Source organism: Pseudomonas putida, assembly GCA_029953615.1.
Lineage (GTDB): Bacteria > Pseudomonadota > Gammaproteobacteria > Pseudomonadales > Pseudomonadaceae > Aquipseudomonas.
In genome coordinates this window covers 5551574-5666916 of record CP124529.1, presented here as the reverse complement: position 1 = coordinate 5666916, position 115343 = coordinate 5551574, and the positions used below count along the sequence as shown (strand labels likewise).

90 protein-coding genes and 18 pseudogenes (1 of these 108 cut by a window edge) are annotated in these 115343 nt (G+C 61.8%); 56 read left to right on the top strand and 52 right to left on the bottom strand.

All coding sequences use genetic code 11. From position 1 onward, the window contains the following. Window positions 1–4: pseudogene (locus tag QIY50_26060) on the top strand (MerR family DNA-binding protein); it begins 254 nt to the left of the window's first position. A gap of 202 nt (window positions 5–206) precedes the next feature. Here QIY50_26060 and QIY50_26055 read toward each other — a convergent pair. From QIY50_26055 to QIY50_26045, 3 genes are all read right to left on the bottom strand, one after another. Beyond that, window positions 207–905: an anti-sigma factor gene (locus QIY50_26055; GenBank protein WGV20659.1), complete on the bottom strand. Its 699-nt coding sequence runs from the start codon at window positions 903–905 to the stop codon at window positions 207–209. Then, the gene (locus tag QIY50_26050) at window positions 902–1450 is read right to left on the bottom strand and encodes a sigma-70 family RNA polymerase sigma factor (GenBank protein ID WGV20658.1); all 549 of its coding nucleotides are present in this window, start codon (window positions 1448–1450) and stop codon (window positions 902–904) included. Before QIY50_26050 ends, QIY50_26055 begins: the two co-directional genes overlap by 4 nt. A 103-nt stretch (window positions 1451–1553) precedes the next feature. Next, window positions 1554–2081, bottom strand: a complete 528-nt coding sequence (locus QIY50_26045; GenBank protein WGV20657.1) for a DUF3455 domain-containing protein — start codon at window positions 2079–2081, stop codon at window positions 1554–1556. A gap of 497 nt (window positions 2082–2578) precedes the next feature. Here QIY50_26045 and QIY50_26040 point away from each other — a divergent pair, with 497 nt between their 5' ends. From QIY50_26040 to QIY50_26015, 6 genes and pseudogenes are all read left to right on the top strand, one after another. Further along, the gene (locus QIY50_26040; GenBank protein WGV20656.1) at window positions 2579–2935 is read left to right on the top strand and encodes a metalloregulator ArsR/SmtB family transcription factor; all 357 of its coding nucleotides are present in this window, start codon (window positions 2579–2581) and stop codon (window positions 2933–2935) included. 29 nt (window positions 2936–2964) lie between these two features. Then, the gene (locus tag QIY50_26035; GenBank protein ID WGV20655.1) at window positions 2965–4248 is read left to right on the top strand and encodes an arsenic transporter; all 1284 of its coding nucleotides are present in this window, start codon (window positions 2965–2967) and stop codon (window positions 4246–4248) included. A gap of 14 nt (window positions 4249–4262) precedes the next feature. Next, on the top strand, window positions 4263–4733 hold the full coding sequence (locus QIY50_26030) for an arsenate reductase ArsC (GenBank protein WGV20654.1): 471 nt from the start codon (window positions 4263–4265) through the stop codon (window positions 4731–4733). Between the two features lie 23 nt (window positions 4734–4756). Further along, window positions 4757–5470: an arsenical resistance protein ArsH gene (gene arsH / locus QIY50_26025; protein ID WGV20653.1), complete on the top strand. Its 714-nt coding sequence runs from the start codon at window positions 4757–4759 to the stop codon at window positions 5468–5470. 71 nt (window positions 5471–5541) lie between these two features. Next, window positions 5542–5907 (top strand): annotated as a pseudogene (locus QIY50_26020) (NAD(P)-binding domain-containing protein). A 55-nt stretch (window positions 5908–5962) separates the two neighbouring features. Beyond that, window positions 5963–6178: pseudogene (locus QIY50_26015) on the top strand (N-acetyltransferase). A 121-nt stretch (window positions 6179–6299) separates the two neighbouring features. Here the strand turns inward: QIY50_26015 and QIY50_26010 are convergent. After that, on the bottom strand, window positions 6300–7025 hold the full coding sequence (locus QIY50_26010; protein ID WGV20652.1) for a TorF family putative porin: 726 nt from the start codon (window positions 7023–7025) through the stop codon (window positions 6300–6302). Window positions 7026–7145: 120 nt separating this feature from the next. After that, window positions 7146–8867 carry an amidohydrolase gene (locus tag QIY50_26005; protein WGV20651.1) on the bottom strand — a complete coding sequence of 574 codons (1722 nt, stop codon included), beginning with the start codon at window positions 8865–8867 and terminating at the stop codon, window positions 7146–7148. A gap of 243 nt (window positions 8868–9110) precedes the next feature. On the opposite strand from QIY50_26005, the gene QIY50_26000 reads away from it, so the two are divergent. The 3 genes from QIY50_26000 to QIY50_25990 all read left to right on the top strand — a co-directional run bounded on the left by QIY50_26000 (window position 9111) and on the right by QIY50_25990 (window position 12745). Continuing rightward, window positions 9111–10022: a LysR family transcriptional regulator gene (locus QIY50_26000; protein ID WGV20650.1), complete on the top strand. Its 912-nt coding sequence runs from the start codon at window positions 9111–9113 to the stop codon at window positions 10020–10022. A 237-nt stretch (window positions 10023–10259) separates the two neighbouring features. Continuing rightward, complete coding sequence (locus QIY50_25995; GenBank protein ID WGV20649.1) at window positions 10260–11330, top strand: C45 family autoproteolytic acyltransferase/hydrolase; 1071 nt, start codon at window positions 10260–10262, stop codon at window positions 11328–11330. Window positions 11331–11386: 56 nt separating this feature from the next. Continuing rightward, window positions 11387–12745: an MFS transporter gene (locus QIY50_25990; GenBank protein WGV20648.1), complete on the top strand. Its 1359-nt coding sequence runs from the start codon at window positions 11387–11389 to the stop codon at window positions 12743–12745. A gap of 333 nt (window positions 12746–13078) precedes the next feature. On the opposite strand, the gene QIY50_25985 is transcribed toward QIY50_25990, so the two are convergent. From QIY50_25985 to QIY50_25975, 3 genes are read right to left on the bottom strand one after another with little or no spacing between them, the layout of a single operon-like run. After that, window positions 13079–13429: a RidA family protein gene (locus tag QIY50_25985; GenBank protein ID WGV20647.1), complete on the bottom strand. Its 351-nt coding sequence runs from the start codon at window positions 13427–13429 to the stop codon at window positions 13079–13081. Window positions 13430–13446: 17 nt separating this feature from the next. Then, window positions 13447–14691 (bottom strand): FAD-dependent oxidoreductase, encoded by a 1245-nt coding sequence (locus tag QIY50_25980; GenBank protein ID WGV20646.1) that lies wholly within the window; start codon window positions 14689–14691, stop codon window positions 13447–13449. Window positions 14692–14698: 7 nt separating this feature from the next. Beyond that, window positions 14699–16120, bottom strand: coding sequence for a PLP-dependent aminotransferase family protein (locus QIY50_25975; GenBank protein ID WGV20645.1), 1422 nt, complete (start codon window positions 16118–16120; stop codon window positions 14699–14701). A 345-nt stretch (window positions 16121–16465) separates the two neighbouring features. Between QIY50_25975 and QIY50_25970 the strand changes: the two genes are divergently transcribed. The 3 genes and pseudogenes from QIY50_25970 (at window position 16466) to QIY50_25960 (ending at window position 19523) form a co-directional block, all read left to right on the top strand. Next, window positions 16466–17866, top strand: coding sequence for an amino acid permease (locus QIY50_25970; GenBank protein ID WGV20644.1), 1401 nt, complete (start codon window positions 16466–16468; stop codon window positions 17864–17866). A gap of 404 nt (window positions 17867–18270) precedes the next feature. Further along, window positions 18271–19158 carry a transporter substrate-binding domain-containing protein gene (locus QIY50_25965; GenBank protein WGV20643.1) on the top strand — a complete coding sequence of 296 codons (888 nt, stop codon included), beginning with the start codon at window positions 18271–18273 and terminating at the stop codon, window positions 19156–19158. A 206-nt stretch (window positions 19159–19364) separates the two neighbouring features. After that, window positions 19365–19523: pseudogene (locus QIY50_25960) on the top strand (integrase). A 189-nt stretch (window positions 19524–19712) separates the two neighbouring features. Here the strand turns inward: QIY50_25960 and QIY50_25955 are convergent. Continuing rightward, complete coding sequence (locus QIY50_25955) at window positions 19713–20099, bottom strand: cupin domain-containing protein (GenBank protein WGV20642.1); 387 nt, start codon at window positions 20097–20099, stop codon at window positions 19713–19715. Between the two features lie 104 nt (window positions 20100–20203). Between QIY50_25955 and QIY50_25950 the strand changes: the two genes are divergently transcribed. Next, window positions 20204–21064 carry a LysR family transcriptional regulator gene (locus QIY50_25950; GenBank protein WGV20641.1) on the top strand — a complete coding sequence of 287 codons (861 nt, stop codon included), beginning with the start codon at window positions 20204–20206 and terminating at the stop codon, window positions 21062–21064. 752 nt (window positions 21065–21816) lie between these two features. On the opposite strand, the gene QIY50_25945 is transcribed toward QIY50_25950, so the two are convergent. Next, entirely contained in the window at window positions 21817–22296 is a 480-nt protein-coding gene (locus tag QIY50_25945) for a type II toxin-antitoxin system YhaV family toxin (GenBank protein WGV20640.1), read from the bottom strand. Then, window positions 22296–22613 carry a type II toxin-antitoxin system PrlF family antitoxin gene (locus QIY50_25940; GenBank protein WGV20639.1) on the bottom strand — a complete coding sequence of 106 codons (318 nt, stop codon included), beginning with the start codon at window positions 22611–22613 and terminating at the stop codon, window positions 22296–22298. The genes QIY50_25945 and QIY50_25940 overlap by 1 nt, the downstream gene beginning before the upstream one ends. A 355-nt stretch (window positions 22614–22968) precedes the next feature. On the opposite strand from QIY50_25940, the pseudogene QIY50_25935 reads away from it, so the two are divergent. Continuing rightward, a pseudogene (locus QIY50_25935) lies at window positions 22969–23220 on the top strand (transposase). 433 nt (window positions 23221–23653) lie between these two features. Here the strand turns inward: QIY50_25935 and QIY50_25930 are convergent. After that, window positions 23654–24868, bottom strand: coding sequence for an XRE family transcriptional regulator (locus QIY50_25930; protein ID WGV20638.1), 1215 nt, complete (start codon window positions 24866–24868; stop codon window positions 23654–23656). Continuing rightward, the gene (locus QIY50_25925) at window positions 24865–25521 is read right to left on the bottom strand and encodes a hypothetical protein (protein ID WGV20637.1); all 657 of its coding nucleotides are present in this window, start codon (window positions 25519–25521) and stop codon (window positions 24865–24867) included. The genes QIY50_25930 and QIY50_25925 overlap by 4 nt, the downstream gene beginning before the upstream one ends. Before the next feature lie 443 nt (window positions 25522–25964). Between QIY50_25925 and QIY50_25920 the strand changes: the two genes are divergently transcribed. From QIY50_25920 to QIY50_25895, 6 genes are all read left to right on the top strand, one after another. Next, window positions 25965–26321 carry a hypothetical protein gene (locus tag QIY50_25920; protein WGV20636.1) on the top strand — a complete coding sequence of 119 codons (357 nt, stop codon included), beginning with the start codon at window positions 25965–25967 and terminating at the stop codon, window positions 26319–26321. 12 nt (window positions 26322–26333) lie between these two features. Beyond that, complete coding sequence (locus QIY50_25915) at window positions 26334–26948, top strand: hypothetical protein (GenBank protein ID WGV20635.1); 615 nt, start codon at window positions 26334–26336, stop codon at window positions 26946–26948. A 379-nt stretch (window positions 26949–27327) separates the two neighbouring features. Then, the gene (locus tag QIY50_25910; protein ID WGV20634.1) at window positions 27328–27921 is read left to right on the top strand and encodes a hypothetical protein; all 594 of its coding nucleotides are present in this window, start codon (window positions 27328–27330) and stop codon (window positions 27919–27921) included. Window positions 27922–27953: 32 nt separating this feature from the next. Further along, entirely contained in the window at window positions 27954–28415 is a 462-nt protein-coding gene (locus tag QIY50_25905; GenBank protein WGV20633.1) for a hypothetical protein, read from the top strand. A gap of 202 nt (window positions 28416–28617) precedes the next feature. Next, window positions 28618–29433 carry an RES domain-containing protein gene (locus QIY50_25900; protein WGV20632.1) on the top strand — a complete coding sequence of 272 codons (816 nt, stop codon included), beginning with the start codon at window positions 28618–28620 and terminating at the stop codon, window positions 29431–29433. 73 nt (window positions 29434–29506) lie between these two features. Then, a complete protein-coding gene (locus tag QIY50_25895; protein WGV20631.1) occupies window positions 29507–29932 on the top strand; it encodes an RES domain-containing protein in 426 nt (141 codons plus the stop codon). 71 nt (window positions 29933–30003) lie between these two features. Here the strand turns inward: QIY50_25895 and QIY50_25890 are convergent, their stop codons facing one another. The 4 genes from QIY50_25890 to QIY50_25875 all read right to left on the bottom strand — a co-directional run bounded on the left by QIY50_25890 (window position 30004) and on the right by QIY50_25875 (window position 37093). Next, complete coding sequence (locus QIY50_25890; GenBank protein WGV20630.1) at window positions 30004–34080, bottom strand: P-loop NTPase fold protein; 4077 nt, start codon at window positions 34078–34080, stop codon at window positions 30004–30006. A 279-nt stretch (window positions 34081–34359) separates the two neighbouring features. Then, a complete protein-coding gene (locus tag QIY50_25885; GenBank protein WGV20629.1) occupies window positions 34360–34755 on the bottom strand; it encodes a helix-turn-helix transcriptional regulator in 396 nt (131 codons plus the stop codon). Between the two features lie 489 nt (window positions 34756–35244). Further along, window positions 35245–35805: a hypothetical protein gene (locus tag QIY50_25880; GenBank protein WGV20628.1), complete on the bottom strand. Its 561-nt coding sequence runs from the start codon at window positions 35803–35805 to the stop codon at window positions 35245–35247. Window positions 35806–36178: 373 nt separating this feature from the next. Further along, window positions 36179–37093 carry a LysR family transcriptional regulator gene (locus QIY50_25875; protein ID WGV20627.1) on the bottom strand — a complete coding sequence of 305 codons (915 nt, stop codon included), beginning with the start codon at window positions 37091–37093 and terminating at the stop codon, window positions 36179–36181. A 206-nt stretch (window positions 37094–37299) separates the two neighbouring features. Here QIY50_25875 and QIY50_25870 point away from each other — a divergent pair, with 206 nt between their 5' ends. From QIY50_25870 to QIY50_25860, 3 genes are all read left to right on the top strand, one after another. Further along, window positions 37300–38322, top strand: a complete 1023-nt coding sequence (locus QIY50_25870; GenBank protein ID WGV20626.1) for a zinc-dependent alcohol dehydrogenase family protein — start codon at window positions 37300–37302, stop codon at window positions 38320–38322. Between the two features lie 514 nt (window positions 38323–38836). Further along, on the top strand, window positions 38837–40222 hold the full coding sequence (locus tag QIY50_25865) for a hypothetical protein (protein ID WGV20625.1): 1386 nt from the start codon (window positions 38837–38839) through the stop codon (window positions 40220–40222). Continuing rightward, entirely contained in the window at window positions 40222–41577 is a 1356-nt protein-coding gene (locus QIY50_25860) for an aminotransferase class I/II-fold pyridoxal phosphate-dependent enzyme (GenBank protein WGV20624.1), read from the top strand. Before QIY50_25865 ends, QIY50_25860 begins: the two co-directional genes overlap by 1 nt. A 199-nt stretch (window positions 41578–41776) precedes the next feature. Here the strand turns inward: QIY50_25860 and QIY50_25855 are convergent, their stop codons facing one another. Both QIY50_25855 and QIY50_25850 read right to left on the bottom strand, forming a co-directional pair. Further along, window positions 41777–43087, bottom strand: coding sequence for an MFS transporter (locus QIY50_25855; protein ID WGV20623.1), 1311 nt, complete (start codon window positions 43085–43087; stop codon window positions 41777–41779). A 66-nt stretch (window positions 43088–43153) separates the two neighbouring features. Next, a complete protein-coding gene (locus QIY50_25850) occupies window positions 43154–44467 on the bottom strand; it encodes an L-fuconate dehydratase (GenBank protein WGV20622.1) in 1314 nt (437 codons plus the stop codon). Window positions 44468–44568: 101 nt separating this feature from the next. On the opposite strand from QIY50_25850, the gene QIY50_25845 reads away from it, so the two are divergent. From QIY50_25845 to QIY50_25810, 8 genes and pseudogenes are all read left to right on the top strand, one after another. Next, window positions 44569–45516, top strand: a complete 948-nt coding sequence (locus QIY50_25845; GenBank protein ID WGV20621.1) for a LysR family transcriptional regulator — start codon at window positions 44569–44571, stop codon at window positions 45514–45516. A 34-nt stretch (window positions 45517–45550) separates the two neighbouring features. Beyond that, the gene (locus QIY50_25840; protein ID WGV20620.1) at window positions 45551–46498 is read left to right on the top strand and encodes a LysR family transcriptional regulator; all 948 of its coding nucleotides are present in this window, start codon (window positions 45551–45553) and stop codon (window positions 46496–46498) included. A gap of 378 nt (window positions 46499–46876) precedes the next feature. After that, a complete protein-coding gene (locus tag QIY50_25835) occupies window positions 46877–48418 on the top strand; it encodes an altronate dehydratase family protein (GenBank protein WGV20619.1) in 1542 nt (513 codons plus the stop codon). A gap of 34 nt (window positions 48419–48452) precedes the next feature. Beyond that, entirely contained in the window at window positions 48453–49511 is a 1059-nt protein-coding gene (locus tag QIY50_25830) for an Ldh family oxidoreductase (protein WGV20618.1), read from the top strand. A gap of 20 nt (window positions 49512–49531) precedes the next feature. Then, window positions 49532–50749 carry a fumarylacetoacetate hydrolase family protein gene (locus QIY50_25825; GenBank protein WGV20617.1) on the top strand — a complete coding sequence of 406 codons (1218 nt, stop codon included), beginning with the start codon at window positions 49532–49534 and terminating at the stop codon, window positions 50747–50749. Window positions 50750–50847: 98 nt separating this feature from the next. Further along, on the top strand, window positions 50848–52149 hold the full coding sequence (locus QIY50_25820) for an MFS transporter (protein ID WGV23122.1): 1302 nt from the start codon (window positions 50848–50850) through the stop codon (window positions 52147–52149). Between the two features lie 229 nt (window positions 52150–52378). Continuing rightward, window positions 52379–54028, top strand: a complete 1650-nt coding sequence (locus QIY50_25815; GenBank protein WGV20616.1) for a VRR-NUC domain-containing protein — start codon at window positions 52379–52381, stop codon at window positions 54026–54028. Continuing rightward, a pseudogene (locus QIY50_25810) lies at window positions 54025–56287 on the top strand (ATP-dependent DNA helicase). Before QIY50_25815 ends, QIY50_25810 begins: the two are co-directional and overlap by 4 nt. Before the next feature lie 175 nt (window positions 56288–56462). Here QIY50_25810 and QIY50_25805 read toward each other — a convergent pair. Beyond that, window positions 56463–57644: an NnrS family protein gene (locus QIY50_25805; protein ID WGV20615.1), complete on the bottom strand. Its 1182-nt coding sequence runs from the start codon at window positions 57642–57644 to the stop codon at window positions 56463–56465. A 214-nt stretch (window positions 57645–57858) separates the two neighbouring features. On the opposite strand from QIY50_25805, the gene QIY50_25800 reads away from it, so the two are divergent. The 9 genes and pseudogenes from QIY50_25800 (at window position 57859) to ureG (ending at window position 64664) form a co-directional block, all read left to right on the top strand. Continuing rightward, on the top strand, window positions 57859–58773 hold the full coding sequence (locus tag QIY50_25800) for a tyrosine-type recombinase/integrase (protein WGV20614.1): 915 nt from the start codon (window positions 57859–57861) through the stop codon (window positions 58771–58773). Window positions 58774–59095: 322 nt separating this feature from the next. Further along, entirely contained in the window at window positions 59096–59929 is an 834-nt protein-coding gene (locus QIY50_25795; GenBank protein ID WGV20613.1) for an urease accessory protein UreD, read from the top strand. A 9-nt stretch (window positions 59930–59938) separates the two neighbouring features. After that, on the top strand, window positions 59939–60241 hold the full coding sequence (locus QIY50_25790) for an urease subunit gamma (GenBank protein WGV20612.1): 303 nt from the start codon (window positions 59939–59941) through the stop codon (window positions 60239–60241). Between the two features lie 19 nt (window positions 60242–60260). Then, window positions 60261–60578, top strand: coding sequence for an urease subunit beta (locus tag QIY50_25785; protein WGV20611.1), 318 nt, complete (start codon window positions 60261–60263; stop codon window positions 60576–60578). Then, the gene (gene ureC / locus QIY50_25780) at window positions 60575–62278 is read left to right on the top strand and encodes an urease subunit alpha (GenBank protein WGV20610.1); all 1704 of its coding nucleotides are present in this window, start codon (window positions 60575–60577) and stop codon (window positions 62276–62278) included. Before QIY50_25785 ends, ureC begins: the two co-directional genes overlap by 4 nt. A 9-nt stretch (window positions 62279–62287) precedes the next feature. After that, a complete protein-coding gene (ureE, locus tag QIY50_25775) occupies window positions 62288–62791 on the top strand; it encodes an urease accessory protein UreE (GenBank protein WGV20609.1) in 504 nt (167 codons plus the stop codon). A gap of 17 nt (window positions 62792–62808) precedes the next feature. Then, a pseudogene (locus QIY50_25770) lies at window positions 62809–63355 on the top strand (HupE/UreJ family protein). Beyond that, window positions 63355–64029: an urease accessory UreF family protein gene (locus tag QIY50_25765; protein WGV20608.1), complete on the top strand. Its 675-nt coding sequence runs from the start codon at window positions 63355–63357 to the stop codon at window positions 64027–64029. The pseudogene QIY50_25770 and the gene QIY50_25765 overlap by 1 nt, the downstream one beginning before the upstream one ends. A gap of 11 nt (window positions 64030–64040) precedes the next feature. After that, window positions 64041–64664 (top strand): urease accessory protein UreG, encoded by a 624-nt coding sequence (gene ureG / locus QIY50_25760; protein ID WGV20607.1) that lies wholly within the window; start codon window positions 64041–64043, stop codon window positions 64662–64664. Between the two features lie 120 nt (window positions 64665–64784). Here the strand turns inward: ureG and QIY50_25755 are convergent. The 11 genes and pseudogenes from QIY50_25755 to mcpP form a co-directional block, all read right to left on the bottom strand. Then, window positions 64785–65514 (bottom strand): annotated as a pseudogene (locus QIY50_25755) (thioredoxin family protein). Between the two features lie 94 nt (window positions 65515–65608). Then, window positions 65609–67810, bottom strand: a complete 2202-nt coding sequence (locus QIY50_25750; protein WGV20606.1) for an LTA synthase family protein — start codon at window positions 67808–67810, stop codon at window positions 65609–65611. Between the two features lie 135 nt (window positions 67811–67945). Next, on the bottom strand, window positions 67946–69226 hold the full coding sequence (locus QIY50_25745) for a hypothetical protein (protein ID WGV20605.1): 1281 nt from the start codon (window positions 69224–69226) through the stop codon (window positions 67946–67948). Between the two features lie 46 nt (window positions 69227–69272). Next, window positions 69273–70025, bottom strand: a complete 753-nt coding sequence (locus QIY50_25740) for a hypothetical protein (protein WGV20604.1) — start codon at window positions 70023–70025, stop codon at window positions 69273–69275. 46 nt (window positions 70026–70071) lie between these two features. Beyond that, window positions 70072–70752, bottom strand: coding sequence for a C39 family peptidase (locus tag QIY50_25735; GenBank protein ID WGV20603.1), 681 nt, complete (start codon window positions 70750–70752; stop codon window positions 70072–70074). Between the two features lie 62 nt (window positions 70753–70814). Further along, window positions 70815–72266 (bottom strand): heme utilization protein, encoded by a 1452-nt coding sequence (locus QIY50_25730; GenBank protein WGV20602.1) that lies wholly within the window; start codon window positions 72264–72266, stop codon window positions 70815–70817. A gap of 48 nt (window positions 72267–72314) precedes the next feature. Beyond that, a complete protein-coding gene (locus QIY50_25725; GenBank protein ID WGV20601.1) occupies window positions 72315–72893 on the bottom strand; it encodes an adhesin in 579 nt (192 codons plus the stop codon). 1 nt (window position 72894) lies between these two features. Then, entirely contained in the window at window positions 72895–73329 is a 435-nt protein-coding gene (locus QIY50_25720) for a hypothetical protein (protein WGV20600.1), read from the bottom strand. 299 nt (window positions 73330–73628) lie between these two features. Beyond that, window positions 73629–74198, bottom strand: a complete 570-nt coding sequence (locus tag QIY50_25715; protein ID WGV20599.1) for an AAA family ATPase — start codon at window positions 74196–74198, stop codon at window positions 73629–73631. After that, the gene (gene pnuC / locus QIY50_25710) at window positions 74195–74761 is read right to left on the bottom strand and encodes a nicotinamide riboside transporter PnuC (GenBank protein ID WGV20598.1); all 567 of its coding nucleotides are present in this window, start codon (window positions 74759–74761) and stop codon (window positions 74195–74197) included. Before pnuC ends, QIY50_25715 begins: the two co-directional genes overlap by 4 nt. A 188-nt stretch (window positions 74762–74949) precedes the next feature. Then, complete coding sequence (gene mcpP / locus QIY50_25705; GenBank protein WGV20597.1) at window positions 74950–76584, bottom strand: methyl-accepting chemotaxis protein McpP; 1635 nt, start codon at window positions 76582–76584, stop codon at window positions 74950–74952. A 299-nt stretch (window positions 76585–76883) separates the two neighbouring features. Between mcpP and QIY50_25700 the strand changes: the two are divergent. Beyond that, window positions 76884–77715: pseudogene (locus tag QIY50_25700) on the top strand (undecaprenyl-diphosphate phosphatase). Then, window positions 77708–78121, top strand: coding sequence for a DUF1294 domain-containing protein (locus QIY50_25695; GenBank protein WGV20596.1), 414 nt, complete (start codon window positions 77708–77710; stop codon window positions 78119–78121). Before QIY50_25700 ends, QIY50_25695 begins: the two are co-directional and overlap by 8 nt. A gap of 118 nt (window positions 78122–78239) precedes the next feature. On the opposite strand, the pseudogene QIY50_25690 reads toward QIY50_25695, so the two are convergent. Next, window positions 78240–78600: pseudogene (locus QIY50_25690) on the bottom strand (MmcQ/YjbR family DNA-binding protein). Continuing rightward, window positions 78593–79495: a LysR substrate-binding domain-containing protein gene (locus tag QIY50_25685; GenBank protein ID WGV20595.1), complete on the bottom strand. Its 903-nt coding sequence runs from the start codon at window positions 79493–79495 to the stop codon at window positions 78593–78595. The pseudogene QIY50_25690 and the gene QIY50_25685 overlap by 8 nt, the downstream one beginning before the upstream one ends. A gap of 133 nt (window positions 79496–79628) precedes the next feature. Between QIY50_25685 and QIY50_25680 the strand changes: the two genes are divergently transcribed. Continuing rightward, window positions 79629–80240, top strand: a complete 612-nt coding sequence (locus QIY50_25680; protein WGV20594.1) for an FMN-dependent NADH-azoreductase — start codon at window positions 79629–79631, stop codon at window positions 80238–80240. 34 nt (window positions 80241–80274) lie between these two features. On the opposite strand, the gene QIY50_25675 is transcribed toward QIY50_25680, so the two are convergent. Beyond that, the gene (locus QIY50_25675; GenBank protein WGV20593.1) at window positions 80275–80874 is read right to left on the bottom strand and encodes a cupin domain-containing protein; all 600 of its coding nucleotides are present in this window, start codon (window positions 80872–80874) and stop codon (window positions 80275–80277) included. Window positions 80875–80913: 39 nt separating this feature from the next. Then, window positions 80914–82866 carry an FAD-dependent oxidoreductase gene (locus QIY50_25670; GenBank protein ID WGV20592.1) on the bottom strand — a complete coding sequence of 651 codons (1953 nt, stop codon included), beginning with the start codon at window positions 82864–82866 and terminating at the stop codon, window positions 80914–80916. Window positions 82867–83126: 260 nt separating this feature from the next. Here QIY50_25670 and QIY50_25665 point away from each other — a divergent pair, with 260 nt between their 5' ends. The 4 genes and pseudogenes from QIY50_25665 (at window position 83127) to QIY50_25650 (ending at window position 85293) form a co-directional block, all read left to right on the top strand. After that, a complete protein-coding gene (locus tag QIY50_25665; protein WGV20591.1) occupies window positions 83127–84011 on the top strand; it encodes an EamA family transporter in 885 nt (294 codons plus the stop codon). Window positions 84012–84197: 186 nt separating this feature from the next. Next, window positions 84198–84519, top strand: a pseudogene (locus QIY50_25660) (YbjQ family protein). Window positions 84520–84658: 139 nt separating this feature from the next. Then, window positions 84659–84847 carry a hypothetical protein gene (locus QIY50_25655; GenBank protein ID WGV20590.1) on the top strand — a complete coding sequence of 63 codons (189 nt, stop codon included), beginning with the start codon at window positions 84659–84661 and terminating at the stop codon, window positions 84845–84847. Window positions 84848–84987: 140 nt separating this feature from the next. After that, window positions 84988–85293 carry a hypothetical protein gene (locus QIY50_25650; GenBank protein WGV20589.1) on the top strand — a complete coding sequence of 102 codons (306 nt, stop codon included), beginning with the start codon at window positions 84988–84990 and terminating at the stop codon, window positions 85291–85293. 45 nt (window positions 85294–85338) lie between these two features. On the opposite strand, the gene QIY50_25645 is transcribed toward QIY50_25650, so the two are convergent. Next, window positions 85339–85671, bottom strand: coding sequence for a hypothetical protein (locus QIY50_25645; GenBank protein ID WGV20588.1), 333 nt, complete (start codon window positions 85669–85671; stop codon window positions 85339–85341). A 301-nt stretch (window positions 85672–85972) separates the two neighbouring features. Then, on the bottom strand, window positions 85973–87115 hold the full coding sequence (locus QIY50_25640) for a beta-lactamase (protein ID WGV20587.1): 1143 nt from the start codon (window positions 87113–87115) through the stop codon (window positions 85973–85975). A gap of 119 nt (window positions 87116–87234) precedes the next feature. On the opposite strand from QIY50_25640, the gene QIY50_25635 reads away from it, so the two are divergent. Beyond that, on the top strand, window positions 87235–88227 hold the full coding sequence (locus QIY50_25635) for a bile acid:sodium symporter family protein (GenBank protein ID WGV20586.1): 993 nt from the start codon (window positions 87235–87237) through the stop codon (window positions 88225–88227). Between the two features lie 113 nt (window positions 88228–88340). Here the strand turns inward: QIY50_25635 and QIY50_25630 are convergent. Further along, window positions 88341–88935: pseudogene (locus QIY50_25630) on the bottom strand (DUF4157 domain-containing protein). Then, window positions 88922–89485 carry a TetR/AcrR family transcriptional regulator gene (locus tag QIY50_25625; GenBank protein WGV20585.1) on the bottom strand — a complete coding sequence of 188 codons (564 nt, stop codon included), beginning with the start codon at window positions 89483–89485 and terminating at the stop codon, window positions 88922–88924. Before QIY50_25625 ends, QIY50_25630 begins: the two are co-directional and overlap by 14 nt. An 89-nt stretch (window positions 89486–89574) precedes the next feature. On the opposite strand from QIY50_25625, the pseudogene QIY50_25620 reads away from it, so the two are divergent. Beyond that, a pseudogene (locus QIY50_25620) lies at window positions 89575–90307 on the top strand (SDR family oxidoreductase). Window positions 90308–90336: 29 nt separating this feature from the next. After that, window positions 90337–90951 carry a 2-hydroxychromene-2-carboxylate isomerase gene (locus QIY50_25615; protein ID WGV20584.1) on the top strand — a complete coding sequence of 205 codons (615 nt, stop codon included), beginning with the start codon at window positions 90337–90339 and terminating at the stop codon, window positions 90949–90951. 138 nt (window positions 90952–91089) lie between these two features. Here QIY50_25615 and QIY50_25610 read toward each other — a convergent pair. The 4 genes and pseudogenes from QIY50_25610 to QIY50_25595 all read right to left on the bottom strand — a co-directional run bounded on the left by QIY50_25610 (window position 91090) and on the right by QIY50_25595 (window position 94594). Further along, window positions 91090–91637 (bottom strand): annotated as a pseudogene (locus tag QIY50_25610) (cupin domain-containing protein). 81 nt (window positions 91638–91718) lie between these two features. Continuing rightward, window positions 91719–92925, bottom strand: a pseudogene (locus tag QIY50_25605) (MFS transporter). Between the two features lie 86 nt (window positions 92926–93011). Continuing rightward, window positions 93012–93545 (bottom strand): cytochrome b, encoded by a 534-nt coding sequence (locus tag QIY50_25600; protein WGV20583.1) that lies wholly within the window; start codon window positions 93543–93545, stop codon window positions 93012–93014. After that, window positions 93542–94594 carry a catalase family peroxidase gene (locus QIY50_25595; GenBank protein ID WGV23121.1) on the bottom strand — a complete coding sequence of 351 codons (1053 nt, stop codon included), beginning with the start codon at window positions 94592–94594 and terminating at the stop codon, window positions 93542–93544. Before QIY50_25595 ends, QIY50_25600 begins: the two co-directional genes overlap by 4 nt. A gap of 124 nt (window positions 94595–94718) precedes the next feature. Here QIY50_25595 and QIY50_25590 point away from each other — a divergent pair, with 124 nt between their 5' ends. Beyond that, the gene (locus QIY50_25590; protein ID WGV20582.1) at window positions 94719–95240 is read left to right on the top strand and encodes a sigma-70 family RNA polymerase sigma factor; all 522 of its coding nucleotides are present in this window, start codon (window positions 94719–94721) and stop codon (window positions 95238–95240) included. Further along, window positions 95237–95990, top strand: a pseudogene (locus QIY50_25585) (anti-sigma factor). The gene QIY50_25590 and the pseudogene QIY50_25585 overlap by 4 nt, the downstream one beginning before the upstream one ends. A 167-nt stretch (window positions 95991–96157) precedes the next feature. Here the strand turns inward: QIY50_25585 and xthA are convergent. Beyond that, complete coding sequence (gene xthA, locus QIY50_25580) at window positions 96158–96970, bottom strand: exodeoxyribonuclease III (protein ID WGV20581.1); 813 nt, start codon at window positions 96968–96970, stop codon at window positions 96158–96160. Window positions 96971–97102: 132 nt separating this feature from the next. On the opposite strand from xthA, the gene QIY50_25575 reads away from it, so the two are divergent. The 3 genes and pseudogenes from QIY50_25575 to QIY50_25565 all read left to right on the top strand — a co-directional run bounded on the left by QIY50_25575 (window position 97103) and on the right by QIY50_25565 (window position 103221). Beyond that, window positions 97103–97753, top strand: coding sequence for a GNAT family N-acetyltransferase (locus QIY50_25575; protein ID WGV20580.1), 651 nt, complete (start codon window positions 97103–97105; stop codon window positions 97751–97753). 52 nt (window positions 97754–97805) lie between these two features. Continuing rightward, complete coding sequence (locus QIY50_25570) at window positions 97806–99548, top strand: autotransporter assembly complex family protein (GenBank protein WGV23120.1); 1743 nt, start codon at window positions 97806–97808, stop codon at window positions 99546–99548. Continuing rightward, window positions 99545–103221: pseudogene (locus QIY50_25565) on the top strand (translocation/assembly module TamB domain-containing protein). The gene QIY50_25570 and the pseudogene QIY50_25565 overlap by 4 nt, the downstream one beginning before the upstream one ends. A gap of 163 nt (window positions 103222–103384) precedes the next feature. Here QIY50_25565 and QIY50_25560 read toward each other — a convergent pair. The 8 genes and pseudogenes from QIY50_25560 to tssF all read right to left on the bottom strand — a co-directional run bounded on the left by QIY50_25560 (window position 103385) and on the right by tssF (window position 115097). Next, window positions 103385–103555: an RHS repeat protein gene (locus QIY50_25560; protein WGV20579.1), complete on the bottom strand. Its 171-nt coding sequence runs from the start codon at window positions 103553–103555 to the stop codon at window positions 103385–103387. Further along, window positions 103524–104222: a hypothetical protein gene (locus tag QIY50_25555; GenBank protein ID WGV20578.1), complete on the bottom strand. Its 699-nt coding sequence runs from the start codon at window positions 104220–104222 to the stop codon at window positions 103524–103526. Before QIY50_25555 ends, QIY50_25560 begins: the two co-directional genes overlap by 32 nt. A 150-nt stretch (window positions 104223–104372) precedes the next feature. After that, window positions 104373–104637: pseudogene (locus QIY50_25550) on the bottom strand (PAAR domain-containing protein). Window positions 104638–104815: 178 nt separating this feature from the next. Further along, window positions 104816–105076 carry a hypothetical protein gene (locus QIY50_25545; GenBank protein ID WGV20577.1) on the bottom strand — a complete coding sequence of 87 codons (261 nt, stop codon included), beginning with the start codon at window positions 105074–105076 and terminating at the stop codon, window positions 104816–104818. Then, entirely contained in the window at window positions 105073–109536 is a 4464-nt protein-coding gene (locus QIY50_25540; GenBank protein ID WGV20576.1) for an RHS repeat-associated core domain-containing protein, read from the bottom strand. Before QIY50_25540 ends, QIY50_25545 begins: the two co-directional genes overlap by 4 nt. A gap of 300 nt (window positions 109537–109836) precedes the next feature. After that, a complete protein-coding gene (gene tssI, locus QIY50_25535; GenBank protein ID WGV20575.1) occupies window positions 109837–112275 on the bottom strand; it encodes a type VI secretion system tip protein TssI/VgrG in 2439 nt (812 codons plus the stop codon). 242 nt (window positions 112276–112517) lie between these two features. Next, on the bottom strand, window positions 112518–113321 hold the full coding sequence (gene icmH, locus QIY50_25530) for a type IVB secretion system protein IcmH/DotU (GenBank protein ID WGV20574.1): 804 nt from the start codon (window positions 113319–113321) through the stop codon (window positions 112518–112520). A 12-nt stretch (window positions 113322–113333) separates the two neighbouring features. Beyond that, a complete protein-coding gene (gene tssF / locus QIY50_25525) occupies window positions 113334–115097 on the bottom strand; it encodes a type VI secretion system baseplate subunit TssF (GenBank protein ID WGV20573.1) in 1764 nt (587 codons plus the stop codon). Window positions 115098–115343 lie beyond the last annotated feature (246 nt).

Here is a 115343-nt window from a genome sequence, read left to right as displayed (position 1 = left end):
ATAAGCAACGAAGCGAGTTGCTGGCTTCGATCTGAATGCGATCGCCGCAGGAGCGGGTTTGACCCGCCAATACGGGCGTAAAAACATCAACCGTATACGAATCCGCTCAGCCGTGTAGGGCTGAGAGGCAGCTATGGGTCGATAGCTGCCGGTCGCGAATGACCGTTTTCGACCCATAGCGGTCAGTGGTTGCAGACCTTTTCAGGTCAGATCACTTTTACCGCGCGGCCAATGAACTTCACCGGCCCCGTCGGCAGCCCGGTGGGCGAGCCGCCGGATTTTTCCAATGTCAGCTCGAACAACTGGTTGGCCTCTAAAGGTGGCAGGCTCTGGAGCGGAACACGATAGGGCTCTCCGGGTTTGACCAGGCCCAGTGAAACCGGTGCTTGCCACTGCTCGCCCTTGGTCCAGAACTGAAGGGCCATGCCTTCGGGCACAGCATCCTGGCCAAGCGGAATCAGCTCGATCATGCGGCTGTCGCTGGTCTGCACCACCCAGCCGGCGGCCTGGCTGTTGGGCGCCACCAGGACCACCACGAATTGGGTGGTGGGCGGGGGTGCAGTCAGCAATGCAAACGCCAGAACCGCGCTTGCAGCCAGCCCCGCAGCACTTAGCCCTTGCCACAGTCCGAGGCGTCGCCACCATTTGACCCGCTGTTGCGCGGCCGCTGCGGGCAGTTCATTCAGGCTGCGCTGGATACGGCCCCACAGGCGGGCGCTCGTTGGCTGCGGCGCAGTCAGCGCGGTCAGCTCCAGCAAACGTGCCTCCCAGGCATCCACTGAGGCGCGCAAAGCCGGGTCACTTCCAAGACGCTCAGCCACTGTGGCGTGTTGCTGCGGCGACAGGGTCCCCAGCACATACTCGCCGGCGAGGCTGTCCACTTCCTCGGCGGTATCCGGCTTCATTCCAGGCACTCCCGCAATGCCTTCAGGCTGCGCTTGATCCAGGCTTTGACGGTGCCCAATGGGGCCCCGAGCAACCCGGCGATCTCGGCGTGGCTGCAGCCGTCCACATAGGCGTGCAGGATGCAACGCTGCGGTGCAGGCTGCAGTTTTTCGAGGCAACGGTAGATCTTCGCCGAACCAGACCAGAGGTCAATTTCATCAAATCCCCCGTGCAATGCAGGCGTCGTCTCCATATCGGCTTCGTCCAGCACCGTTTCACGGCGTGAATCGCGGATCGAATTGAGTGCCAGGTGGCGGGTGATGCTGTAGACCCAGCCGCGCGCCGAGCCGCGCGCAGGGTCGAAACTGGCGGCGCGGGTCCAGATGCGAATAAAAGCATCGTGGACGATGTCTTCCGCGTTAGCGTGGTCACGCGCGATGCGCCGGGCAACGCCCAGCAGGCGCGCGCCTTCGTGGTCGTAAAGCGCCTGCAGAGCGCGCCGGTCGCCCTGTGCGCAGGCCTGCAGGCAGCGGTGAAAGTCGAAGGGAGCGACAGGCGAGTTCAACGTGTGCAGCTTCCTTGAGTCATGCAAGGTACCCCGGCCATCCAGCCGGGGGCTTGCCAACGAGCGTAGATGAACAATTGCAAGGTGTCTGCTCAAGTGCGTCTTACTTGGCTGTCCAGAACACATAGTCGGCCTGGTACTGGACAACCTGCTTGGCACCTTTGTTCTGCGCCGTGCAGTCGCTTGCCGGCGCCAAGCCGCCGCGGGTGGCCAGGCGCTGGATATAGCTGACTCCCTGCATGGCGCCTTTGCCTTCGGCCGGATTGGCCTTGACCAGCTGATAGGGTATGGCCCCCTTGTCTGCAGGTGCCACCGCCAGCTGGATGCCGGTGACTTTCGATCCGTCCTTGGCTTGCCAGGTGGCGGGTGGGCCGAAGTAGTCGCCTACTTGTTTGCCTGCGCGGTCATTGAGAACGGCCTTGGGGCCGACGAAGGTCCATTCGGTTTGCCCGGGGGTGTTGGCTTTGTCGCGGCACTCATAGGTGATCTCGCCGACGCCCACGGTCTCGAGCAAGACGCGATGGCCATCGGGGACCTTGACCGCCTCTGGCAGCGAGGATTGTGCGTGAGCGGGTTGCAGCGCCAGGGCGAGGCAACAGGCGAGCAGGCAGGCGGAGGGTTTGAGGCTCATGGGTAGTGCTCCTGACAAGACATTTGGCTGGGCAGTCATAGGCCACCCATAAGCAATACCCGCGAACGACCGGACCAGATGCACTGGAAGGAAAAAAGTTTTTGCCTGTCAGGGCCGGCGGCTAACGACCCTTTGCAGCCGTTCCAGTTGTCTACGAAACCGAGGTCGATGCAGTTCGACATCTTTCGGGGGCGCAGGACTCGTTCCTGGAACACCTGAGAACGACCTCAGTGACGTTCGTGGAGGCGAGTTACTTGTGGTGCCACCGAGTTCATGCCGCCAAGCTCCTTGACCATGTAGACCGCAGACGTCGGGCAAAGCCTGTTGAACTCCTTCGAACTGGAAATTGCCTTTGGGGCTTGGGATCGGTCTCTGTGCTTATATCCCCGAGCCTCGTAAGGCGAAGTGATTGTAAATATCTGATTTACCATATATTCGAGTCGGCATATATTTGGATCTCCAGATATTGCCCGTACACGCATTCCCCAGGAGGTCACATGCGGGAAACACTGACTCCCCCCATCGTTTTCAAATGCCTGGCTGATGACACCCGGGCCCGGATGACCCTGCTGATCGCCCGTGAAGGCGAACTCTGTGTCTGCGAACTTACCCACGCGCTGGAGCTGAGCCAGCCGAAGATCTCCCGGCATCTGGCCCAGTTGCGCGAGGCTGGAGTCCTGATGGATCGCCGCAAGGGTCAGTGGGTGTACTACCGACTGCATCCCGAGCTGCCACAGTGGGTGGACGCGATGCTGAAGGGAGTGGTCGATGCCAACCAGGAATGGTTGAGCCTCGATGCATTGCGGCTTGCCAAAATGGGCGAGCGGCCGCAGAGCCCTGTTGCTTGTGCTTGAGACTTCCCTTTGCTGATTGAGTTGTAGTCATGCTGATCGCATTTTTGATTTTCCTGGTGACGATCGTTCTCGTCATCTGGCAGCCCAAAGGCCTGGGCGTGGGCTGGAGCGCCGCACTGGGGGCCGTCGTGGCGCTGCTGGCGGGCGTCGTGAGCCTGTCCGATATCCCCGTGGTCTGGCAAATCGTCTGGAACGCTACCGCCACTTTCATCGCAGTCATCATTATCAGCTTGCTGCTGGATGAGGCGGGGTTCTTCGAGTGGGCGGCATTACACGTGGCCCGCTGGGGCAATGGCAGCAGCCGCAAGCTGTTCGCCTTCATCATCCTGCTGGGCGCCGCCGTCTCGGCGCTGTTCGCTAACGACGGTGCGGCACTGATCCTGACCCCGATCGTCATCGCCATGCTGCTGGCCCTGCGCTTCTCCCCGGCGGCAACGCTGGCATTCGTCATGGCGGCGGGCTTCATCGCCGATACCGCGAGCTTGCCGCTGGTGGTGTCCAACCTGGTGAACATCGTTTCCGCCGACTACTTTGGCATTGGCTTCAGCGAGTACGCCTCGGTCATGGTGCCGGTGAACCTAGTCAGCATCGCCGCCACCCTGGGAATGCTGCTGTGGTTCTTCCGCAAGGACCTGCCGCGTACCTATGAACTCGACCAACTGAAGGCTCCCGAGGCCGCTATTCGCGACAAGGCGACGTTCGTTGCCGGCTGGTGGGTGCTTGCGCTGTTGCTGGTCGGCTTCTTCGCCATCGAGCCGCTGGGCGTTCCGATCAGCGCCATCGCTGCTGCCTGTGCGCTGATCCTCTACCTGATCGCCGCGCGCGGGCACGTGATTTCTACCCGCAAGGTGCTCAAGGACGCGCCTTGGCAGGTCGTGGTGTTCTCGCTTGGCATGTACCTCGTGGTCTATGGCCTGCGTAACGCCGGCCTCACCGACTACCTGACGCAGATCCTCAATGTCTTCGCCGGCTACGGGATCTGGGGCGCATCTCTCGGGACGGGGCTGCTCGCCGCTGGCCTGTCGTCGGTCATGAACAACATGCCCACAGTGTTGGTAGGGGCCTTGTCGATCCATTCCGCCGAGGCCACCGGCATCGTGCGCGAGGCCATGGTCTACGCCAACGTCATCGGTTGTGACCTGGGTCCGAAAATCACCCCCATCGGCAGCTTGGCCACCTTGCTGTGGCTGCACGTGCTGGCCCGCAAGAACATCGTCATCACCTGGGGTTACTACTTCCGTACCGGCATCGTCCTGACGCTGCCGATCCTGCTTGCCACCTTGGCCGCATTGGCCATCCGCCTGAGCTTTTGAACCGGAGATACCTGATGAAAGTCTTGTTCATGTGCACCCACAACAACTGCCGCAGCATCCTGTCCGAGGCGCTGTTCAATCACCTGGCCCCCGAGGGTATGGAAGCTGTGAGCTCGGGCAGCTTCCCTAGCGGCAAGGTCAATGAGCGGGCACTGAAAACCTTGGAAGCCGCCGATATCCCCACCGCTGGACTTTCAAGCAAGGCCTCGGATGCCTTCGAGAGCTCTACTCCCGACATCGTTGTCACCGTGTGCGACCGCGCTGCTGGCGAAGCCTGCCCGATCTTCTTCGGTCCATCGCTCAAAACCCACTGGGGCCTGGCCGACCCTTCAGCGGTCACCGGGAGTGAGGCAGAAATCGAAGAAGCCTTCCAGACCACACTTGCGAAGATCGATGAGCGCGTGCGCGCCTTCATTGCGCTGCCTTTCTCGCAACTGAGCCAGGCTGAACTGAAAGCCGAACTTGCTCGCATCGGCGCGCTGTAGGCCCTGGATCAATGGAGACCGAAATGAACGACCACCTGCCAAATGTCCAACCAGAACTGTTTGATCTGCCGTCGCTGGAGCGGCTGGCGCCGAAGGATCCCTCCACGCACAAACCGCGCATCCTGCTGCTGTACGGATCGACCCGCGAGCGCTCATTCAGCCGCTTGATGGTCCAGGAAGCTGCGCGCCTGCTGGAAGAGTTCGGCGCCGAAACACGTATCTTCGACCCTTCCGGCCTGCCGCTGCCGGATGACGCTCCAGACTCCCACGAGAAGGTGTTGGAACTCCGCGGACTGATGCAATGGTCCGAGGGCCAGGTGTGGTGCTCCCCCGAGCGTCACGGCTCAATGAGTGCTGTATTCAAGGCGCAGATCGATTGGGTACCGCTGGCCATGGGCGCCGTTCGCCCAACCCAGGGCAAGACCCTCGCGGTGATGCAGGTTTGTGGAGGCTCGCAGTCTTTTAACGTGGTGAACCAACTGCGCGTGCTTGGCCGCTGGATGCGCATGTTTACCATCCCGAACCAGTCGTCGGTGCCGAAAGCCTTCCTGGAGTTCAATGAAGCCGGGCGCATGAAGCCGTCTTCTTTCTACGATCGACTGGTCGACGTAATGGAGGAACTGACCAAGTTCACGCTCCTGCTGCGTGATCGCCAGGATTATTTGGTAGACCGTTACTCCGAGCGCAAAGAGTCGGCGGAAGAACTATCCAAGAGAGTCAACATTCGCTCCATTTGAGCTCATGAGCATGTCGCATCCACGCGCAATTCAGAAGCCTGCGCACATCAACCAATTCGGCGAAGACTGAGGCTGCGGGCGGGGCGTGGCGCCATGGCTGGAACTCACTGACGCTGTTCTCACCATCCGCATGGAGCTCGATCGCGGGCTGGCCGATGCCGCTAATCACCGAAGGTAATCCCGATAGGTGTCATGTGATCAGCTATCTGGAGCAGTACGAGGCGCGATACGGGTTCCCTATCGCTCGACCCGTTAGCGTCACGGCTGTGGAGCGGACCGGGCGTGGCCTTCGTGTACGCTCGAAGGACCGGGACTGGGAGGCTCGTGCCGTCATCAGCGCAACGGGGACCTGGAGTAACCCCTATGTTCCGGCCTATCCGGGGATAGAGCTGTTCCAGGGACAGCAGATTCACTCCGCCCATTATCGGTCACCGGAGGCTGTTCGAACGGGCTACCGAGCGCCTCAAGGCTCAACAGGAGGGCCGTATTTCAGTTCTGAAGCGTCTGGGATATCGCTCGGCGTATGCTGGCATTGCCTTGCCGAATAAAGGCAGTGTCGGGCTGCACGAGCGACTGGGTTTCCAGCACATCGGTACTTTCCCGCAGGTCGGATACAAGCTCCATGCTTGGCATGATGTGGGGTATTGGCGGTTTGATTTCGGAGACGAAGGCCTTCGCCCCGAGGCTCCAGTAAGCTTTCTATCTTGAATCCCAACGCCCCGTTAGAGCGTCCCAGTGAGTTTAGCTGTCTTCCGCGAAAGGCAGCTGTGGGTCGAAAGCCGCCACCCGGCTTCCTTCGACCCATAGCAGCTTGTAGCAACTCGCAGCTTTAGAACGTCTTGCTGGCCGAGACCACCACCGTGGCCGAGCAGATATCCTTGAAGCCGAGGTAACTGGCGCATTCGTTCTTGGAGAGGTCAGTGTCGATGTAGCTGACCGACCAGTCGAGCGACAGCATCGTGCGGGTTAGCTTCACTTCCCATTCGTGGTAGTCGTCGCGGCTGGCGCCATCATTGGCGAACCAGCTCGGGTCCTTGTAGTCGTTGCGACCGTAGCGCACCAGCAAGTTGGTGTCGTACGGCAGCAGCGTGGTGTAGCCCACGTAGCTATAGAACATCGATTGGTCGCCGTTGAAGTTGTCCGAATAGTTGCCGCCCAGCAGCACGCCCCCGGCGCGCAGTTCGGCATGGTACTCGCCGTAGTTGAAGTCCCCCTGGCGCGGGTACGCGTACTTGATGTACGAGGTGTCGAGGGTGACGTCGTCGTTGATCTGCCAGAAGTAGCCGGCGTAGTAGTCCAGCTCCTGGCGCGTACTGTTGCCGAAGCCGAAGTCGACGTTCGAGCTCCATACGCCTGCGTATAGGCCGCTGGCGTGAGCCAGGGTCAACGAGCCCTGTAGGGCGGGATCGTTCTGGGTCTGGGAGATGCCGCGGGTGCGGTAATCGCTGAAAACGCCAGCCTTAGCCTCGAGGCTGAAATCGTCGTTGAGGTCGATGGCATGGGCCAGCGGGGCGCAGGCGAGCAGGCCACCTGCGATTAGGCTGCGTACGGTCATTCGGTGCTTTCCATTTATTGTTGTTGTGCACGGTGTAACGGGGAGTGGCGTTTTGCGGCTGCAGCTGCTCCCACAGGAACTCGTGTCGAGTCCGTGGAAGCGGGTTTCTCTGCGATGCGATCAGCGCTGGTAGATCTGCTTGCCGGCGAACCAGGTCTGCAGCACCTGGGTGTCACGCATCGCTTCGGGATCGACGTTGAGCACGTCTCGGTCGAGGACGATCATGTCGGCCTGCTTGCCCACCTTCAGTGAGCCGACCTGCTGCTCCAGGCGCATGGCGCGGGCGGCATTGAGGGTGTAGGCCTGGAACATGGTTTCGCGGTCGATGGCCTCGTCGGCATTGAGCACGCCTTTGGCGCCCTTGCGGCTGACGGCCTGGTAGATCGCCTTCCACGGCTCCGGGGTCGTGATCGGCCAGTCGCTTGCGCCGGCGATGGTCGCACCCGCCTTGTAAAGCGAGTGGGCCGGGTAGCTGTGGGCGAAGGCATGCTCATCGACATACGGCTTGACCAGGTCGACGTTAGTTTCGTCGGCACTGGCCCAGTACAATTGCATGGAAGCAATTACATCGAGCTGTTTGAAGCGTGGATAGTCCTGGGCGCTAACCATCTGTAAGTGTGTGATCGAGTGCGGGACACCACTGTGTCGCGCGCGTCGGGCCTGTTCTACGCCGTTGAGTGCCTCGCGCACGGCGCGATCGCCGATGGCATGCACATGAACCAGCCAGCCACGGGCATCGGCGGCATCGACCAGTTCACCGAAGTGCTTCGGATCCAGCAGCAGTTCACCGCGTTGGCCGGAGTTTTTGTAGGGCTCAAGCATCGCCGCGCTTTGCGCTGGCATTTCGGCAACGCCGTCGGCGAACACTTTGATGCCGGGCAGGGTGAGATTGCGTACACCGAGGAACTGCTGGCGTACCTTGTCCAGCTCATCCAGGTCGGCTGGGCGGGCCTTGGAGTCGGTCATCAGCAGTGCGGCGATGTGCGCTGTCAGTTCACCTCGTTCGGAAAGGTCCTTGTAGACCGGCAGCACGCCCAGCGAGTCGTTCTTCACATCCGCGCCGGGCAGCTCGTTGGCCAGCGGGTCCATCCAGCCGGTGATGCCCAGCTGCTTGGAGTAGGCCAGGGCCATGCGCCCGGCGGTCATCAGGGTGTCGTGGGACAGCGGCGGCAGCAGGTCGGTCACCGGGTAGTAGCTGGCGTCGGCCAGAAAGCCGTTGGGCGTGCCGTCCTGATGCTGGCCAATGGTGCTGCGTGCTTCGGTGGGCAACGCCGCGATGGTCTTGGCGTCGATCTTGGCACGCTTGAGCAGGGCCTGGTTGGCCCAGCCGGTGTGCATGTCGTTGGCGGCCAGCAGGATCGGCTGGTCGGCCCATTCGCCATGGTTGAAACGCTGCTCCAGAGCCGGGATGTCATCCCAGTAGGTGCCCGGTACGCCGCCGACGGTCAGGAACTCGCCACGCACGGCCTTGCCATCTTTTTGCCACCCACGCAGGCGTTGCTCCAGTTCATCTAGGGGGATCTGCTCGCCCATCAGGTTGGCCAGCTCCAGTTGCAGGCCCCCTTTGATGGCATGGGAGTGGGAGTCGAGCATGCCTGGCATCAGCACCTTGCCGCGCAGGTCGATGACCTGAGTGCCCTCGGCCTTCAGGCCCAGCACGGCCTGGTCGGATCCCACGGCAACGATCTTCTCGCCCTCGACCGCCACCGCTTGCTGCAGCGGTTGGCCTGGCTCGGCGGTGTAGACCTTGGCGTTGTGAAAGATCACGTCCACTGCCGCGAAGCTGTGCAGGGAAGTGCAGGCCAGGCCCGCGCTGATCGCCATCTTCAGGAGGTGCTTCATTCGGTGCCTCGTTCTTGTTGTGATTGCGCCGCAGCCTAGCCAACGCGCAAGGCCGGTTAAATGCGGCGATAGGCACAACTTTTTTCGCGATCGGGAAACAATCCCTTGCCTATCATTGCCATGGTGCAAGGCACACGCCGCTCGACGCCTATTCAAATCCGCGCTTTTTGCAGGCTTGATGGAAAGGCGTGGATCTTCGCGCACTCTCTCCAATGCCTCGCTTGTGCCGAACAGGAAGAAACCATGGACAAAATGACGGCCCTGACCATCTTCGTCGCCGCCGCCGAACACGGCAGCTTCAGTCGTGCGGCCGAGCAATTGGGCAAGACGCCTTCGGCCATCACCAAGGCCGTCGCCCACCTGGAGGCCGAACTTGGGGTGCGCCTGTTCGAGCGCACCACCCGGCGCATGGCGCTCACCGAGGCCGGCAGCCTGTACCTGGAAGGAGCGCGCCAGGCGTTGATGCACCTGCAACTGGTGACCGAGGAAGTGGAGCAGTTGCAGCACGAACTACGTGGCACCTTGCGCATCACCGCGCCGCCGTCGTTCGGCCCGGCGTTTCTCAACCAGGTGTGCTTTCGCTTCATGCGCGAACACACGCAGGTGCGCCTGGAGGTGAACCTCAACGACGCCAACGAAGACCTGATCGACGGCGGTTACGACCTGTCGCTGCGCGACGGCCCCACAGACCAGCCCGAGCTGATCGCCCAGCCGCTGATCGAAAACCGCGTGATCCTCTGCGCCAGCCCCGACTACCTGGCCCGGCGTGGCAAGGCCATCACCTTGGAGAATTACGCCCAGCACGACTGGTTGCTGCTGCGCCATCCTCTGCTCAATCGCAGCTTCTGGTGGGTCGAGCACGAGGGCCAGACCTTGCGCGTGCGCCAGCCCACGCCTCGACTGGTGAGCGACAACTTCGACTTCCTGCTTGCCTGCCTGCTCGATGGTCATGGCCTGCAGTTCGTGCCCACCTGGTGCGCCGCGCCCTATTTGGCCAAGGGGCAACTGGTGGAAGTGCTGCCCGACTACTGGCGGGCGTTGAGTGCCTTCGGGCCCTGGGTGCACGTGCTGTACCTGCCCCATCGGCGCAACACGCGCAAGGTGCAGGCCTTCATCGCCTTGCTGCACGAGCAACTGCGCAGCCAGGGGCTGTAACCAAGCCGCGGGATTCAGTTGTTCCACTCAGGCACAAAAGTTGTGCGGGTTGTGGCGATGATCGTCCGGGAGTGGCTCGTTAGGCTAGCGGTGGTTGCTTGAACACAGCTGCCACTTCGTGCCCTGTCCATTGCCCTGTCACTCTCACGCAGGTACATGCAACAGGGGGAGAGGCTGCCTCACTCTTTCCAGAACAGCAACGATGCCTCGAGCCTGCTGTACCAGGAGTTCCCCGCAGTGAAGATCCACACCCTAGTCACCGATATCCGCACGCCCGCCGAACGTGGTCGTCAGATCGGCGAGCGCTTCGCCGAGCAGATCCGCCATACCACCCAGCTGTACCTGGACTTCTTCCCGCGGGTGGGCGTGTCCCTGCGTGAGGCGCAGCGCATCGGTGAAAACAGCCTGGCCGCCCTGGAAGCCTGGAGCCCGAACCTGGCGGCCGAGGTGATCGGTCTGGCCAGCGGCGCCGACCTGCCGTTGTGGCAGCTGGCAAGCCTGAACGCCCGTACCGAGGTGCTGGCGGCGCGCACCCGTCACAGCGAATGTTCCACCACTGTGCGTGCGCCGCGCGGCCCGCGTGCGCCGCAGACCCTGCAGACCTGGGACTGGCACGACAGCCTCTGCCCTCACGGCCTGATGCTGGCGCTGCACACCGAGCGTGGCATGAACGTCAAGCTGTTCTGCGAATTCGGCATGCTCGCCAAGCTGGGGGTGAACAGCTCAGGTCTGGGCCTGCATTTCAATATCCTCCATCACACTAGCGACAACGACAGCGGGGGTGTGCCAGTACACGCGATTGCCCGCCGTCTGCTCGAAGACGCCAGCAGTGTCGAGGAAGCCATCGAACTGGCCCGTTCGGCGCGGGTCAGCGCCTCCACCGTGCTCACCGTGTTCTCCCGCGAGGACAGCAGCCCGCGCGCCGTCAGCATCGAGCTAAGCCCTGAGCGCACGGCGCTGGTGCTACCGCGTGAAGACGGCTGGTTGCTGCACACCAACCACTTCCTCGACCCGCAGCTGAGCCTGGGCGAACAGGTCGCCGACCGCGCCGACACCCAGTGTCGTCTGGGGCACCTGGAGCAGGTGATCGGCCAGATGGGCAGCGCCGATCTGCGCGTCCGTGCCGAAGCCATGTGCGGCGCGCAAGGCGACAGCGCACCGATCTGCTTCCACCCGGACATGGCCATGCCCGATACCGAACGTTGGGAAACCCTGCTGAGCGTCGGGATCGATACCGAGCGCGGCGCGCTGGAATACGTAGCGGGCACGCCGCTGCAACTGGCCAAGGCTGGCTTTGAGCGTTTCTGAGCCCACCCGGTGCCACTTGAATAGGGCGGCACCCGCTGACAATGAGAACAACAACAATGCATGCGGAACATTCCAACCCTGCGTCGTCCCGGTCTGCGCTGCGGACCTTCTGCGTCTCCGGCATGGGCACTGCGCTCGAGTTCTATGACTTCATCATCTACGGCACTGCGGCTGCGCTGGTATTTCCCCAAGTGTTCTTCCCGCAAATGGACCACCTGACCGCGACCTTGGTGGCCTTCAGCGCCTTTGGCGCCGGCTTCTTCGCCCGTCCGCTGGGCGGTTTGGTGTTCGGCCACTACGGTGACCGCATCGGCCGCCAAAAGGTGCTGGTCGCGACCTTGCTGCTCATGGGCCTGAGCACCTTCCTCATCGGTTGCTTGCCAAGCCATGCCAGTATCGGCGTCGCTGCCCCGATCCTTCTTGTGCTGTTGCGCCTGATCCAAGGCTTTGCCGCCGGTGGCGAATGGGGCGGTGCCGCGCTGTTCGGCATCGAGTCGGCGCCGCCGGGCAGGCGAGGGTTGTGGGGCAGCTTCACGAGCATGGGCATCGGCGTCGGTGGCATCCTTGGCGCTGCGGTGTTCGCCATCGTCAGTGCCGCCTTCAACGACAACCTGGTGGACTTTGCCTGGCGCATCCCCTTCTGGCTCGGTGGCACGCTGGTGCTGATCGGCCTGTATGCGCGCCTGAAAGCTGCGGTACCGGTCGCCGCCCCCACGCTGAAGGCGGTCCGCGCACCGATGGCCGATGCCTTGCGGCAGCGTCCACGCCAGCTGCTGCTGTGCACCGGGATCGCCTTTGGCTACTGCACCATCGCCTATATCGGCAGCACCTTCTTCCTGACCTACGCTACCCAGGTGGGCTTCGGCAGCACCCAGGCGTTGATGTTCGACCTTACCTTGTCGATCGCCATCGTGTTCTCCGCGCCGCTGTTCGGCTACCTGTCTGACCGTCTGGGTCGGCGCACGGTGATGGTGTTCGGTGCTGTGGTTATGGCGCTCGGGCTGTTCATCTTCTTCGAACTGGTAGGCATGATGAGCTTCGGTATTGCCCTGTTCGCCTACAGCTTGACCGGTCTGCTGATGGGCGCAACCCAAGGTCCCATACCATCGTTTCTGGGGGAGCAGTTCCCGCGCAATATGCGGTACTCGGGAATCTCGGCCAGCTATCAGATCGGTGCAGCACTGGGCGGCGGCACGGCATCTAGCATCGCCACTGCAATCCTTATCTTTACTGACCACAATCCGCTAGGCGTGGCGTTGTATGGAGCTGGCGCGCTGGCATTAGTCGCGTTGTGCTCGTTGTTGTTGCCCGAAACATCGCGACTGAGCATGGCGGAAATCGACGATGAACCTGATAGTGTTGCAGGGGAAGCGAGCTGGTGCGGAACCAGTACGCGTTGGCGAAAAAATAGTTGAATGTGTATTTCTGGATAGGAGGCGTCCGAGTCGAAGTTGATCGTGAGCTACAGAAGCTGCCTTCGCTCTTTACCCGCGTAATGCTTAAGGCAGCCCTCCCGACATGCGTGCCGGCCAGGTGTAAGCTTGGTCTACCCATCGTCTTGGCTCAGCGAATGTCCGCAATGGGTCGATAGCGGTCACTCGGCGAAAGCTGTATTTGGGCTAGAAACTCATACTGGCGAGAGTGTCAGTCCAGGCCTTGTTACACTTGAAACAACCGTTCCAGGAGTTCCGAAGCTTGAGCCTTTCGGTGGCCATCCGGGCTCGTCACAAGCCCGGCGCCACGTGACATTACTGGGGAACGGCAGCGGTAATGATCACTTCCACCAGCAGCTGCGGATCTGCCAGCTTCGCCTCGCCGCAGGCTCGCGCCGGTGCATGGCCGCTGGGCACCCAGGCATCCCATACGGTATTCATCTCGTCAAAGTCTGCCATGTCGGCCAACCAGATAATGGCCTGAAGCAGGTGCTGGCGAGTGGTGCCGGCCTCATCGAGCAGTGCATCGACCCGCGCCAGGGCTTCTCGGGTCTGTTCCGACACCGTCTGGCCGGTCTCGCCGACTTGGCCGGCAAGATAGACGGTGTCGCGGTGGATCACGATCTGGCTCATGCGCGGGTTGATCTGTTTGCGCTGAATGGTCATGGGTCAATCTCCTTGGGTCAGAAACGGCGTGAGGAAAACGCGTCGAGCCATGCAGGCGCTGTTCCTTCGATGAGTTGGCTTACCAGTTGCCCTGTTACCCCCGCCAGTGTCAAGCCAAGGTGCTGATGACCAAAGGCGTGAATCAGGCGTGGTTCGTTCGGCGAGACGCCAATGACCGGTAGCGAGTCCGGCAGCGACGGGCGAAAGCCCAGCCAGCGCCTCGCCACTGGCTGGCGAAGGCCAAGCACGCGCCGTACCCGTTGCTCCAGGTACTCGTAGCGTCGGGGGTTGGCTGGGTCATTGATCGAACCCAGCTCCACGGTGCCGGCCACGCGCAGGCGACCCGCCATGGGGGTCATGTAGAAGGCGCTTTCGACCGGGCAGCAGGGGCGTTCGAGCAAGTTATCCTCCAGGTCGAACTCGATATGGTAGCCACGCTCGGTATCCAGCGGGATGCGATCGCCCAGTTGCTGCGCGAGGGCGGCAGACCAGGCTCCGCCGCACAGCACCACGCGTTCGGCGAGCAGGCTGTGGCCATCGGCGCAGTCCAGTTGCAGTGCATTGTTGCGCCGAACAAGGCGCTGCACGGTGCTGAAACACAGGGTGCCATCGAGCAGCAGTGGCGCTGCCAAGTCCTCGAAGAAGCGCTTTGGATCATCCAGATGGGAGGATTTGGGGAAGAGGATGCCGCCTACCGTCTTGCCGGCCAGTGCGGGCTCAAGTGCTTCGAGTTCGTCGCGACTCAACCGCTGTTGAGGGATGCCGAAGCTGTCACGCAGCGCATAACCGCGGTCGGCGCCACGCAGGCTGTCCAGGCTGGAGTAGGCATAGATGCAGCCTTTATGGCGCAAGTGCTTTTCGGCCATTGGCGCCTCATCCAGCAGTGGTGCATACCCTTCGTAGGTGTGTTGCAGCAATTGTGCAAGGGCCGTCGCGTTGTGCTGGAAATGATGAGGCCGGCACTGATTCAGGAAGCGGACAAGCCAGGGCATCAAACGCGGCAAGCGAGACCACCGCACCACAAAGGGCGAGTCCGCCGAGAAGAGCAGGCGTGGTATGTCGCGCAGCAGGCCAGGTTGTGCGATAGGCATGCAGCCATAGGGCGCAAATGTGCCCGCATTGCCATAGGAGGCACCTGCAGCGACCGCATCGCGCTCCAGCAACACCACATGGTAACCCTGGCGGCGTAGCCACAAGGCAGTGGCAACGCCGACCGCACCGGCACCGATTACAGCGACTTCACAACGCTCTGGCATCTTCATCTAGGCTTCAGACCCTGTCGAACATATGCAAATGGCCTTGCTGCGCGAAACGGGCAATGACGTCCAGGGCCTGGACAAGCTGCTCGCGAGACTTGGCCGCGGAAAGGTTGATGCGCACCGCATTGGGCGATTGGTCATGGCGCAAGCTGAACGCCCCGCCGGGCAGTAGCCCGACGCCATGCTCCCGGCAAAGGCGGGCGAAACGTGACGCGCTCCAAGGTTCAGGCAGCTGCAGCCAGGCATGTGTGCCAACATCGCTGGCCTGGTAATGCAGGCCCTTGAGGTGTTCTGCGAGCAAGGCTTGGCGTTCGCGCAACTCCTCGCGCTGATGGGCAATCAGTGCCTCGCTGACGTGATCCTCGATCAAGCGTGTCGCAATCAGCGCGTTAAGCGGCGAGATGCTCCAGCAGTCGATGCGCAAGGTGGTGGCGATGTTCTGCACCTGTTCGGGTGGCGCGACGACGAAGCCGATGCGCAGGCCCGGTGCGATGCATTTGGAGAGGGCGGTGACATAGAACGTCCGCGCAAGGCGGCGCAACATGAATGTCTCGTCCCTGCGCTCGAGCAACGGGCGATAGACATCGTCCTCGATCAGCCAGAGGTCGTCGTGTGGTGCAAGTACTTCAAGAAGGTCCGCGCGACGTTGCGCGTCGAGGGTGATGGCGGTCGGGTTGTGGATCGACGGCACGAGGAACAGCACCCGTGGTGCGTAGGTCGCGATAGCCTCGCCTAGTGCTTGAGGGTTCATACCCCGCTCATCCCCCGCTACCCCAACCAGGTTCAGCCCCAATGACCGGCACAGGGCGTTGATGCCCTGATAGGTAATGCTGTCGGCCAACACGGTGTCACCTGCCACTGTCATGGCGCGCAAGATGCAGGCGATGCCGTGCTGGGCCCCTTCGGTGATCACCACATTGCTCGGTTGAGCGGGTACATCCAGTGCACGCAACCAGGTCGCCGCGGCTTCTCGCGCCCAAGGCATGCCTTCGGAGGGGTGATACTCCTTCATCCCGGCAAAGCGCGGGTCGTTGGCCAGGCGCGGCAGGAGGGTGGCCAGAGCCTGGGTGTAAGCATCGGTAGCGGGGCGGTTGACGCTGAGGTCGATCATGCCGGGGGCATCGCTTGGCGCCGACTGGAACTGCACCTGTACCTGCCGCGGCACCGCAACCTGGGTGCCTCGGCCTGGGCGACTCTCGATCAGGCCTTGCTCCTGCAGCACGGCCATGGCGCGGGTCACGGTGGTGATGTTGATGCCCAGTTCGCCGGCCAGCTCGCGATGGGGTGGAAGCCGTTCGCCCGGACGCAGGGCGCCACTGCGAATGGCTTCGGCAAGGGAGGAGGCCAGTTGCGAGTAGAGTGTTTCGGCGCTGTCGCGCTGCAGCAGCGTATCCGTCTTTAGGGCGGCAAGTAGCTCTTTGAATGGGCTCATGGCCTGATTTTTCCTTATGCTTATCCTGCTCGCAGCAGGATAACAGCTGGGATTGTCCTGTATTCTTACCCATGACAAACGATATTGACAAGATAAATATGGGTTGGTAGCTTCAAGTTGTACTGCTTGTCATGCATTACAATAATACGAACCCCTACGGTAGGAATTCGCCATGACAGATCAGCCGTTCCACAGCCTGGCGCGCAGCCCGCTTGCATTGCTTCCGGTTCCGGGGGGCCATGGCAGGCGCCCAGAATATCCGGCGTCGCATCACATTTCATCATCCGATGTCTCGTTCGGCGAGGCTCGCTTGTACGGCAACACCCAGGATCAGGAGGTGCACCCATGAGCAATTCGCTGAAGCTGGATGAACCGCGTGAGCGCCGGCTGAGTGACGCCTTGCGCCAGCGGCACATCACCATGATTTCGCTGGGCGGCATCATCGGCGCCGGCCTGTTCGTTGGCAGCAGTGCAACCATTGGCGCGATCGGCCCCGCAGCGTTTCTCAGTTATCTTGCTGCCGGCATCGTAGTGATGCTGGTCATGCGCATGCTCGGTGAAATGGCGGTGGCGATACCGGGCGTTGGATCGTTTACCGAGTACGCGCGACTGGGGCTGGGCAATTGGGTCGGTTTCACCAGTGGCTGGTTGTACTGGTACTTCTGGGTCATTGTCGTAGCGGTGGAGGCGGTGGTTGGAGCCGACATATTGAAGCAATGGATCCCGCTGCCCGCCTGGGCCATCGGCCTGAGCCTGCTGGCAATCATGACCGCCATCAATTGTCTGTCGGTGAAGTCCTATGGCGAGTTCGAGTACTGGTTCGCATCACTCAAGGTGTTCGCCATCATCGTTTTCATCGGCCTGGGTTGTGCCTATCTGTTCGGATGGGCGCCTAGCACCGGCGCCTTGCTGGACAACCTGGTCAACGACCGCGGCTTCATGCCTTACGGCATCAGCGCCGTGCTCGCCGGCGTGCCAACAGTGATTTTCGCGGTGGGCGGCGCAGAAATCGCTACCATCGCTGCAGCCGAATCGGATGACCCTTCCAAGAGCGTCGCTGCGATGACCCGCTCGGTGATCTTTCGGGTGATCACGTTCTACGTCGTCTCTATTCTGCTGATCGTCTGTATCGTGCCCTGGGGCACTATCGAGGCAGGGCATTCACCTTTCGTCACCGCCATGGAAGTCATGCATGTACCGGGTGCGACGCTGATCATGGAAGCCGTGGTTCTGGTTGCTGTGCTGTCGGCGCTGAACTCCGGGTTGTATGTGTCTTCGCGCATTCTGTTCGGCCTCAGCGAGCGTGGCGATGCGCCGGCTGCATTGTCGCAACTGACCGGGCACCGGGTACCGCGCTTGGCGGTATTGCTGAGCAGTGTGATTGGCTACATTGCCATCGCCGCAGCGATCGCGTCACCGCAAGGTGTTTTCCTTTTCCTGGTGAACGCCTCGGGCGCCATCATGTTGTTTGTCTATCTGGCCATCGCGATCGCTCAAGTGCGGCTGCGCCGTCAACTGGAGCGCGAAGCGCCACAGCGCCTGACGCTACGCATGTGGCTGTTCCCCGGTCTGTCCTACGCGGTTGTCGCCGCCATCGTCGGGGTGCTGGTGGCCATGGCGTTCCAGGAAGGGCTGCGCACGCAATTGCTTGCCAGCCTGGTCAGCCTGGCGGTGGTTTCGGCGGCGCATTTGTTGGTGCGCAAGCGCCGGTTGCATGCCGGGCCGCGTGACACGCGCGTTGCATAATCGCACCGTCGGATCGAAACCCCGCCAACTGGCGGGGTTTTCTCATGAAGCGTCATTGCAAATCAGTCACTCGCGACTGGCAGCTATCGACCCGTAGCTGACAGGAACCCTGAAGACATGTTGCGCGCATCGATTAGTAGTCAATCAGATCGATATCTTGCAATGCGCTTGCATGACAATGCTCACCACGAGTGTTTCATTGCCAAAGTGGCAGCGAAACATCTTCCCTCGATTTCGCAAGATGATCAGTTTTTTGATCTGGCGCAAAGTATTTACCCTCCATGGACGTACCTTTTTACTACCAATGACCTTTCGTCACCACGCCGGAAATTTGCGCTCACCTTCACGTTTGTCAGTGTGTTTTTGATAAGTTTTTGTCTTTTTCATGCTTTCAAGGGAGCCCTATGAAAACCTCATATTTCGTAGCAGCGACAATCCTGGCCGCGTCTGCCATCGCATTTCACGCCAACGCGCAGACCCTCGAAAAGGTTGCTGATAGTAACAAAATCACCGTGTCTTACCGGGAGGCGTCGGTACCCTTCAGCTACTTGATTAGTCCCGGTAAAGCCGTCGGTTTCTCCGTCGATTTGACCGATGCCATCGTTGCTGATGTGCGTAGAAAGCTCAAGAAGCCGAACTTGGAAGTGGTTTACATTCCTGTGTCTTCGCAAACCCGAATTCCGTTGCTGGTCAACGGCACATACGATCTGGAGTGCGGTTCCACTACTAACAACGCCGTGCGTGGGAAGGACGTGGCTTTTGCAATCAGCCATTTCTACACCGGCACGCGCCTACTAACCAAGAAAACCTCCGGCATAAAGAGCTACGCCGATCTTGCAAAGAAGACTGTTGCCAGCACAGCCGGTAGCACGAACGAGAAGGTCCTCCGTCAATACAGTGCCGACCACAATCTAGACGTACAGGTCGTCTTGGGCAAAGACTATGATGACTCCTTGGCGCTGGTTGAGAATGATCGTGCCGTGGCGCTTGCCCTGGACGATGTCCTGCTGTTTGGCCTCATGGCGAACTCCAAAAATCCCGACTCCCTCGAAGTCGTGGGTGATGCGCTGCAAGTAGAACCTTATGGCTGCATGCTTCGAAAAGATGATCCTGAATTCAAGGAATTGGTCGATGGCACCATAACCCGTCTCATGAAGTCGGGCGAATTCGCAAGGCTATACACCAAGTGGTTTCAATCACCGATTCCTCCAAAAGGGATGAATTTGAACATGCCGATGAGCGAACAGCTCAAAGCCAATCTCGAGACGCGGAGTGACAAGCCAGCGCTGTAATGCTCGAGTGGTTGCGAACGTCTTCTTTGAAGCGAAAGCACCAAGCTCCGGAATTGGCCGCTAGCCGACCTCGGCTAACGGCCGCTATGGGTCGGTTAGCGACCGTCCACCGTATCGAGTTCACCCTTGTTCTCCCTAACGCGGAGGACAACCCATGAAAACCGCTGCTATCTACACCCATCGGCCATGGAACAAGGGAAAGCTGTACCCACACGCTGCAGCGAACGAAGGCCTCATTGATCTATCGCAGAACCAAGAATCTAAGGGCAGTCCAACTCCTGCTTGGCCATACGAAGCTTGAAAGCACCGTCAGATATCTGGGGGTTGAGGTCGACAATGCCTTGGAGATGGCAGAGCAGACGTAGGTCTGACCATCCAAAAGCGACGGTCGAGGGCAGACCGTCTTAGCGGCCATGAGCATTCACCGAAGACATTGTTCTCACGGGTAGACAATCAGGAATCGAAGTGGTCACCCGGCATGATTGAATGCGTATAACTAAGTTCTGGTTGAATGCCTTAATCTCGAACGCCAAAGCCTTGGCGCTGTCATTGGGTCAAGCTGGATATAACTGATCAACTATCGAGACTGTAAGGGGGGAGCGTTCACCGCCGGTGTGAAGTGTGGTATCCGTTTCAATCAGCATGACCGCACACTCATCCTCAGCGATCGGCTTGTGTCGGATCTGTTTGGGGATGACGCAATATTCCCCCGCGTGCAAGACAATGGTGCGATCTTCGAGCTGAATGCGAAGTGTGCCATGGATCACTAAAAACATCTCGTCTTCATGTTCGTGGGCGTGCCAGACGAATTCCCCTTTCAGTTTTGCAATTTTGACGAACTGGTTGTTAACACGCCCGAGGACTCGGGGCTTCCAGTATTCCGTCAGTGTATCGAGTTCATTTCGTAGATTTATGCTATCCAAGGGGTTGATCATGCTCATGCCTCTGTCCGTGTGTCAGTCTGAGCCTTGCAATCTAAAGAGTGGCGTAGATTTTGTGTAGCGACGCATTATAATGCCGGCATTAACATTGCTAATGGCTTGATATGAACAAAACTCACAACCTTGATCTGGCGCTGCTCAGAGCATTTGTCGAAGTGGCGGATACTGGGAGCATGAGCGTTGCGTCAGTCAACCTGCACCTCACACAAGGTGCTGTTAGCCAGCGGATCAAGCGCCTGGAGGAATTCCTCGCCTGCCAATTATTGCTGCGTGATACACAGGGCAGTCGTTTGACGTGGAAGGGGCAATCGCTACTGCCAGATGCTCGTCGTCTGCTACGGATGCATGACGCATTCTGTGCCTCCATTGGCGGTAGGGAGTCAGCTGCCTCGGTGCGCCTTGGGCTCCCCTTCGATATGGCCGGAGCCCCGCTTGCCCCCTTGCTCAAGGCTTTTAGTAATGCCTTTCCGAGGGCCGAGGTAAAGATTTTCAGCGCTGCCTCGATGGATCTCGACCAAGCGTTCGCCAACGGCAAACTCGATCTGGTACTCAGTCAAGGCCCGATCAACGTCGAATTGGGCGAACGGCTGACTGTGGATCAACTCGTATGGTTGGGCAACGAGGCGACAGCAGCACAGAGGCCATTAGCCCTGTGCTTTTTGACCGCGAATTGCGCTTTTCGCGATACCGTTTTGCAGCGTCTGGGCGATGAAGGTATTGTCGGAAGGATGGTGTTCGAAAATACCTCAGCCGATACTACATTGACCATGGTTCGCAGTGGGCTTGCGGTCACGCCTTGGCTGCGAAGCCTCGCTCCCGAAGGACTCATACTATCATTATCGGATTGTGGGCTACCGACATTGCCCGAGTTCGCGGTGCGGTTGCAGATGGTGGATAATGCCAGTAGTCCTGTTTCTGATCTTGCTGACCTTATCAGGGATCATTTCAAGCGCTCTGACATCTAAAGCTCCGAAGGATTTTTCAGGCAGTACCTAAAGCACCCATCGGGTTTGGAAAGGACAAAGTGCGCCAAGTTGCCGATCAACTCGACGAGTTATGAGCGGCTATTTCGGAACAGTTCTCGAAAACCTTGGCAACCCCCTCAGACCAGCAAGATGGCTCGAACGCAGCCGCAACTGCTTCGATACTCGCCCGAGGCACTTGATGATTCGCGCGGTCTAACGCATTACCGTGTCAGCGCCTGCGCCATCGAGGCCCGCAATCAGACGGCTGTGACCGGCGCACCATGGCGCGCGACCAGTCCATAATTGGCCAAAGATGCATGCGTCGCGGCAGCGCCGCATCGAAATACAGGCAATAGTTGTCATCCCCAGCAACACGATGCACGCCAACCACCACAATCAACCGTGCTTTTGGCTCCGTCTGCGAAAGTGCAGCTTCCAGCGCCGGCATCACCAGCCCCCAGGGTAAGTCTGCAGCAGCCGGTGAGTTGGTCGTCGGTCCCAGCGAAAACCTCGGCCCAGGAACAGTCGTTGCCGGCTCTTTATGTGACTGTACTGCTGGTTTTTCTGGATCTCGGTGGAGCTCGCTTACAGGCTATCGGGATCCCCGAAGAACATTTGGACATTCATATAAATCAGTTGGTTATGAATGGGAAATTGGTTTTGTACCCCCAGATGTACCCCTTTTTACAGCAGCTACGAGTGGATTACAGTGGACGCACCGGGGGCGGGGCTGGCGCAGAACGTGCAATCCCTCACCCATTTGCGCAACTTATTGCTTTGGGCTCGTCCCAGTCGCTGCGCGTCGCAGCAGTCAGCGCATCCCAGTCATCAGGAGGGTTGCCGCGGCCCAGCATCTTCTCGAAAACCGCGTAGGGATCGGATTTGCTGCCTGCGGAGCGTAGGGTGTTTTCGTCGTTGACCCATGCATAGACGATGACCTTGGACCTTGAGTCGTAGCGAAAGAACAGCCGAAAGCGCCTGCCGATTTTTGCACGGCGCCAATGTCGGTAGGCGGTGCCCAGCGTGTTGCCTTGGCGGAACTCATCACGGCCTGGGTCGGCAGGCACAGCCTCCATGATCAGATGGCTCAATGCCCGAAACAGCTTGACGTTAGCGTTGCTCTCAAAACCTTGCGGATCGTTCTGCTCGGCTCGGGCGGCGGCTTCTTGCAATTTGCGTAGCTGTAAAGTCACACCTTCATGGAACAACAGTGTCCAGCCATGTCGCAGCATCAGATCGCGACCTCACCATCGATATCTTCGTCCAGGTTTACGCAGTGGTTTGCGTTGGCGAGCATGGTTTGCGCCAAGTCTTCCGGCAGAGTGGTGAGGTTGCGGCCGCCTCGGATATCCGCTTCCAGCAAACCCAGGAACGCACCGATGGCAGGGTCTTCGTGGGTGGTTTCTACGCGGCTGACCACGATTTCACCGCCGCGTACGTCGAATGCAATTTTGCCACCTGTGTCAATGCCCAGTAGCTGGCGAATGGATTTGGGCAGTGTGACCTGTCCCTTCGAGGTCAACGTGGCGATTTCGTGGATGGCAGGCATGAGTGTTCTCCCGGATGTATTGATCGGATGGTAAGGAATAATCCTTACTCGGTCAATCTTGGTTTTCTGCTGATCAAGCATAGGCGGGGAGGACGCTCAATAGCGCCGCAAGATGAGTTACACCACTTCCAGGGACACGATGCTTCCATTGGCTCAAGACAGATGGCCAGCAGTATTGCGCTGTAGCGCAACCAAGAGAAGTCCCAGGTGCTAAGGATCAGGGAACTTGAAGGACATGAACTGGATGGGCTCACCTGTTCTCCCGCAAGGGATTCTCCGATCAGGTCAGCACAGGCCGTCTGACCTGTGCTGAAATAGCCCTCCGTCCAACAGCCCTCTACAAGCTCCCCATCCCATGAGTCAGATGAGCTTTTCCGATTGCGAGTACGCCGGTCAGCGCAAGCAAACCCGTCGCGAGCGTTTCCTGGCCGAGATGGAGCAGGTGGTACCGTGGAGCGGTTTGCTGGCATTGATCGAGCCGCATTACCCAAAGGCCGGCGGTGGTCGCAAGCCGTATCCACTGGAAATCATGCTGTGCATCGACCTGCTGCAAAGCTGGTTCTCGTTGAGCGACCCAGCCATGGAAGAGGCGCTGTACGAGATCACTTTGGAGGTTATCGCAACCCCCATGTGGGCTGCGTAGGCCGGACTGAGAAATGCGGCGACCGATGGAGGCGTAGGATGAAGTTAGATCGCTGCGCTGGATGGGATCACAGGCCAGTCCACCAGCAGCAGCCCTCCATTTTCTCGCAAAGAAGAGATGCTGTTATCTAGTCCGTCGCACTTGAGTGAGCCACTTGCGTCCCATTTCTGTTCACCCTATCTGATCAATGTAGGTTACGAGGTTCTGGATAATCGCGGCATTGGCTTGGGGCTAAGGGATGATATGCCAAGCCGAACAGATGGCTCTGGGTTAGTCAGACCGGCAGGAGTGCATGAGATGAGGCCAGCGGCGCTTGGGCAGTATTTGCCAAGCTACATGCCACATCAGCGCCTGAGGGGGTTGAACAGCGGAGGCCAAGACTGGCCTCCGTGAGCAATCATTTGCCGCGATTGAACGGAACCACTATCCCTGCGTCTGGTGCGTTGTGAACAACAGTCACGGGAGTCACGGAGGTACTGTTACTCTTAAGCTTGGCCAAGTGCACCACTTCAGCAATGCCACTGAGGTAGCGGTTGGGCAAGCCTGTCAGCATCTCGATATCCGTTGCTGCTAACCCGATGTAGGCAGCGACGCCGTTCACAGGCAAAACGCCTGAGGAGGCCAGCAGCTCGATGGTGCGTTTGAGGAGGCGAGGTTGTTCAGGTGCGCGACCTTCATCACCTGGTTCCGCTTTGACGCCCCAGCGAGCTGAGCGACGCTTGAAAAGCAGACCCTTTGCATCATCATCGATCACCTTCAATGCCCAGAGGCGCATGACCATGGCAGCCACAGAAACGCCCCAGCGTTGCTTGAGCAACAATAGGCTGTCGAGGGTAACTGGGCTCCTGACTTCGGCGGCGAACGTCTCTGCAGGCAGCAGGAAAGCACCCGCAAAACGGTGCGCCTGGTCTTCCATCATTTTGTGACGAACAGGGTCAGTCGACCGCTCAATTCCTTTGTGCAAGATCAGATGGCCGAGCTCATGAGCTAAGTCGAAGCGACTGCGGAAGCCGTTTTGCTTGTCAGCGGAAAGCAGCACGAGTGGGCGGTTCAACACCTCACTCCATGCCGACAGCCCCTCGATGGTTGCAACGCCGGTTTCCTCGCGCACCAAGATAACGCCGGCGCCTTCAACCGCCATTGCCAGGTCAGGTATTGCACGTCGACCCAGGCCCCAAAGCTCGCGACATTCATCGGCAGCTTCTTCGATATCGGCATTGGTGATCTGCTCAGGATCCTTGAAGGTACGCTTGGGCAGGTTCACATCGGGAAAGTCCACGAACTCACCCAGCGCAATTGCGATGTCCTGCGCCCATTCAAGGCGTGCTTCGAGCATTGTTCGTGCGCTGGCATGCGCCGAGGCATTGCTTCGGAACAAGGGAAGGGAGCACTTCTCAGGTAAAGGGCGGGTGAACCACTCCGGGGTAACATTGATGACTTTGGAGAGATTGGCCAAGGCTTCGGCCTCGGGACACTGCTGCCCGCTTTTCCACTTGCTAATCGTGGCAGGGGAGACCCCCACCATGCTTGCAAGTGCGACTTGAGAAAGGCCGCGAGCCGCGAGCGCTTGTACCAGCCGCCCCGACTCAAACCCTGTGATTCCACGACTCATGATTCTGTATGTTTTCCTGTTTCGGGTAGGCCCGTTTCGAGCACGCCTGTTTTGAGTTTCGGCTTCGCCTTGTCGATTTGCTCAGATGCTTCATCGTAACGAGCGAGGAACTTACTCAAAGGCTCTCGGAAAAGCCAACCCTTCATTTTCGCATCTGGCACCGCGATGTGAATTTCCAGAGGCGCTTCGGGCAGTTGGGTCAGTGAGCCGCTGAAGCACGCTACGAAAAAGAACGTACCGGAGGTGATAGGTTCCGGCGCAAAAAGTGATGGCTGAACCAGCTGCGTCATGGCCTGGTTTGCCTCTGCAAGCTGCCGTCGGATAGCACCCCGTCGGATGTTGTTCCACAACGTGGAGCACATGTTCACCCGACCGAACTTGAAGATGCCGGCGTGGCCCAAGACGACTCCGTTACCCTTGAGGGGCGTATGGACTGCGTCGGCGGCACGCAACGTCTCTTCAAAGGACTCGTTCATGCGGAAGGCCCGCATCTGTCCCAGCGCATTCTTCCGGTGGTTGTCGTCCATGTCTTTCGTATCCAGGTACGCGCGGAGCGCACCTGCTTCAAATGCGTCCTCGATACCCATGGCAAGGTTGCGAGGGACATGGTGAATCAACAGCTCGGGAATGGTGGGTTGGCGGGTTTTGGTCATGAATGGAGGTTCTCGGGTTTCGAATGACGGGATTATACCTCTAAAAAATTTCGCTTGAATAGTGAGGAATCGATATTTGTGAATTTTAGAGGCTGATTCAGAGCTCCAAGCAAGGGCGTGGGGCAGTAGCTTCAGCGTTGTTGCGTTCACAATCGTCATTGTGGGTATGTTGCTGATGCGAAATTGAGCGCTCGTCGAGTGGTTTGCGGGTGGGTTATGAAGGACGTGCGCTGGGCTTTGTGCGCTGGCCCGCTGTGCGGCTTGCCGGTGACCATTTGCAATCGCTTTATTTATGAGGTGTCTAACGACCCTCCGCGTCATCCATAACCACGACGGTTTTTCATGATATGAATGACTGACTGGAAGGCTTGGTCTTCCTCCCAATGAGGTCTACGGCTAGGGTTGCGCGGCAGACGCGCTAATAAAGGATGAGGGGTAAGGGTATGGATGAGCAGCAAGAATGGCCTATGTACAACGGTAGACCCACGGTCTACTTTGATCAAAATGTAATCGATCTGGCCGTTAAGCAGAGAGATCCGGCGTTTTTCACCCAGTTCTCCAAAGACTTTCAGATCGTATATTCCGACCATACCCTGCGGGAGATAAAACGCAGTGGGCAGCCTGACAAGTTCTTGGAGGTTCTGTCCAGGTTCAATGCCATGATCCTCAAGCATGACGTTGATAGCGCGTTCCAGCCGACAGGGCAGATGTTTCTCGCCTCAACGCCTCCCGTGGCTGCCTTTGAGCAGTACGTCGCTACTGCACCATTCTTCGATCAGATGCTTGCCTCAGCTCATTAGACCACTCTGAAGATGTTCGGTGGACGCAAAGACAACAGTTTTGAGGACATCGCCGCCGAACAAACGGAGGCATTCAAAGGGTTGATGAAGATGGTCGCTGACGGAGCGGCAGCCTTGGCGGACACACATCCGGAACTGGTCGCTGCAGCCGATCAGTATATTGAGATCACCCAGAGGGCGTACGAAAAGGCCACGCAACTGTCGGCGCAGGAGATGACCAAGCACATCGATGAATCGGGTGCGAAATCTGGTATCCAGGGGTACCGTGAAGCAGTTGGGGCGGGGCCCGTGCAACTGAACAACATTGAAGCGCCCAATGTCATCAAGAAAATCTGGGCACGTTACCAGAACCTTGACGGCTACAAGGACAGAGGGTTCACGATCGAAAACTTCCTCGGCATTTCAGCCAGTCCGATCCATGGTCGCGAGCTCTACCGGTTCGAGAAAGTGACTAGCATCTATAACGTCCTCAACGTCATTGGGTACAACCCTGATAGCCGGCTAGACAAGGAAAACCGTCACATCGCGTCAATCAGCGATGCGGCGCATGCGTCTACGGCGATATTCACCAATGTTCTGCTCAGTGGCGACGCAGCCTTTCGTGAGCAAAGTCCGTGCGATCTATGAGTATCTTGATATCCGCACGGAGGTGGGGTTAGTCACGGTGCAGGGCGAACGGGTACTCATCACCACGTGAGGTGGGGAAGCGATCTCATTCTAGCGTGGTGTGCAGGTCTTGAGCGGTTCGGGGAATATCGAGAATTTGTGAGCGTCGCAGTTGGCTAGCAGTGAGGAGTACATTTGTGTTCGGACTGCTACAAAGTTATTTCCATCTAAGGGATAGGGCGTAGCTACCCATGTCAATCCGTCGTATCGGATCGGTCTCTTTACCGTGCGCCCAATGAACTTGTGAGAGGTGGTTTTCATTGGTTTTTTTGGGCGCGTGGTGGAAATTAATTGAATGGAGGTGAATTTAGTAATGTCGGATTTAAAAAGCGGAGTTCCCATGAGTCTTCAAGGTATTAATGTTTGGAGGGCGTTGGGGAGTCTGGTGTCAGCAAGCGCTACAGTGACAGCTGTGGGGGCGCTTGCAGCTTTCGTCGTTATTTTTGCCTATTTGCATGAAATTGGATCGCCCGAATTGATAGGTAAGGCTTTGGCGGCACCTTCGGAGGTATGGCCTTGGGTCGTTGTGTCAAGTCTGTTGCTGATTTTTTATCTGCTGCTTCTTCTCTTAACTACGGCTTCATACGCAGTTGCCGTCAATCTGTTCAAAAAAACACCGGACGTCCAGCGTGCGATGGCGGGCTATCTGCTTATCCCCACGCTTGCTGGCGTTGTCGCGACAGTTTGCTCGACCTTGCTGACTCATAATACAAGTGTAGTCCCTGTGTTTGTCGACTCCGCTGTATGGGTGGTGATAGGTATGCTTGTATTGTTTTTCATTCCCAAGTTCACTGTTCTGCTCGATAAGGCTATTTCAGGTGATAAGGCTGTCCATTGCTTTGGGGTTATCCACCTGAAGCACATGTCTGCTTTGGCTATGGCTACCTGGGTGGCAGCGATCGCTGCCACTTTTCCAATGCTAGCTGTTTTTTGAGCACGCCTTCGTTGTTTTACAGTCAAGGCGGTGTGAGTAAGGCTGTTTTTATTTCGATATTTATTACCATCCTTGGTTTTGTTCCCGCTATCGCATTCTATGTGTCAAGGGGTGAGACCTTTGTTCGGGTGCGCAACGCATTTTTTGGTGTTGTGGCTCTGATAATTGGTACGCTCGTTATTGTGCCGTCAGCTGTGCCCGCTGCGGTCGATCAGGCGGCAGTTCTAGCAGGTATTAAGGATGTGCGGGTGTTTCCTTATATGTTGAAGGAAACCTATGCTGCAGAAGATTTTGATAGGAGCTGGGGGAACGTTGTTACGAAAAGGAATTATCCGGTAGTAGAAGGGCTTGTGCTTTTTACTTTGGGTGGTGTTACGTTGCTGTGCCCAAAATCTTTAGAGGGCACAGATCTGTCTAGATGGGCTTCCGAGTCGGGAGCCTGTTTGACGATGAACAGCAAGATGGTTAAGCGGATGCCTTTGAAGCAGACATAGGTGGACTCATTCTAGAGTGGTCGAACAGTTAGAGTAGTCACTGCCATGACCGCTGCTTACCAAGCACTTAAGGTTGTAGCAATGGGCTGTTGCCTAGCCCGTGCGCGGTAAACGACGAAAATTGATGAGCAGTCTTTAATAGCGTGATCCAGTAGTATCGCAGATTTGGGGCCCAAGTGTGCTTAAGGCCAAGGGAGGCAGTATGTTGAAATTTGTATGCTCAGAATGCGTTGTTGAACGCTATCTCCAAGACTACTTGGACTTCGATGATACCGACGAGTGTAGCTACTGTCAGAAGGAGAGTGGTGTCGTGCCGCTTGAGGCGCTCATCGAGCAGTGTCGGGAGTCTGCGCTTTCTTCGTTTGAGGTCGTCGAACAGCCGCGTTCGGTTTACCTCCACAACCACGCGCCGATCGGGGAGCACTGGACGGACGTGCTTCACCGTGTACTTGGCTGTTCGGATGAGCTGATAAACGATATCGGTGAAGTCCTTTGGGACGGCTGGAGAGATGAGGATCCGTACTTCAGAGAGGGCGCTTCAGCGAGCATCGACATGACGTATGAGTGGAGGGAGATGGAGCGTAGCCTCCGCGAGGAAGCACGGTTCGTGAACCCAGCTGTCACGCGTGTTCTTGAGCAGGTCTTTGGCAAGGTCGATCAATTGCACCTTCGCGGATCACGCTCAGCCATATTCACGATCGGCCCTGGCCAACCCCTGCATACCTTTAAACGGGCGAGAGTGTTTTCCTCTGATAGCAGTGTTGAGGAAGCATTGCTCCATCCTGAGCGTTTCTTAGGGCCACCTCCGTCGGGAGTAGGGGCCGCAGGACGGATGAATGCCAAAGGCGTCTCAGTGTTTTATGGCGCTACAAACGACAGAACCGCCATTGCTGAGGTTCGACCACCTGTTGGAAGCTATGTGGTAACCGCCGCGTTCCAGGTGACTCGCCCACTGCGGTTGCTCAATTTGGGGGCGTTGAACAAAACGCGTCCTGATAGTCGGCATCAGCTACTTTGACCCCCAACGCGTCGAGCAGGCGAAGCGAGCCGCTTTTCTAGCGAGCCTGAAAAACCAGTTGTTGATACCAGTGATGCCGGATCTGGCGGATCACGGCTACTTGATTACGCAGGCGATCGCCGACTACCTGTCGATGCATCCTACGCTCAACTTGGACGGCATCTACTTCCCGTCAATCCAGCTGGGTAAGCGTGATGATGTCGCACCTGGACACAACGTGATCCTCTTTAATAAGGCATCCGGTGTGCACCATACCGACTCTAAGTACAAAGCTGAGTTCGCCTCCCTTCGGCAACCTGTAGATGAGGGTGAGTACTACAGTCCACAGATCTGGGCGGCCAAGAAGAAGGGCGAGGATCAGCCGAGCTGGTGGGATGAGATTCCTCCGGTACCTCGCTACGAACCTGCACTGGCTCTGGATCGGGAGGAGATCCGAATTCACCAGGTCAAGTGGGTCGATTTTGATACAGATGAAAAACTTGTGGGCTACAACCCTTGAGATCCTGATCGATCACTAGTCGACGGCGAGGGCGGGCATAGGTTGCCCGCCCATCTGGAGCTGTCGGCTTTTCAGTTCCGGTTGAGCCAGCGCTTCAGCAGGCCAGCCATAGGCTTGCTTGTGCCAAAAGCAGTGTTGATGATTTGCAGATCGGCTTCTGATAACCGTGCCGGATCAAGCTCCTTGAGCAGCGCTTCGGTTCCGAACGCTCTTGCCCAGGCAGCAATGTGTCCTTTGGCCGTATCTGAAGCCGCATTCGGAATCTCACGCAGCAGAAGACGTGCATATGCCAATCGCTCTTCATGACTAGGCAGCCGATCTTTGATTTCAGAGCGCAGCTCATTGACGGCTGTCCAAGTGAGAGGGCTCTCCGGAATCTTCAGCAGTTGAAGTGCCAGTGCTGGCAGCTCCTTCGACTCCTTCTCATCCATGTAGGCGCGGAAAATGTGACCGTAAACCCTTTTGCGTTGCTCATCAGTGATCTCGCTGTGCAACAGCATGGAGTTTAGGTTGTTGAATGCTTCGATTTTGAGCGCGCGGCACCAGATGGAGAAGGCAAGATCAGGGTCGTTCACATTGCCCCGTGGGCCTTTCAGCAATACTGCTTTGCCAGCGCTCACGTATTCGTCCACCGGCAACTCGGGAATCAACGCCGTCCAGGCGCGTTCAAGCATCTCAACCTGTACTGCTTTGTTGAAGTCGACACCATCAGCCAGCGTAGTGAGCTGAGGGCTGCTGAGCCTTACATGCCCGGATGTCAGGGAGTCGATGGCTTGTGCGGGATTTTGTTGCCAGACGGCACATGCTGTGTCCACCAGTTGAGCACCTTGTGTCGATGGAACGATACCGCCGGTGATCATGCTTTCCATGGACGCTAGCGTGTATTTGCCGACAATGCCTGGTGATGATGAGGCCTGCTGCCTTGCTTCGTTGAAGAGCGCTTGAGGAGAGTAGCCGTGGGGAAGCTGCTCAATCGTTGGCCAACGCCCGCAGAAGTGCTTGTGCAGACTCTCGAAGGCATGCTTGTGTCCCTTGGCACCACTGAACAATTTCTGCAGCGCTGGCCCCAACACTGTCGGAGTGGCCTGCATGAACACCAGTGAAATGCCTGGGACAAGCTGTCGCAGCACGTTGTCCCATGAGGCTATTTTGCTTGGGGCCGCCAACATCAGCGCATCCACATGAGGGCGTAGCAGTTTGTCGCTCCAGTATTGCAAGGGGATATGCGTGGCTGCGTCTGTGTAGAGCGCCCCTTGCGCATCATCCAGCTCTTGGCTGCTTACGAGCGTGGTCAGTTGATTGACGAGCGAGGTTTGGTCGTGCTCGTAGAGTGATCCGAATACCTCAAACAGCTGATTGCGGCATACGCCAGGAATGGCGCTAAGGGGTCTCCTGATCCAATGATCGAGCACTCTCGCAAGGCTGCGCGGATGATCCACCACAAATTTGCGTAGCACCTCAGCAGCATCATCGGCATAGCCATCAGTGGTACTCAACGAGATCGCAAAATCGGTAAAGCTCTCCCGCCATTCGTCGTTGAAGTACGGTTTGCGCTCAGCACCGAGATCCACAATCAACCGGAATGCGCGTTGGTAATCAATGGTCTCGTTATCGAGGTCAGCTACTCGGATGCTGAATCTAGCCAGGCACTTCAGCAACTGCTCTTCGTCTGAGTAAGGAACGTATTGCTCCAGTGCTCGGATCACGCAGCCGATGATGAGCGGTGCGCTCATGTTCGAAAGGTTGGTCACCTGCTCCCAAAGCTCATCACGGCTTTCATCACCTTCGCTGGACATGCGATCCCAGACGGAGTTGATCCTGTCAGTCGTTTGCTGCATATCCAGCCCGTCAATCAGATCGTCTTCATCGTGCGGTTCTTCATGGCCGTGTAGCGCAGTGATCAACTGATTTACGTACGCCGTTCCGATCTCCGGTAGCAACGACGTCTCGAACTCATCCATCCAGCGTTGCAGGTGGCTAAACGGGAGAGTGATTGAGCCAGAGCCTGTTTTTACTGTGCGTCTGGACAGCCATTGCATGAGCCGGTCTTTCGCTGCCGGCCCAAGACCATGAGCGGAAAACACGCTGAGCACTATCTGCGATGCGCCTTCAACCATGATGATGGTTTCTTCCAGATTGGGCATCTGACCCGACTGGAGGCGCATGGTGCAGGCTTTGTCAGGCGTCAGCAGCTCGTCGATCAACACCGAGGCTATCTGCTTTTGATCCGTTGGATTCGAGATAGCGGTGATCCGACCGATCTTCTCTACGCCAAGCAGTGAGCGAAGACTGTCAGAGGTCACGATGTCGTTGCTCAGAATCCCCAGTACCAGATCGCGGGTACGCGGCGGCAAGCGATCAATGATGTCGGCCACAACACGCATCGCGTTGAACTTGAGCGTGTCTTCAGTGCGATGCAGCTCGCTTAGCATGCCGTGCAACAGCTGAGTCTCTTGATCGCTCAAGGACTCGTTGGCACGAGGAGAAAGGGCCTCCAGGAAGCCCTGTGTGTCTCCGGAGACCAGGTAGCCATAGATCCGTGCAGCATGGGGGCCGTATTGTCTTGTCGCGAAGTCCTCGGACAGCAACAACAGGCTCTGCAGCGAGCCCGGCCATTGAATGCCCACCAGGCTGGCCAGGAACTGACGCAGATCGCGCTGCCCATCGAGCACGCTGGTTTTTTCCGCTCCCTCTTCTTGAGTCACATAGCGCTTAAGTACATGGTGAGTTTCGAGAGGCTCGTCATCGAGCAGCGCCTGCCTGACCATCAAGTTCGTGAGGCGCTCCAGCAGCTGCGGGTCACCTTGCAGGTCTTGGTAAAATCCCGGGAAGCTCACACGTGCGGCACTCAATGCCCCTAGCGCAACCGGGTAGTTTGTGACGGCACCCTCATGCAGGCCGCCAGGTCGCTCACTGCCAATGGCGCCAAGCTCGCGTTCTTTTGCAAGCCACCAAGTCTGGGTGAATGCGTTTACGATCTGAAGGGCATTACGCGGATCGGTGACGTTGATGTGAATCATCCGATCCACCACCTGTTCAACCGAGGCGCCTCTATCGGAGATGTCTTTCACCAGGTCTGGGAAGTTCTTAAGCTTGGAAAGCGCGAATTGGCGCATGTCGCTTCGCGGCGGAGGCGGAATCTCCAGCCTGAACTGGAAAATGCGATCAAGGTAACGCCGAGCATCGGTGGGGTTGAACACTGAGCCTGGTTGCTCAGGGTTGCCGCGTCGGCGCGAGAGCGCATCCGCAACTTTGCCCTCATCGCATGAAATCACGAATACCAGGCCGAGGTTGTCCGGAAGCTTGTTGACCGGGATCTCCATGAATGTACGCACGGCATCCAGGCCCAAGACCATTTCTTCCGCTGAGAGTCGGTCGAGGTCGTCCACGAAAATGACGAGGCGCTCGTAGGGTACCGCATTACTTCTCGACGCTTTGAACTTGCGCAACTGCTGCAACAGCATCTCTTCATACTGCTCAGCACTGGCGCTGGGCAGATGGACGCGAGTGACGGTATTAAAGGGGCTGACTGCCGTCGGTTTCATCACCTTGATCAGGTAAGCATAAATCCCAGTGACCGCAGCAACGAAAAGCGACTGGACGATGGCATTCTCCAGCGGTAGCCATTTCAAGCCTGCGGCTACGAAGAGCAGATAGGTGATCACTGCGATCAGGAACGCCGGTACAGGGGCAACCCAGCTCATCAGGTGTTGCTTGGTCAGTTCACCGACACCCTTGTTGACCGTCTCTGTGTGGGTCACATTGCGGTAGAGGTCATCATGAAGTTTGCTCTCATCGCCACCCAGCTCCAGGAACACGTGCCGTAGGAGGGCGCGCTTGATGTCTTGTTCCTTGCCACCAAATCTCCAAGCGTTGAACGTGATGCTTTTGAAACGCTGACTGCGCGGGCGGCGTCCACCCGCTGTCGAGGTGTCATCAGCCAAGGCGTGCGTATACATCTCTTTGATGGAGCTCTTACCGGTGCCCCAGCCGCCTAGCAAGCCGATGCTGAATGGTGGCTGATGACCTTCATCTTCAATCAAGCTCCGGAGGGCCTGCGCGTAGTGCCGGTGCCCGAAGGCGTCATCCTCTTCTTTCTCGATGTGGCGATCCAGCACGGCAGGCATGGAGCGGCGTGTATCTAGCATCCTGTCTTCCTTAGCAGAATATGGCATTTGGCTATCTGCTCTGGAGCTTACTTGCCCTAGATGGGCGGTGGCTAGGGACGCGTGCCATGCAAGGCACGCAGTACGAGCGTGTAATTGTCCAGATTGAGCGGGCAGCAGATCCCGCCATGCTTGAAATGGGCTTTATGCTGCTGTCGCAGGGTGGCAGGGGGGGCAGCAGATTCACCAGGGTATCGCGGGGATCACAGCGATGTGCGTTTTTTACAGGGCGCCCGTGGCACGAGTATGGTGCCCTGTAGCTTAAGACGCTGGAAAGCAGATCTCTGATGGCAGCGCCTGGGGAGCATGGGAGGGCTGGATTATGTGAGGCAGACGAGCAGAAAGACCACGCATTGCCTGTTCCAGTCCTGGGATACCTCCATCGCTCTCCAGGTCTTCAATCTCCAACCGCAGGTGATCAATGAGCTCGACTGCAGGTTTGCCAGACTCCAGGCTCAAGGTGAGTGCCAACATTGTCAATGGACTCAGCTCCAGCCGTTGGCTGAGTTGGTCAAGCTTGTCCGGCGTAATGCTGCAGTGACCGCCTTCAAGCTTACTCAGATAAGTGCGACTCGTGTCGCCGAAGTTGCGCTGCGAGATGTTTCGCTTGCTTCTAAGCGTCTTGAGTACGGTGGCGAACGACGACTTAAGTGACATTGACGGTTCCTCCATCTGTATGTGTCTTCAGTGACCTTCACGTTGAACCCACTGCGCTAGAGTCATCTGCGCTCTATCAACGGCAGCCCCATGTGGCGAGCCGGATGGGGGGAGGTGCGACAGGTTGACTTACTGTTGATACATACAGTATATCCTGCGAGACCCGATAGGAGAACATTTGTACTCAGTGCGGTGGCGGCGTGACGAATAACCCAGGTAGACCGTTGAAAACCGCTTTGTGTTTTTCCCAAGGACGAGGTGCTCTGGCAACCGTAGCTGCTCCCGAGAACGAGATGGCAGTGGTGTTGAGGTGGACGGGGTACACCAGTGAGCTTCGGCGTGCAGCAGTAGCGTTGAGGCAAGTGAGGCGTCCCTGCGTGAATCGGCTTAGATCGGTTCTGTGTGTTTTGCATCCAAAGGGTGACGCCTTCGTGGCCTACCACCTCAGGCTGTACCTATCTCAGAAATGAATGGGCCGGGTTGGAACGTTTATCCCTGAGAGCTCCCCTCCGCCTCGTTAGCAGTGGGGGATGGAATCGATTCAATAGCCTTGCGCACACTTGTGGTCAGTTGCTCAAGAATACTGACAATCTTCGAAACATCATCACTGTTGACCACAATGCGCTGGCCCGCTCGATAACGGCTGTCCCCGCTCTTTTTTACGTAGTCCTCGTCGACGATGCCCTGGGTGTGGGCCAGCAGATGGCGCTGTTGGAACAAGATTGTCAGCCGTTCAAGACGCTCGATTGTTAGGAGCTGCTCATAGCGGGTGCCGATTGTGTCAGCCCAAAGCTGGCTACCTTCAACAAGATTCTGGAAAGCATTTCGCCTCACTTGGTGTCCAAGCTTGAGCGAGCCATGGAGTGCTTCCATCACACGTTGGAAGGCGGTCACTGCATTCTGCAGGCAATTTTCGATGAGCAGTCGAGTGGTGTACTCCGCTGCATCACGGTCGGGAATTGCTGACTTGACGACATCCAGTTGCTCAATAGTCTTCTTGATCCCACTGATACTTTGCTCAAACTGGTGTCTGCGGCGTTGTGACCACACGCAGGGCAGAAGTAGGCGGAGTCAATCACGCCATACCTGCATTGGCACTGTGTGCAGGTGATTTTGAGGCGCATAGGCTCCAATGCCAGGAATGGCATCGGTACCTGTTGCGGTTTGCTGTTGACTGACATCGTCATGGAGATGAACCCGTGGGAGCGATGCCGGGCATTCCAAGATTGCGCGTCTGCGCGCATTCCCGTGGATATGGCGCCGGCCCTTTACAGTTGGACCTTACATTGGGGGCATCATTTTCAAACCATCCAAAGCATACCCTCAGATGTGCCCCTAATGTAGCAATCCACTGGAAGTGAATGGAGCTTCACGGTCCATGAAAAGACAGAAGTGATCAGTTGAACAGCCTGCCCGACGGCGCCTAAAGACTCTCAGAGTCGCCAAAGAACATCTGTATCCGCGACCGCAACCACCGTTCTGCCGGGTCATTGTCCTGCGCCCCGCGCCAGGCCATATGCAGTTCGAAACTGCGCACCTCCAGCGGCAGGTCCTCGGCCCGCAACCCACCCGCTGCGGTCAGCGCCTGCGCCGTGTAGTCCGGCACCGTAGCGACAATATCGGTGCCCGCCAGCAAGCTCCCCAGCCCATTGAACTGCGGCACCGCCAGCACTACATGGCGCTTGCGGCCGATCGCCTCCAGCGCCTCGTCGATGAACCCCGACAGGTCCCCGGCAAACGAAACCAGTGCGTGCGGGCGGGCGCAGAAGTCGTCCAGGGTGATAGTGCCGGGCACGCTGTCGGCACGCAGCAGTTTCGGCATGCTGCGGCGTAGCACCTTGCGCTTGGCGTTGGCTGGCAGTTCACTGGTGTAGCTGACCCCTACCGAGATCTCGCCCGAGGCCAGCAGTGTCGGCATCAGCAGGTAATTGACCCGGCGCACCACCAGGACGATACCTGGCGCTTCGGCGCGGATGCGCTTGAGCAACTGCGGCAGCAGGGCAAATTCGGCGTCGTCCGACAGGCCGATACGGAACACCGCATTGCTGGTGGCCGGGTCGAATTCGGCGGCGCGGCTGACAGCGGTGGAAATCGAGTCCAGCGCCGGGGACAGCAGGGCGAAGATTTCGTGGGCCCGGGCCGAAGGCTCCATGCTGCGACCGGTGCGCACGAACAGCGGGTCGTCGAACAGGCTGCGCAGACGCGACAGGGCGGCGCTGATGGCGGGCTGGCCAAGGAACAGTTTTTCCGCGGCGCGGGTCACGCTGCGCTCGTGCATCAGCGTTTCGAACACGATCAGCAGGTTGAGGTCTACACGACGCAGGTCGTTTCGATTCATCGGGTGCGCTTCGCCTAAAGTGGGCAGAGGTGAATCTTAAGGCCAAAGGCTGGTACCCTGCACGGGTTTAAAGGGACCAATCGCATGGAAAGTCAGGTGCCCAATCGATGACAGGCATGTCGACTATTAATAGCCACTGATGGTCTAACCGGCAAAGCCCGGATAAAGTCAGTGGTAATTAGAGGTTCACAAAGGCGAGGTATGCGATGTCCCGCATGATCCGGTTCCACAAGTTCGGCGCTGCCGATGTGCTCCGTTGCGAGGAGCAGGCCGAACCGTCACCCGCTGCCGACGAGGTGCAGGTTCGCGTCGAGGCGGTTGGCGTCAGCTGGTATGACGTGCTCTGGCGCCAGAACCTGGCACCGTCCCAGGCACGCCTGCCGGCGGGGATCGGGCACGAGATGGCCGGGGTGGTGACCGCGGTCGGCGAAGGGGTTGAAGATATTGCCGTGGGCGACCGGGTTGCCAGCTTCCCGGCCACCAGTGCCAACGACCACCCCGTGTATGGCGATGTCATCGTGCTGCCGCGTACGGCCATTACCCGCTATCCGGATGTGCTCACCCCGATCGAGGCCAGCGTGCATTATACGCCGCTGCTGATCGCCTATTTCGCCTACGTCGACCTGGCTCGGGCCAAGGCCGGGCAGACCGCGCTGGTTACCGATGCCAGCCACTGCGCGGGCCCTGCCTTCGTGCAACTGGGCAAGGCCCTGGGGCTGAAGGTGTTCGCCGCCACCAAGGAGGCGGAGCAGCGGGAGTACCTGCTGGGCCTGGGCGCCGACAAGGTGATTGTCACCGAAGAGCAGGACCTGCTGCTGCAGATTGGCAAGTACACCGATGGCCGCGGCGTGGACATGGTCCTTGATGGCATGGGCGGGCCGCAGATGTCGCTGCTGGGCGATGTGCTGGCACCGCGTGGCAGCCTGGTGCTGTATGGCCTGCAAGGCGGCAATCAGACGCCGTTCCCGGCCTGTGCGGCGTTTCAGAAGAACATTCAGTTCTATGTGCATTGCATTGGTAACTTCACCGGCAAGCCGGAGCTGGGCATCAGCCAGGACCAGGTGGCGCTGCAGCGCGCCCTGCGCGACATCAACCAGTTCACCGCCGACCAGTTGCTGACACCGCAAATCATCAAGGTATATCCGTTCGAGCAGGTGGTAGAGGCACATCGTTACATGGACCAATGCCCGTGTGGCGGACGTGTGGTGCTGGACATGGCTAAACACTGATGGCTGTTTGCATTATCGGAAAACCCGGGCAGAGACCCGGGTTTTTTCTGCCGGTAAGGTTTGGTTGATACTCAAAAAGAAGAATGTTCCTACAATAAATAGTGAAGTGGACTACATTTAGCGCGACCACTCAGCGGTTCGAGGAAATATTCAGGAAAATTTTTTTGATTGAACTCTCTTTGCCAGGCGGTCAATGTGTTTTTTCACTTTGATTGAATGGTTTTTTTACCCTGATCTGTATCTTCTATTCACCTTGCATCCCTCGATAATGGCTCAATGATGGTTCGCGCAAGGAGCGTGGAATGAGCATGGCTATGCCCGGGTCAGGGCGGTATGGGGCAGCGACAGGGCGTCGCCGCGACGCATTTTTCTCGATGGCATGGCGACAGTGACTGGTTACGTCATTACTTCCATTTGGTTGTAGGGAATATCTGCTGGCCAAGTTCAAGGCATGTTGACGCAAAGGTCTTGTGTTCACAGTGCGCTGGCTGCAAGAAGTTGATGAGGTGATTACGTGACTGTTATTCACGACCAGGCAATGCACTATATCTACCAGCAAGTACTCGAGCGCTTGCTCAGCCATATGTCACAAGCGCAGCGGGCTTCCTTGCAGTTGCTGATACAACGGCTGCTGGTTGCTGCCGGCGGGCCCGAGTACATCGGCACTTTTCGCTTGCTGGTGCTGCAAGGCAACGATCGCTACAGCACCCGGCTGCTGGCCATGTTGCGTGCCGCGCAACTGAGTATCGCCTTGCGTGCGCCGGTAACCTTCCAGCTGAGGGTGCTGGTGGTCAGCCTGCCCGTGCCTGGCAGCGTCACACTCGAAGGCCATGAGCGCAGCTTCAGTGCGCTGTTCATGCAGGATGACCCGCGGGTACAGTTGCAGATGGTCGAGGGGCGTGAAGTGGTGCCGTTCAGTCGGCACCCCGCTGCCGCGCCCGAGCGCTGGCTGTTGGCGAAGGACGCCATGCTGGTATTCGGTCATCTGGTCGACGCCAGGCCCGAAGCACTGCTCGGTAGCCGCCTGCACCTGGAACTGGCGGGTGCCCTGGGTTCCGCGCTGCAGGCACAGGCACCGGCGGATGTATTGATCACCGCCATCCCCGCGCGCCAGCGGCGCCGGTACCTGGCCTGGGCCCGACGCAGTCTGCGCCTTGCAGGGGAGGGTGGTCCGCATGTCGTGCATCAATGCCTGGCGGCGCTGGCCCACGGGCTGAGTCGGCTGAACGGTAGCGTCGGGGTTCCGGTGCCCCCCATGGCGGGGGCGATATCGGCGGCTGTGGTGCAGGGTACGCCGGTGCGGGTAATTACCATTGATGACTTGCTACCGCCGTTGCTCGAAGAGCAGCAGCTCGACGCCATGCTCGGTTGTTGCTTCGAGGCTGCCCAGGATGCCTTGCCATTGGCCGCGTTCGTAGAACCGTTGGCCGCGGCGCAATTGCACGAACTGCACGCACGTAGTCTGGCGCCACAGGCCAGTCGCCCGGCATTGCGGCTGGCAGGTCAGCCGGAGGGCATCAAGCGGCGTGATGTGTATCAGTTGCAGTTCGGCAAGGCCTACGGCATCACCCAGATCCAACAGGTGTGTCTGCTGTTCAGCCCATTCGCGAGGCAGGGGAAAAACCTCGAGCGCTTTCTGCAATGCCGGCATGCCGACATGCTGGTGGCGCTACCTTACCTGCATCGGGCCTTGCAGGGTAAACCCTGCCCTGATGCAGTCAAGAACTGGTTGGTGAACACCAGTGGTCTGCCGCTGAGCCAACTGCGAATGATCTATGACGGGCGCCTGCCGCTAAGCGCCTGGCGCCTGATGAGCCACCTGGCCCGTCGCGATATACAGCTGCGGTTGCTGCCACGGCAGGCGTCGGATCGGCGGCGTGGTCATGCAGGGCTGCCTTGATGGAGCCATCTGGTCCTGGCGAATTCGCCTATCGCAAGGTCTATCGCTACCTGGAAGCCTTGATCGACCAGGCACCAGGCAGCGCCACATGCCGTTTACCCTCGTTGCGCGCGTTGTCCCGGCGGCTGAGGGTGTCATTGGCCACCGTGCAGAGCGCCTACAGCCTGTTGGAGGAAGAGGGCCGTGTGCAGTGCCTGCCGAGGTCGGGCTATTTCGTACAGGGCGCTGCCAAGGGGGATGCTGTGGCCATGCCCCGTCAGGCACCCTTGCCGGCACAGCCGATGCTGGAGCGGGCCCTGTTCACCCACGAACGGCGCCTTGCACGTCAGCGCTCGCAGGGTGTTGCCCCGTGGGACACGCCTGGCAGCGCCCGTCTGCGCAATGCCGTCGCCGAGCGCTATACCCGTTCCTCCAACCAGTATTGGCGTGCCGAGGACGTTCAACTCGCCCCGGATGTGCAGGCGTTGCTGGAGACGTTACTGGCGGCGCTGGACCTGCAAGGGGGAACCGTGGTGGTGCACTCGCCCTGTTGCTGGCAGGTGTTGCGCGCATTGGCACGTGCCGGCATGCGTGTGCTGGAGGTGCCACTGGATTCCCGCGGCAACCCCGATGTGCGCGCCCTGGCCCGGCTGCTGGGCAGTGAGCCGGTGTGCATGGTGGTCATGCCGTCGTGCCTTGGCATGCCGCAGGGCCGGCTGGTGTCACGGCATTACCAGCAGCAGCTTGGCCAGTTGCTTGGCCAGCATCCTGTATGGTTGCTGGAAAACGACATGGACAGTGAGCACTGTTACAGCGGGCCGCCAAATACACGCCTGCGCGACTGGGTCGACCCGCGCTGGCTATTGGTGATGGGGGCGTTCGATGCAGCAGTGGGGTGCGAGGCGCCCTATGCCTACCTGTTGGGCCATGATGCGTTGCTGGCCAGGGCGTTCGCTGAGCGTGCATTTCGGCTTGCGCCGCTGCGCCTGCAAGCGCTGGCGCACATGCTGGGCAAAGGTGAGATCGAGGCGCAACTGGTGCGGTTGCGCACAGACCTGCAAAAGCGCATGCAATGCCTGGCGCGTGCGCTGCAGCAGCAGTTCGGCCAGCGGGTTGCGTTGGAAGTGCCGGAGGGTGGACGGACACTGTGGGTGCGCTTTCACCAGCCGCTGCAATGGGCGGGTATTGCTGAAGCACTGGCTGGGTCAGCACTGCATGCACTGCCGGGTGAACAGTTCAGCCTGCAGGGGCGCTACCAGCAGTACTTGGCGTTGGTATGGCTGGGTGAGCAGCCGGAGGAACTTCAACAGGCGGTAAATCGCCTGGCCCAGGCACTGGAACTGCGCTGCGGCCGGCCCGTCGGAGTTGCACCTTGAGCCGCCGGGGTTGCTTGGGCTGCGCTGTCGCGCAGGGAGCAATGCTCAAGCGTGTGTCGCATACCCTGTGGGAGCGGGCGTGCCCGCGAAGCGTACAACACGGTGCATGGCACCGGCTTCGCCGGTGTTCGCGGGCACGCCCGCTCCCACAGGCCCCACTGAATCAATGATTCGTGTGTTGTTCCATGCGTGCCTCCTGTCAGCGATTCGCTTGCTCCTGCCCCTGCCGCAAGCGGGTACTGACCAGCGCGGCCACCACCAGCAACGCGGCAATGATCCACAAGCCATTACGGGTACTGCCGGTGGTCTGCTCGATCAGGCCCATCACCGATGGCCCGACGAAACCGCCAAACAGGCCGCAGGTGGTGACAAAGGCCAACCCGGCCGCCAAGGCACTGCCGCACAGGCGGCTGGAGGGGAAGACGAAAATGATTGACTGCACCACGAACAGCATCAGGGCGGTCAGTGAAAACCCGATCAGGCCGATGAACGAGTTGGCCAGCGACGCCAGCAGCAGCCCGGCCGCCATGGTCAGCAGGCCGCAGAAGAGCAGGGTGCGGCACCGGTGTGGCGAGGTGGCCAGGCGCGGGAAGGTGGCGGCGCCGATGGCGGCGGCAATCCACGGTACCGCGGTCAGCAGGCCGACCTGGAAAGGCGACAGCGCGCCATAGGTAGTGATGATGCCCGGCAGGAAGAAAATCACCGTGTAGATGGTAATCTGGTGCACGAAGTACACCACGATTGCCAGCCAGATCTGCCGGTCGCGGAGCATCTGCCCCAGCTTGCTCTGCTGCGGTGCGGCGGCCCGTTCGGCGGCCAGGCGGCGCTCGATGTCCTCGGCGTCGGCGGCCGATAGCCAGGGGGCCGAGGCCGGCCCGTCAGGCAGTTTCTTCCACACCGTATAGGCCAGCGCCACGGCGGGCAGGCCTTCGAGCACGAACAGCCATTGCCAGCCGTGCCAGCCCAGCACACCGTCCATTTCCAGCAGGGCGCCCCCCAGCGGGCCGCTGAGGATATTGGCCAGGCACACGCCCAGCAGGAAGTAACCCGTGGCGCGGGCACGCTGTTCACGGTCGAACCAGTAGGTCAGGTACAGCATCACGCCAGGGAACAGGCCCGCTTCGGCCACCCCGAGCAACAGGCGCATGATGTAGAACGAGGTTTCGCCCTGGACGAAGGCCATACCCGCCGAGAGCAGGCCCCAGGTGATCATGATGCGGGTGATCCAGAAACGTGCGCCCACCCGATGCATGATCAGGTTGCTGGGGACTTCGGCCAAGGCGTAGGTGAGAAAGAACAGGCCGGCGCCCAAGCCATAGGCCGCCGCCGACAGGCCGAGGTCGATACCCATGCTGGCCTTGGCCAGGGCAATGTTGGTCCGGTCGAGGAAGCTCATCACGTAGACAACGATGAGCAGTGGCATCAATTTGCGCAGCAGCAGGCCGTTCAGGCGCTGTTCGGTGGTGGCGGCAGGGGCGGGGGCCGCTGCAGTACCGGTGAGGATTGTCATTGTTTTTTTCCCCATGAAAAGTACTGGTGGCGCGCCGCGCAAAGGCGGCACACCCAGGTAGGTGAGTCAGGAGCGGCTGATGTCGAGCCACACTGCGCCGTTGGGGTACTGGTAGCGTTCCAGGGTCTCGGCATGCATTTCGATGCTGTAGCCCGGGCGTTGCGGCGGCATGTAGCGCCCGCGGCGGATCACCACCGGGTCGATGAAATGCTCGTGCAGGTGGTCGACGTACTCCAGCACTCGGTTGTGCAGCGAGGCCGACACCGCGATGTAGTCGAACAGGGCAATGTTCTGCACATACTCGCACAGGCCGACACCGCCGCCGTGCGGGCACACCGGCACGTCGTACCTGGCTGCCATCAGCAGCACGATCAGCACTTCGTTCAGGCCGCCCAGGCGAGCCGCGTCCAGCTGGCAGAAGTCCAGCGCGCCGGCCTGGAACATCTGCTTGAACATGACCCGGTTGTGGCAATGTTCACCGGTGGCCACGCCAATCGGCGCGATTCGCTGGCGGATGGTGGCGTGGCCGAGGATGTCGTCCGGGCTGGTCGGTTCTTCGATCCACAGTGGCTCGAAGGCGGCCAGGCGGCGCATGTTGGCGATCGATTCCTCGACGCCCCATACCTGGTTGGCATCCATCATCAGGGTGCGCTCCCAGCCAATTTCGTCGCGCAGGATGCTGGCACGGCGAATGTCTTCTTCAAGGTCCGCTCCGATCTTCTGCTTGATATGGGTCCAGCCATCCTCCACAGCCTCGCGGGCCAGCTTGCGCATCTTTTCTTCGCTGTAGCCCAGCCAGCCTGGCGCCGTGGTGTAGCCGGGGTAGCCTTCGCGCAACATCTGCGCTTCGCGCTGGGCTTTGCCCGGTGCCTGGCGGCGCAGCAGGGCGATGGCTTCTTCGGGGGTGAGCACATCGGTGACGTAGCTGAAGTCCAGGCAGCGCACCAGCTGCTCGGGTGTCATGTCGGCCAGCAGCTTCCACACCGGCTTGCCCTCGTGCTTGGCCCACAGGTCCCACACGGCATTGATGATGGCGGCGGTGGCCAGGTGGATCACGCCTTTTTCCGGGCCCAGCCAGCGCAACTGGCTGTCGCTTACCGTGAAGCGGTGCCAGAAGCCACCCATGTCGGCAGTGATTTCCTCCAGGGTGAGACCAACGATCAGCGGCGCCAGCGATTGCACCGCTGCTGCGCAAATCTCGTTGCCACGGCCGATGGTGAAGGTCAGGCCGTGGCCTTCGAGGGCTTCGACGTCGGTGTGCAGCACCACGTAGGCGGCCGAATAGTCGGGAGCGCTGTTCATGGCGTCGGAGCCATCCAGCGACAGCGAAGTGGGGAAACGAATGTCGCGAACGCTCAGGTGGGTAATACGTATGCTCATGGTCGGCTCTTGTTCTGTTCAGGCACTGGAAGACCTGACTGTAGGTTGTCGAGCGATACAGGCATAATCGCCAATTCTTAACCAGCGATACCGGATTCGATATGTCTCGTTTGCCATCCGACAGCGTCCAGGCGCCCGCCAGCCTCGGGGCATTGAAGATCTCCAGCCGGCAGATTACGTTGCTCAACGCCTTGGGCGAGTTCGGTAACCTGCGCCGTGCTGCCGCGGCGATGCACACCACGCAACCGGCAGCCAGCCTGTTGCTACAGCAACTTGAGGAGCGCCTGGGCGTACGCCTGTTCGAGCGTTTGCCACGGGGCATGCAAGCGACGCTGTATGGCGAAGTGATGATCCGCTATGCGCAGAACGCGCTGCATGAGTTCGAGCATGCCCAGGCGCAGATTGCCGAGCTGGCGCGCGGGGCCCTGGGGCTGGTGCGGGTGGGCAGTGTCATGGGCCCGGTGCCGGGCGTGCTGACCAAGGCGGTACTGGCCTATAAGCGCGCTCACCCCAAGGTGCGCATTTCCCTGGAAGTCGGTACCAGCGACACCTTGCTGCCGGCCTTGCTGCGTGGCGACTTCGACATGGTGGTGGGGCGCCTGCCGGACCAGAGCGACAGCCAGGACCTGAACATCGAACTGTTCGAAGGCGGTGAGCAGATGCGCGTCATCGCCCGCGCCGGCCACCCGCTGGCCAATGCTGCCGGGCTGCAACTGGCCGACCTGGTGGCGCTTACCTGGATCCTGCACCCCATCGGCAGCCCGATGCGCCGCCGTGTCGAAAGCGCGTTGCAAGCCGGTGGCATGGTGCAGTCGCTGGATATCGTCGAAACTGCCTCGATCCTGGCTACCACTGCCATGCTCGAAGCCTCCGACATGATTGCGGTGGTGCCCGATGATGTGGCCAAGCATTATGCCCGCTATGGCATGGTCGCCATCCTGCCGGTGGCGCTGCCGCTGGCCATGGCCAACCTTGGCGTGCTGACCCTGCGCTCGCGGCCCAACTCGGTGGCTCTGGACACCTTGCTGCACTACCTGCGGGCGCAATAACCCTGCCTTTTCACTTGCCTGAGGCCCTGCGTCGATGCCGCCAGACATGACCCATTCCAGCTTTTGCAACTGGATCCGCTACAAGCACCTGGTGCTGATCGACACCTTGGCGCGCACCCGCAACATGCACGCCACCGCCACGCGCATGAACCTCAGCCAGCCGGCACTGAGCAAGATGTTACGTGACCTCGAGGAGCAGTTCGGCTTTGCCCTGTTCGAGCGCCTGCCGCGTAGCATGCCCCCCACCGAACTGGGTGAGTATGTGGTGCGTTATGCTCAAGGCGCGCTGGCCGAGTCGCAACAGTTCGTCGATCAGGTCAACCGCTTGCGCAACGGCGGGCACGGCTTTATCCGCGTCGGCGGGATCTTTGCCGCCACCGCGCTGGTGCTGCCGCAGGCCATCGCCACGATCAAGGCACGCAGCCCGTTACTGTCGATCGAAGTGGTAGAGCATTCCAGCGATCACTTGTTGGCCATGCTGGAGCAGAACAAGCTAGACATCATGATTGGCCGCTTCACGGAGGAACGCTTCAGCCAGTTGTTCGAGTTCCAGCCCCTGGAGCCCGAACCGTTCAGCCTGGTGGTCAATAGCGATCACCCGCTCAACCAGCTGCAAAGCACGCCGTTGGAGGCGCTGGGCGATTGGCCATGGGTGCTGTACCCGGTGGGCACGCCGATCCGCAATCGCCTGGAGCAAGCCTTCCGGGTTGCTGGCATTGCCACGCCGGCCGACTGCGTCGAGACGATCTCCATGCCGATGTTCCTGCAACTGCTGCAAGCGGCGCCGATGATCGCCATGTTGCCGCGCTCGATGGTTGCCGCGCAGCTGGCCAGTGGCCAACTGAAAGAGTTGCGCAGCCCCTTGCACCTGGATGCGCTGGAGTACGGTGTGGTTACCCGCAAGGACGAGCCGCTGAGCGCTTCCGCCCAGGCGTTTGTCGAGATCCTGCTGGAGGGCGCTCGCCGTCGCCAGAAGGAGTAGGTAAAGCCATTGGGGCTGCTGCGCAGCCCATCGCCGGCAAGCCAGCTCCCACACCGAGCGCGTAGGCTTCAAGCCATGTGCAAACCTGTGGTAGCTGCACAGCGAACCTCTTGAGGCTTGCGCCCTGCCTTTGAGAGCAACTGTCTTGCTCAAACTCCCAAAGGTGGCGCGATCCCTGTGGGAGCTGGCTTGCCGGCGATGGGCTGCGCAGCGGCCCCAATATCCCTCGCAGGCGATTGTAAATCACGCTCAAGTACCTCCTCGCGATAACTGGGGGTTATCGTTCGATCGGATCATCTCATTGGGAATGTCGCCCAAGGCTTCTTACAGTGGTCGCAGCCATGACAAGAAGCCAGCCGCACCGCCCTGAGAGGTCCCATGCAACTGATTGCCAAGTCCGGTGACCTTGCCGTCATCCGCCTCAACCCGCTGGACAACGTGCTTATCGCTCGCCAGGCCCTGGCGCAAGGCCTGCGCCTGGACGCCGAGGCGATCACCGTGCGCCAGCCGATCCCCTCGGGCCACAAGGTCGCTACCGAACGTGTGGAGCAGGGCCAGCCCCTGCGCCGTTACGGGCAGATCATCGGTTTTGCCTCGCAGGCCATCGAAGCCGGCGAGCACGTGCATGTGCACAATGTGCAGATGGGCGATTTCGCCCGTGACTACGCCTTCGGTGTCGATACCCGCAGGCAGCCCGTCAGCGAGGCGCAGTTCCAGGGCATCGTGCGCGCCGATGGCCGGGTCGCCACCCGCAACTACATCGGCATCCTGACTTCGGTGAATTGCTCGGCGACCGTGGCCCGGGCCGTGGCCGACCATTTTCGCCGCGACATCCACCCTCAAGTGCTGGCCGATTACCCGAACATCGATGGCGTAGTGGCGCTGACCCACGGCGCCGGTTGTGCGGTGGATCCCGGCGGTGAAGCCCTGGGCCTGTTGCGTCGCACCCTGGCCGGGTACGCCATGCACCCTAACTTTGCCGCCGTGCTGATCATCGGCCTGGGCTGCGAAACCAACCAGATCGAAAGCCTGCTGGAAACCCAGGGTCTGCAGGCCAGCGCCCAGCTGCGTACTTTCACCATCCAGGGTATCGGCGGTACCTCCAAAACCATCGCCGCCGGCATCGAACAGGTCAAAGCGCTGCTGGCCGAGGCCAACCAGGTGCAGCGTCAGCCGGTCAGCGCGCGGCACCTGGTGGTCGGCCTGCAGTGTGGCGGTTCCGATGGTTATTCCGGCATTACCGCCAACCCGGCGCTGGGCAATGCCGTCGACCGCCTGGTGGCCGCCGGCGGTACCGCGATCCTCTCCGAGACCCCGGAAATCTACGGTGCCGAGCACCTGCTGACCCGTCGTGCGGTCAGCCGCGAGGTGGGCGAAAAACTGCTGGCCCGCATCCGCTGGTGGGAAGACTACTGCCAGCGCATGAACGCCGAACTGAACAACAACCCCTCGGCCGGCAACAAGGCCGGGGGCCTGACCACCATCCTCGAGAAGTCCCTCGGCGCGGTGGCCAAGGCCGGCTCCAGCAATCTGGTCGATGTGTACCAGTACGCCGAAGCGGTGCGCGCCCAAGGCCTGGTGTTCATGGATACCCCCGGCTACGACCCGGTTTCGGCCACCGGCCAGGTGGCTGGCGGGGCCAACCTGATCGCCTTCACCACCGGCCGCGGCTCGGCCTACGGCTGCGCCCCGGCGCCATCGATCAAGCTGGCCACCAACAACCAGGTGTTCGAGCACCAGCAAGAAGACATGGACGTCAATTGCGGCGGCATCGCCGACGGCTCCACCAGCATCGAAGAACGCGGCGCGTTCATCTTCGAACAGATGCTGCGCATCGCTTCCGGTGAGCGCAGCAAGAGTGAACTGCACGGCTACGGGCAGAACGAGTTCGTGCCTTGGCAGACCGGTGCCGTGACCTGATCGCCAGCCCTGTCCCATTTTCGAGGCAACCGCAATGACTCAAGCCACACATTACAACGTGCAAGCGCTCACCACCTTCGTCGAGCGGCTATTCGAAAAGGCCGGCGCCGATACCGAAGTAGCCCAGGTCGTGACCCGGGTACTCCTCGAGGGCGAGTTGCTGGGCCATCGCACCCATGGCCTGAACCTGGTCAGCCGCTACATCGGCGGCATGCTCGGCGGCCAGGTCAAGGCCCGCGCGCAAGAACTGGAACAGGTGTCGGACAGTGGCATTTCCAGCCTGTTCGATGGCCACTACCTGCTGGGGCCGTACTGCGTCAGCCGTGCCCTGGACTGCGCGGCAAAGGGCGCCACTGCGCAAGGCATCGGTATTGCCGTGGTACGCCGCGCCGCGCATATCGGCTGCCTGGCAGCCTACCTCAAGCCTTACACCGATCAGGGCCTGGTGGCCATGCTGTATTCCTCGGACCCGTCGGTAGGGCTGGTCTGCGCCCATGGCGGCGTCGACCCGGTCTATACCCCCAACCCGATCGCCGCAGGTATCCCGACCCAAGGCGAGCCTATTCTGCTGGACGTCAGCATGTCCACCGTCACCCTCGGCCTGGTCGGCCAGTGTCGCGACGCTGGCAGCCGCCTGCCGCACCCGGTGCTGGTAAGCAATGACGGGCAACTGAGCGATGATCCGCACGACTTCTTCAGCAGCCCGCAAGGCAGCATCCTGCCCTTGGGTGGCCAGGCCTTTGGCCACAAAGGTTTCGCCCTGGCGCTGCTGGTCGAAGCCTTGACCTCGGGGTTGGCCGGCCATGGCCGCAAGGATGCACCCGACCAGTGGGGGGCCTCGGCCACCGCCGTGGTCATCGACCCGCGATTCTTCGGCGGCCTGCAGGCGTTCACCGACGAAACCAGCTTCCTTGGCCGGCTGGTACTGGCCAGCCGGCCGCTGGACCCCGAGCGCCCGGTGCGCCTGCCCGGGCAGGCTGGCCTTGCCTTGCGCCGCCAGGCCCTGGAGCGGGGCGCAAGCCTTTCGTCACAGCTGGTGGCCGACCTTGACCGCCTGGCCGTGCAGTTGCAACTGCCGGCACTTTCCCAATGAACGACAGTAAGGGTACACAGATGTCCGATCGAGCAAACGGCAAGCGACCGCTGCCTCTGAATCACGATGCCAGCGCGTTCGACAGCGGCAGTTGGGTAGGGCGGGTCTGGCTGCCGCAGCAGGGCCCTGCGGTGGTGCTGGTGAAGGCTGGTGCCGTGCACGATATCACCGCCCATGTAGCCACCGTCTCGGCCCTGCTGGAAGTGGCCGACCCGGTGGCCTACCTGCGCAGTCTGCCGCTGGCCGAGCCGCTGATCGGGCTGCCAGCCTTGCTGGGCAACAGCGACCCGGCCCTGCGCGACCCGCAACAGCCATGGCTGCTGGCACCCATCGACCTGCAGGCGGTGAAGGCCGCCGGGGTGACCTTCGCCACCAGCCTGCTGGAACGTGTGGTGGAAGAGCAGGCCAAGGGCGACCCGGCCAAGGCCGATGCCATCCGTGACACCCTGGCCAGCCGCATCGGCGCCGACCTGTCGCACGTCGTGCCAGGCTCGGCCCAGGCCGAAGCGCTGCGCAAGGTGCTGGTGGAGCAGGGCCTGTGGTCGCAGTACCTGGAAGTGGGGATTGGCCCGGATGCCGAGGTATTCACCAAGGCCCAGCCGCTGTCGGCAGTCGGCCACGGCGCTGACATCGGCATTCACCCCAAGTCAAACTGGAACAACCCCGAACCGGAGGTGGTGCTGGCGGTATCCAGTGATGGTCGCATTAAGGGCGCGATGCTGGGCAACGACGTCAACCTGCGCGACTTCGAAGGCCGTAGTGCCTTGCTGCTGTCCAAAGCCAAGGACAACAATGCCTCCACCGCGCTGGGCCCTCTGCTGCGCCTGTTCGACGAAAGCTTCGGCCTGGACGACGTGCGCGCCGCCGAAGTGGACTTGCAGGTGGTGGGCGAAGACGGTTTCATCCTCGCTGGTCGCAGCTCCATGCGCCAGATCAGCCGCGACCCGCAGGATCTGGTGCAGCAAACCCTCAACGAGAACCATCAGTACCCCGACGGCCTGGTGCTGTTCCTCGGTACCTTGTTCGCTCCCAGGCAGGACCGCGACCAACCGGGCAACGGCTTCACCCACAAACCGGGCGATGTGGTGAGCATCAGTAACCCGCACCTGGGTACCCTGTGCAACCGCGTGACTACCAGCGACCTGGCACCGCGGTGGGACTTTGGCCTGCGTGCACTGATCGACAACCTCAGCCGGCGCGGCCTGCTTGACGTTGCAACCACCGCGCGCCAGCCCTGAGCGGTGCGCTGCGTCAGGGAGGGCGCAGCTTGAACGAAGGATCGCCAAGGCGCTGACAGCGCGGCAACAATAATAATAAAGGTCATCACATGAACCCTATGAAGAAGTACCAACGCATCACTGTCGTGTTCCTGCTGCTGATTGGCATCGTCAACTACCTGGACCGTAGTGCGCTGTCGATCGCCAACACCTCGATCCAGAAAGACATGATGATCAGCCCGTCGCAGATGGGCATCCTGTTGTCGGCGTTTTCCATTGCCTATGCCTTCGCCCAGCTGCCGATGGGCATGATCATCGACCGCCTGGGCAGCAAGATCGCCCTTGGCGCCTCGCTGCTGGGCTGGTCGGTGGCCCAGGCAGCTTTCGGCATGGTCAACAGCTTTGCCGGCTTCATGGGCCTGCGGGTACTGCTGGGGATTGGCGAGGCACCGATGTTCCCGTCGGCGGCCAAGGCCTTGTCTGAGTGGTTCGACGCCAACGAACGCGGCACCCCGACCGGTGTGGTCTGGTCCTCGACCTGCCTTGGCCCGTGCCTGGCGCCACCCTTGCTGACGCTGTTCATGGTCAACTTCGGCTGGCGCGGCATGTTCATCATCACCGGTGTGATCGGTGTGGTGCTGGCGCTGTGCTGGCTGACCTTCTACAAAAGCAAGGCGCGCTACCTGGCGGAGCTTGCTGCCGAAGGCAAGCCGTTGCCGGCTGGGCAGCAGGCGCCGGCAGCTGCTGCACAAGCGCCGAAGGCCTCGTACTTCGCCGGCTGGCTCGACCTGTTCAAGCACCGCAGTACCTGGGGCGCGGTGCTGGGCTTCATGGGCGTGATCTACATGCTCTGGCTGCACCTGACCTGGCTGCCTGGGTATTTCGAGCGTGAGCATGGCCTGGACCTGTACAAGACCGCCTGGGTGGTGTCGCTGGCCTATGGCTTTGGTGCCGCCGGCACGATCGTCGCCGGGCGTTTCTGCGATGTGCTGGTCAAGCGCGGCATGAGCGTGCTGGCCAGCCGCAAGTTCAGCGTCATCACCGGCCTGGTGCTGGCGGCGTTGTTCACCCTGCCGCTGTCGTTCGTCACCGGCCTGACCGGTTGCATCATCCTGCTGTGCCTGGCGCTGTTCAGCATCAACATGGCCAGCGCCACCGCCTGGATGATCGTCAACACCATCGTCGACAGCCAGCGGGTGGCCTCGTTTGGCTCGATCCAGAACTTTGGCGGCTACATTGCCGGCTCGGTGGCGCCGATCGTCACCGGCTTCAGCATCCAGTACTCCGGCTCGTTTACCACGGCGTTCATGATCAGTGCAGTGGTGGCGCTGTGTTCGGCGGTGGCGTACTTCCTGCTGCTGCAGGCGCCGATTGGCAGCGCCAAGGTCAAGGCGGCGGGGATGGTTGCCGCGACTGAGTAACCGTTGCGCCGTCGCAAGACGCCTGTAGGAGCGGCCTTGTGTCGCGATGGGCTGCGCAGCAGCCCCGGATTTTGAAGTCAACGCCGAAAGCGCCGGGGCCGCTGTGCGGCCCTTTCGCGACACAAGGCCGCTCCTGCAGACAGCGTCACCGAGCTGACCCACGGCACTTGCCAGGCCTACTGGTCTGTATGTATAACCAGTATCCATTCCAGCCGCCTGACCCCATCCCGTGATCGCCCATTCCGTCGACGACCCGTTCTACTACCTGCACAACTTCCGCCAGGTGCTGCTGTGGGTCGAACAGCGCTACGAAGACCTGCTCGACGATCAGGAACTCGCTTTCATCCGCACCTTCAGCCACCTGGACGCCCCGGCACAGGCCCTGATGGTGCGCATGGTCATGCGCAAAGGCGAGCTGTTTCGCAGTGATCGCCTCGACTATGCCGAAATCGGCGATACTGGGCAGGCCCTGCAGCCGTTGCTGGCCCTCGGCTGGGTGCGGGAACCTGCGCAACTGGCGCTGGAGCAACTGTTCGCCTTGCTGCGCAAGGACGAGCTTGCCCGCTGTTTTGCCCCGCACCTTAGCCGGCCTCGCGCCGCCAAACATGATCTGCTTGCACAACTGCAACCCTTGGGCCTGCAAGCCCGGTCATTGGCCGAGTGGTTCCCGGGCAGCGGCATGCGCATCCTCCAGTGGTGCCTGCAACCCTTGTGCGACCGCATGCGCCTGCTGTTCTTCGGCAACCTGTACCAGGACTGGTCGGACTTCGTCCTGGCAGACCTTGGCCTGTTGCGCTACGAACAGGTGCCGTTCAGCTCCGATTCGCGTGCCTTGCAACATCGTGCTGAAGTCGACCTGGCCATGGCCTTGCACCAATGCGCCGAACGCCTGGAGCAGGGCGATGACCCGCTGTCGATCCTGGCTGCCATGCAGGGCCTGCACAGCGACAACCCGTGGCTGGCCCGGCGCCATGCGCGCCTGCAATTCGCCTTGGGCCAGCAATGCGAACGCCTGGGCGACTGGGCGCAGGCCATGGCGGTTTACGCACAATGCAGCCACGCCCAGGCGCGCATCCGCCAGGTGCGGGTGCTGGAACGCAGCGAGCAGTGGCCCCAGGCCCATGCGCTGGCGCTGCAACTGGCGGCGGCACCGGCCAACGCCCTGGAAGTGCAGGCGCTGGAACGCATGTTGCCACGCCTGGCGCGCAAGCTCGGAGGCCCGCCACAGCGGCGCCAGCGTGCCGCCCCGCTGGAGCTGATCGAGCTGGAGCTGCCGCGGGAACTGGCAGCCCTGGGCGTGGAGGAAGCGGTCCGCCAGCACCTGGCCGAAGCCGACGGGCCGGTGCATTACGTGGAGAACACGCTGTTCAACAGCCTGTTCGGCCTGCTGTGCTGGGAGGCGATTTTCGCCCCGGTGCCTGGCGCGTTCTTCAACCCGTTCCAGGCCGCCCCGCAGGACCTGCACGACAGCGACTTTCAGCAACGTCGCAGTGCCCTGTTCGAACGTTGCCTGGGTCGGCTCGACGATGGTAGCCATCACCGCACGATTCTCGACTGCTACGCCGCCAAGCAAGGCCTGCAGTCGCCGTTCGTGTTCTGGTCCATGCTCAGTGAAGAATTGCTCGAACAAGCCTTGGCCTGCCTGCCGGCGGCCCACCTGAAACAGTGCTTCCTGCGCCTGTTGCAGGACATCCGCAACAACCGCGCCGGCATGCCCGACCTGATCCAGTTCTGGCCCGAGCAGGGCCGCTACCGCATGGTCGAGGTCAAGGGCCCCGGCGACCGCCTGCAGGACAACCAGCTGCGCTGGCTGGAGTTCTGCCGGGCCCACGGCCTGCCCGTCGCGGTGTGCCATGTACGCTGGAGCGAAATGCCGTGAGCTACAGCGTGGCGGTACGCGCCTTGTGCGAGTTCAGCGCCAAGGTCGGCGACCTGGATTTGCGCTTCACGCCATCACCCACCGCCCAGGAGGGGATCGAGGGGCATCGGCGGGTGGTGGCACGACGTGCTGCGGGCTACGAGTCGGAAATCGCCCTCGAAGGCCAGTTCGAAACCCTGACGGTGCGTGGCCGCGCCGACGGCTATGACCCCGCCTGCAACCGCCTGGAAGAAATCAAGACCCACCGTGGCGACCTGTCGCGCCAGCCGGCCAACCATCGGCAACTGCACTGGGCGCAGGCCAAGGTCTATGCCTGGCTGATGTGCCAGGCACGGCAACTGCCGGCCATCGAGGTGGCGCTGGTGTACCTGGACGTGGACAGCGATGGCCAGACGCTGATCAGTGAGCACTGCACGGCTGCCGAACTGCAGGCCTTTTTCACAACCCAGTGCCAACGCTTTCTGGCTTGGGCACAAGGGCAGGAGCAGCGCCTGGCCGAGCGTAACCGGGGCCTGCAAGCGCTGGGCTTCCCTTATCCGGCGTTCCGCCAAGGCCAGCGACAACTGGCCGAAACCCTGTACAAGGCGGTGAGTACCGGCCGTTGCCTGATGGCCCAGGCCAGCACCGGAATTGGTAAAACCCTGGGTACCCTGTTCCCGCTGCTCAAGGCCATGGTGCCGCAGCAGCTGGACAAGCTGTTCTTTCTCACCGCCAAGACCCCGGGCCGGGCCCTGGCCCTCGATGCCATGCGCCAGATCACCGATGCCACGCCGCAGCCGGCCTTGCGCACGCTGGAACTGATCGCCCGCGACAAGGCCTGCGAGCATCCTGACAAGGCCTGCCATGGCGAATCCTGCCCCTTGGCCGCAGGCTTCTACGACCGCCTGCCGGCCGCGCGGGCGGCGGCGGCAGCGCTGCCTTTGCTCGACCGCGCCCAGCTGCGCGAGGTGGCCCTGGCGCACCAGGTGTGCCCGTATTACCTTGGCCAGGAGATGGCGCGCTGGGTAGATGTGCTGGTGGCGGACTACAACTACTACTTCGATGCCCATGCCTTGTTGTTCGGCCTGACCCAGGCCAACCAGTGGCGGGTCGCGGTGCTGGTGGACGAGGCGCACAACCTGGTCGAGCGCGGGCGCGGCATGTACAGCGCCAGCCTCGACCAGGGCCAGTTGCTGGCCCTGCGCCAGAGCAAACCGCCCGGGTTGGTCAGTGCGCTTGACCGGCTGAACCGGCAGTGGAACGCCCTCTACAAGGATCAGCGTGCGCCGTACCAGGCCAGCGATTCGCTACCGGACGCTTTGCTGCGTGCCCTGCAGCAATGCATCGGGCTGATCCAGGAGCAGATGAACCAGACGCCTGCGCAGATGGACCCGCAGGTGCTGCAGTTCCTTCTACCAGGCATTGCAGTTCAGCCGGGTTGCCGAGCTGTTCGACGAGCACTTCCTGTTCGACATCAGCCAGCGCCAGGGCCCGCGCAAGCGGCGGCTGGCCACCCTGTGCCTGCGCAATGTCACCCCGGCGCGGCTGTTGGCCCCGCGCATGCAGGCGGCGCGCAGCGTGACGCTGTTTTCCGCCACCCTGAGCCCGCGGCATTTCTACAGCGACCTGCTAGGCATGCCGGCCGATACCGCCTGGCTGGAAGTGGCCGCGCCGTTTCGCGCCGAACAACTGGAAGTGCGCATCGCCAGCCAGGTATCCACCCGCTACCAGCAACGCCAGGCTTCGCTGGCGCCGATCGTCGAGCTGATTGCCCGGCAGTACGAACGCATGCCGGGTAACTACCTGGCGTTCTTCAGCAGTTTCGAGTACCTGCAACAGGTGGCCGGGCTGCTGGCCGAGCGGCATGCACAGATACCCCTGTGGGCCCAGGAACCGGGCATGGACGAAGCGGCCCGCCAGGGGTATCTTGACCGTTTTGTGGCGGATGGCCGCGGGGTGGGCTTTGCGGTGCTGGGTGGCGCCTTCGGCGAGGGGGTGGACTTGCCGGGCACGCGGCTGATCGGCGCGTTTGTCGCTACCCTCGGGCTGCCCCAGGTCAACCCGGTCAACGAGCAGTTCAAGCAGCGCCTGGGGCGGCAGTTCGGTGCGGGGTTCGATTACGCCTATCTCTACCCGGGCGTGCGCAAGGTCATCCAGGCGGCTGGCCGAGTGATCCGTGGTGACCAGGACCGTGGTGTTCTGGTGCTGATTGATGAGCGCTTCGCCGAACCCCGGGTACAGCAGATGTTCCCGGGGTGGTGGCCGGCGCCGGGAGGATAACGCGGCCCCCGGCAATTTACGCATCTGCGCTGAAAACTTAGGGCTGCTTTGCAGCCCATCGCCGGCAAGCCAGCTCCCACAGGTACAGCGTGTGCCCTGAGGTCGGCGCGGTCGGTGTGGGAGCTGGCTTTTGCCGGCGATGGGCCGCAAAGCGGCCCCAATCTGGGCATCAAGGCTAGCCCGGCATGCCATCTACCCGGGGCTGCAGCAAAATGGGCTGGTAATGGCGCAGGAACAGCAGCAAGGCCAGGCTCCAGCACACTACCGAAAGGCTCACCCCCAGCGGTGTGAAGAGCGGCAGCACCACCCTTGCCAGTGTCGCCAGCTGGATCAAGCCAAAAGCCCAGGCAATGCTGGTTGGCACCTGCAGCGGCCTGCCGGTGTGGCCCAGGCTGACCCGCGCCATCATCGCCAGGATCAAGCCGCTCATGGCACCCACGGTCAGGGCGTGAGTCACAAGGCTCAGGCTCAGCGCCACCCCGGCGTGCCACAGCGCCATGCCCAGGCAGGCAATGGCAATCCAGGCATAGGCCAGGTGCAGCGACCACAGCAGGGGCACACGCCAGAGGCCAGCGTGATGCCACAAGGCCAGGCGGGCAGTGTGCAAGGCGAACAAGGCGCCGAACAGCACGGCCAGGCCTGTACGCGGCGTATCGGCCAAGCCCGAGGCAAAGGCCAGCGGTACCGCCACGCTGAGCAGCAGGCAGGCCCGGTCCAGCCGGGGACGGGCAGGGGCCGGGGCCATGTTGCCCAGGCCGCGCCGGGTGAAGAACGGGATCACCCGCCCGCCAAGCACGGTCATCATCGCGGCCACCAGCCACAACCCGGCAAACACCCCGCGGCGCTGCCACAGTTCGTCCTGGCGCAGCCAGCCGACCAGGGTCAGCCACTGGCAGGCGGCAATCAGCAGCACCAGGCCGATGATCGGGTAGTTGTTACGCAAGCGCCGTTGCACGATCGGCCGTGCCAGGGCCAGTGCCAACAGTGGCAGGAAGCTGCCCTCGACTGCCACCAGTAAGCCGCCCGGTAACGGCAGGAACCAACTCGCCCGACCCAACAGCCAAAGCAGGAAAAAGCCCTGCAGCGCGCTCCCGCTCAAGCCTGGGATGCCGCTCCAGTTCTGCACGGCGGTCAGCAGGAAACCCGCGATGATGGCGACAGCGAAGCCATAGAGCATCTCGTGGCGGTGCCAGGCGAGCATGCCGCCGGGTGGCGTGGGCTCCAGTGCCCCGGCCAGTGCGCCGGCCCACATCAGCAAGGCAAGCAGCGCAAACAAACTACCTCCCAGGAAGAATGGGCGGAAACCCAGGCCCCAGACGGCCTGGCGTGGGCGTGAATCGATCGGCTGCACAAGCATGGGCGGACCTTCATTCGTTCAGTAGGCTCAATTGGGGTAAGATCATGATCCGTGCCAACTTCAAACTCCTTGTATATCAAGGTGATGGCACCTCTTGGGGTCAGAACGACATGCCTATCCTGCTGTTGTTTTGACCTGCTTGTATGTCGTTTTGACTTGCTCCAGGGTTTGGCCGGTTCGCCGCTGGCCAACGCTTCGCTACAGGATTCACGTTTTGTCCGACCTCTCGAAAAATCCGCTGCTGCAGTACATGGCCCGCCTGGCCCCATCCAGCCAGCAAACCATGCGCTACATCCTTCAGGACGCTGCCGACCGGCTGGGTTTCGTCGATTGCAATATTGTCGATGTGCCTTGGCACCGGCTCGAGCCCGGCCATGTGATTGCCCTGGTGGCAGCGCTGCGTGCCGACGGTTATGCCCCCAACAGCTCGTCGCTGTACGTCAATGCCATCCGCGGTGTGATGAACGAAGCCTGGCGTCAGGGCCTGATCGATCACGAGCAGTTGCTGCGCATTCGCGAGGTCAAGCCGGCCACCGGCAGCCGCCTGCCGCCGGGGCGCAACCTGCGCCGTAGCCTGATTCGCGAGTTGATGGATGTGTGTGCGGCCGATCCACGGCCGCAGGGGGTACGTGATGCGGCGATCATCGCCTTGCTGTACGGCACCGGGATGCGCAAGTCGGAATCGGTAGACATCGACCTGGATCAGGTCGACTTCGAGGCGCGCAGCCTGCAGGTGCTGGGCAAGGGCAACCGCCAGTTGATCAAGTACGCCCCGCCATGGGCGTTCGAAAAGTTGCAGGCATGGCTGGACCTGCGCCGCCAGGATTTGCCGGCAGGTGCCGAAGATGACCCGTTCCTGTTCAACCGCATCCGCCGTGGTAGCCATATCACCCGGGCGCGTATCACCAAGCATGCCATTTATTACATTGCCCGCCAGCGTGGCGCGCAGGTGGGCGTGAAGATCATGCCGCACGACTTCCGCCGGGCGTTCATCACCCGGGTGATCGAAGAGCATGACCTGTCGATTGCGCAGAAGCTGGCGCACCACGCCAATATCCAGACCACCGCAATCTACGACCGGCGCGACGACAACGAGCGCCGGCGTGCAGTGGACCGCTTCGATTACTAGGTTTTCTCGCTGACCTCAAGCCATGCGCGATCCCTGTGGGAGCTGGCTTGCCGGCGATGGGCCGCGTAGCGGCCCCAGTATTCTCTCAGTCCAGCACCTAAACAGGGCCTGAGTGCGCCCCGGCTTTGTGCGCCATCTCCCCGTATGCCCGATGCCAGAGCGGCTGTGGCAAAAGTTTCATTTTCCTTCACCTGCGGAGTTGGCCCGCAACCTGCTATATCCAGCCTGAGAATTTGATCGAGTGGTCAGGCCGCGGGCACTTCAGCCGTGCAGGCCTGCCCCTCTAAACGGCCAGCAGGCCACGGATTTCAGGGGCCGCAGGATGTCGCTCGCGGAGCAGATCGAACAACGTCAAGACGATGCAGGCTGGAGTGCTCACCTGCAGTTGCGCTTCGTCAGGCGCGACGAAGTGACCCGCCTTGGTGCGTGGCGGCATTTCGGACCTCTTTTGGTGCAGCGGCCGTTCTATCCGGAAGGCGCACCATGCCATGTCTACGTGCTGCACCCACCCGGCGGCATCGTCGCTGGCGACCGTCTGGAGCTGGACATCCGGCTGGAGCCGGGCAGCCACGCGCTGCTGACCATGCCCGGCGCCAGCAAGTTCTACCGCAGCATCGGCCCGACCGCGCGGCTGGCCCAGCGCTTTCACCTGGCCGCTGACAGTACGCTGGAATGGCTGCCGCAGGACAGCATCCTGTTCTCCGGTGCCCGTGCCAGCCTCGACAGCCGTTTCACCCTGGAACCGGGGGCGCGCCTGCTGGCCTGGGAAACCCTGTGCCTGGGGCGCCCGGTGATGGGCGAGCGTTTCGACCAGGGTGCCCTCGACAGCCGTCTACGCATCGAACTGCCCGGCGAAGTCGGCCTGCACGAGCGCCTGCGCCTCGAAGGCGGGCGCCTGGACAAGCTTGGCGGGCATCCGCTGCTGGCCACCTTCTGCGCCGCACCGGCCGACCAGGCCGTGCTGGAACAGGTGCGCCTGCTGCTCGACGAACTGGGCAATCCAGCCGGTGCGACCCTGCTCGGGTCGCTGCTGGTAATCCGCGTGCTCGACCATGACAACCAACACCTGCAACGCACCCTGCAACGCCTGTGGCATGTGCTGCGCCCGGCCGTCCTCGGCCTGCCGGCCTGCCCACCGCGTATCTGGGCTACCTGAGAGAGCGCCATGGAGCTGACCCCGAGAGAGAAAGACAAACTGCTGCTGTTCACCGCCGCGTTGCTGGCGGAGCGGCGCCTGGCCCGTGGCCTGAAGCTCAACTACCCGGAAGCGGTGGCGCTGATCAGTGCCGCCGTGCTCGAAGGCGCCCGTGATGGTCGCACTGTCGCCGAGCTGATGAGCCTGGGGCGTGAAGTGCTGAGCCGCGAGCAGGTAATGCCCGGCATTGCCGAAATGCTCCACGACGTGCAGGTCGAAGCGACTTTTCCGGATGGCACCAAGCTGGTGACCGTGCATGACCCCATCGTCTGAAACTGCCCAGGAGCCCCGCATGATCCCAGGTGAAATCCAGGTCGCCGCCGGCGACATCGAGCTGAACAGCGGCCGCGCAACGGTCAGCGTCAGCGTGGCCAACCATGGTGACCGGCCGGTGCAGGTTGGCTCGCACTACCACTTCTACGAAGTCAACGAGGCGCTGGTATTCGAGCGCGCACCGACCCTGGGCTTTCGCCTGGACATCCCCGCGGGTACCGCCGTGCGGTTCGAGCCCGGCCAGGCGCGTACCGTGCAACTGGTGGCCTACGCCGGCAAGCGTGAGGTCCATGGCTTTCAGGGCAAGGTGATGGGCGCGCTGGAGGGTAGGGCATGAGCCGTATTTCCCGCCAGGCCTATGCCGACATGTTCGGCCCCACCGTGGGCGACCGCGTACGCCTGGCCGACACCGCGCTGTGGGTCGAGGTGGAGCAGGATTTCACCATTTATGGCGAAGAGGTGAAGTTCGGTGGCGGCAAGGTCATCCGCGATGGCATGGGCCAGGGCCAGATGCTGGCCGCCGAAGCCATGGACCTGGTCCTGACCAATGCCCTGATCATCGACCACTGGGGCATCGTCAAGGCCGATATCGGCATCAAGCACGGGCGTATCGCGGTGATCGGCAAGGCTGGCAACCCCGATGTGCAGCCGGGCGTGAACGTGCCGGTGGGCCCCGGCACCGAAGTGATCGCAGCCGAGGGCAAGATCGTCACCGCCGGTGGCGTCGACTCGCACATTCATTTCATCTGCCCGCAGCAGGTGGACGAGGCGCTGAACAGTGGTGTCACCACCTTCATCGGCGGCGGCACCGGGCCGGCCACCGGTACCAACGCCACTACCTGCACGCCCGGCCCCTGGTACCTGGCGCGCATGCTCCAGGCCGCAGACAGCCTGCCGATCAACATCGGCTTGTTGGGCAAGGGCAACGCCTCGCGGCCGGAAGCACTGCGCGAGCAGATCGCGGCCGGCGCCGTGGGCCTCAAACTGCACGAAGACTGGGGCTCGACACCGGCGGCCATCGACTGCTGCCTGGGTGTGGCCGAGGAAATGGACATCCAGGTGGCGATCCACACCGATACCCTCAACGAGTCCGGCTGCATCGAAGACACCCTGGCGGCCATCGGCGACCGCACCATTCACACCTTCCACACCGAGGGCGCCGGTGGTGGCCACGCCCCGGACATCATCCGTGCGGCGGGGCAGGCCAATGTGTTGCCGTCCTCGACCAACCCGACCCTGCCGTACACGGTCAACACCGTGGACGAGCACCTGGACATGCTCATGGTCTGCCACCACCTGGACCCGAGCATCGCCGAAGACGTGGCCTTTGCCGAGTCGCGCATCCGCCGCGAAACCATTGCCGCCGAGGACATCCTCCACGACATGGGCGCCTTTGCCATGACCTCGTCCGACTCCCAGGCCATGGGCCGGGTTGGCGAGGTGGTACTGCGTACCTGGCAGGTCGCCCACCAGATGAAGCTGCGCCGCGGGCCACTGGCGCCGGACACCAGCTACAGCGACAACTTCCGGGTCAAACGCTACATCGCCAAGTACACCATCAACCCGGCACTGACCCACGGCATCGGCCACGAAGTGGGTTCGCTGGAAGTCGGCAAGCTGGCTGACCTGGTGCTGTGGGCGCCGGCGTTCTTTGCGGTCAAGCCGGCCCTGGTGATCAAGGGCGGGATGATTGTCACCGCGCCCATGGGCGACATCAATGGCTCCATCCCTACGCCGCAGCCGGTGCATTACCGCCCGATGTTCGGCGCCCTGGGCGCGGCGCGGCATGCCACGCGCATGACCTTCCTGCCCCAGGCGGCGATGGACCGCGGCCTGGCCGAGGAACTGAACCTGCGCAGCCTGATCGGCGTGGCCCACGGCTGCCGCCGGGTACGCAAGCCCGACATGGTCCACAACACCCTGCAGCCGCTGATCGAGGTCGATGCGCAGACCTACCAGGTGCGTGCCGACGGCGAACTGCTGGTCTGCGAGCCGGCCCGCGAACTGCCGCTGGCCCAGCGTTACTTCCTGTTCTGAGGAGCCCCGATGATTGTCTTGACCCGCCGTATCACCGACCCCGGCACACTGGGTGAAACCGGTACTGTCACCCTGGACGTGGACAGCCGCATCAAGAGCCGCCTGCGACTGACCCTGGATGATGGCCGCGAGGCCGGGCTTATGCTCGAGCGCGGCCACCTGCTGCGCGGCGGCGAACTGCTGGCCGATGCCGAGGGCACCCAGCTGATCCGTGTGCTGGCGGCGCCCGAGGCGGTGTCCACGGTGCGCTGCGCCGACTCGCACTTGCTGGCCCGCGCGGCCTATCACCTGGGCAACCGCCACGTGCCGCTGCAAATCGAGCCCGGCCTGTTGCGCTTCCAGCACGACCATGTGCTGGACGACATGTTGCGTGGTCTGGGCCTGACGGTAGAAGCCGAACAGGCGCCTTTCGAGCCTGAAGCGGGCGCCTACCAAAGCGCGCCGCACAGCCATAGCCACAGCCATGCACACGGCCACGATCATCCGTTCGTGCGCTTGCCTGCCCATTCCTGAACTGCCTGGAGCAACCAATGAAAAAGACTTTCGCCCTGTTTCTGCTGATGCTGGCGCTGCCAGCCTTCGCCCACCCCGGGCACGACGCCAACCCGCTGCAGGACGGCCTGCTGCACCCGCTGACTGGCGCTTGACCACCTGCTGATGCTGCTGGGTACCGGTGTGCTCGCCGCGTTGACCCGGCGCAGCCTGACGCTACCCCTGGCAACCCTGGCGGCAATGTTCGGTGGCGCGGTGTGCGGCCACCTGTTTGGCGATGTGCTGGGCATGGAAACCCTGATTGCCGTGTCGCTGCTGGTAGCTGCCGGGGCCGTGCTGCTGCCCAGCCGCCAGCTGCTGCTGGCCATGGCCATGCCGGTGTTCGCCCTGTTCCATGGCTGGGCCCATGGCGTGGAAGCCACACCCAGCGCGTTCTGGCAGTTCAGCGCCGGCTTCGTCGCGGTCAGCGGCTTGTTGCTGGCGGCCGGCTTCGCGGTCGGTTGTTTGCTGCGCAGGCATAGCGGCCTGCAGAAGGCCTTTGGCGGTGGCCTGCTGGCCGGCGCCGCGCTGGTACTGGCCGGTTGATGGACAGCGACCTGGCGCTGCTGCGCCTGCTGCAACTGGCCAGCCCTGGCTTGCCGGTGGGGGGCTTCACCTACTCGCAAGGCCTGGAATGGGCGGTCGAGACCGGCTGGGTACGGGGCGCGGATGGTTTCGCTGCCTGGCAGCGGGAGCAGATCGACGACACCCTGGCCTGCCTCGACTGGCCGGTGCTGGCGCGCCTGTACCACGCCTGCCAGGCCGAGGACGCCGAGGCCTTCGGCCATTGGAGCCGTTTTCTGCTGGCCAACCGCGAAACCGCCGAGTTGCGTCTGGAAGAACAGCAGCGCGGTGCGGCGCTGGCACGGCTTCTGGACGGCTGGCAACTGGGCCAGGCGCCGGCCTGGCGGGCCAGCCTCGAACTCACCCAGCTCGGCGGTATGGCCTGGCTGGCTGCGCACTGGGCGATCCCACTGCGCCAGTTGGCCCTTGGCCATGGTTTTGCCTGGCTGGAGGGTGCAGTAATGGCCGGGGTCAAGCTGGTGCCGTTCGGCCAGCAGGCTGCCCAGACGTTGCTGCGTGACCTGGGGGCAGGGCTGCCCGCCGCCTTCGACCAGGCACTGGCTTTGGGCGATGACCAGCTAGGCGGCGGCTTGCCGTTGCTGGCCATTGCCTCATCGTGTCACGAAACCCAATACACCCGTTTGTTCCGTTCCTGAGGACTGCCTGCATGCAAAGCTATCAACAACCCCTGCGCGTCGGTGTCGGCGGCCCGGTCGGCTCCGGCAAGACGGCGCTGCTCGAAGCCTTGTGCAAGGCCATGCGTGATCACTACCAGATCGCGGTGGTCACCAACGACATCTATACCAAGGAAGACCAGCGCATCCTTACCGAAGCCGGGGCCCTGGAGCCGGAGCGCATCGTCGGCGTGGAAACCGGCGGTTGTCCGCACACGGCGATACGTGAAGACGCCTCGATGAACCTGGCGGCGGTCGAAGCGCTGGCGCGCAAGTTTGGCAACCTCGAGGTGATCTTCGTCGAAAGCGGCGGCGATAACCTGAGTGCCACGTTCAGCCCGGAGCTGGCCGACCTGACCATCTACGTGATCGACGTGGCCGAAGGCGAGAAGATCCCGCGCAAGGGTGGGCCAGGGATAACCAAGTCGGATTTCCTGGTGATCAACAAGACCGACCTGGCGCCCTATGTGGGCGCTTCGCTGGAAGTGATGGAACGCGATACCCAGCGCATGCGCCCACAGCGGCCATGGACCTTCAGCAACCTGAAGAAGGGCGAGGGGCTGCAGGCGGTGATCGACTTCATCGTCGAGCGCGGGATGCTGGGTGTGCGTGGCTGACATATCGCGTCCCCAGTGGGAGCGGGCGCGCCCGCGAAACAGGCGACGCAGTGCCTGGCACCGGCTTTGCCGGTGTTCGCGGGCATGCCCGCTCCCACAAGGGATAGGTGTTGCCTCACGTTATTTGTGGCAGCAGTCAGGCTTGTTCGGCTGCCCTTCATAACGGTCATGGTGCCGCACCCAGTCCATGGTCCCACCCTCGTTGCGCCCCAGTGGCGCAATGTCGAGGAAGTTGTAGGTGTTGACCAGGATATCCAGGCCACGGGCATAGGTGGAATAGGTGTGGTAAACGCTGCCATCCGGATCACGGTAGAACGCACTCAGCCCGGGAAGCTCGCTTTCATTACCCTCATAGGGCTCATAGTTGTACTGCCGCTGGCCCTCGCTGCCAACGCTGACGCCAAAGTCCTCATTGAACCCGCTGCCATGTGACGAATACCAGGGGAACTGCCAGCCCATGCGCTGGCGGAAGGCCTGGAACTCGGCATAGGGCGCCCGCGACACCGCCACCAGCGACACGTCGTGATGTGCCAGGTGCAGGTTGGCGCCGTCGAAGTGGTCGGCCAGGAACGAGCAACCGGGGCAGCCTTCGCTCCAGCCCTCGGCAAACATGAAATGGTAGACCAGCAACTGGCTGCGGCCGGCGAACAGCTCGGCCAGGTCCCTTTTGCCGTCTGGCCCGTAGAAGCGGTAGCCGTGCTCGACCTTGACCCAGGGCAGGGCGCGACGGGCTGCGGCCAGCGCGTCGCGGTGGTGTGGTAAAGGCCTTTTCGTGCAGCCACAGCTGCCGGCGGGCCGCCAGCCACTGGCTGCGGGAAACCACCGGGTGCCTGCTTTCGCTCGTGCTCATGGTGCTGTCTCCACATTGGGGATTCACACCCTAGTCGAGCACGGGCGGGTTGAATCGACAGGCCGCGGTGACCGGGCGATGAGCGGTACTGCGCTCAGCCCGAATGGGCGATATGCCCCTCTGGCAGTTCATCCTCCGCCTCATCTTCCCCAGGCAGCGCGGTGATCACGCTGAAATCGCTGATTTCCACCTTGCCACCGCCATAGCCCAGCAAATGGAAGGAAAACGCCTTTCGCGCGGTCGGGTTGTCGAAGCTGAACTCCATCTCGAGGGGCTCGTCGGCGGTGACTTTCACTTCATCAGGCAGGCCCAGCGGTACGTCCTGCTCCGACTGCTTGGCCTTGAGCTGGATGTAGGCTGCGCGCCGAGGGTCCAGAGAGCGTACCTTGACCCGCACGCGGGTATGCGAGCCCTCGGGCATCTCCAGGTACTGGGCGCCGATCAGGTTGTCGGCCCAGTCATCGTGAATGCGCTTGCGCAAGCGGATCGGCGATGGGCCGCCGAACTGGTAACGCAGGTTCAGCGGTGTTTGCAGCAGGGACTGGTCAAGCACCCCGGCGAGGGCGCCGATCTGCTGGCCGAGCAGGCTGTCACCGGGGCCCAGGTAGCGTGCCTGGTCGGCGATGAAGCCCTCGCTGGCGTAACGCCGGCAGCGCTGCTGGAAGTCGCATTCGGTGAACACTCCCCGGCCGTCGTGATAGCGCAGCATGCCGTTGGTGTAGGAGATCATCTCGCGACCGCTGTCGTAGTCGCGGTACAGCGAACGGCCCCCGAGCGCTATCGGGATGGGCAGGGCGAAGTAATCAAGCAGGGAGGTGGCCAGGTCGATATGGCCGTAGGTGCCGTGCTTGATCTTTGGCAACTGCGCCTGCTCCGGCGCCAGGGTGAGGTTGAAGCCCCAGGACGAGGCCAGGCGCACCCCGTCGATGCCGTGGGATTCGTCGGAGGTCACCACCACCAGCGTGTCCTTGAGTACGCCCTGGCGTTCGAGGTTGTCGAGGAATGCCCCGAGCGCGTCGTCCAGGTAGGCGACTGCCGCCTGTTTCGGCGTGTCGTAGCGCTCCAGGTATTCGGCCGGTGCCGAGTACGGTTGGTGAGTGCCCACGGTGAGCAGCGTCAGCATCCAGGGTTTGTCCTGCTTCTGCAGTTGGCCGACGTAGTCCAGCGCGCCTTCGAAGAAGGCCCGGTCATCCTTGCCCCAGGGGAAGTCCAGGTAGTTCTTGTTGCGGAACCACTCCTGACCGTGCACCGCGTCGAAGCCGATGTGCGGCATGATGCGGTCCTTGGCCATGAAACGCAGGCCGGCGCCCTGCAGGTAGTGGGTGGTGAAGCCGGCCTGGCGCAACTGCGCCGGCAGGCAGGCCTGGTTGCGCTCGTTCTGGGTCAGCAGCTCCATGCCCTTGGGCGTGCCGTTGGCCAGCTTGTCGTAGTCACCGCACAACATGGCATACAGGCCACGGATGGTCTGGTGGGTATGCAACACGTAGTCCGGGGTGTTCATGCCGCGCTCGGCCCACTGGCTGAGCCTGGGCATCAGCTCTTCGTCGAAGCGGCTGTGCAGGGCCTGGCGGTTGGGCCGCAGGTAGGCCCCGGGGATGCCTTCAACGGTGATGACCAGCAGGTTGCGGGCGTTGCCTGGCCCGGCGAGCAGGCGCTGGCCATGCAGGTCGGACTGGGTCAGGCCGGTGCTGGGCAGGGGAGTGAAGGTTTTCGTCCGGCCCATCCAGCCTTCGACCTGGCGCTGCAGGTTACCGGCCCCGGCCGACAGCAACTGGTGGGTGAGATTGTATTGCCGCCATTGGTCGGCGTCGGAAGGTAGCAGTTGCTGGCTGCCCCAATGGGCGCCAAACAGCAGCAGCGGAATGGCCCAGGCCTTGCGTGGCAGCGGCTGGCTGCGTTGGGTACGGCTGCGCCAGGCGATGGCCAGCCAGGCCAGCAGGCCGACGCCCATGGTCCAGGGTAGCCAGGCATGGGCCAGGCCGCCACCGGTCGAGTTTTCCATGAACTGCGGGTCGAGCAGGTACGTCAGGTCGGCGCTGGTGGGCAAACGGCCGACCGCGCTCACCAGTTCGGCCGAAGCCACCCAGAGGGCCGCCCAGGCCAGCAATACGGGCAGCGCCAGCCACCACGGCCGACGGTGCAGCAGCAAGACCAGCAGGCTGCCGAGGGCGAGGTCGGACAGGTAACCGAGCGGGTTGGACCAACCCAGTATGGCGCGCGTACCCAGTGGGATCACCAGTACCAGGGCCGTCAGGGCGACAAGCCGGATACGTGGGTGGTCTGACAGGTTCTTCACAAAAACATCCCTTTTGCCATTAAATCGTCATGCAACTGTGCTTGATGATAACAGGCCAGGGCGGGCACGGCGTTGCGGGACAAGGCTGGTAACCAAAAGCCGGGCCCGTTCGCACGGGCCCGCCGGGGGCAAGTCTCAGAAGTAGTAGGGGAATTTCAGGCTGAAGGAAAAGTCTGGTGCGTCATCGGTCAGACCAATGGCCAGGTTGGGCACGATGGTCAGGTTGTCGGTGGCGGCGAAGGTCATGCCGATGTTGAAGTTGGCTGCGTTGTAGTCGCTGTTGGAGATCGACTGCCAGTCGCCGCCATCGGGCTTTATCTTGCTCTTGCGGGCGAACTGGTCGGACACCGAGAACGACATGCTCATCTTTTCGTTCAGGGCAAAGGCGATGCCGCCGCCGATCTGCCAGGAGTCGCCCAGCTTCACGTCACCCGGCACCTTGCTGTTGACCTGTGGGCTGATGTCGCTGAACGAGTCTTCCATGTTGTAGGTGTAGGACAGGCTGCCGAACAGCACAGCCGGGTCGAAGGTCTTGACCAGCGAGATGCCCGGGGTGATCGACCAGACGCCGTTGCCGGTCGGCAGGCTTTCCGGCACCGACAGGTTGTCGTTACCCTCGACCTGGCGCAGTTTGATGCCATAGGGGTCTTTGCCGGTCGGCGCCTTGATGCGCAGGGTAGCGACGGCGTCAGGCCAGGTCTCGTCTTCGTCGAGGAACTTGTAGGCGACGCCGACGTTGACGTCACCGATTTCCGGGTCGCGGGTCACGGTCTGGTCCGAGGTGCTTGCCCCGGCGCCTCCCGCACCGCCGGAAGAGTAGGTGGATTCGCGGTACACCACCGGGACGTTGATGTCGAACTGCCAACGCTGAGCGAGGTTGTAGCGGGCAGTCATGTCCAGGGTCCAGTTGTCTGCCTTGACCCGGTCAAGGTTGATACTGCCGAGGAAGATCGAGTCCAGCGCCAGGAAGCCGTTGAGCACCAGCGCGCGGGTATCGTAGTGGGTATAGGTGACCCCGGTCTCGAAGCTGAACTTGCCACCGCCGAAGAAGCCGCTGGCCTCGTCATACAGGTTGGATACGCTCTGTGCCGGTTCGGCGTCGGCGGTCAGCGCCTGGCCATAGGAGCTGCCGGTGGTGCCCGGTGCGCCCGATGCCACCGTCTGTGCGCCCTTGACCCCTTCGGCCGGGGACCTGACCAGGCGTTTGGGCGGCGGCGCTGCCGGGGTTTCCTCGACCTGGCGGACGCGCTGCTCCAGCACCATCAGCGCTTGCTGTTGGGCTTCGTAGCGACGTTTCAGCTCCATCAGTTCCTGCTTGAGAGCCTCGACCTGTGGGTCGGATGCAGCGTAGAGCAATGTGGCCGGGGCCAAGGTGGTCAAACACACAAAAGCTTTGAGCGATAAAGATCGGTGCATGGAAGTGCCGTCCCTGCCGACTACTTTTGATGAGACTGAGCGTAGATCAGTATCCGGATGTACGAAGACCTTTGAGCTGATCAAGGCTACCGTTCAGCGACGCGGCTGTTGGCACGCTTTCACGCATCACTACATTGAGCGTGGTGACGTTGTTCACCCGGTTGCCGTTGCCCAGCAGCGTCGAGTTCTGCATCAGGCCACCCTGCGCCAGACGCTGCACGCTGCTGCCCTGGTTGTTACTGGCATTGATATTGAACTGCACCCCTACGCCGCTGGCGGACACACTCAGCGCACCTGCGCCGTTTGCGCCCGTCAGCGTCTGGCCGTTGGCCAGCGCTTGGCCCTGTGGCTGCGCGGTGGGCGCCTGGTTGGCCTTGGAGACATTGATGGCGACATTGTTGTAGGCGGTGTTATCGTCGCCAGCTGCGCGTACCACCTGGGTAACACCCTCTGTAGTGTTGAGGCCGGCACCGCCCGTGACGGTGCCGGTACCTGGTGCGGTGGTTCCAGCTGACGTTGTGCCAGTGCCGCTTTCGTCGATCAATGACACATAGAATTGCGGTTTGATGGTCGACTGCTGAATCTGCATCGTGCTCGTGGCACCGATAACGTCCCCTTTGGCATTCTGCCAGGTGCTGGACATGACAATACCGAAACTCACGATCCGCCCCGGCATCACATAGCGGCCACGCAGGGCCGCCAGCTCATGGTCCTTCAGCTCGATCGGCTTGAACGTTTCGGCATGGGTGGGAAGGCTGACGGCCAGGCATGCGATCGCGAGCCAGAATGGGTTCTTCATTGGGGTGCTCCCCGGAGCCTCGTGCTCCTTGTCGTTGCAAGAGTCGTTAGAAGAAGTCGCTTTTGATGAAACCGAAGTCCAACAGCTCTGCATCCTGCACCGGGGTGAAGTTGTTCACCCGGCCCTTGGCGGTCAGCGGCAGGGGCGGGTCGAGCAGGATGTTGTTCTTGTCGTAGCCTTGGCCGATGACGGCGAAGATGATGCCGTTCCAGCCCTTGAGAAAATCATCGACCTTGTAGCGCTTGTGGCCGAGTACCGGGTCACCGATATACACCCAACCCTTGTCGACCTTCTGCATGACCACGAAGTGCTTGTAGCCGCGCACGTCCATCAGCACCACGACCGGAATGCGCACGCTGTGCAGGGTCTCGGCTGCCACCCGGTAGCCGCGGGCACGCATCCCCAGGCTTTCCACGTAGCGTTTCATGTCGAGCATCGAGAAGCCTTGTGTGCGCACCAGGTCCTGGTCGGCGTGGGCCAGCATGCCTTCGATGATCTGTTGCTCGTCCACGTCCAGCCAGTAGGCCTGGCGCAGGATGGTTGCCAGCGCGGCGGCGCCGCAGCTGAAGTCGGTTTTCTGTTGCACCAGGTCGGCGAACTTGCGCTCGCGTACGCTCTGGATGGGCTTGAACACCACGGCGCCGCCCGGCAGGACGGACAGCGGCATTTGTGCAGCTTCGCTCACGCTGGCCAGGCACAGCAAAAACGCCAGGGCAATGATGCGCATGATCGGATGCCTTCCGGTTCTGTTGAAGAAAGGCCCCCCGAAGGGGGCCTCAAGCACAGCGATCAGAACGAGGTGTTGGAGATGGCCAGCGAGTTGCTCTGCTGGTTGCCCACACCGGCTGCCACGTTCACGCCCAGGTTGCCGCTGCCACCGTTCACCGAGCCGCTAAGGGTTGCAGTGTTGGTCACGGGGTTGGCCCAGCCGGTCGGGGTCAGCACTTGGAAGGACACGGTATTGCTCAAGTCGTAGGCACTGCTTTCGCTGTAGCTCTTCGACACGTCGTTCGACGATTGAGACGATTTCTCGCCAGACTTTTCAAACGCCGATTCCGATGCATTGGCATAGGACGACTCGTGAGCCTTCTCATACGAGGAGTCGCGAGACTTCTCGTAGCTCGATTGGCGAGCCTTGTCGTACGACGAGTCGAATGCCTTCTCGAACGACTTGTCGTAAGAGCTTTCCCGCGAGTGGTCGACATCTACATTGAGCGAGGCATTGAGCGAGGCATCGAAGCTGTCGGTGCGAGTACGCTCGCGACGGCCGTCATCGGTGGTCATGGTACGGGTCGCATCTGCAGCAGCGGCCAAGGAGGCACTCAGGCTGGCACTGCTGGACGAACTGGCGCTACCGGCCATCGAACCACTGGCATTCCAGCTGTTGGAGCCGCTGGCAGTGGAACTGTGCGAACCGCTGGCGTTCATGCTACTCGAACCGCTGGAGTTCCAGCCACTGGAGCCACTGGAACTGGCACTTTGCGAGCCGGCCACGCTGAAGCTCGAGGACGAACTGCGGTCGTCGGTCGAATTGAACGTGCCCTCACGCGAGCTGGAACCGCTCTTGGTGGTGGTGATGGTCAGCGTGTCCACCCGGTAGGTGCGGTCGGCGCCGTTGTTCACCGTCAGGCCTGGGCCGTTCTGGTCGGCAGAGGCGGTGGCAGTGGCATTGCCCAGCGGGGCACCGGTGTTGGCGATGGCCATGGTGTTCTTCTGCTGGTTCAGGTCGCCGCCAGCGATGTTGATGCCGACGTTACCCTCCGCACCATCGGCCGAGCCAGTCATGACTGCCGAGTTCTGGGTGGACCAGTTGTCGACACGGTTGTTGTTGCTGAACTGGCGAACGTCAGCGGTGGCTTCGGCGGTGCCGAACACGAAGCTGTTGTCCAGGCTGGACTCGGACGATGCATTGGCAATGGCCGCAGCATTGTCCTGCTGGTTGCCGTTACCGGCTGCCACGTTGACACCCACGTTGCCGCTTGCACCCGTGGCCGAGCTGCTCATTTCGGCTTCGTTGATGGTGCCTTGGTTGGTGATGGTATTGCCCGTGCTGCGTTGGCTGTCCATGGCGTTGGCTGTGGCATACACAGGGATCCGGGTGGGAGGAGGGGTGTGATGCCCGTTATTGTGGTGACCATTGTGGTGCCCGCCACGCCGGTCGTTCTGATCAGCTTGTACAGCAACAGCCATGACCGCAGCAATTGCGAAAACCAGAGGCTTGATTGCCATCGAGGGTTTCATGGTGATTCTCCGTACTTTTAGGTTAAGTGTCGTTCTTGACTGGATGGGTCAATCCGCGACCCGGATGCTCAAGGTGTTGGCCATTCGGTTTCCCACCCCGGCACTCTGGTTCAACTGAATCACTCCACGGCTACCGGTGAAGGCCTGGTCACTGGTGGTGACCTGGCGATGGCCAGTTGAAGTGTCAATCGGACCGGAGTTGTTGAGCAGCGCCACGTTCTGTTGCATGAGGACGCTGTCGTCGATGCTTTGCGGCTGGGCACCGATACTGATGCTCAGTGCGTTCGCTTGCTGGGTGTTGGCGCCGGCGCTCTGGTTGACCCCCAGGGCGCCGCTACCGTTGCTGAAGGCATCGCCCTGTATGGTCGAGCGCGCGTCCATCGCGGAAGTTGCGGGGGCATTCAGCCGTTGGCGGATCTGTGTGGTGGCGCCAGCCTCGGGCCCTGCAGCGAAGGCGCGCGCGTTGGCCTGTTGCTGTTGGTCGCCGGCTGCCTGGTTGACCGACAGGTTGCCCTGGTAACGGCTACCCGAGCTGTCGATGTCGGCGTTGTTGATCACGGGGACCGGGGATTGCGCGAAGGCCGATGTACTGCACAGCGTGACCAGGATCAGCAGCGTGTGCTTCATCTCACTTGCCTCCGGTCAGGATCTGCAGCGGCGCCAGGCCGCGCTGCACACTCGAGTTGACCATGTTCGAGATGCCATTTCCCGAGCCCGTACCGCGTCCACCGGCCAGGTTGGGCAGTTGGGACTGGTTATTGAGGTTGCCGCCCAGGTTGTTGGTCTGCTGGGTAATCAGGGTGCTGATGCCCGCACCGCTGCTGATGTTGGCGAAGTCGCCATCACTCAGTTCGTTGGTTTGCTTGAGGATGTGAGCGGAAGGATTGGCATTGACGGTGGTGGGGTTGGGGTCGGGTCTTAAAGGCGGGACCACGGCGTTGCGTGTCTGCACATCACGGGTTATCACGATGATGCCGTTGTCGGCCTGGGCCGTGAAGCTCAACGAGCCCAGCACATAGCTCATCAGCAACAGGTGATAAAGGCGTTTGTCAGTTTTCCTCACGACGGCAACTCCTTCAATGAGCGCTGGCCTTGTTCAGCGATGCGAACGAGGGAGCAGAAGGTGTGCCGCTTTTGAAAAGTATTTGCAGATCAAAAGCTTAAGACAAGGACCATGAAAAACTGCGGCGTATTTTGTCTCAGGGTTGAAACAGGCAGCCGCGAGCGATGCAGGCGAAGCCTGTGTCGGTGCGGATTGGAAGGGTTTTTTGCAGGGGTGTTTCAGCGCCTTGACAGTCTCTTCGATGCCGAAGAAAACCTTCTGTTCTCAGGGGGGTTGCCGCCCACGGGTGTGTCAGTGGGTTAACACTCGGTGGGGCAGGATGGCGCATCGCTACCAATGAGCTTAGCCACTGTTTGCAGTGCCAGCAACTGGCGTTGTGGCCAATTGCCCTCAATTATTTTGTACGCTTGGTCATGCCGTTGCAGCCAGTGCAGGCTGTCGTCGAAAAAGCGCTGGCGGTCGCGCAGTTCGGGCTGGCTGCGCTGGCCATCGGCAACCCACTCCACGCCTTGTGGGCTCAGCAGAAGGTGCAGGTGATAATGCCGCGCCAACAGCGCCTGTTCCAGCCAGGCCGGGCAGTCGTCGAACAGGGCGCGGCTCCAGAGCATGTTGCTGAGCAGGTGGGTGTCGAGAATCAGCAGCGGCGGTGCCTGCTCGCGGGCATGGTCTTCCCAGGCCAGCTGGCCGCGGGCGATGGTGGGGATATCGGCATAGCAGGTGTCGCGGCCTTCCTGGTCGATGAAGTGGCGCACGTATTCGGCTACTACCACGCCGCCGAAATGCGCCTGGATCACACCGCTGAGCCAGCTCTTGCCGCTGGACTCCGGGCCGCACAGTACCAGTACTTTCATGGCCTGTGCCGCGCTCATGGTTGCACCAACGCCGGGTCCCGGCGCCATTCCAGCCAGCCGCGCACGGCAATCAGGGTGAGTACGGCGAAGAAGCCTGCGGTGAAGTACAGCTGCTGGTGCAGGTACTGGCCCACGTAGACGATATCCACTACCACCCACAGTGGCCAGCACTGCAGGCGCTTCTGCGCCATCCACAGTTGTGCCACCAGGCTGAAGCCGGTCAGGGTGGCGTCCAGCCAAGGCAGGGCGGCATCGGTCCAGGTGGCCATGGCCGCGCCCAGGGCGGCGCTCAGCAGCACCCCGACGGCCAGGCCGGTGAACAATGCCGGGCGCTGCAGGCGTGAGACCAGGCGGGCGTCCGCAGCGTGGCCTGGGCGCTTCCATTGCCACCAGCCATAAACCTGCAGGATGGCGTAGGCCAGTTGCAGCAGCATGCCCGAGTACAGCTTCACCTCGTAGAACAGCCAGCCATAGATCAGCACCATGACCAGGCCGATCGGCCAGCACCAGGCATTCTGCTTGACCGTTAGCCAGACAGCGGTGACGCCGAGGACGGCGGCGATGAGTTCAAGGCCGGACATCGGCGATCCTTGGAGACTACGGGAAGGGCGCGATTGTAGCGGGTCGGCCGGGGAAGGTGTAGGCATGGCACGAACGGATTTACATGCCCGTTGTGGGAGCGGGCATGCCCGCGAACACCGGCGAAGCCGGTGCCATACCGCGCGTCGCCTGCTTCGCGGGGCATGCCCGCTCCCACAGGGGCTTGGTCTTATACGCGGAACTGCCGCAACAGCTGCTCCAGCTCTTCGCTCAACCGCCCCAGCGCCGCCCCGGCATCGCTGGATTGGCGCGCCGCATCGGCGGTCTGCTGGGACAACCCCGCAGTATCCAGCACGTTGCGGTTGATCTCCTCGACCACATGCGACTGCTGCAAGGTGGCACTTGCAATGGATGCATTCAACGCTGTGAGGTTGTTCAGCGCCTGGTTGATGGCATCCAGGCTGGCACCGGCCTCGCGGGCCTGCTCGACAGTCTGGCGCGAGGCCTCGCTGCTGGTGTCGATGGCTTTCACCGCAGCGTCCGACTGGCTTTGCAGGTGCTCGATCATGGTATGGATTTCGGCCGTCGACTGCGCCGTGCGCTGGGCAAGCAGGCGCACCTCGTCGGCGACCACGGCAAAGCCACGGCCTTGCTCGCCGGCCCGCGCCGCCTCGATGGCTGCGTTCAGCGCCAGCAGGTTGGTCTGTTCGGCGATGGAGCGGATCACGTCCAGTACACCACCGATGCGCGTGCTGTGCCCGGCCAGGTCGCGAATCACCTGCACCGCCTGGTCGATGGTCAGCGACAGCCGGTCGATCTGCGCCAGGCTGCCGTGAATGGCCTCCTGACCGTGTGCCACCTGCTGTTGCGCGGTGCGCATTTCCCCGGCGGCCTGCTCGGCGGTCTTGGCCACGTCCTGCACGGCGTAGGTCACTTCGTTAACCGCGGTGGCCACCTGGTCCATCTGCAGCGATTGCTGGGCGCTGTGCTGTTGCGCGGTACCGGCATTGTCGCCGACATGCCCGGCGGACTCGGCCAGGGCGTGCGCCGCGCCTTGCAACTGGCCGATCACGCCTTGCAGCTTGCCGTTGAAGCGGTTGAAATGTTCGCCCAGGTGGGTGATTTCGTCACGGCCGTGGGTATCCAGGCGCCGGGTCAGGTCGCTTTCGCCGCTGGCGATGTTGCCCATGGCCTGCACCGCTTCCTGCAACGGGCGGGCGATGCTGCGGGCAATCAGCATGACCACGAGCGCCATCAGCAGGGCAATGGCCACGCCCACCAGTGAGGCGTCGCGCAACTGGCGGGCGAATTCGGCCTGCACGTCGTCGACGTACACGCCCGAGCCAATGATCCAGCCCCACGGCTTGAACAGCTGGATGTAGGAAGTCTTGGCCACCGGCTCGCTGGCACCGGGCTTGGGCCAGCGGTAGTTGACCGCCCCGGCATCCTGCTGTCGGGCCAGGGCGACCATCTCGTTGAACACGGCAAAGCCGTCGGGGTCGCGGATGGCCGACAGGTCCTGGCCATCGAGCTTGGGGTTGGCCGGATGCATGATCATCTTCGGCCCCAGGTCGTTGATCCAGAAGTAGTCGTCGTGGTCGTAGCGCAGCGTGCGTACCACTTGCAGCGCCTGTTGCTGGGCGGCTTCGCGGCTGAGCGTGCCAGCTGCCTCCAGGCCTTGGTAATAGGCCAGCACACCGGCTGCGGTCTGCACCACGTGGCGGGTCTTTTCCGCTTTGGCCTGGTACAGGTCACCGTGGATCTGGCGCAGCATCAGCAGGCCCAAGACCACCAGCATGGCCACCGCCACCAAAAGGATCAACCACAGGCGGCGGCTGATAGACATCGATCTCAGGGTTTTCATACCACAGCTCCCGCATTGTTCTTTTTATATAGCCGCATCCAAGCATGCTTTGCGCCAGGCCCCCACTCGACTAATGGCTAAGTGCTATATGTCCAATAGTCTGCAGCAGGTTGTACAAGGCGTTTGCAAAGGTGCTCTGCTAGGATTTCGGCCGCGCAAGATGAAACCTTTAGGCGGCGTGAACTTTTCTACTGGCATTGCGCCCAACAGTCGCTGTAAAACAGCCGGGCCGCGCGCGGCAATTTCAAGTAAATCAAGAACAAGGGGCCTGCAACGAGCAGCGCTCCATCGGGGGAACGATGGATTTTTGGACTGCCTTCCAGGCAATCATCTTAGGCCGTGGTCGAAGGGCTGACGGAGTTTCTGCCGATCTCCAGTACCGGCCACCAGATCATCGTCGCCGACCTGATCGGTTTTGGTGGCGAACGGGCCATGGCTTTCAACATCATCATTCAGCTGGCGGCGATCCTGGCGGTGGTGTGGGAGTTTCGCGGCAAGATCTTCGACGTGGTCTTCGGCCTGACCAGCCAGCCCACGGCGCGGCGTTTCACCGGTAACCTGTTGCTTGCGTTCCTGCCGGCCGTGGTGCTGGGCGTGTTGTTCGCCGACCTGATTCACGAGTACCTTTTCAACCCTGTCACTGTGGCGGCTGCCCTGGTGGTGGGCGGGGTAATCATGCTCTGGGCCGAGCGCCGCGAGCACCGCGTGGAGGTGGATCACGTCGACGACATGCGCTGGAGCCACGCGCTGAAGATCGGCTTCATCCAGTGCCTGGCGATGATCCCGGGCACTTCGCGTTCCGGCTCTACCATTATCGGCGGCCTGCTGTTCGGCCTTTCGCGCAAGGCGGCGACCGAATTCTCGTTTTTCCTGGCGATGCCGACCATGGTCGGTGCAGCGGTGTATTCGGGCTACAAGTACCGCGACCTGTTCCAGCCCGCCGACCTGCCGGTTTTTGCCATCGGCTTCGTGACCTCGTTCATCTTTGCCATGATCGCCGTGCGTGGCTTGCTCAAGTTCATTGCCAACCACAGCTACGCGGTGTTCGCCTGGTATCGCATTGTCTTTGGCCTGCTGATTCTGGCGACCTGGCAGTTCGGCTGGGTTGACTGGGCGACGGCGCATGGCTGAGGCGGCCCGGGGGCAAAGGGGGGAGGGCGTACGTAATGTGCGCCTGAAGCTGCTGCTGTTGGGCCTGCTGTGCCTGCTGCCGGGCCTGGGCGCGGCGCGCATGGCCTGGCTCGACCACGCCTGGTGGCCGCTGGCGCTGTACCCGGCCATGAGCCTGATCAGCCTGTTGCTGTATTGGCAGGATAAACAGCAGGCGCGTACCCAGGCCTGGCGTACGCCCGAGAAGGTGCTGCATGCCAGTGAGCTGCTCGGAGGCTGGCCGGGGGCACTGCTGGCGCAGCAGCTGTATCGGCACAAGACGCGCAAGGTGTCGTACCAACTGGTGTTCTGGGGGATTGTGCTGGTGCACCAGGTGTTCTGGGCGGACTGGCTGTTTCTTGGCGGGCGGTATCTGGCTTTTGATTGATAGGTGGCTGTGCCGGCCTTTTCGCGGGCTTGCCCGCTCCCACAGGTACTACACAAGTCTTGGCCAGTGAAAACCCTGTGGGAGCGGGCAAGCCCGCGAAGCGGCCGGCACAGGATACCTAGATCACCAACCCCACCTGCAACCGCTTCGGCAATCGCCGCACCACCAGCTGGTGCGAGCGTTGCAACAGATCACACAGCTCAACACGCCCCATGGGGTAGGGCGATGCCATGCTGATCCATCGCGCCCGCGCCAGATACGGCGCAGGCCGCACTCCTGGTCGGTCGCAATAGCCGAGAACACAATTCGTCGGCCACTTTGAACGACAACCCTGCACCTGCCAGGTCGAGCACCGCGAACATCTTGTTGCCTGCCACCGAGAACACCCGGATGCCGCCCCATTTATAGTCCTCCCGCGCACCCGGCAGGCCAAGGCAGAACGCTGCCACCTGGGCTTCGCTCATGGTCCGCTCAGACATACTTTTCTCCACAGGCCTCGAACGAAGCCGCCAAGTGGTCGATCCACACCCGTACCGCAGGGAGCAAGCCGCGCCGATGCGGATACACCGCCTGCAGGTAGCCACCCGGCAGCGACCAGTCCGGCAGCAGGCGCACCAGTTCGCCGCGTTCCAGTTCTTCTTCACAGAACATGCTGGGCAGCGCGGTAAACCCAAGGCCCGCTCGTACAGCAGCATTACGTACTACGAAATCATCGATGGCAAGCCGCGGTTCCAGGGCGATTTCCTGCTGTTTGCCATGGGGGCCGAACAGGCGGAAGTGTACCAGACGGTCCGCCTCGGCAGCGCCCAGCACCGGCAAGGAGGCCAGTTCGCCCGGTTCGCGGATGTGATCGGCGAAACCGGGCGCGGCAACCAGTTGCATCTGCGCCTGGCGCAGGCGGCGGGTGACCAGGGCCGGGTCTTCATCGCCCAGGTCGCGTACGCGCAAGGCCACATCGATGCCTTCGGAAATCAGGTCGACCCGGCGGTTGAGTAGCACCATGTCCAGTTGCACCTGCGGGTACTGCGCCAGAAAACGGCTGATCACGTCCGGCAGGAAGGCGTGGGCCAATGCCACCGGGCAGGACACTCGCAGTCGCCCGCGCGGTTCGCTGCTCATGCTGGCCACTGCTTCATCGGCGGCTTCGGCTTCCAGCAGCATGGCCTGGCAGTGGTGCAGATAGCGCTCGCCCACTGCGGTGAGCTTCAGTTGCCGGGTGGTGCGTTGCAGCAGGCGTGTGCCCAGGCGTTCTTCAAGCTCGGCGATACGCCGCGACAGGCGCGACTTGGGAATGCCCAGCTGGCGGCCGGCAGCGGCGAAACCGCCAGCTTCGACCACGCGGGCAAAGTAGAAGAGGTCGTTGAGGTCTTGCATTGGAATGTCTCACTGTTCCACCTGTAGGACAAACTAACGCATTTTTGCCGACTTATCAGCCATTGGTGAGACCGGTAGGATTCTCCTCATCGTGATCGCCCCACGTCGCGGTCTTCATTCACAGGAGAGTCCCATGAAACTGTTGCATATCGATTCGAGCATCCTGGGCGACAATTCCGCCTCCCGCCAACTGAGCCGCGAAGTGGTCGAAGCCTGGAAAGCCGCCGACCCGAGCGTGGAAGTGGTGTACCGCGACCTGGCCGCTGACGCCATCGCCCACTTCTCTGCGGCTACCCTGGTAGCGGCTGGCACCCCGGAAGACATGCGTGATGCAGCTCAGGCCTTTGAAGCCAAGCTGAGCGCGGAGACCCTGGAAGAGTTCCTGGCCGCCGATGCCGTGGTGATCGGTGCGCCGATGTACAACTTCACCGTGCCGACTCAGCTCAAGGCCTGGATCGACCGCGTTGCTGTCGCCGGCAAGACTTTCCGCTACACCGAAGCCGGCCCGGAAGGGCTGTGCGGCAACAAGAAGGTCGTGCTGGTGTCGACCGCCGGTGGCCTGCACGCTGGCCAGCCGACTGGCGCCGGGCATGAGGACTTCCTTAAGGTGTTCCTCGGCTTCATCGGTGTCACCGACCTGGAAATCGTCCGCGCCCATGGCCTGGCCTACGGCCCTGAGCACCGCAGCCAGGCGATCGATGCTGCCCAGGCGCAGATTGCCAACGAGCTGTTCGCTGCTGCCTGATCCTGCTGTTTTGCGCAAGCGTCGCCCGCATGCTTCAGAATGTTGGCGGCGTGATCACCCAGATCACCACGGCATCCACCTCGCCTGGGTTGCCATAGCGGTGCGGCTCCTGGCTCGAGAAGCTGAAACTGTCCCCTTCGCCCAGCTGGAAATGTCGCTCGCCGACCCACAGCTCGAAGCTGCCGCTGAGGATGTAGCCGGCTTCTTCGCCGTCATGGCTGTAGCTCTGCTGGCTGTAGCTACCCGGAGGGAAGCGCGAATGCAGGATTTCCAGCTGGCGGTTGGGCTGGGGCGTGAGCAGCTGATCGACGATGCCATCTTCGTAATGCACGCTCAGGCGGCTGTTGCGCCGTACCACATAGCCCTGGTCCTCGGGCGAAGTGGTGGCTTCACTGGCGAAGAACCACTGGATGGTCACCCCCAGGCTGCGGGCGATGTTGAACAGCGCCGGGATCGAGGGATAGGAGAGGTTGCGCTCCAGCTGGCTGATGTAGCCGGCGGTCAGTTCACTGTGCGTGGCCAGCTCCGCCAGGGTCATGCCACGGCGCTTGCGCAGGCCGCGAATGCGGCTGCCTAGAAACTGCGGCGCTGCGCCCCCGGCTTCGCTGGCGGGGGGCTGGGGGAGTTGGCTCATGCACGTCGGTCCATCGTAAAAGCCGCAGTATGTACAGCCTCAGAGTGCCCAGGCAACCGTCAGGCCATCATGGATCGCTTCTTCGGCGGTACGTGGCGCCAGGCAGTCGCCAACGCGGCGCACCTCCACAAGGCCGGCCAGCTCCGTGGCCAGGCGGTCTTCCGGTTGATGGCCCAGGCACAGCACCAGGGTGTCGATGCTTTCGAAGATCATCGGTTCGCCGCTGGCAGTGTGCTGCAGGTACACCGTGTTGTCGTCGCAGCCGTACAGACGGGCGTACGGTGTGATGGGGATACCCAGGCGATGCAGCTCGCCGGCCAGTTGGTCGCGCACGTACAGCGGCAGGCTTTCGCCGCAGTGGGTGCCATTGACCGCCAGCTGCACCTGGTGGCCCTCGCGCACCAGGCGTTCGGCGATACCAGGGCCGATCCAGTCGCAACGCCAGTCGATCACCAGCACTGAACGCCCCGGCTTTGCCTCGTTGCGCAGTATCTGCCAGGCATCCACTACCTGAAGCTCACCGGTGCGCTCGAAGGCTGGCCAGTAGGGGGTGGCACCGGTGGCGGCGATCACCAGGTCGGGGCGTTCTCGCTCGACCAGTGCGCGATCGACCCGGGTGTTGCGCACCACTTCCACACCCGCCAGGGCCAGTTCCCGTTGCAGGTTGGTGCTGGCGCCACCGAACTCGCTGCGCCGAGGCAGCAACTGGGCCAGCAGCACCTGCCCGCCGAGCTGCGGGCCCGCCTCGTACAGCGTGACCTGGTGCCCACGCGCCGCGGCCACGGCGGCGGCTTTCATGCCGGCGGGTCCACCGCCGGCCACGAGGATGCGTTTGGGGCGGGTGGTGGGTGTCAGTTGCCCATACTGCAATTCGCGGCCGGTTTCCGGCCGCTGGATGCAGGAAATGGGCAGGCCACGGTGGAAGTGGCCGATGCAGGCCTGATTGCAGGCAATACAGGCGCGTACGTCCTCGACCTGGCCATGCTCGGTCTTGTTCGGCATTTGCGGGTCGCAGATCAGCGCGCGGGTCATGCCGCAGACATCGGCCTGGCCACGGGCGAGGATCAGTTCGGCTTCCTGTGGCTGGTTGATGCGCCCGGTGACGAACAGCGGGATGCCCAGGCGTTGCTTGAAGGTGCCGGCCTCCCGGGCCAGGTATGCGGGCTCGATGGCCATCGGTGGCACGATATGTATGGCACCACCCAGGGACGCTGACGTGCCGGCAACGATGTGCAGGTAATCGAGCTGGCCCTGCAAGGCAACCGCGGCGGCCAGTGACTCGTCCTCGCTCAGCCCTTGGCTGTCGCGCTCGTCGGCACTGATGCGCAGGCCGATGATGAACTGTTCGTCGGTGGCCGCGCGCACGGCGGCCAGCACTTCGCGCAGGAACCTCAGGCGCTGCTCCAGTTCACCGTTGTAACCATCTGTGCGCTGGTTTACCCGTGGGTTGAGAAACTGCGCGGGCAGGTAGCCGTGGCTAGCCACCACTTCAACGCCGTCCAGCCCGGCCTGGTGCAGGCGGCGTGCAGCGCTGGCATAACCCTGGACGATCTCGTCGATCATCGCCTGGTCCAGTGCGCGCGGCATCACCCGGAAGCGTTCATTCGGCACCGCGGATGCCGAGTAGGCCACCGCCAGCAAGCCGTCCGCCGATTCCATGATCTCCCGCCCGGGGTGGAACAGCTGCGACAGCACCACGGTACCGTGCTCATGGCAGGCCTCGGCCAGCTGGCGGTAGCCGTCGATGCAGGCATCGTCGGTGGCCATCAGCACATGCGAGGTGTAGCGGGCGCTGTCATGAACCCCGGCCACCTGCAGCACGATCAGGCCGACACCACCAGCAGCGCGGGCGCGCTGGTAGGCGATGAGCTTGTCGTTGACCAGGTTGTCGGTGGGCAGACAGGTGTCGTGGCCGGTTGACATGATGCGGTTTTTCAAGCGTTTGCCGCGGATCTGCAAGGCGTCGAACAGGTGAGGGAAGGCGGTCTGCATACAGGCGGCTCCGGTGCGCTGTCGTTCTTGTTTTCCCTATAAAAATGCAGCCACAGTAAAAAATCAAACAATTTATTTACTATGCGCGACTAGGCTTTCACGTCAGCAGGACCAGGATGAACGAATTCAACGCACCGAGAAACGAGTGGAACAGTGGTGCTGTTGCACAATGATGGGCTGCAACTGTACGGGTCCCGGTACGCGGAATAACCTTATGCTGTAACGAAATATGTCTGAAACGCCTGAAGAAGGAAGTCGCAATGCCGCTCAAGGACCTGCTCATCGCCCTGGTGGTGATTGTCGCCTGGGGAGTCAACTTCGTGGTCATCAAGGTTGGCCTCGATGGCTTGCCGCCGATGTTGCTGGGGGCGTTGCGTTTCCTGTTGGTGGCGTTTCCGGCGATCCTGCTGGTCAAGCGGCCCAAGCTACCCTGGCGCTGGCTGATCGCCTACGGTGCGACCATTTCGTTGGGGCAGTTCGCGTTCCTGTTCCAGGCCATGTATAGCGGCATGCCACCGGGGCTGGCCTCGCTGATCCTGCAGTCCCAGGCGTTCTTTACCCTCGGCTTCGCCGCGCTGTTTCTCGGTGAGCGGCTGCGCCTGGCCAGCGTGCTGGGGCTGCTGGTGGCAGCCAGCGGCCTGGCGCTTATCGGCAGCGAAGACGGTGGCCATGTGCCGATGCTGGCGTTGGTACTAACCCTGTGCGGCGGCGCCATGTGGGGTTTGGGCAACATCATTACGCGGCGCTTTGGCTCGGTTGACCTGGTGGCGCTGGTGATCTGGGGCGGGCTGATCCCGCCACTGCCGTTCCTGGCACTCTCCTGGTGGCTGGAGGGGCCGGAGCGCATTGGCCATGCGCTGGCCAATATCGGCTGGAGTTCGGTATTGGCCCTGGTTTACCTGGCGTTTGTCGCCACCATGCTCGGCTACAGCCTGTGGAGCAAACTGCTGTCGCGCCACCCGGCGGGCAAGGTAGCGCCGTTCTCGCTGCTGGTGCCAGTGATTGGCCTGAGCTCGTCGGCGTTGTTGCTGGGTGAGCGTTTGACCGCGACCCAGGGTTGGGGCGCCTTGCTGGTGATGGCCGGGTTGCTGGTGAATGTGTTCGGCGCCCGCATTGGCCAACGGCTGCGCGCGGTCAGCGCGTAGTCGCCCCCTCAAGCCTGCGCGGTCCCTGTGGGAGCGGGCGTGCCCGCGAACACGGGCGAAGCCCGTGCCAACCAATGCGGTGCCTGCTTCGCGGGCGCGCCCGCTCCCACACTGGGGGCGTATCTGCGAGGGGCATTGCGCTCTGTTAGAATCGACCTCTTTTGCCAGGCCAATGGAGCGCACCCCATGATCATTTCCACCACCAGCCAGCTTGAAGGCCGCCCGATTGCCGAATACCTGGGTGTGGTCAGCTCCGAATCGGTGCAGGGCATCAACTTCGTGCGCGATTTCTTTGCACGTTTTCGCGACTTCTTCGGTGGCCGTTCGCAAACCCTGGAAAGCGCACTGCGCGAGGCCCGGGAACAGGCCACCGAAGAACTGAAGGCGCGGGCACGCCAGTTGCAAGCCGATTGCGGTAGTGGGGGTGGATTTCGAGATCAGCATGCCGTCGGTACAGGGCGGCATGGTCGTGGTATTTGCTACCGGCACGGCGGTGCGCCTGAAGTAGAGCGGTCTGCCGCTGGTCGGGTCCGGGGCTTTAGCCCAAGCGGTCCACAAATGACCAGCTAGTCTCACTTTCACAGGTCGCGTTTGGTTGAGCAACTGTTCTGGTTGCCGACGCGTCCGCCACTGGAGGGAGACAGGGCATGAGCGAATCCTTTTTCGAAGACCTGAACGACGTGTTCCCGATCAATAGCCAGGTGCGTTGCGGCCAGGCGGCATTTCGCCTGGGCTTCGCCCACATGACGCTGGATGATTCCGAACAGCTCCAGCCTGCACACCTGCAGCGCAGCAAAAAAGGCCGCTTCATGCCGCGGGTTCCGCTGAAGAAGTGATCCCGCTCCAGCACAACCCCGCCGAGTGGCGGGGTTTTTATTGCCTTTTTTTGATCCGCCTCATGGAATCGCCGGGTAGCGCTCGCAGGATGGCCAAGGCTGTGGTTTTCTTGCGCGGCATTCCAGCAACGGAGGATTGAATGCTCATGCGAGTCAGGGAAGAGACCTATTGGCAGTGGGCCGACGCCCAGCTGCACAGCCGCTGCCATGATGAAGCGCTCAGTGACGGCACCACGCTGGACGTGCAGGTGCGTTTGTCGCGCCTGGGGGCGACCCAACTGTTTCTCGGGCTTTATGCCAGTGATGGGCGAGCATTGCTGGAGGAGTATTACCCTGCGCGGCCAGGCGAGACCATGACCCGCGCTCTGGTGTGGGGCGTTGACCGCGCCCGGGCGATGGCAACCGGTGCCCTGCCGCTGCCGGAACCCCGCAGGCGCCAGGCATGAAAAAGCCCGGCCTATGCGGCCGGGCTCAGGTAAGGCTGGGAACCCTCAGTTAAGCGGTTCGATCACCTTGACTGCCTGCTGCTCACGGGCAGCGGGCCATTCTTGTTGCAGGGTCTGCAGGACGCGACCGACGAACTCGGTGTCGGCGGCGGCCTTCTTGCCGACGTAGCCTTGGCCACGGCGGTAGACCTTGAAGCGGGCACGCATGCTGGGCAGGTGCTCTTCGAATTCATCTTCGACGGTGTTCGGTGGCAGGCGGTCGAGGCGCACTTCACCGGTCTGGCTGACCCACAGCAGATGGTCGTCAAGGCTGTCCTTGCGTACCGCGAACAGCTGGGCCAGTTGGTCGATAGTCGGATTGTTGTTCAGGTTCATCATAAAGCCCCCATTACCCAGTCGTAGGTGATTTTTCACAGTTGGCGCTACCACGGTGTAGCGCACTACCAAGGCTGCTACAGCAGCATCGCAACAGGGGCTTTCTCACGCTGCCTTTTGGACAGTTTCCCTCTCCACGGACGGCCTGCGTTACCGCGCAGGCCGTCTGGAACACCCTTGCCACCGCTCCCGATCGGGGAGACGGCTTCATCATGCCCAAGGGCGATGAACGGCGTCAACCATTTTGTAGTGAATATTTTTTCTCACTACATCGTGTCGTTTTGTTCGACAATCGCTGCCCGCACTACAGCCCGGACAGAATGTCGAAAGCAGCGCGCACCCGGACTTCGTTCGGGTAGTTTCGGTTGGCCAGCAACACCACGGCCAGCTGTTCGGCGGGTACGAAGGCGGCGTAGGCGCCAAAACCATTGGTTGAACCGGTCTTGTTGTACCAGGCTGCCGGCAGCGGTGGCAGGGCTGGCTGCAAGCGCGTGGTGGCCTGCGGTTCACGGATGAGCTGCGGGCCGTTGCCATCGACCAGTGTGCTCAGCATGACCGGGTAGGGGTAGCGCTCCCAGCCCAGCCCCTGGGTCATGGCGCCGACCTGGAAGTAGCCCCGCCGGGTAATGGCCGTGGCTTGCGCCAGCGCCGGTGGCAGGCCCGCCGGCTGCATGTGCAAGCGCACATAGCGCAGCAGGTCGCTGGCGCTGGTCTTGATGCCGTAGGCTTCGTCGGCGTAGGGGCCCGGGCCGACACGCACCGGTTTGTCGGCGCTGTCGTAGCCTTGGGCGTACAGCCCCTGGGCGCTGGCCGGGACCTGCAGATAGGTGTTTTCCAGGCCCATCGGTTTCAGCAGGCCCTCGCTCATCAGCGTTGCAAAAGGCTGGTGCTGTGCGCGCGCAGCCAGGTCACCGAACAAGCCCAGGCTGGGGTTCGAATAGCAGCGCTGGGTGCCAGGTTTAACGCGGGGTTGCCAATGACGGAAGAATTCGACCACCTGCTGCGGGGTCTGCACCGCGTCGGGGAACTGTAACGGCAGGCAGTCGGCACTGTAGGCGCCCAGTTCCAGCACGCTCGCGTCGCCGATGGGGGCGCCGGCGAGGGCCGGGTGATAGCGCTTGGCCGGGGCATCGAGGTCCAGCTTGCCTTCGGCACTGGCCAGTGCGGCCAAGGTGGCGGTGTAGGTCTTGCTCAGCGAACCGATCTCGAACAGCGTGTCGCGACTGACCGGCACATTGTCGGCCTTGCTGGCCACGCCATAGCTGAAGTAGTGCGCATGGTCGCGCGCATAGATCGCCACGGCCATGCCGGTGATGCCTTGCGCCTGCATCAGCGGGCGGATGATCTGGTCTACCTTGGCCTGCAACTGGTCGTCGGCCTTTGCGGCACTGTGGCCCAGGGTGAGGGTGATGGCAGCTGCAAGTGCAGCCAGGCGGGAGAAGGGCATGGGCGGGTCCTTTGCTGGAGCGTGTCCGTTGAGCGACACCGGTGGGGGTTCCGGCGTTAGCGGCGAAAAGCCGGAGACCTTATCGTCTGCCCTTGCACAATGACAAGACGGAAACTGTGATGAAGTATTTGCGCATGTTATTCGACAATTTCACCCTGGCCTTGCTCGGGGTGGTACTGATTGCCACAGTGCTGCCTTGCTCGGGCGACGGCGCGGTGTATTTCGGTTGGTTGACCAACCTGGCCATCGGCCTGCTGTTCTTCCTGCACGGTGCCAAGCTGTCGCGCGAGGCGATCATCACCGGTGCCGGGCATTGGCGCCTGCACTTGCTGGTGTTCGCCTGCACCTTCGTGCTGTTCCCGCTGCTGGGCCTGGCGTTCAAGCCATTGTTCGTGCCGCTGGTGGGCAACGAACTGTACCTGGGCGTGCTCTACCTGTGTGCGTTGCCGGCTACCGTACAGTCGGCCATTGCCTTCACCTCGCTGGCGCGTGGCAACGTGCCGGCGGCCATTTGCAGCGCGGCGGCATCCAGCCTGCTGGGAATCTTCCTTACGCCGTTGCTGGTGATGCTGTTGCTGGGGGCCAGCGGTGATACCGGTTCTGGCCTGGACGCAGTGCTGAAGATCACCCTGCAGCTGCTGGTGCCGTTCGTGGCCGGGCAAGTCGCCCGGCGATGGATCGGCGCCTGGGTCAAGCGCAACGCGCGCTGGCTCAAGGTGGTGGACCAAGGCTCGATCCTGCTGGTGGTCTATACCGCGTTCAGCGAGGCGGTGGTCACCGGGCTGTGGCACACGGTATCGCCGCAGCACCTGGCCGGGTTGTTTGCCGTGTGCGGGATATTGCTGGCGGTGGTGCTGTACGGTACCCGGCTGCTGGGCAAGCTGCTGGGCTTTGACCTGGAAGACCGCATTACCATCCTGTTTGCCGGTTCGAAGAAGAGCCTGGCTACCGGGGTGCCAATGGCGCAGGTGCTGTTCGTCGGCAGTGGCATTGGCGCAATGATCCTGCCGCTGATGCTGTTCCATCAGATCCAGCTGATGGTCTGTGCGGTGCTGGCGCAACGTTATGCCAGCCGTGAGCCGGTGGCTGAAGAGGCTTCTGCGGCGTCCTGACAGGGCCCTGTCGCCGGCAAGCCAGCTCCCACCTCGACCGCATCGGTCTCAAGCCATATGCTGTGCCTGTGGGAGCTGGCTTGCCGGCGATGGGCTGCACAGCAGCCCCAGGCCTATCTGGCCTGCCCTGACCCACGCTCGCGCAGCGCCTTGCTTACCTCGGCCTCGATCTTGTAGGCCGGCGCTTCCAGGTCGTACGTAGTTGCGCGTGTAGCGCCGGGCGAACTCTTCCACACCCAGCTGCTGATACTGCTGCACATGCTTGAGCTCGTGCGCCCATAAGGCGACGTTGTCCTCGGCATCGGCGGGGCGGCGGAAGATGATCGTGTCGATCAGCGTGACGGCGTTCACGTCAGGGTTCTGCAGCAGCGCATTGGCCGCGCTCATCTGCTGTTCGTCACCCACCCGGAAGCGCGCCGCGTCGAGCACGGCAAAGTCATACCAGGGTTCGAGTTGCGCACGGATATGCAACGGGATCGGCTCGACGCCGCTGGCAGTGGCTTCGTCGCGAGCCTGCTGCAAGGCATAAGTCAGGCTGGAAGAAGCCAGCACTTCCACGTCCTTGAAAATCTGCCCGGCTTGCCCGGGGTCGATGGGCGCACAGAAACACCCCATCAGGCACACTTGGTACTGCCCCGGCGGGCAGGCCTGTTCGGCGAGCGCAGGCAGGGCCAGCAGCAGCCCCAGCAATAGACTAATCCGCTTCATGCAGGGCCTTCTCGACAAAGTGGCGGCTGGCGTCCAGTACTTGCGACTGCACGCTTTCAGTAGCCAGCATGCGCCCGACCAGCAAGGCGCCGACGCACTGGCTGATCAGCACCCAGGCCAACTCGTCGTCCTCCAGGGTCGCGCTCCAGGCCCGGTGCAGTTCCACCAGCCAATGCTCGGCCACCTCGCGCACGGGGGCCTGGGCCCGGGCAATCTCCACCCCCAATGGCGGCAGCGGGCAGCCGCCTTCGGGATTGTGCAGGTGGGCCAGGCTCAGGTACTGCTGCAGGCAACGGCCCAGGCGTTCGCGGCTGGCCTCCTGGTTGGCCAGCCGCGCCAGCGGGCTGTTGCACAGTTCTTGCCGCACGACCTCGGTGAACAGGTCGTCCTTGGACGGGAAGTGGTTGTAGAAGGCGCCGCCGGTCAGGCCGATCGCCTTCATCAGCCCGGCCACGCCGGTGCTGGAAAAGCCCCCGCGTTTGGCCAGCGCGCCACTGCTGGCCAGCAGCCGCTCGCGGGTTTGCTGCTTGTGTTCGTTGGTGTAGCGCATTCACTTGCCTCTGCTGGCGGGCTTGACGATAGCGGCGATCATAACATAGCGTTCGTTTACTAAACGATCATTCACCAATGGAGGCAGGCATGGCAGAACAACAAAAAGTGGTGCTCGTGATTGGTGCGGGGGATGCTACTGGCGGCGAGATCGCCAAGCGCTTTGCCCGCGAAGGCTACATTGCCTGTGTTACCCGGCGCCAGGCAGAAAAGTTGCAGCCGCTGCTGGACGATATCCGCGCTGCTGGTGGCCAGGCCCACGGTTTTGGCTCCGATGCGCGCAAGGAGGAGGAGGTAGCGGCGCTGGTCGAAACCATCGAGCGTGATATCGGCCCGATCGAAGCCTTTGTGTTCAACATTGGTGCCAATGTGCCCTGTAGCGTTCTTGAGGAAACCCCGCGCAAGTATTTCAAGATCTGGGAAATGGCCTGTTTTGCCGGCTTTTCTCACCGCCCAGGCGGTGGCCCGGCGCATGGTCCAGCGCGAGCGCGGCACTATCCTGTTCACCGGCGCCACCGCTGGCACCCGAGGCTCGGCGGGCTTTGCGGCATTCGCCGGGGCCAAGCACGCCCTGCGTGCCTTGGCGCAGAGCATGGCGCGCGAGCTGGGGCCGCGCAACATACATGTCGCCCACGTGGTGGTGGACGGTGCCATCGACACTGCTTTTATCCGTGACAATTTCCCCGAGCGCTACGCCCTCAAAGATCAGGATGGCATCCTTGACCCGGCCCATATCGCCGACAGCTACTGGTTCCTGCACGCCCAGCCCCGCGACGCATGGACCTTCGAGCTGGACCTGCGCCCCTGGCTGGAACGTTGGTAAGCACTTTTCACCAAGCAAGGACCGTAACCATGCACAAGACTGTCGACTTCTTTTTTGACCTTGGTAGCCCGGCCAGCTACCTGGCCTGGACCCAGCTGCCTGAACTGTGTGCCCGCCAAGGGGCCACGCTGCGCTACCGGCCGATGCTGCTGGGCGGGGTTTTCCAGGCCACCGGCAATGCCTCGCCGGTCATGGTCCCGGCCAAGGGCCGTTACATGTTCACCGACCTGGCGCGCTTCGCCACCCGCTACGGGGTTCAGTTCGAGCTGCCGCCGGGGTTCCCGGTCAATACCTTGACCCTGATGCGCGGGGCAGTGGGCACTCAGCTGTGTTCGCCGGAGCGCTTCGAGGCGTTACTGGGGGTGCTGTTCAATGGCCTTTTCGTGCAGCGCCGCAACCTGGGCGATAGCGCCGTCCTCGACGATACGCTCAGCCAGGGCGGCTTTGACCCGCAGGCATTTCGCGCGCTGGCGGCTGATGAGGAGGTGAAGGCTGCGCTCAGGCACGCGACCGAAGAGGCTGTGGCGCGCGGGGTGTTTGGTGCGCCGACCTGCTTTGTCGGTGACCAGATGTTCTTCGGCCAGGACCGCCTGGACTTTGTCGAAGAGGCCCTGCGTGAGGGCGCAAGCAGCCGTTCCAGCTGAGTGCGTGTGGGAGCGGGCGTGCCCGCGAAGGCCCCCGCACGGTGCCTGGCACCGGCTGCGCCGGTGTTCGCGGGCATGCCCGCCTCACAAAGACCGCGTACGTCGGGGCTGGGAAAGGGCAGCCCCTTCACCACCCAATCAGAAGTTCGCCGGGGTATTGGCGCTGATGATCTCGGCCTCGTCCGGGCCGATGTTCTTGAAGCTGTGCGGCAGGGTGGTGGGGATGTAGTACCCGTCGCCCGAGTTGAGCACGCTCACCTGGCCATCGACCCACAACTCGACGGTGCCGCGGGTGACCAGGCCACACTCTTCGCCCTCGGCATGCACGATCGGTTCGCCCGAATCGGCACCCGGTGCATACAGTTCACGCAGCATGCGCATCTGCCGGCCTTCCACGCTGGCGCCAACCAGCAGCATGCGCAGGCCGTTGCGGCCCAGGTCTGGCTGTTCGCCGCCTCGGAACACGTAACGCTCTCTTCGCGCACCGGCTCGTCGAAACTGAAGAACTCCGCCAGGCTCATCGGAATGCCTTCGAGCAGTTTTTTCAGGGAGCTGACCGAAGGGCTGACGCGATTCTGCTCGATCTGCGAGATCGTCGAATTGGTCAGCCCGCTGCGGCGGGCCAGTTCCCGTTGGGAGAGGTTGTTGCGTTCACGCACCAGTTTGAGTCGCGTCCCCGTGTCCATAGCCGCCTTGTAATCAGAGGTGTCAATAATAATGAGCGATGCGCATTAAAACACACTCTGCACGCTTGCGCGCTGTGCTTGTCAGGGCCGCTGATCGCGCGGCATCGGCCATAAGCCGACCAGCAGCAACAGCGCCGCCACCGCCAGGAATGGCAAGCGTGGATCGAGCGCATAGGCCAGGGTGCCGGCCAGCGGCCCGATCACTGCGCCCATGCCCTGGGCAGCACCGATGGAGCCGGCCGTGGCGCCTTGCTCGGAGGCGTGCATGGCATTGGCCGCCAGCGCCGAAAACGCCGGGAAGACAAAGCCCATGCCAGCCGCCGCGACGAAATAGCAAACCCACAGCCAAGGCGCCGTGGTGGCCAGCGAGCCGCAGGCAAAACCCAGGGCCGAAACCGTGGCGCCAACCCGGATCATCTTCAACGGCGGCCATTCCAGCTGGCGCAGCAGCACCTGCGCCATGATCAGCGCCACACCTACCGTGGTCAGGGCGATGCCGGCGGCCTGGGCAGCTTCGGCAGGGCCCAGGTGCAGGCGGTCGAGGGCAAAGAAACCGACAATGATCTGCGATACCGTGACGCTGAGCATGGCGCTGAACGCGACCAGCAAGGGCCGGCGCAGGCGCGGGTCGTTCAGCCGCACCGGGCTGGGGGCATGGCTGTGCGGCAGCGCTTGCGGCTTGAGGGTGAACAGAAGGACCAGGAAGGCACTGGCCGGCAGCAGCGACATGATATGGAACGGCAGGCTCAGGCTATGCCGCGCCAGCAGCGCCGCCAGTGCCGGCCCAACCAACCAGGCCAACGGCATTGGCCGCACCCAGCGAGGCCATGGCCCGGGCGCGTCGTTGCGGTTCGACATGATCGGCGATCAGCGCATTGCAACCTACCGGGATAGCAGCATAGAAAGCGCCAATACAACCGCGCGCGACCATGAGGCCGATAAAGGCCAGGGTCGCCCCCGGCAGCCAGCGCAGCGCGCCTTCGACGAACAGGCACAGCAGCCAGTAGGCGAGGGTGAAGCCGGCGCTGCCCAGCAGCAGGATGCGCCGTCGGCCCAGGCGGTCTGCGGCGCGCCCCCAGGGCCGCGCCAGCAGTACCCAGATCACGCCCGCCACGGTCACGGCGGCACCAGCTTGCCAGGTGGCCATGCCGAGCTGGCGGGCGATCGGGCCGATCAGGGCGACGAAGGCCATCATCGACATGGTACACGCCATGTTGGCCAGCAGCAGGGGGCGCAAGTCCAGGGTGCTGGTGGGTGCGAGTGTGGCAGGATCCTTTGCGACATTCATAGGGCAGTCCAGGGTGGTATGGCGAATAGAAAAAGCCGATCTTGTTAGGAATCGTTATCGACTGTCGGCCCCTGGGCTGCCGAGCATCATTCGCTACGGCGCAGTGGGCCAGGCCACATGCTACGCAACACGCCATCGCGGCGCACCCACGCGTGCACCAATGCCGCGCCCACATGCACCAGCACCGTGGCGAACAGCAGGTAGCCGGCCCAGCCATGGGCCTGACGCAGCACGGCATACAGCTGCAGGTCATGCGGGGCGATCGCCGGCAAGCCCAGCGGGCGCGGGTAGCCACCAGCCGACAGCATGGCCCAGCCCAGCAGCGGCATGGCAAGCATCAGGCCATACAGCACCACGTGGGATGCCCCGGCGGCCCAGCGTTGCACGGTAGGCAGGTCGCGCGGCAGGGCCGGGTGGGGGAGTGCCAGGCGTACGCCGATGCGCAGCAGCACCAGTACCAGCAAGGCCAGGCCAGTCGCCTTGTGCAACCCGATCAGCACGGGGTGGCGCGGCGAAAGGTCGACAACCATGCTCACACCGATAAACAGCATCGCCAGGATCAGCACGGCCATCAGCCAGTGCAACAGGCGGGCGAGGGGATGGAAGGCGTCGGTTTTCATGGGTGGGCTCCGGTGTCGAGCGATTCGCGGCTGCGGCGGTTGAAGGATTCCGAGTAGGCGGCAGAACGGGCGGCAAGGATCGGGTCGGCGGAGGGCTGGATCCCATGAGGCAGGATCAGCGGGTCGAAGTTGAGGTCGCGGCAGGCGCCTTGCTCGGGGCCGTCGACCTGCTCCAGTACCAGCGTGCCGGCGTCCACGCTGCGCCGCTCGGCAGGCCAGGGGCTGGCAGGGTCGTCCACCGCATCGCCAGGTTCCGCCAGCACCAAGCGCAGGGTCCAGCGTAGCGGGCCTTGGGCCAGGCGTTGCTGCAGGTCATGCTGCAGGAACTGTTTGTCATCGACTTGGCCAGGCAGTGCGGCAAACGCTGTTTGCGGCTCCAGTTGCCAGCGCACGGGGTGAGCCGCGCCGCTTGCGTCGATCAGGCGAAAGGCGTTGATGCTGTGGTACTGCGTGCTGGCGAAGCTGTTGCTGGGCTTGTAGCCCGCCGCCCATTGGCGAAACGCCGCGCTCTCCGGGTGGGCGGCGAAAAACGCTTGCAGTTTGCCCGGGTCCGGTTTGCCGGTGGCCGGGTCTGGCGCCCCCGCCAGCACTTGCTCATAGAAGGCTTGTGGCGTGCTTACCGCCAGCACCGGCGGGTTGTTCATGCCAGTACGCCAGACCTGCCCGTCGTCGGTGCTCAGCTCGATGGCCAGGCTGCGCACCGGTATGCCGGTGTCCGGCGCGAACGGGTTGGCACCGCCGATGGCGAAACGGCCGGTCACTGGCACCCGCGGCTGGCTGAACGCCCGCGCCGTGGACAGGCTGGCGGCCTGCCCGCTGGGCTGGAAGTAGCCGCTGACGCACAGGCCTTTGGCGTGGTTCTTGCGGTAACCCGGGTAATGCCCGGCCTGGGCTTCGAAGGTGTCGATGATGCGCTGCGGGGTCAGGCGGGGCTCGCCGAGCCAGCCGGCGGCATAGGCAAAGGCGGCGCCCGCGCCCAGCACCACGGCGCCGATGGCGGCCAGGCGCAGGGCCTTGGCCGGGCCGTGCAGGGATGAGTTCATGGTGATGGTCCGGTTCAGTGAAGGTGCCGGTACGACGGCGCAGGGAAAAACTTATTCCCTCGCCGGGAATAAAATTTCCTCACAGGCGTCTGCCTCTTACACTGACAGCCTCAAAGGCCGGGACTTTGCCATGCATGATCTGGACGACCACCAGTGGCGCGAGCTGCTGGCCCGCCTGCGCCGCTTTGCCGTGTGGCTGACCCGTGAGTCGGGCAGCGCCGACGACCTGGTGCAGGCCACGGTCGAGCGGGCCTTGAGCCGGCGCGACCAGCAACGCGACGCCGATGCCCTGCGGGCCTGGCTGTTCACCATCCTGTATCGGCTGTTCCTCGACGGTAAGCGCCGCGAGCGCCTGCATGCGCGCTGGTTGTCCTGGTTCGGCCGCGCCGAGCGCGACGATGAGCCGGTCGGTGGCAACATCGAGGCGATTGTGCTGGCCCAGGCCGATTTGCAGGCCTTTGCCCGGCTCACGGCTGAGCAGCGGGCGTTGCTGCTGCTGGTCAGCATCGAAGGTTTGAGCTACAAGGAGGCCGCCCTGGCCCTGGGCATTCCGATCGGCACTGTGATGTCGCGCCTGTCGCGCGCCCGCAATGCCTTGCGCGAACTGACCGAGGGCAACCCACAGCCACCGGCCTTGCGGAGACTGAAATGACCCGCCTGATCCCCAGCGAAGATGAATTGCATGCTTATGTCGACGAACGCCTGGAGCCTGTGCGCCGGGCCGAGGTGCAGGCCTGGCTGGCGGCCAACCCGCAGGCTGCGGCCAAGGTAGAGGGCTGGCGTGCCGACGCTCGCCGCCTGCGTACGGCGCTGGCCGGGTTTGGCGATGTGCCAGGGGCTGCGCAGCTGGACCTGAGGCAGTTGCGCCGGCAATTGCGCCAACGCCGCCAACGGCGCTGGGCCACGGCGGCGGTGTTGTTGTTGGCGGTCGGTGTGGGCGGCCTGGGCGGCTGGCAGGTGCGCGACGCGACCTTGGCGCGTGGCGACCTGCCGATGGCAGATGCCGTCCAGGCGCACCGTTTGTTCGCCGGCAGCCAGGCCCTGGATATCCAGGCCAATGACCCGGGCCGGTTGCGCGACTGGCTGGGGCGCCATTTCAGCCGCGTGGGCCAGTTGCCGGACCTGGCGGGTTATGGCTTCAAACCGGTGGGCGCGCGCCTGCTCAGCAATGAGCAGGGGCCGGCGGCGTTGCTGGTGTTCGAGGATGCCAAGGGCCAGCGCATCAGCCTGTTCCTGCGCTCACCAGGTGATCACTATCGGCGCATGCCGGACGGGCATCGCGTGGATGGCCAGCTGGAGGCGAGGTATTGGTCGCATGGGGCCTACAACTTTGCTCTGGTGCAGCGCGGCGGACGATGTACGCGGGGCGGGGGTGGGGGAGGCGTTGCGGTTGGGGTTGTAAGCGAAGAAGGTTGCCTTTAACCCTTTTCACGCCTGTCATTTCGGGGCCGCTCTGCGGCCCATCGCCGGCAAGCCAGCTCCCACATTGTCCCGGCTAATTCACTGAGTTATGTGTAGTTCTGTGGGAGCTGGCTTGCCGGCGATGGGCTGCGTAGCAGCCCTGGGCGATCAGCTCAATTCCAGCCAGATCGGCGCATGGTCCGAGGGCTTTTCCATCCCGCGCAGTTCATAGTCCACACCCGCATCCTTGATCCGCGGCACCAGGTGCTGCGAGGCCATGATCAGGTCGATGCGCAGGCCGCGCTTGGGCTCGTCCTCGAAGCCGCGGCTGCGGTAGTCGAACCAGCTGAAGCGGTCGGTCACCTCCGGGTACAGATGGCGGAAGCTGTCCACCAACCCCCAGCCTTTCAAGCGTTCCATCCACTCGCGCTCTTCCGGCAGGAAGCTGCACTTGCCGGTCTTGAGCCAGCGCTTGGCGTTGTCCGGGCCGATGCCGATGTCGCAGTCCTGCGGCGAGATATTCATGTCGCCCATCACCAACAGTGGCTGGTCATTGCGGAACTGGCCTTCCAGCAGCGCCTGCAAGTCGCTGTAAAAGCGCTGCTTGGCTGGGAACTTGGTAGGGTGGTCACGGCTTTCACCTTGGGGGAAGTAGCCGTTCATGATGGTGATCGGGTTGCCTTCGGCATCGGCGAAGGTGCCCCAGATGAAGCGGCGCTGGGCGTCTTCCTCATCGCTGGCGAAGCCCTTGTACAGGCTCAGCGGCGCCTGGCGCGACAGCAGGGCCACGCCATAGTGGCCCTTCTGACCGTGGTAATGCACGTGGTAGCCCAGCGCCTGCACGTCGGCCAGCGGGAACTGATCGTCACTGACCTTGGTTTCCTGCAGGCCGATCACGTCCGGCTGGTGCTTTTCGATCAGCGCCGCCAACTGGTGCGGGCGGGCGCGCAGGCCGTTGATGTTGAAACAGACGATCTTCATGGAAAGACAATCCCGGTAAAAGGCGCGATGCTAGCCGACATCGCTTGCCATCACCAGCATGGCGGCTTCGGGAGGCTGCTGCTAACGTCCTTCCCAGGGCACCGTACGCCCATTCCAGGAGGACTGCCCGCAATGCCCGAAACCACTGCCGTTCCGGCCCGAGTCTGCCTGCTCGATGATGGCTACAGCCGCGAGGCGCGTTCGCTGTTGTACAACGCCTACCGTCATGAACCTACCTTCGCCTACATCTTCGAGGCCCAACGCCCAGGTTATGAGCAGCGCCTGCGGGTGATGGTGCGCGAATGGGTACGCCAGCATTTCTACCTGCAGTTGCCTGCCATTGGCCTGCTGCTGGAGGACCGCCTGATCGCCCTGGCGCTGATCGTGCCGCCGCTGCGCAGGCTGGGGGTGGCCGACAGCTGGGCCTGGCGCCTGCGCATGGTATTGGGTACCGGCCTGCGCTGCACACGCCGCTACATGGACTACCAGGCCGCCCTGGCCAGCTGCCTGCCCACCGACCAGGTGCATGTGCTGCCGCTGTTGGGCGTGCACCCGAAATTTCAGGGCAAGCACTACGGTGAGCAATTGTTACAAGCTGTTCATGACTGGTGCGCAGACGACCCTGGCACCCAAGGTGTGGTGCTGGACACCGGCAACGAGCACTACCTGGCCTTTTACCAACGCCAGGGTTATGAGGAAATTGGCGAGGTAGCTGTAGGACCAATCCGGGAGAGGGTGTTCTTCCATCCCAATCCGGTCTCCTCCAGTTCTGCTTTTGCGTAAGCAGACCGTGCGGCGGCTCCCATGAGCGCCCGGCTCTGGTAGCATGCGCCGCATGACGTATTCAGGAAGATTGACCTGGGGCCTGGTTATCTGGGCCGCCAGTTTCGCAGCATGGGGCCAGAGCGAGTTGCTGGTAAAGGTCAAACCGGCCAACAAAGCGCTCAAGGCCAATGTCGAAGGCTATATCGGTACCCTTGGCAACCGCGATGAAGAAGCACTGCTTCGTTTCAGTCGCGGCGCCCAGGAGCAGGCGCGCAAAGCCGCGCAGGCACTTGGCTACTACCAGGCGCAGATCGACACCGAGGTCAAGCCCGCCAGCGAGGCTGACCGTTCCCCGCAACTGATCATCACCATCGACCCCGGCGAGCCAATTCGCCTGCGCAACGTGACCGTGCGCATCGAAGGCCCCGCCAGCGAGATGAAAGCCTTTCGCGTGCCCGACAGCAAGGCCCTGCGCGCGGGCGAACAGCTCAACCACGGCCATTACGAAGATGCCAAGCGGCTGATCCAGAATCAGGCGTCGCGCTACGGCTTCTTCAGCGGGCGTTTCAGCCGCCAGCGCCTGGCGGTCGACCCCCAGGCCGGGGTGGCCGATATCGAGCTGGTCTACCAGAGCGGCCCGCGCTATCACCTGGGCGCCGTCACCTTCGGTGGCGACACACCGCTGGACGACGACCTGCTGCAGCGCATGGTCTCGTTCAAGCCGGGTACGCCTTACGACTCGGAACTGATCGCCGAGCTGAACAATGACCTGCAATCGAGCGGCTACTTCGAAGGCGTGCGCGTGGATGCTGCGCCCACCGCCGCCGTGGGCGAAGAAATCCCGGTGGATGTCCGCCTGGAAACCCGCAAGCCGCGCACCATGGGCCTGGGCCTGGGCTTCTCGACCGACGTCGGGCCACGCGGCAAGGCCAACTGGACCCGCCACTGGGTCAACCCGCAGGGCCATAGCTACGGCTGGGAAACCGAACTGTCGGCACCCCGGCAGAACGTCGGCCTTTGGTACGACATCCCCCTCGACCCGCCGCTGACCGACAAGTTGCGCTTTGCCGGCGGCTACCAGAACGAAGAAATTGCCGGCACCGATACCCTCAGCAAGCTGCTGACGGTGGGCCCTGAGTGGCACAGCAAGCTGCCCAGCGGCTGGCAGCGGGTGATTTCTCTCAAGTACCAGCGCGAGGAGTACCGCCTGGGTGATGACTCCGGGCTGAGCAACCTGTTGATGCCCGGGGTGAGTTACGCCTTCCTGCGCAGTGACAACCGTATCGACCCGCATAACGGTTACCGTCTGCAGTTCGATGTGCAGGCGGCCAAGGAAGGGCTGGTCTCCGACACCAACCTGCTGCATGGCAATGTGCTGCTCAAGGGCCTGACCACCCTTGGCCATAACCACCGCCTGCTCGGCCGGGTGCAGTTCGGTGGCAGCGCGACCAATGGCTTCAAGAACAACATTCCGCCGTCGCTGCGCTTTTTCGCCGGTGGCGACCAGAGCGTGCGTGGCTACGACTACCAGACCCTGTCGCCGAAGAACAGCGATGGCGACCGCATTGGCGGGCGCTATCTGGTCGCCGGCAGTGTCGAGTACCAGTATTCGCTGACCGAAAAGTGGCGGCTGGCTACCTTCGTCGACCAGGGCAACTCGTTCAATGACCTGGAGCTCCCAAGCCTCAAGACCGGTGTCGGTTTTGGCGTGCGCTGGGTGTCGCCGGTCGGGCCGCTGCGCCTGGACCTGGCCAAGGCGCTGGACGATGAAGGAGGAATTCGCCTGCACTTTTCCATGGGGCCTGAGCTGTGAAACGCGTGACCAAGTACATCCTGGCGGGCCTGCTCGGGGCAGCCGCAAGCCTTGGCCTGGCACTCGGCCTGCTTCTTGGGACCGAAGCCGGCAGCCGCTGGGTGCTGGGCAAGGTGCCGGGGCTTGAGGTGGCTGACTTCCAGGGGCGCCTGGCCGGAAGCTGGCAAGCCAGCCGGCTGAGCTGGGCCGATGCCGGCAACACAGTGGAGGTACAGGCACCGCTGCTGGCCTGGTCGCCGGCATGCCTGCTGCGCTCTACCTTGTGCATTGACCACTTGCAGGCGCAGCGCATTGACATGGCCTTTACACCCAGCGCCGAATCGGCCGACAGCGGCCCGTTGCAGTTGCCGGCCCTGCGCTTGCCGCTGGCCATCGAACTGGGTGAGGTCAAGGTTGGCCAGTTGCGCATGGATGGCAGCGACCTGCTTGGCGACCTGGAACTGCAGGCGCACTGGACCAATTCCGGGCTGCGCATCGACAGCCTGCACCTGCAGCGCGATGACCTGCAACTGAACCTGCAGGGTGACCTGCAGCCTGAAGCCGACTGGCCAGTGCAACTTCAGGCGCAGCTGCAACTGCCCGCAGTAGACGGCAAACCGTGGCAGCTGGCGTTGACCGCCACCGGCGAGTTGCAGAAGACCCTGAAACTCGCCGGCACCAGCAGCGGTTACCTCGACGCCACGCTGAGCGGGCAATTGCAGGCGTTGGCGGAGCACTTGCCGGCGACCTTGCAGATCCGCGCCGAGGCATTCAAGCCGGCTGCCTCGTTACCTGACACTTTGCAGTTCAACCAGCTCAAGCTCGATGCCAGCGGCGATCTGCTCAAGGGCTATCAACTGTCGGGGGCGGCCAGCCTGCCGGCCGAGCAGTCGCCGATCGCCTTGCTGTTGTCCGGGCTGGTAGACAGCAAAGGCGCCAGGCTCGATGCCCTGGACCTGAACGCCAGCGATACCCAGCGGGTCAGGTTGCAAGCCACGGCTGACTGGCAGCAAGGCCTGGTTGCCGACGCCCAATTGGACTGGCAGGACTTCCCGTGGCTGCGCCTGTATCCACTGGAAACGCCGCCGGAGGTCGCACTCAAGCGCTTCATGGCCCAGGTGCATTATCGCGATGGCAACTACCAGGGCACCTTCAATGGCGACCTGGATGGCCCGGCCGGCGCGTTCAGCCTGGCCAGCCCGTTCGAAGGTGACCTGAGCCAGGTGAAGCTGCCGCAGTTGGCGCTGAGTGCCGGGCAAGGCAAGGCTGCCGGCAGTGTCGCCGTGCGCTTTGCCGACACCCTGGCATGGGATGTCGACCTGCAGTTGTCGGCGCTCGACCCGGCCTATTGGCTGGCCGAGCTGCCGGGCACCCTGGCGGGGCCGCTGCGCAGCAAAGGCGACAATGAAAGGCGACGCCCTGAGCCTCGATGCCCAGCTTGACCTGAAAGGCCGTTTGCGCGGCCAGCCGGCAATGCTCAAGGTGGAGGCCCAAGGGGCAGGGCAGAGCTGGACCTTGGGCGCGCTGGCAATCCAGCTGGGGGATAACCGCATCAATGGCAGTGGCAGCCTGCAGCAACGCCTGGCCGGGCGGGTCGACCTCGACCTGCCGCGCCTGGGCCAGTTGTGGCCAAGGTTGCAGGGCCAGGCCAAGGGCCGGCTGGATGTCGCCGGCACCTTGCAGGCTCCGCAAGGTACGCTGACCCTGCAGGGCCAACGGCTGGCCCAGGCGGAAAACCGCTTGCAGCAGCTGGACCTGGATGCCCGCCTGGACAACGCCCAGCGCGGCGTGATCGAGCTCAAGGCCAGCGGCATTCACCTGGGTGACACGGCATTGGGCACCTTGCAGGCCAACGGCAAAGGCGACATTCGCCAGCAAGCGCTGACCCTGGCGCTGGATGGCCCGCAACTCAAGCTCGACCTCGGCCTTGATGGGCAGCTGAACAATGGCGACTGGCGTGGGCGCCTGGCCAGCGGGCGGGTCCAGGCCGGCGGCCAGGACTGGCAGTTACAGGCGCCGGCGCGCCTGCAGCGGCTGGCCAGCGGGCAGCTGGACTTTGCTGCGCATTGCTGGCGCTCCGGCCAGGCCAGCTTGTGTGGCGACGACCAGCGCCTGGCCCCCGAGCCACGCTTGCGCTACCACCTTAAGCAATTCCCGCTGGACAGCCTGGCCCAGTGGCTGCCGAAGGACTTCGCCTGGCAGGGCCTGCTCAATGCCGACATCAATCTGGACATCCCGGCCAGTGGCCCCAAGGGCAACATCGTTGTCGACGCCAGTGGCGGTACCCTGCGCGTGCGCGACAAGGACCGCTGGCTCGACTTCCCGTACCAGGCGCTGCGCCTGGACAGCACGCTGGCGCCACGGCGCATCGATACCCGCCTGGCGTTCCGCGGCGAGCGCCTCGGGCGAGCTGAACGTCAACACGCGCCTTGATCCACTGGGCAAGAACAAGCCGCTGTCGGGTGATTTCCGCCTGGCCGGCCTCGACCTGTCGGTGGCGCGCCCGTTCGTGCCGATGGTCGAGCGCCTCGCCGGACAGCTCAATGGCAGTGGCCGGTTGTCGGGCACCTTGCTGGCACCCCAGGTCAACGGCAATCTGATGCTCAGCGGCGGCGAAGTCAGTGGCGCCGAGCTGCCGGTCAGCCTCAAGGACCTGTCATTGCAGGCCTTGATTGCCGGCGAGCAGGTACAGCTCGATGGCGGATGGCGCAGTGGCGAGGCGGGGCGTGGCCAGTTGAGTGGCAACCTCACCTGGGGCCAGGCGTTGGGCATGGACTTGCGCCTGCAAGGCCAGCAGCTGCCCGTCACGGTCGAGCCCTATGCGACACTGGAGGTTGCCCCCGACCTGAGCTTGCGCCTGATCGACGACAAGCTGGCGGTGACCGGCAAGGTGCAGGTGCCCAAGGGCACGATCACTGTACGCGAGCTGCCACCGTCCACGGTCAAGGTCTCTGATGACACGGTGATCGTCGGCCACCAGACCGAAGAGGGCAAGCCACCCATGGCGATGGCCATGGACATCGATGTCGAGGTGGGCCGCGACAAGCTTTCGTTCAGCGGCTTTGGTCTCACGGCCAACCTGCTGGGCCATGTGCACATCGGCGACAACCTCGACACCCGTGGCGAGCTGAGCCTGGCTGACGGCCGCTACCGTGCCTACGGCCAGCGCCTGACCATCCGCCGTGCGCGGCTGCTGTTCGCAGGCCCGATCGATCAGCCGTACCTGGACATTGAAGCGATTCGCAAGGTCGACGACGTGATTGCCGGTATTCGCCTGAGCGGCAGCGCCGAGCAGCCCACCAGCAAAGTGTTCTCGGAACCGGCCATGAGCCAGGAGCAGGCGCTGTCGTACCTGGTACTGGGGCGGCCTCTGGGCGCCTCCGGCGAGGACAACAACATGCTCGCCGAGGCAGCCTTGGGCCTGGGCCTGGCAGGTAGCGCCGGCATCACCGGTAGCCTGGCCTCGAGCCTGGGCATCGATGACTTCCAGCTGGACACCGAAGGTTCGGGCAATACCACCAGCGTGGTCGCCAGTGGCAACCTCACCGAGAAACTGAGCCTGCGCTACGGGGTGGGGGTGTTCGAGCCCGCGAACACCATTGCATTGCGCTACAAGCTGAGCAAGAAGGTCTATCTCGAGGCGGCCAGCGGGCTGGCCAGCTCACTGGATATCTTCTACAAAAGGGATTTCTAGTGTGCTGTTTCGCAAATGGCGCAGTGGCGAGTCAGGCTGCGTCATAGAGCCACGGCAGCTTGCAGGCCTTGTTCTCAGCGAGTAGCAACCTGCCGTTGCCGTCGTAAACGAATGCCTTGCTGTTGTTCTCGTTGTGCGGGCGCACGAGCTGACCGAGCTATTCTCAGTGAAAGGTGAGGGTGGTGTCATTGGAGTTGTGGCGTTGATAAATCAACCCGGCTTCGTTGTAGGTCCACCGGATACGTCGGTAAAGGGCATCGGTATGGCTGAGCAAGCGGCCTTCGGCGTCACGCTCGAAGTGCTCACAGGTCTTGTCCAGGTGGACGAGTAGCACCAGCTGGCCCGCTTCGTACTGGTGTGACCTCACCGGCGGTGTTGATCAGTTTGGCCAGTTGGCCCGCTGCGTCGTACTTCCATTGAGTGGTCTTGCCCGAGCAATCGGTATAGCTGATCAGCTGCCCGTCGCGGTTGTACGCCAGTTTTTTCTCACCACCGTTGGCGTCGGTGATGGCAATGGGCAGGTTGTCGCTGTTGTAGGTGTAGAGGGTTCTGTTCTCCAGCGGATCCTGGGTTTCGATGATGTTGCCGCGCTGGTCGTAGTCGTATCCGCCATAATCCCCCTCGGCATCCCGTGTTTTAAAACGTTGGTCGAGGTCATCGTAGGCGTGGTGGACCGAGGTGCCATCTGGTCGTGTGTGCTGCAGCAGGTTGCTGCGCTCATCGTAGGCATAGTGGTCAACGCTGCCGTCGGGGTGCACATGTTGGACCACGTTCATGGCATCGTCGCGGAAGAGCCACTCCTCGTTGCCGTCGGGGTGGACGATGCGGTAGGTGTAGCCTTGAATGTTGTAGTAGTGCTTGGTTTCGTTGCCCAGGGTGTCCGTGACGTAGGTAAGGCGAATGTGCTTGTCCCACTCCAGGCGCACCTCATAGCTGCCATCGTCTGCCCATTCGTGGATGGCTTTGGCATCCGGTCCTTCACCCAGCCATTCCAGGTTCATTGCCCGGCTTCCGTTTGAAGCCATCGTCGGGTCACCTTCCAACGGCACACGAGTAAGACTGATCAGGTCGTGATCGGAGGCCGGGAGCGGCGGCAACAGACAATACTGCTGGGATGTCTGTTGCTCGCCTGCTCCAATTGCCGAGTTGGCTCAGCTATGGACACTGCCGTGTGAGGCGCTGGCAATCAAGCTTGCCCCGCATGCGGTCATTCATGCCATCCAGCGCGACGGGCACCTCGTTGACGCGGTAGGTGTCACTGCCCTCGACGATGGGAAACTCGCCTTTGCATAGAGGGCAGAAAACCATGTTGCCTTTGCCAGCCATTGGTTTACCGTTGAGGTTGGTGTGGGCAATGGCGTCAATGACCGTTCCTCCGTGGTCGGATGAGTCGCCGAGTCGAACGATCTTTTTCATGTGCCTGAACCTATGTTGATGGTGATTGGTAGTTAGCTTAGAGCGAATGATCCTTGGGATCAGTTTATTGTTTCGGTGGTCATCCGCAGTATTCATCGGAGCCGCTCTTGCGCGGATGCCACCTAGGGCTGTACTAGAAGTATGTGGCCCCGCAACCATCTTGGTGGTCGGAGCGCACCTAGATGGGGTCTGAGTTAACCTTGAATTTATCGGTCAAAACTATATCGACGTGGTGGTCATATGAGAAATTTGACGAAAAATCCTGAAGGTGGACGTGCTCGACGTCGTTAGTCTCCATCTCGTAGGCTGCATTGATTAGGAATACACCAAGGGTACGGATCATCGCTGCAGATGCAAGTATGGATATTTCGTCCAGCTTTAAGAGTTTGTCACTACCGGGTTCCGTGCCCCAGGCTTTAATTTCGTCAAGCTTGATCATAGGTTAAATCCTTTATTTCTAAGGAAATCTTTCTCGGTTCGCGTGAGCTCAGTGGTGCTTCCGCGTGATTTATGGCTCTGAGAACCATCCATGTTTACAACGACTTCTCTTTTTCTGCTCTTGCACTGGCAATGAGCATGGACTTGTTGGTCTGTGTTTTCAACGTGTGGTGGATCTATTCTAATCCGCCCATTTCCCACGGCAACCCATTGGCCGGAGCGAGCAAGACCCAGGGGGTCGATCCATTGAGTTGGGTTGGGAGCGTACTGATATATATTTATTCCCCCCAAAAATCTTATCGGATCTTTTCCGGCGAAACGGCCAATTTCGGGGTCGTAATAGCGATGACGGTTGTAATGTAGTTTTGTCTCGTTATCACAATATTGCCCCTGGAAGCGTAGCGGATTCCCAAATTTAGCTGCTTGAACTGCGTCTTTCCGCACCTCTTCAGCAAACCCCCACGCTTTAAAGGCTCCGCTCCAGGCTATCTGCCCATCTTCGTCAGTCAGCTCCATAGGCGTACCGAGCTTATCGCATTGATACCAAACAAACGCTTCAATCGGCCCTGCTTTGGGCTTGTGCAGCCAGATCGGATCTCTATCGATGCTGTAATGATCTCCATACAGGGGCTGTGGTAGGAGGTCCAAGACAGTATTGGTCACAGCTTGAGCTACAGGTATGAACGTCCCTGGCTCAAACACATAGTGAGTGGTGCTGCCACCCCGTTCCTTCTGATCACGGCACTCCGTGGCAAGCGTGTCGCCGTCCCAGGTAAACCAGGTGAATCCGCAGCCCAGTTCCTCATCCCGCTGCCGTCGAGCGTTCTCGTTCCACAATGGCCCTGCCTGAGGCCGATCCCGGTACTTGGCGCGTGAGTTCTTGTATAGACGACGGCCCAATGCGTCATAGGCGAAACTGACGATCAGCCGATCATCTTCATAACGCCGCAGCCGGTTGTAGAGGTCCCACGTGAAATGACCTGTCTTGCCGTTCTCGATCCGCTCCAGCAGGTTGCCACGTTCATCGTATCGATATTGCGTGCCGCAGTAGCTGCGTAGCACGTTGTCGTTGATCTTGCGCGGCGAGTGCGGGTTCGGTCCAGGCGGCGCGTCGGGGTCCAGCAGGTTGCTCGCCGGGTCGAAGGCGAATGTCTCCTTGCTGTAGTTGTGGGTGGCTTCGAGCAGTCGGCCCACCGGGTCGTATCGGTAGTACGTGTCACCCCGGTTCAGATCGTTGACGTGGGTAAGCTGACCGCTCTCGTCGTATCGATAATTGCGAGCCGCGATGCGCTTGGTAGCACCTCGGGGCGCCAGGGTCTGTTCGAGCAGTTGGTCATTCGCGGTCCAGGTTTGACGCTGAACCAGGCCATTGCCTTGTTCGCGGCCAATCTCCCGGTGCAGGTCATCGCGCTGGTAGCTGAGCAGTTCGCGATCATCGAACTTGAGGCCAAGCAGGTGCCCGCTGCCATAGGTAAGCCAACTGACCCTATGGCCATCCGGCCGCGTGGTGGCAACCCGCAGATTCAGGGCGTCGTATTCGTGGGTGAATACGGCGACCTTGGGCTGCTGCATGTACTTGAAGTGCTGGTGCTCACGGGTATTGTTGCCCGCAAGATCGTAGAACCACTGCAGTTTGCAGTCCTTGTTCTCGGCGAGCAGCAGTCTACCGTTCCCGTCGTAAGCGAAGGTTTCGGTTTCCCACTCTTTGCCGCCACGCTGCCCAGCGTTGCTTTCGACCAAGCGGCCCATGGGGTCGTAGTCGAAGTGCGTGATGCGGTCGCCATCGAGGCGGCGCGTGGGGAGGTCACTGCCGTTGTCGTATAGGTAATCGGTGGCTTGCTTGTCGAAGCCTGTCTCCTTGAGCAAACGGCCTACGGGGTCGTAGGCGAAGGTGGCTTCGCTGTTGTTCTCGTTGCGCAGGCGCACCAGCTGGCCGAGCTTGTCCCAGTGGTAGGTGAGGGTGGCGTCGTTGGGGTTGTGGCGCTGATGAATCAACCCGGCTTCGTTATAGTCCCAGCGCGTACGGCGATGCAGGGCGTCGGTGAAGCTGAGCAGCCGGCCTTCAGCATCGTATTCGAAGCGATCTCGGGTCTGGTCCGGATGGACGACACTGGTGAGGTGCCCTGCGGCGTAGTGATACTCGGTTACCTCACCAGCAGCGTTGATAAGCTTGGTGAGTTGGCCGAGCGCGTCGTACTTCCACTGAGTCGTTTTGCCAGAGCAGTCGGTGTAGCTAGCCAGTTGACCGTCATGGTTGTACGTGAGCTTTTTCTCGCCCCCGTTGGCATCGATGATGGCAATGGGCAGGTTGTCGCTGTTGTAGGTGTACTGGGTCTTGTTCTCCAGTGGGTCTATGGCTTCGATGATGTTGCCGCGTTGGTCGTAGTCATACCGCCATAATCCCCCCTCGGCATCCCGTGTTTTAAAGCGTTGGTCGAGGTCATCGTAGGCGTGGTGGACCGAGGTGCCGTCTGGTCGCGTGTGCTGCAATAGGTTGCTGCGCTCATCGTAGGCATAGTGGTCAACGCTGCCGTCGCGGTGCACATGTTGGACCACGTTCATGGCATCGTCGCGGAACAGCCACTCCTCGTTGCCGTCGGGGTGGACGATGCGATAGGTGTAGCCCTGAATGTTGTAATAGTGCTTGGTTTCGTTGCCCAGGGCGTCCGTGACGTAGGTAAGGCGGATGTGCTTGTCCCACTCCAGGCGCACCTCATAGCTGCCATCGTCTGCCCATTCGTGGACGGCTTTGGCATCCGGTCCTTCACCCAGCCATTCCAGGTTCATCGCCCGGCCAGTCCTGTCGGTGTACCGAGTGATCAAGTGGTGCCGATATTCGTAGTTCCACTGCCTGCCATGCTCATCAAGAGCAGTTGTCAGGTCTCCTTCGTCGCTGTAGCGATAGGCTGCCAGCTGCCGAACCGGCTCTCCCGCCTTCATCAACCACAAGCTCTCGATGCGTCCAGTACGATCAATTAGAGTTTGGATGTGTTGATGGGGCTGGTCGTTCTGATAGGTCAGCAGATCAGAGAGGACCTGGGTTCCTTCATGCGAATGCTCGTAGTGAAGGGCAATGCTGGCTCCGCCGCGCTGGCGCATGCGGATGAGTCTAAAAACGTCGCCGACCCGCTCATACTGCTCTTCGAGCGCATGTCCTCTGGCGAGTGAGAGCGTTCGCTCGCCCGTCCGAACGAGTACGACTTCTTCAACGGGGTCATGGTGGAATTTTCCGACTTTGGGCAGTGGGTAGCTGTGGGAGCGACCATCGGCAGCCTGGTAGCACAGTGCTTCATCGGTGACTTCAAAGTAGACGGTGAACGGAGATATCCATCGTGCACCCAATGGGCCACCATCAAGGGCGGACTGACTGGATCGGTAGTTGCGCGCCCACGAAACTGGAAAGGGTCCAGGAAGCGTAAAATCAGTGTGAATTAACTGTTCAGAGCCGCGCGCGAAAGTGATGTTGTGGCATGTACTAGCGCAGGCGCCATTCTTCTCGGGCTTTGCATCCTGCCTCGGGCCAGGCTGCCTGTTGATCGCGCCCAGTTCGTTCTGACGACTAACCCCTCTGGCTTGCCTTATGCCGGTTGGAGGAACACTGGTATTGAGCTGAGCACGTTTGCGCCCAGCGGCGTTTCGCAGCATTAATAGGATGTGGCCAATGCTGTTGGTTACTTGAGCGTTGCCAAGGTCCTTAAGATTTCGCTCCACCTCGGTAGCAAGGTGTCGAAGTAATGCAACGTATTTGAAGCCAATTGCTTTTATGTAAGGGGGGATCAGTCTCGATAAGCTATTGAGCGCCGCAACGGTAGCGACTTCCAGCGGAAGCGTCGCATGTTTTGCAATCTCCTCCAGCCACGATAGATCGTCGCTTTTGGTTGCCGGCGCATGCTTCAGCTGTCCTTTCAGGAAGTCGTCGATACCCTTGGCGATCGTAAGCATCAATGTCTTCGCAGACGCGCCGCATTTCGCAAGCATTTGCGACAGTTCGGCTTCTGCGAAGGCGACGAAGTTCTCCAGCTCGCCGAGGATTGTCGCGTTCAAGTGTCCGGTCAGAACGGTTACTATGGTTTCGCCGATTGCTGCTTTCGGATTTGCTTTGACCTGCTGCTTGGCTAGGTGCAGGGCAGGTCTTAGGCTCTTTCTTGCAAAGGCCATCACGGGCGGGACTGGAATTACGCCTATCAGGTTTATGCCGAGGCTGACCCAGTCGAGCAGCGTTCTGTTTTCGTTCTCTGCGAGCGTGATCAAATCGCTGACGGCGTCTACAGCCGCCATGATGTTGTTAGCGATGGGAATGAACTCAGCCGCCATCTTCAGATCGGCGAGGGTCAGCCTGTTTTCGCTGAGTTGCCTGAGCCAGAGGTCAACATTGTTCGCACTTTCTTCAATGTCTTCCGGGGGGATCTCTCTGATAGGTGCGACGGCCGTCTCGTGTGGACGTGTGGAAGGTGCGGTCATAGTCGTGTTTTCCCCGCGGCGGCGGTGACTAAGGTCTCCAGTTCTTCGGAGGCGCGGTTCACAAGGGGTTGGTTGAGCAGCCCCTTGGCTATCGAGGAATTGGGGGATGCAGCATTCGAGAGGACTGCAGTTGCAACCTGCTCGACCGCCCTGGCTGCGAGCTCAGCGGTTTTCGAACTAACTGCAGCATCGCTAGGCTCTTTGATCTCGCTCGCTGGCGACCATGTGTCAGTCGGATCCTTGCCCAATGTCACCTTGGCCGGTCCAGCAGCGAGCCCGGCCACGCTAGCGAATCCCTCGCTATCCAGCTTTCCTGTAAACACCCGACCCAATGCATCTTCGACGCGGTAGTCCGCCATCTCGTAGGCATGGCGGCTCGCATAGTGCTGAAACAGATTCCAGATTGCCCTGGCCCGCCTTGATCTCGTCGGGAAACGCTGCTGCTTCGCTCTTCGAGCCTTTGTAGATGAAGTCAGTCGCGTGCGCGGTGTACTGGCCCGCCGTGGCATGCACGATGCCGCCCGCGTTGTAGGTTGTGCTGCTGCCTCCGGCCTGGATCACCAGTTCCTCCTTGGCACTGAGGGTGATGCGTTCGGCGGTGACGCTGACCTTGAGCTTGGCCAGCAAATTGATGTTGTCTTTCAGGGCGCGCAGATCGATGTCGCCGGAAGCGGCCACCAAACGCCACCCCATGCTTTGCACGAACTGCCGCACGCCACGGCTAGCACTGATCAGCAAGCGTTTGCCGATGGCCATGCTAGTGTGGCCACCCGTGCTCAAACCCAGGTGTTCGCCGCTGGCAATATGGGTTGATTCAGGTGTGCTGGTGGCGATTCCGGTTGGGCTGGCAAGCACCAGGTGCGGGTCGGCCAGCTCAGGAAAACGGTTGCTTTCAGGGTTGCCGCCGCTGCCGCGAATAGCGCTGTGTTGTGCCTTGAGGGCGTCGCCCACTTCATCCTGATCGCCGCCTTCCTGGGCGAGGTGGTCGCGGGCTTCATTGGCAAAGGTGGTGTGATACTCCTGAGCAGTTTTAAGGCGCTCGGCGGTTTCGGCGAGGTCCGTATGGTGTTCACTGGCGCGAGCGCGAGCTTCGGTCGTCAGCAGCAGCCCACCACCAGCACGCACCACACCGTGGGTATCGGTGCGTAGCTCGAACCCCTGTCCACGAGGCTTGCCGCCAAAGTGGCGGGGGTGGGTCAGGTAGCCGAGGTTTAATGCCGAATGATCGTGATCACTCATCAAGGCGGCGCTGATCTGCCCGGTGGTGTCGTCCAGCCGCAATTCGTTATGGCGCTTGCCGTGGTGCTCTTTGCTGCGAATCGGGCTCACCGCCTTGAATTCGGGGAGTCGGTATGGTGGGCGGTTGACGGTGTGATAGCTGCGCCCAGTGATCATCGGCTGGTCGGGATCACCGTTGAGGAAACTGACCACCACTTCCTGGCCGATGCGCGGAATGGCCATGTGGCCCCAGGTCGCACCGGCCCAGGCTTGGGTGACCCGCACCCAGCACGAGCTTTTGTCGTCGTCCTGGCCGAAGCGATCCCAGGGAAACTGCACCCGCACACGGCCATGCTCGTCACAGTAGATTTCCTCACCCGGCGGGCCGACCACCTTGGCCATCTGCGGGCCTTCGATCACAGGTTTGGGGCGGGCGGGAGCATGCCATTCGACCTGCGCCGGAATCAGGGTGGCGGTCGACGTGTAGGACGTACCGACCTCGGCCTCAGCCGCGTCCTCTTCCAGTGCGGTGAACTGGCGGCCCGTGTGCGTGATGCGCAGGGGGCGCCAGAGGATGTTCATGTCCTCTCGGGCATGGCCGGTCAGCTGAAAGGCGATACCCGGTTGCAAGCGGGCATCGTCACCTTCGACCTCGGCCACGCGCGCATCACTGAACAACGCATCAATCTTGGTCTGGGTGAATGGCTTGCCAGCGTTATCGTGCTTGTAGCGGCCGGGGTAGTCGTAACGTTCGTAATCGCTGCTTTGGCTGCCCATCTCCCGAGGGAACATGGTGTGCTCATGGTTGTAGCGCGGGTGGGTGAAGGTGTAGTCGCGCTGGACCTGGCGGCTGCTGCGCACTTGCTCGCGGTAGGCAAAGTGGTGCAGGCAGGGCTGCTGCTCGGTGCCGCCACGGTTGGCGACGTACAGCACCGGCTCACCTTCCAGACTGCCGAACTGGTTGATCCTGTCTGCCTGCATCAGGCCATGGCTGCCTTCGCTGTGCTCGAAGATTGAAATCAAACCTTCCTCGGCCGACAGGCGCCAGAAGAAATCCAGGTCCAGGTCGCCGGCCTGCACGCAGAACTCGCGGCTTTGGTGCGGGTTGACCATGTACTGGGTCAACGTGCCCCACTGGCGTTCGCGGAACAGGTCCTCCAGCAGTTGCGGGATTGGCCGGTGCTGGAAGATCCGCCAGTCCGATTGCAGGCCGGCGCGGGCCAGTTGCGGTTCGATCACGGCGCGGTAGCGGGTGCGGCGGTGGCCAGTCTTGCCTTGCTCGAAGCTGCTGATCAAGCCGTGCACATGGCGCACCGCCTCATCACGTTGCCAGATGGTCAAAGCGGCGGGCTGGTCGAGGAGGGTGGCAAAGTCGGCGTCGTCCGATTCGCTGACCAATTCAAGGGTCAGTCGGTACAGTTCGCTGATCCCTTCCTTCAATTCGAAGGACACCACGTCAAATGCTATTGCCTCGTCGGCGGGCGTGCTGAAGGTAAAACGCACATCGTTCAAGTTGCTCATGCAGACTCCTGCTGTTCATCCTTTCGGGCAGGTTCATGGAGCCGAACGCGCTATAAAACGCGCGGCGTAAGTGCACTCAAGACCGTAGCGAGGAATCCCTTCCAGGTCGCCGCAGTAGCTTCCTAGAATCGCGTAGGAAGTTTCGCCAAATGCAGCGCTTATCTTTTTTATGGATGCAGCTGTACTTGCTGCTTCCGGAGACGCAGTGACTATTGAGTCAAGTCAGTCCGGCCGGGCCGAAGTTATGGCTGCAATAGTGTTTGCAACGAAGCCAAAACTTGTTCGGTCATGCCGTTGAGTCTGCTGGTGAAATACACATAGAGGGCGGTACAGCACACGCCCATGACGGCCCACGGTGTCCACCAGGGCAATTGGCGATTCATGCGATAGTGGCGGGGCGCCACATTGGTGAAAGGGTCGGTCAACCGTTGTGAGGGGGCTTTGGGGCCGCGTAGCTCCACTATCCGCTTGCGAAGACGCGCCATCCAGAGTTCCAGCTCCTGATCACCATTGGTCTGGTTGGCGTACTTGCCTCGGTAACCCAATGCCAGGCACCAGAACAGGAACACGAACAGGTCGCGGCGCTTTTCCGGCGCTTCCAGCAGGCGCTCCAGCACACTGAAGAATTTCTCGCCGCCCCAGGTTTCCTGGTGGATAGCACTGAGCAGGGACTGTGCCTTCCAGGGCGAGTCACGTCCCCAGGGCGTGGCCATCACCGCTTCATCGACCACACAGCACAGGCAGTAGGAGAACACCACGCGGTCACCTTCATCGCAGTGCTCAAGCTGGCGCACTTCCTCGACCATGCCGTGGATCATGGTCTTGACGTGGGCGTACAGCGGCTCGACGTGCTCGTACTTTTCGGTGCCTTCCAGGCGAATGACCAAGCCGAGCAGTGGAGAGGCGATGTCAACGATGGGATTACCTGTATCTGAGCGCGTGTCGAACCCAAGCGCGTCAACCTGCGGGAATAGTTCGTTCGGTGGTGGAGACTTTTGGGCATCGACGTGGCCCTTCTCGTAGTCTTGCTCAGGGAGATTCTTCATGGGACCTCCTGGTCACATTACCGGTTGCCGCCCGGTCCGGGCGGGCCATAGCTGGCGGGTTGAGTTGGCGGTATTGACGATCTGCAACTGATGAAAGGAATTGCTGCTGGCATACGACGCCATGAAGTGGGACAGCACGTTGCCGAACAGCTGCACTTCGCCCCAGCACTCGAAACCGTCAGGGTCGATATGCAGGGTGGTGCGCATGCCGCGCACGGGCAGGCCCTTGATCAGCCAGTCATAGGGCTCGCTGTGGACTTCCTTGATGGCGCCCAGGCGCTGGGCGGTCCTGCGCGCCTGTGGCAGGTCGTGGGCGCCGACAAAGTCATACACCCGCAGGACTGAAGCGAGCGCGGCCGGGGAGGTCAGCGACAGGTTGTTCAGGGCCAGGTTGGAAATCAGCGCCCAGTGGCGCTCGCCCTGACCGCCGCTTTGCAGCATCGGCGGATAGCTGCGAGTGGGCGGGGCCAGGTTGCGATAGGTGACGAACGACGGCGTGTCCTGGGTCGTCAGGTCGATCTCGCCCACCTTGAGCTGCTGCGCCAGAGCGCCGTTGCTGCAGGTCAGGTCGATGCTCAGTTCTTCCTGTTCGCCCAGATAGGGTTCAAGGTTGTGATGCACCAGGCGGATCTTGTGTTGCACCGTGTCGTTGACCGGTTCCTGCTCGATATCCAGCTGGTAGTAGCGGGTGGGTACTCGCTCACCCAGTGGGAAATTGCGGTGCAGTGATTCGAAAAGCGTGAACTCCTGTACGTGGTCCTTGGATCTCTGGCGTTGGCTGCTGACACGATCGACGCTGAAGATCTCATCCTTATCGCTGCCTTGGCGGCCCACGCGTATGCGGTCACGGATTGCCTCTGCATTCAGCGGGATAGGCTTGGCTGGGCAGGTGAACAGGTTGATGGCGGGGATGCAGTTGAGCAGGACCGTCGTCGGATCAATCAGGATGTCAGTCGGAAAGGGGGCGTTGAAGCGCAACTCCAACTGGATTTGTTCGGCAGCTTCATCCGGCCAGTAGGCCCCCAGCCCCTCGATGCGAAAGCCATGGAAGCGCTCGGGAAAGCAAAAGAACTCGTGCAGGATGCGGTAGCCGTCCATCTGCTCGCCTGCGCTTGGCAGCAGGGCTTCATCGACCTCGAAACCGACGAAGGTCACCGAAGGCGGCAGCGCAAAGCGTTGCTGGCCGATGTGCAGATAGAGCTTGTCCAGATGCTGCGCCAACCACTGATAGAGGTTCAGTGCGTTGCGGTCGCCACCAGCAAGATGGAACTGCAAGTGGTCGCACTTCATGCGCCGCAGTGGCTGTTCGGACAGAGCGCCCAGGTCGATGCGCACCACAGGGGCGTCGGCACTGGGCTGCATTGTGATGCGGCGGATCTCCAGCGGTGCGATGGCCAGCTCCGCACACGTGCGAAATTCGCAGCTCACACCTTCAACCGGCCGGGAGAACACCGGTGTGCCTTTGGCCAGCACCTGGGTTTCGCTCAGCGCATGGTCGACTGGCTGGAACTGCATCACCGTCATGCTCGGCAGCGGCCGCAGCACATTGGGGTAGAGCAGTTGCAGCAAGGGGTGTGTCAGCTCGGGCAGATGGTCTTCAAGTTTCATGACCAGGCGAGCGGTCAGGAAGGCGAAGTGTTCCAACACGTGCTCACTTTGCGGGTCCGAAGCGGTGCGCCCCAAGAAAGGCGCCAGGCGCGGCTCGTCTTCGACAAAGTCGTCACCCAGCTCCCGGAGGGTCTGCAGCTCCTGCATGAACCAATCTTTAAACTTCATGTTTATTGTTTCGAGCGCTCTATTTATGGAGGTTGAGCCCGGTGCAATAAAAATTGATCGGGGTGGCTTGTAGGAAATTTCCCACGAAGTTCGCGGTTTAAATGCCCTGGTGGTGTTTGGCTATTAATTCTTTATTGCAAATTGTCGTGCGGCGTCTTCAAGAAAAGTGTTAGTGCTTATTTCATAGTGGTAGGAGTTGATAAGTAATTTCGGGTGCTGTTACTGTCTTTTGCGGTTCGTGCCTTG

What these genes read in the sequence shown, in the direction of transcription:
- QIY50_25910 (WGV20634.1), top strand. Translation starts at nt 27,328, where the DNA reads ATGAGTCTTCAAGGTATTAATGTTTGGAGGGCGTTGGGGAGTCTGGTG.
- QIY50_25635 (WGV20586.1), top strand. Translation starts at nt 87,235, where the DNA reads ATGAAGTATTTGCGCATGTTATTCGACAATTTCACCCTGGCCTTGCTC.
- QIY50_25805 (WGV20615.1), bottom strand. Translation starts at nt 57,644, where the DNA reads ATGCTTGTGCAGCCGATCGATTCACGCCCACGCCAGGCCGTCTGGGGC.
- QIY50_25870 (WGV20626.1), top strand. Translation starts at nt 37,300, where the DNA reads ATGTCCCGCATGATCCGGTTCCACAAGTTCGGCGCTGCCGATGTGCTC.
- QIY50_25925 (WGV20637.1), bottom strand. Translation starts at nt 25,521, where the DNA reads ATGACCAAAACCCGCCAACCCACCATTCCCGAGCTGTTGATTCACCAT.
- QIY50_25600 (WGV20583.1), bottom strand. Translation starts at nt 93,545, where the DNA reads ATGAAAACCGACGCCTTCCATCCCCTCGCCCGCCTGTTGCACTGGCTG.
- QIY50_25965 (WGV20643.1), top strand. Translation starts at nt 18,271, where the DNA reads ATGAAAACCTCATATTTCGTAGCAGCGACAATCCTGGCCGCGTCTGCC.
- arsH (WGV20653.1), top strand. Translation starts at nt 4,757, where the DNA reads ATGAACGACCACCTGCCAAATGTCCAACCAGAACTGTTTGATCTGCCG.
- QIY50_25740 (WGV20604.1), bottom strand. Translation starts at nt 70,025, where the DNA reads ATGAAGAACCCATTCTGGCTCGCGATCGCATGCCTGGCCGTCAGCCTT.
- QIY50_25670 (WGV20592.1), bottom strand. Translation starts at nt 82,866, where the DNA reads ATGCAGACCGCCTTCCCTCACCTGTTCGACGCCTTGCAGATCCGCGGC.
- QIY50_25840 (WGV20620.1), top strand. Translation starts at nt 45,551, where the DNA reads ATGCCGCCAGACATGACCCATTCCAGCTTTTGCAACTGGATCCGCTAC.
- QIY50_25625 (WGV20585.1), bottom strand. Translation starts at nt 89,485, where the DNA reads ATGCGCTACACCAACGAACACAAGCAGCAAACCCGCGAGCGGCTGCTG.
- QIY50_25895 (WGV20631.1), top strand. Translation starts at nt 29,507, where the DNA reads ATGCCGGATCTGGCGGATCACGGCTACTTGATTACGCAGGCGATCGCC.
- QIY50_25555 (WGV20578.1), bottom strand. Translation starts at nt 104,222, where the DNA reads ATGAACCTGGAATGGCTGGGTGAAGGACCGGATGCCAAAGCCATCCAC.
- QIY50_26030 (WGV20654.1), top strand. Translation starts at nt 4,263, where the DNA reads ATGAAAGTCTTGTTCATGTGCACCCACAACAACTGCCGCAGCATCCTG.
- QIY50_25985 (WGV20647.1), bottom strand. Translation starts at nt 13,429, where the DNA reads ATGACCATTCAGCGCAAACAGATCAACCCGCGCATGAGCCAGATCGTG.
- QIY50_25820 (WGV23122.1), top strand. Translation starts at nt 50,848, where the DNA reads ATGAAGAAGTACCAACGCATCACTGTCGTGTTCCTGCTGCTGATTGGC.
- QIY50_25685 (WGV20595.1), bottom strand. Translation starts at nt 79,495, where the DNA reads ATGCAAGACCTCAACGACCTCTTCTACTTTGCCCGCGTGGTCGAAGCT.
- QIY50_25655 (WGV20590.1), top strand. Translation starts at nt 84,659, where the DNA reads ATGAGCGAATCCTTTTTCGAAGACCTGAACGACGTGTTCCCGATCAAT.
- QIY50_25790 (WGV20612.1), top strand. Translation starts at nt 59,939, where the DNA reads ATGGAGCTGACCCCGAGAGAGAAAGACAAACTGCTGCTGTTCACCGCC.
- QIY50_25545 (WGV20577.1), bottom strand. Translation starts at nt 105,076, where the DNA reads ATGATCAAGCTTGACGAAATTAAAGCCTGGGGCACGGAACCCGGTAGT.
- QIY50_25675 (WGV20593.1), bottom strand. Translation starts at nt 80,874, where the DNA reads ATGAGCCAACTCCCCCAGCCCCCCGCCAGCGAAGCCGGGGGCGCAGCG.
- QIY50_26055 (WGV20659.1), bottom strand. Translation starts at nt 905, where the DNA reads ATGAAGCCGGATACCGCCGAGGAAGTGGACAGCCTCGCCGGCGAGTAT.
- QIY50_25680 (WGV20594.1), top strand. Translation starts at nt 79,629, where the DNA reads ATGAAACTGTTGCATATCGATTCGAGCATCCTGGGCGACAATTCCGCC.
- QIY50_25890 (WGV20630.1), bottom strand. Translation starts at nt 34,080, where the DNA reads ATGCTAGATACACGCCGCTCCATGCCTGCCGTGCTGGATCGCCACATC.
- QIY50_25975 (WGV20645.1), bottom strand. Translation starts at nt 16,120, where the DNA reads ATGAGCCCATTCAAAGAGCTACTTGCCGCCCTAAAGACGGATACGCTG.
- QIY50_25570 (WGV23120.1), top strand. Translation starts at nt 97,806, where the DNA reads ATGACGTATTCAGGAAGATTGACCTGGGGCCTGGTTATCTGGGCCGCC.
- QIY50_25850 (WGV20622.1), bottom strand. Translation starts at nt 44,467, where the DNA reads ATGAGCATACGTATTACCCACCTGAGCGTTCGCGACATTCGTTTCCCC.
- QIY50_25540 (WGV20576.1), bottom strand. Translation starts at nt 109,536, where the DNA reads ATGACCGCACCTTCCACACGTCCACACGAGACGGCCGTCGCACCTATC.
- tssI (WGV20575.1), bottom strand. Translation starts at nt 112,275, where the DNA reads ATGAGCAACTTGAACGATGTGCGTTTTACCTTCAGCACGCCCGCCGAC.
- QIY50_25725 (WGV20601.1), bottom strand. Translation starts at nt 72,893, where the DNA reads ATGAAGCACACGCTGCTGATCCTGGTCACGCTGTGCAGTACATCGGCC.
- QIY50_25650 (WGV20589.1), top strand. Translation starts at nt 84,988, where the DNA reads ATGCTCATGCGAGTCAGGGAAGAGACCTATTGGCAGTGGGCCGACGCC.
- QIY50_25970 (WGV20644.1), top strand. Translation starts at nt 16,466, where the DNA reads ATGAGCAATTCGCTGAAGCTGGATGAACCGCGTGAGCGCCGGCTGAGT.
- xthA (WGV20581.1), bottom strand. Translation starts at nt 96,970, where the DNA reads ATGAAGATCGTCTGTTTCAACATCAACGGCCTGCGCGCCCGCCCGCAC.
- QIY50_25590 (WGV20582.1), top strand. Translation starts at nt 94,719, where the DNA reads ATGCATGATCTGGACGACCACCAGTGGCGCGAGCTGCTGGCCCGCCTG.
- QIY50_25980 (WGV20646.1), bottom strand. Translation starts at nt 14,691, where the DNA reads ATGAAGATGCCAGAGCGTTGTGAAGTCGCTGTAATCGGTGCCGGTGCG.
- QIY50_25955 (WGV20642.1), bottom strand. Translation starts at nt 20,099, where the DNA reads ATGAGCATGATCAACCCCTTGGATAGCATAAATCTACGAAATGAACTC.
- QIY50_25695 (WGV20596.1), top strand. Translation starts at nt 77,708, where the DNA reads ATGGCTGAGGCGGCCCGGGGGCAAAGGGGGGAGGGCGTACGTAATGTG.
- icmH (WGV20574.1), bottom strand. Translation starts at nt 113,321, where the DNA reads ATGAAGAATCTCCCTGAGCAAGACTACGAGAAGGGCCACGTCGATGCC.
- QIY50_25915 (WGV20635.1), top strand. Translation starts at nt 26,334, where the DNA reads ATGTTCGGTGGACGCAAAGACAACAGTTTTGAGGACATCGCCGCCGAA.
- QIY50_25575 (WGV20580.1), top strand. Translation starts at nt 97,103, where the DNA reads ATGCCCGAAACCACTGCCGTTCCGGCCCGAGTCTGCCTGCTCGATGAT.
- QIY50_25615 (WGV20584.1), top strand. Translation starts at nt 90,337, where the DNA reads ATGCACAAGACTGTCGACTTCTTTTTTGACCTTGGTAGCCCGGCCAGC.
- QIY50_25945 (WGV20640.1), bottom strand. Translation starts at nt 22,296, where the DNA reads ATGCTGCGACATGGCTGGACACTGTTGTTCCATGAAGGTGTGACTTTA.
- QIY50_25785 (WGV20611.1), top strand. Translation starts at nt 60,261, where the DNA reads ATGATCCCAGGTGAAATCCAGGTCGCCGCCGGCGACATCGAGCTGAAC.
- QIY50_25835 (WGV20619.1), top strand. Translation starts at nt 46,877, where the DNA reads ATGCAACTGATTGCCAAGTCCGGTGACCTTGCCGTCATCCGCCTCAAC.
- tssF (WGV20573.1), bottom strand. Translation starts at nt 115,097, where the DNA reads ATGAAGTTTAAAGATTGGTTCATGCAGGAGCTGCAGACCCTCCGGGAG.
- QIY50_25845 (WGV20621.1), top strand. Translation starts at nt 44,569, where the DNA reads ATGTCTCGTTTGCCATCCGACAGCGTCCAGGCGCCCGCCAGCCTCGGG.
- QIY50_25795 (WGV20613.1), top strand. Translation starts at nt 59,096, where the DNA reads ATGTCGCTCGCGGAGCAGATCGAACAACGTCAAGACGATGCAGGCTGG.
- QIY50_25855 (WGV20623.1), bottom strand. Translation starts at nt 43,087, where the DNA reads ATGACAATCCTCACCGGTACTGCAGCGGCCCCCGCCCCTGCCGCCACC.
- QIY50_25875 (WGV20627.1), bottom strand. Translation starts at nt 37,093, where the DNA reads ATGAATCGAAACGACCTGCGTCGTGTAGACCTCAACCTGCTGATCGTG.
- QIY50_25735 (WGV20603.1), bottom strand. Translation starts at nt 70,752, where the DNA reads ATGCGCATCATTGCCCTGGCGTTTTTGCTGTGCCTGGCCAGCGTGAGC.
- ureC (WGV20610.1), top strand. Translation starts at nt 60,575, where the DNA reads ATGAGCCGTATTTCCCGCCAGGCCTATGCCGACATGTTCGGCCCCACC.
- QIY50_25860 (WGV20624.1), top strand. Translation starts at nt 40,222, where the DNA reads ATGGAGCCATCTGGTCCTGGCGAATTCGCCTATCGCAAGGTCTATCGC.
- QIY50_25665 (WGV20591.1), top strand. Translation starts at nt 83,127, where the DNA reads ATGCCGCTCAAGGACCTGCTCATCGCCCTGGTGGTGATTGTCGCCTGG.
- mcpP (WGV20597.1), bottom strand. Translation starts at nt 76,584, where the DNA reads ATGAAAACCCTGAGATCGATGTCTATCAGCCGCCGCCTGTGGTTGATC.
- QIY50_26045 (WGV20657.1), bottom strand. Translation starts at nt 2,081, where the DNA reads ATGAGCCTCAAACCCTCCGCCTGCCTGCTCGCCTGTTGCCTCGCCCTG.
- QIY50_26005 (WGV20651.1), bottom strand. Translation starts at nt 8,867, where the DNA reads ATGAAGCACCTCCTGAAGATGGCGATCAGCGCGGGCCTGGCCTGCACT.
- QIY50_25730 (WGV20602.1), bottom strand. Translation starts at nt 72,266, where the DNA reads ATGAAACCCTCGATGGCAATCAAGCCTCTGGTTTTCGCAATTGCTGCG.
- QIY50_25990 (WGV20648.1), top strand. Translation starts at nt 11,387, where the DNA reads ATGCATGCGGAACATTCCAACCCTGCGTCGTCCCGGTCTGCGCTGCGG.
- QIY50_25765 (WGV20608.1), top strand. Translation starts at nt 63,355, where the DNA reads ATGGACAGCGACCTGGCGCTGCTGCGCCTGCTGCAACTGGCCAGCCCT.
- QIY50_25745 (WGV20605.1), bottom strand. Translation starts at nt 69,226, where the DNA reads ATGCACCGATCTTTATCGCTCAAAGCTTTTGTGTGTTTGACCACCTTG.
- QIY50_25715 (WGV20599.1), bottom strand. Translation starts at nt 74,198, where the DNA reads ATGAGCGCGGCACAGGCCATGAAAGTACTGGTACTGTGCGGCCCGGAG.
- pnuC (WGV20598.1), bottom strand. Translation starts at nt 74,761, where the DNA reads ATGTCCGGCCTTGAACTCATCGCCGCCGTCCTCGGCGTCACCGCTGTC.
- QIY50_25885 (WGV20629.1), bottom strand. Translation starts at nt 34,755, where the DNA reads ATGTCACTTAAGTCGTCGTTCGCCACCGTACTCAAGACGCTTAGAAGC.
- QIY50_26035 (WGV20655.1), top strand. Translation starts at nt 2,965, where the DNA reads ATGCTGATCGCATTTTTGATTTTCCTGGTGACGATCGTTCTCGTCATC.
- QIY50_25940 (WGV20639.1), bottom strand. Translation starts at nt 22,613, where the DNA reads ATGCCTGCCATCCACGAAATCGCCACGTTGACCTCGAAGGGACAGGTC.
- QIY50_25645 (WGV20588.1), bottom strand. Translation starts at nt 85,671, where the DNA reads ATGATGAACCTGAACAACAATCCGACTATCGACCAACTGGCCCAGCTG.
- QIY50_25900 (WGV20632.1), top strand. Translation starts at nt 28,618, where the DNA reads ATGTTGAAATTTGTATGCTCAGAATGCGTTGTTGAACGCTATCTCCAA.
- ureE (WGV20609.1), top strand. Translation starts at nt 62,288, where the DNA reads ATGATTGTCTTGACCCGCCGTATCACCGACCCCGGCACACTGGGTGAA.
- ureG (WGV20607.1), top strand. Translation starts at nt 64,041, where the DNA reads ATGCAAAGCTATCAACAACCCCTGCGCGTCGGTGTCGGCGGCCCGGTC.
- QIY50_25950 (WGV20641.1), top strand. Translation starts at nt 20,204, where the DNA reads ATGAACAAAACTCACAACCTTGATCTGGCGCTGCTCAGAGCATTTGTC.
- QIY50_26010 (WGV20652.1), bottom strand. Translation starts at nt 7,025, where the DNA reads ATGACCGTACGCAGCCTAATCGCAGGTGGCCTGCTCGCCTGCGCCCCG.
- QIY50_26040 (WGV20656.1), top strand. Translation starts at nt 2,579, where the DNA reads ATGCGGGAAACACTGACTCCCCCCATCGTTTTCAAATGCCTGGCTGAT.
- QIY50_25930 (WGV20638.1), bottom strand. Translation starts at nt 24,868, where the DNA reads ATGAGTCGTGGAATCACAGGGTTTGAGTCGGGGCGGCTGGTACAAGCG.
- QIY50_25825 (WGV20617.1), top strand. Translation starts at nt 49,532, where the DNA reads ATGTCCGATCGAGCAAACGGCAAGCGACCGCTGCCTCTGAATCACGAT.
- QIY50_25920 (WGV20636.1), top strand. Translation starts at nt 25,965, where the DNA reads ATGGATGAGCAGCAAGAATGGCCTATGTACAACGGTAGACCCACGGTC.
- QIY50_25640 (WGV20587.1), bottom strand. Translation starts at nt 87,115, where the DNA reads ATGCCCTTCTCCCGCCTGGCTGCACTTGCAGCTGCCATCACCCTCACC.
- QIY50_26000 (WGV20650.1), top strand. Translation starts at nt 9,111, where the DNA reads ATGGACAAAATGACGGCCCTGACCATCTTCGTCGCCGCCGCCGAACAC.
- QIY50_25830 (WGV20618.1), top strand. Translation starts at nt 48,453, where the DNA reads ATGACTCAAGCCACACATTACAACGTGCAAGCGCTCACCACCTTCGTC.